We start from the raw sequence: 115,343 nt of genomic DNA on the forward strand, positions 1-115,343 counted from the left end.
GTGGAAGCACAGCAATGTGTGGAGCTGACCAATACTAATCGGTCGAGGGCTTGACCTACAGGTCTTTACGAGAGTAGAGGCCAACATCGGAAGCATGGCCTATGGCCGTGCACCACAAGATCTTTGGATGGATCTTAGTACATCTTTCGCTGCTAGTTTTCAGGGTACAACCCTGCTATGAGTAGTATGTCCGCAAGGAGATGCTGCGATTTTCGAAGTCTCTAACACTTCGGAACATCCTGTTTGGTGACGATGGCGGAAGGGAACCACGCGTACCCATCCCGAACACGACCGTTAAGCCTTCCAGCGCCGATGGTACTTGGACCGCAGGGTCCTGGGAGAGTAGGACGTTGCCAAGCAAAGTGAGCCCACTATTGAGTGGGCTTTTTTGTTTGTTTAATCCTTACGACTTCACATAAATTATGTGATCATTAGAGTCCTCACGGGAATCAGCATGGTTGGAAATATAGATGAGGTCAGGCGATGAATCTTTGACCGACACCGTGAACAAACAGAAATTCTTAATTCTTATGTGTGCATATATATTTTAGAGCGATCCAGGGCTGACTGTCTTTAGACAGGCAGCCTTTTTTTTATAACGTTCATACACAAAATTTCTGAGTACATTCCAGTACATTCGATTAGGTTTACTTAATTCATAAATCCTTAGCTGACCGCTCCTTTCATTTTTCTAAATCAAGTTATTGAGCAAAGGAATATTGAAGAAATATGCATGATAAAAGGGAACATTTAGGAGGGTATCTTGTCTAATAGGATGGAGGTGACAGAGATGGAATCGGAATACTTAAAAGATATCGATTATGTAGATAGTACGGAGTTGTATAATCTGATGAATCAATACGGGGACGATGTTTGGAGATACGCTTATGCGATAACCAAAAACAAGGAGCAATCGAAGGATATTGCACAGGAGGTCTTTATAAAAGTTCATTCTCATCTGCATACTTACCGGGGGCAATCATCATTCAAGACATGGCTCTTTGCCATTACAAGGAATATAGCGGTTAACGAGATGAGGTCCAGTTATTTTCGCAAGGTTTTACTTTTCGGGAACGTGAGGAATACACGAACAGAGCAGTCTGCTGAGGGAACTTATATCGGAATTCAAGGGGCTGCGGATATTCGCAGTATTATTATGGGCCTGTCCAGAAAGTTGCGGGAAGTACTTATCCTGGATTTGGAACATGAACTGACCATGCAAGAAATTGCGGATGTACTCCGTATACCGCAAGGAACGGTGAAGTCCAGACTCAATAGGGCACGCAAAAAGGTCGAGAAGATATGGAGGGAAATGGAGAATGAATAACCGCAAACCAGATTGGTACGGGGTAGTTAAGGAAGACATGACCCAAAAGGGAATGTTCACTGAAAAGATGAAACAAATCGTGATCGAACGGGTTGAACACAACCGTTACAAGAAAATGAATAATGTCCTTTTTAAAGTTGTATTTCCGATAGCCGCGGCTGGACTCATGCTCAGTATACTGATAGTCCCTCTCTCTAATAGCTGGCCCGCTATTTTTCCATTAAAACAAGGGGTAGATTCAAGTGGATCAATGAGCCCGCCTGGAGCTTCTGAATACGATGTAACACTGAATTATGAACCTGCAGCAGATTTGAAAGTAATTCCCGAGACAGATAAAGCAATCAGAAGAGTCCGATTGGAGCGAATACCGCTATCATCTGTAACGGTTAAAGAAGTGGTGGCGAGCGATGGGATGGGGAAGTATGTGGAATATAGGAAGGAAGGAGATCCGAATCCTTTTTTCGGTTATGATTCTACGAACCTTTTAAGCTCCGCGAATGAGGGGTTCTATGAGATCGGTTGTGGGAGATTGAGCGATGTGAAATTCCGGAAAAGTGATGCTTTCGGTTTCTCCAATCTCCGATTAGACGGTAAATGCGGGCCTGAGCGTAGATGTACCTATTGGATTTCTCGAGATGATAATAATATTATCGCCAATTATCAAATGGATGCAGCCGCTATTTATGAGGAGGATCTGGATAGAGATGGAGTGACCGAGGCCGTCGTTCTTACCCATGATCAAGATGTGCACATCTACAAAAATATAGCGGGCGTGATTAAGTCAATTGATGTACAGGCAGCCCTGCAGGCTACATTTAGAGATACGGTAACGTATGATCCTGTTCAGCGGACTTTTCAGATCAGCAGTACTTTAGAGACCAGAAAGTACCGATATGCTGCCGGTATAGACAAACTTGTGCTGTTGGAGCGATTGGAATTAACCTATAAAGGAACAATGTGAAAATTTTAACATGACAAAAGCGGATATATTGGTTATGATGACTAAGAAAATCGAATATGTGAACAGGTGCCAATTATGCATGCCCAATAGGGAGTCATGAATTGGTTAAAAGGGAAGCGGGTGAAAATCCCGCGCGGTCCCGCCGCTGTATAAGAAGAGTCCTTGCAAAATGCCACTGGGAAACTGGGAAGGCTGTAAGGGTGTTGAAGCTTGAGCCAGAAGACCTGCCTGTTCCGTCGTCACACCATAACTCTACGATGGATAGGAAGGTGTTTTAGTGCATGCTTTATTTAGCTATGTATTCTATTAAACCTCTTAACATTTTATGTTAAGGGGTTTTTGCTGCTTAGCGCATTTATTCTTGGGACTAGATTCAGAATGAAGTGAAAGGAAGGATGACTAAGAAATGAAGAGAAACAGATTAATAGCTTGGACGCTCGTTCTGTGTATGTTCTTGTCCATGTTCTCGGCAGGGCTTACAGTAACCAGCGCCAATGGGGCGAATCTTGTAACGGCAGGGCCGGAGGAATCGGCAAGCGTTACGACGGATGTATATCCTGCTTTACAGGATTCCCGAAGTGCTTTATTGCAAGCGGACACAGAAAATCCGAATATTACCATAGAAGGGTTAACTGATAAACAGATCCTATCAACCAAAGAAATCAGCTTCAAAGTCATCGTAACGGACAATGTGTATACAGACATTGTTCCGGAAGTGAAGGTGAACGGAACTACTATTCTGCCAACACGTGCACAGTACCAGGCTTCTCTGGTCCCGAGTCGTAATACAGTAACAATAACAGCGGCAGATGGAGCAGGGAATAGAGCAGACGAATCTTATGAGATTATCTACAAAGATCATCCCGCTAACTCCCCAAAAGCACAGCTGGATAAGAATCTGGCTTTTCTCGTAGGATCGGTAACGGAGCCGACCTTCGGCACGGGTGGAGGAGAATGGTCGATCCTTTCCCTGGCCAGAAGCGATTACCCGGTACCGGCGGGTTATTACGATATTTACTACAAGAATGTTGCTCAAAAAGTCGCAGAGTTGATGCCTAAGTACGGCGATAAACTCGACAAGAATAAAGGTACGGAACATTCCAGATTAATTCTGGGGCTTACTTCTATCGGCAGAGAAATAACGGAAGTGGCTAACTACGATATAAGGAAAGCTCTTGCCGATTATAATTATGTGATCAGACAAGGGATTAATGGTCCTATCTTTGCCCTGATCGCATTTGACAGCAAGCCTTACGAGATTCCTCAAGTGTCAGGGACCGCTGTACAGACAACCAAAGAAAAGCTGATCCGCTATATTCTGGACCGGGAGATCAAGAAGGGGACCGGCGAAGCCGGCGGCTGGGCACTGAGCGGAAGCAATCCCGATCCGGATATTACCGGTATGGCGATTCAGAGCCTCACGCCTTACTATAATCAGCAGGCGGATGTAAGAGAGGCTGTTGACCGTGCTGTCATATGGCTGGCCAAATCCCAGAAGGATGAAGGCGGCTTTGCAAGCTGGGGAACGGTAAACAGCGAAAGTATCGCGCAGGTTGTCGTAGCTTTAACCGGGTTAGGAATCGATCCGCATACGGACCCCAGGTTTATTAAGAACGGACAGTCGGCTGTCGATGCCCTGATGAGCTTTGCGGTCCCTGAAGGCGGCTTTATGCACATTCTTCCGGGGAGTTCCGGAAACGGCGGCGCAGGAGCCGGGGTGGTCGACGGCATGGCTACGGATCAAGGGACTTACGCTCTGGTAGCCTATGACAGGTTCGTAAACGGCAAAACCCGTCTCTATGATATGACCGATGTTAAGGAAGATACGACGAAGGATAAGGTTCTGCGGCTGCCATCGGGCGATCAGCCTAATCTTGCTATACCGCAAGATGAACGGAACTATATTGTTCCGGTAACAGCCGGCGATAAGCATAAGGAAATACGAGTTGAGATTCCGGGCGATAAACAATCGAAGGTTTTCGTTAAGCTTCCTGCCGCTCAGGCTTTGCCTCAGTTAGAAGCGGTTAAGGGTAGTGCATCCGTCCTGCTGCCGAAGGGGGCGCAAGTGACAAGCGGAGATGCGTCCGCAATTGAGATGCTCTCACCTGTCCTTTTCTCGGATGCGGTACTAAGGGATAAGATTAACGAGATTCTTCCTAAGAACAAGAAGCTGGATGCTATTACCCAAGCTTTTTCCGTGGGCGGGCAGGCTAGAGTTGAATTCAGCGAGTACGTTACGTTAACTTTCAAAGGGATGAGCGGCAAAGAGGCTGCTTATATAGAAGGCGGGACTCCGCACGCCATTCACAAGTATGCCAGCGGCAGCGAAGGAGAAGTTAGCGGACTTCACGAGTATGCCTACGACAGTGGCAATGATCTGATCGTCAAAACGAAGCACTTTACGGATTATGCTGCCTATACGAGCAGCACCATTCAAGCGCCTGGCGGCGGGGGAGGCGGAATCACGCCTCAGCCTAAACCTTACGCGACAATCTCTGTCGATAAGGAAACGATCAATAAAGGGTTTGTGGTCGCTGCTACGGACGTGGAGCTGCAATCCGGCGATACGGCATGGACTTTATTAAAGAGAGTGCTAGATAGCAATGGGATACCTTATGAATATGAGTGGACCGAGAAATACGGAAGTGTCTATGTGCAATCGATCGCTGGAGATGGTGAATTCGACCATGGTACCGGCAGCGGCTGGATGTATAGTGTCAACGGATCGTATCCCAATTATGGAGCCACTAAATACGTCCTGCAGAACGGCGATCGCCTGCAGTGGCGTTACACAACGAATCTGGGTGCTGATTTAGGACAGGATCTAAGCCAGTGGGAGACTGCTAAACCACCGGTTCTCATCGATCCTAATGATCGCACACCTGTAGTAAACGTGCCTAAGGATACTCTAGCGGATTATGTTCTGGATATTACGAAGGAACTTGTAAATACAGACAAGATAACAATTAATCTACCCGAACTGGCATCGAAATTTATTCTCAATTTAAAAGACGCTAAAGATGATATTCCTTGGCTCGCCGTTACCAAAGGCAGCATTCAAGCGGTTATCGATAAGGGTACCAAGCTTACGGCAGGAGATGATCAATTAGAGCTCCTAACAACAATAGACCCGAATGATAGCGGCATTCAAGCGCTTGTTAAAGGTATTTTGAAGGACAACGAGAAGCTGGATAAAATCAACCATGCTTTCGTATCTGGCAATCCGGCGAATCCGGCTGTGTTTGATAAACCGATTTCTTATATATTCAAAGACGGTCAAAAGCAGCTCCCCGGCTACTCTACCAACAAAGAGTTCACGCCGATTGTCATTTATGAGACAGAGGAAGCGGGCATACAGGCGAGCAAGGGCTCCAGCAAGACAGCCTATGCTTATATGAAAGACAACGATCTCGTGGTCAAAATTAACTTTGCGGCGACTCTTATCACGTATACGTCCAGCAAAACCGCACCGGTTGTGAAGCCGCAGCCGCAGCCGGATCCTAAACCGGGCAAAGTGGATCTTAAAAAGCTGTACAAGGATGCAGGTACAATTTCATCCTGGGCTTATCAAGCGATCGAAGAAGCAACGGCAAATAACATCATCGACGGAAGCGGCGGGAAATTCAATCCGCAGGCCGATGTAACCAGAGCAGAATTCACCAAAATTCTGGCAGCTATGCTGGGACTTGATTTTACAGAAGACAAGGTTATCAGCTTCAAGGATGTAAGTCCGGACGAATGGTTCTATCCAGCAGTCAACGCTGCCTTTAAAGCGGGGATAGTCGGCGGCTTCGGTGAAGAATTCAAGCCTAACGATAAGATTACCCGTGAGCAGATGGCCGTCATGATTATTAGGGCATTGGGAGTTAATCCGTTGAAATCCGATGCCGGACTTACCGATCTGGATACGGTCTCTTCCTGGGCCCGAAACGATGTGGAAACGATCATCGCCCTGAATTTGATGCAAGGGTATGATAATCAGTTCAAGCCGCAAGATTATGCCACGAGAGAAATGGCAGCTGTTGTTGCGGTAAGAGCCTATACTTACTCTAAAGACTCCAAACCCGGTGGGGAAAAACCGGAGCCTGGGAAACCATCTCAAGGCAAGCATGAGGAAGTAGCGAGCCAGATCCGGAATACCGCAGCTTTTCTGCAAAAATCAGTGGATGATCCTATTATAGGCACCGTGGGAGGAGAATGGACAGTCCTTGGACTGGCCCGTTCCGGTGTGGAAGTGCCAGACGCTTACTATGCTAAATACTATGCCAATGTGGAGAAAATCCTTAAAGAAAAGTCGGGCAAACTGCATCACATCAAATATACGGAATATGATCGGGTCATTCTGGCTCTAACCTCAATAGGCAAAGACATTAAGAATGTAGCGGGATATGACTTGAGGGAACCACTTGCTGATTTTGAAACGCTGATCAAACAAGGGATTAATGGTCCTACCTTTGCTCTTATTGCTCTTGACAGCAATCAGTATGAGATTCCCGCCGTTCCAGGGGTAAAGACGCAGACAACTAGAGAAATGCTGATTCAGTTCATTCTGGGCCGGGAGATTAAAGGCGGAGGATGGGCATTAGGGACGAATGCCGCTGAAGCCGATCCGGATGTTACATCCATGGTGATTCAAGGGCTCACTCCTTACTATAAAACGAATGCCGATGTAAGAGCCGCGGTTGACCGGGGGATCGCGTGGCTGTCCGCCGCTCAGACAGCGGATGGCGGTTATACAAGCTGGGGCTCCGTTAATTCGGAAAGTATAGCCCAGGTCATCGTTGCCTTGAGTGGACTCGGGATAGACCCTCATCGGGATTCCAGATTTGTCAAGAACGGCCGTTCACCGGTGGATGCTTTACTGAGCTTTGCCGCTAAAGAGGGCGGATTCTATCATATAAAATCCGGTGATAAAGGCAATGGTGGAGCCAATCCCGGAGAGATAGATCTTATGGCTACCGATCAGGCGATGTACGCTCTTGTAGCTTATGACCGTTTTGTTCAAGGTCAGTCTGGCCTTTATGACATGTTGGATGTTAACTAGCATTTAACTTGGAGAGCTAAGCAAGGGTTGAAGTCCAGTGCCCTTGCTTAGTTATTTAAGGAGGGAAATACAAGTGAGAAATAAGAAATCATGGATAGCCGCATTATTGATCCTGGGCGTACTCGCGGTTGCGTTTTTCTGGGGAGGGAATACTCCGAAGGGCCCGGTAAGCCAAGGGGGGTCTGAGGCGCAGTCTGTTAATGAAAGCGGCCCTTCTCCGGCTGCCGTGAAGCCAAGTGGTCAAGAGAACGGCGGCCCAGCAGATAGTGCAGGCCCAATCGGCGATAAGGCATCTGAAGCTGACAAGAAAGAAGCAAGTGAAACGCAGGAGACTAAAGCAGCAAGCGAGGCACAGGCGGAGAAACCGGCTGACAAAGAAAAATCAGCAGATTCAGATCATAAAAAGCCGGAAGAGCCCGTGGCTAAAGGGGACGATCAAAGTTCTGCGGCAAAAGAGCAGGGAAAGGAAACCAAACCTGCTCCAACCAAGACGGAACCCAAACCGGCGGTTCCGGCAGAACCTAAAAAAGATAAGTATCTGACTGATCCTGTACCGGAAGGTAAACCCAAACCTGTGGAATGGCAGGATATAAAGGTCAATAAGAATAAGAGTTTGACTGTCACACTGTCTGTATCCGCCAAGACTATCCTGAACAATATGGATCTATTTAATAAGGACAAGCTTGAAGTGCTGCCCAAGGACGGAGTGATTTATAAAACAAAGACGGTTACCTTCTATGAGGGGGAATCCGTGTTTGATGTCCTGCTTAGGGAAATGAAAACCAGTAAGATTCATATGGAATTCGAGATGACACCTATCTATAACAGCAATTATATCGAAGGCATTCATAATTTGTATGAATTCGATTGCGGCGAGCTCAGCGGATGGATGTACAAGGTGAACGGATGGTTTCCTAACTACGGGAGCAGTCGTTATATGCTCAAAGACGGCGATGTCGTTGAGTGGCTGTATACGTGTGATCTAGGCCGGGACATCGGCGGAGGTATGGCTGCAACCGGGGAGAAGAAGTGATGCCGGATCATTTTTCTTCCTATCATCCCTTTGTCAATTTGGTCTATTTCATGGGAATACTGCTGTGCAGTATGTTCTTTATGCACCCCGTGTTTCAAGTTATCGCCCTTATCAGTGCCTTTGTTTACTCCGTTATGTTACAGGGCATGAGAGCCTTGCGGTTTAATTTGCTCTACATGATTCCTCTGCTGCTGATCGTAGCGGTAATGAATCCTGTTTTTAACCATGCGGGAGTTACGATCCTATTTTATTTGAAGAACGGCAATCCCATTACGCTGGAGTCCATTCTCTTTGGCGTGGCGGCAGCCTGTATGTTCGTGACCGTAATCATGTGGTTCTCCTGCTATAACGCTGTAATGACTTCGGATAAATTTATTTATCTGTTCGGTAAAATAATCCCTTCGTTATCCTTGATTTTCTCGATGGTGCTCCGTTTTGTACCCAGATATATCACGCAAATCAAGGTGATTTCGAATGCCCAGAAATGTATAGGCAGAGATGTCACTCAAGGCAATATCCTGAGAAGGGCCCGGAACGGAATGACGATCCTCTCGATTATGACCACATGGGCGCTCGAGAATGCGATTGAAACTGCAGACTCCATGAAGTCCAGAGGCTATGGACTTCCTAATCGCACAAGCTTCTCCATCTATCGCTTTGACAGCCGGGATAAAACGGTGTTCACCATTATGATGGTGCTGCTTTCCATCCTTCTCCTGGGAGCCGTATGGGGGGAGAACACAATCCGGTTCTTCCCCTCTATTAAAGCCGCGAGTATTACACCGCTGAGCGTACTGGTGTATACCGCTTACATGTTTCTCTGCATGATGCCCGTAATCATTAACCTGATGGAGGCAGTAAAATGGAAATCTATCAAATCAAAGATCTAGTCTTTACTTTTCCGCAGCAAAAGAGAGAGGTGCTATCCCACCTAAATCTGTCGATTCAGAGTGGAGAGTTTGTGACCATTTGCGGCAAATCGGGCTGCGGCAAGAGCACTTTGCTCAGACAGCTCAAAACCGTCCTTACTCCGCACGGGAAGAAGAGCGGGGAGATTTATTACAATGGCCAGCCTATTGAAGAGTTGGAGCAGCGCACGCAGGCATCCGAAATCGGGTTCGTGCTTCAGAATCCGGACAATCAGATTGTGACCGACAAGGTCTGGCATGAGCTGGCATTCGGACTTGAGAGTCTGGGATTTGATCCGGGTACGATACGTCTGCGTGTGGCCGAAATGGCCAGCTTTTTTGGAATACAAACCTGGTTTCACAAAAATGTAGCCGAGTTGTCCGGAGGGCAGAAGCAGCTTCTGAATCTGGCCTCCATTATGGCCATGCATCCTTCGGTGTTAATTCTGGATGAGCCGACCTCCCAGCTGGATCCGATCGCGGCTGCGGATTTTCTGGAAACCGTGAAGAAAATCAATCAAGAGCTGGGGACGACGATTATTATGACGGAGCACCGTCTCGAAGAGGTGCTTCCTGTTTCAGACCGTCTGATTGTGATGGATGAAGGAAAGATTATAGCGGATGACGTACCTTACATGGTCGGTGAACAACTGTACAGGATGAACCATCCGATGTTTCGCTCCATGCCCTCACCGATGCAGATTTATGCAGGAGCGGGCAGCGAACTGCGCTATCCGGTTACGGTCAAGGAAGGACGCCAGTGGCTGAATGCTTTCCTGAGTGATAGGACGGCAGCGGCAATAGCGGATAAGAAGGAAACACCGGACGTGGCGGGCCACACTGTTATTAAGTTTAAGGATGTCTGGTTTAAATACGAGAAGAATGGCACCGATGTTATCAAAGATCTTTCTTTTGAAGTGAAGAAGGGACAGTTTTACTGCATAGTTGGCGGCAATGGAACCGGTAAAACTTCGACTTTATCTCTGATCAGCGGTATCCTTCAGCCTTACCGGGGCAAGGTTCAGGTGAATGGGCAGAATCCTGCCCGGATGAAGCCTCAGGAGCTCTTCACCCACAATTTAGGGATACTTCCGCAAAATCCGCAAACGCTGTTCGTAAAAAAAACGGTCAGACAGGATTTGGCTGAAATGCTGACCGGCACCGATCTGACTCCAGAAGAACAAGCGGTCAAGATTGAGGCCATGGTAGCTTTTGCGGAGCTCGAAAGTTTGCTTGCCATGCATCCTTACGATTTAAGCGGGGGAGAGCAGCAGAGGGCAGCGCTTGCTAAGGTACTCCTGCTGGAGCCGCAGATCTTATTGTTGGACGAACCGACCAAAGGTCTGGATGGATTTTTCAAAGAGAAACTCGCCGTATTTTTGCACAAGCTGAATGCTGCAGGGGTTACCATTATCATGGTTTCGCATGATATCGAATTTTGCGCCAAGTATGCAGAGGTGTGCGCCATGTTTTTTGACGGAAGGATCATCACGACGAACAGGGCGAAAGCATTTTTCGCAGGCAACAGCTTTTATACGACTGCAGCCAATCGGATGGCACGCCACATATGGCGTGAAGGAGTAACGGTAGAGGATGTGATTGAACGATGCCAGAAAAGCGGCAGGAAAACCGCCGGCTCAGCCGCCGGACTTTATTAGCAGCTCTGCTGATCCTTATTCTTATTCCGGCAACGATCCTGCTGGGGGTATTCGTCTTAAACGACCGGAAATATTATTTCATCAGCTTATTGATTGTCCTCTATACGATGATTCCATTTGCAATGGTGTTTGAGAATCGTAAGCCGCAGGCACGGGAGTTAATCGTAATCGCTGTACTGGCGGCGATTGCAGTAGCCGGACGCGCAGCCTTTTTCATGCTGCCCCAGTTCAAGCCGGTGGTCGCTATCGTTATTATCGCAGGGGTAAGCTTTGGAGCGGAGGCAGGCTTTCTTGTAGGGGCTATTGCCGGCTTTGTGTCTAATTTCTACTTTGGACAGGGACCGTGGACCCCATGGCAGATGTTCTGCTTTGGAATCATTGGTTTTCTGGCCGGTGTTTTATTTAAAAAAGGGCTGCTTCAAAAATCAAAGCTATCGCTATGTATTTACGGAGGGGTGTCGACGTTTGTGATTTATGGAGGCATTATTAATCTGGGCTCCCTGATGATGTTCACTTCCCAGTTCTCATGGCCAGCGCTGCTCGCTACCTATGCATCCGGTTTTTGGTTTGATTTGGTACATGCGATTGCGACGGTATTCTTCCTGTTCGTTCTTTCCCGGCCCATGTTTGAAAAGCTGGATCGCATTAAGATGAAGTACGGACTTATCGAACCCTAGATGTTGTTTTATAGTCCTTAAGCTCTATATGGTAAACAATAAATAACCGCAGTTCAATTAATATAAATTATTTCCAAAATAATTTATATTAATTGCCTTTTGAGATTCTTATGTGCTATTTTATTAAAAGGAATGAAGTATACTAGTATTTTACAAAAGGGGAAAATGAAGATGAATATTCTAGAATTAGCCCATGATAATCTCTGCCGGATTTCGGATAATGTCTACCCTGGGCGAGGAATCATTATCGGGCTCAATCAAGATCAGAGAACGCTTACACAAATTTATTGGATTATGGGAAGAAGCAGTAACAGCCGTAACCGTGTATTTGTAAGAGAAGGAGATTTCGTGAGGACGGAAGCCCATGATCCAGATAAGGTCACGGATTCTTCTTTAATTATCTATAACCCGATTAAGTCTGTCGGCCGTGTGCACATTGTATCCAATGGGGATCAGACAGATACGGTATACAACTTTATTAGCGAAGGCGAATCTATGGAGGAGGCCTTGTTCACAAGAGTCTATGAACCAGATGCGCCTAACTTCACACCAAGAATAACAGGGATGATTGATCTTAACTCTAAGTATGCCTACCAGTTATCTATCCTAAAATTGTTGAATAGCGGAGATGTGTGCGGAAGATTCTACTATAACTATGAGACCGCAATACCCGGAGTGGGACATTGTCTGCATACTTATAACGGTGATGGAGATCCTCTCCCGTCTTTTTCAGGAGAACCTTTTCCAGTTGAAATCTCAGGCAATATAGATCAGATTGCAGATCTTTATTGGGGACTTCTTAACGAGGAGAACCGTATCTCCTTGTTAGTAAAAACCATTGATAGGAACAATGGAGACACTGAAATTGTTATTAGAAATAAGCATTAAAAAATAATTAATTAGTAGAGTAACTAAACGTACCTATGTATATTGACAAATTTACAAAACTTAAATATATTTGATAATAGTGTAATTAATTTCAAAGAAACGGAAATTTTTAAATAAATTTTACATTTTTTAAAATAGGAAAGACCTTTTCCAATCAGCTTTGGCGGGCAAGATGGAAAAGGTCTCGTGAGAGAAATAGGTCTTTTGTCACTAATGATGACGTTTATTTGTCATGCACGAAGTGATAAAGTTTTTCTCTTGTTGGTTATTATATGCCATTTAAAGATATATTTCAACGCGTGTTGTTCTCATTTTATCCAATTCATTCACATGACAAGGGAGATAGTATATGTACGATATTTGTGTGGAGAAACTTCAATCCATCTATAGTGTAACTCTTAAACTTCCCATGCATCAGCTTACTGCCGATGTAAATGTTTTTAGCCAACTGGGAGCAGATTCATTAGACATGTTGACTCTAGCTTTTGAGCTTGAACAGGCTTTTGGCGTTATTATCGACGATGGGGATTTAGAACATCTTTATACTTTATCTGGAGCAATGCAGCTTTTGGAAAGCAAAAGGCAATCGCTTAGCCATGAGTAAAAGAGTGAAGTCACCACTGAGTACTAGAGTTGTTATTTCAGGTATGGGCGCAGTCACTGCTCTAGGTTCAGGTACAGATAATCTTTGGCAAGGACTACAAATGCAGCAACAAGCTTTCACTAATCCCACTCGTTTCGATGGAAGCGCTTATCGTATTGGTAAAGGGGCGTTTATTCCATCAGCGAATACAAAGAGCGGGTTTCACTCGCTGGATCCAGCTACCCGTTACGCGCTCGATGCAGTTTCTCAAGCTATCCGTGATGCTGGAATAAGTAAACGGGAATTGGCCTCTGCAGGTTTAATTCTATCTACCACAAGTGCCGGGTGGGTCTCGGGGGAAGCAATCTACAAACAAGCATTTGAACAGCAAAGGGATGCAGGCGGAGAATTGTCGGGCGATTTAGCTTTAACTTCTCAAGCTTACTATGCCGGGGCGGCTCAAACCATCGCTAACCGGCTTGGTATTCAAGGGATGGTCTCCACGATGTCAGCCGCTTGCGCATCCGGGACCATGAGTATTGGTTATGCGGCACAACTCATTCGCAATGGACACACGAATATTATGCTGGCGGGAGGGACAGATGCTATTGCCCAGGTGCCGCTTGCTATTTTTAACGCGCTGCGTATCGTATCCAATGACATTTGCAGACCATTTGATCAACAGCGTAACGGCATGATTCTTGGTGAAGGATCAGGAATCCTTGTACTGGAATCTCTGGAAAGTGCGCGTTCCCGTAATGCCGAAATTTATGCAGAAATTCTAGGGTGCGGGATAACATGTGACGCCGTGCATATGACACGAGCCAGCAGTGAGGGGCTGCTTCGTGCAATGGACATTGCCCTGTCCAGTCATGGGTTGCAGCCTGATGATATAGGATATATCAATTGTCATGGAACCGGGACGGCAGCAAACGACAGCAACGAGATGGAGGCACTTCAACAGAAGTTTGGAGAAACCTCGGAACGGATTGCGGTTAATTCTGTTAAGTCTGTAACCGGCCATCTGCAAGGAGCGGCGGGAAGTGTAGAGGCCATTGTAACGGCGCTCAGTTTAAAATATCAGCAAGTAACCCCTACTGCTAACCTGATTAACCCGGACCCTGAGTTTTCCTTTAATTTCATACAGGACAAGCCCGCTTCTATACCAATGAAAGTTGCCATGTCCAACTCCCTTGGTTTTGGCGGTGTGAATGCTTCGTTAGTCATGGCATCCGGGAGTAACCTATCTTCTTCGATAAATGAAAAAAAGCTGATCGCTTCAGAATCCCACCGCGTTTTCTTGAAGGGCTGGTCTTATCTTGCTCCAAGCAAGACCTCCGAATATTGCAAGGTGACTGATAATGGTAAACGTCTGTATATGATCGAGCAAGAAATGGAGAGAGACATAGAATACGACAGGATAGCATCACAGGTTGTACATACAGTAGGCGAAGCATTGAAGAGTGCGGGATTGCCGGATAAATCGACGAATGCAGAGCGGATAGGTATTTCTCTGGAAACCTTCTATGGTTCTCAGTGCACGGGAGAAAGATTGCTATCTACTATTCTGTCAAAAGGTACGCGGGCGCTTAATCCGAATGAAGCTACCAAAAATACGTTTAACGCACCTGCCACATTTGCAGCCATTCGTTATCAGCTTAAAGGCATTAATTCGACGTTTGCTGTCGGAAGCAATGCCGGAGGAGATGCTCTACGTTATGCGTATGATCAGCTAAAGAGTGATTCTGCCGATCAGATGGTGATTGGGGGATACGATGAGCTATCTGCTTTTGCCGTTAACAGGCATCCCGATTACAGAAATGGAATCGATGATTTAGTAGAGGCGACAGCAATGGTTGTACTCGAATCCAACCTGCATTCTTGCAAGCAAATTCCGCGTTATTCTATTGAAATAATAGGAGTAGGAAGTAGTTATTCGTATGACGGGCGTTCTGCCACACGGGTTGAAGCCCTGTATCGTTCGTTGAGAGAGGCATGTCAAGTCTCGGGCATCGAGAATCTTGATGCCCTTACGGGCATTTGCTGCAACTCGAATGATGAAAGTACTTCATTGCAGAAAACTGAAATTGAGGTATTAGAACGGATGGATGCGAAAATAAACGGTTTTCAACGAATAAGTACACTAGATCTGGTTCGTGGGAAAGTATGGGGAGCGGGGATGACTCTTGCCCTTATACGGGCTGCGGAGTGGATGGAGAAACAACAGGACGATGAATCCCTGTTATGGTGTTATTCCGCATCGAAAAGAGGAACAGTAGTGAGTGCGTTGCTGCGCAAAGCGTGGGTAGGTGAATCCGAATAATGCAACATCTAACCGAGTTATCTCAGGCCCATGGTTTAGAGGAAAGGCTGGCAGTCTATGCTGCTGCCTTCCCTGACCGCGCAGCAGTAATAGAGGGTGACAACACAACGACTTATGCCCGACTTTATGAACTATATAAATGTGTACGGCATGAGATGTGGCAGCAAGGCGTTAGGGAAGGAACCCGAATCTTGATATCTTGCCGAGAAGCGGTCCCGTTCTTTGCAGCCATGTTAGCTTCAATGGAGATTGGAGCACTCGTTCTTCCGGTCGCGTATGACCAGAAGGCTCTGGAACGCTCGAAGATCCTCTCTTTATTCGATCCTGAGTATATCTTTAGCGATAGACACGATGGAAGTGAAACAGCTCATGGAATTCATCCATTGAATGTACCGGTAGAATTTACTTGTGACAGAGATAATCCAAACGAAATATTTAAGAAGCGACGGCTTCCCCCTGAGACAGAACTAATTATACATGTAACATCCGGTTCTTCTGGTGTGCCGAAGGCTGTGGGCCGTCAACTTGGTAATCTGCTGGATGAAGCAGAAGCGATCGCATCACATACTTCAATGTCACCTGAAGATCGAATTCTTTGTGCCAGTCCTCTGCACCATAGTTTTGCTTGTGGATTTTGGCGGGCGGCAATTAAGTCGGGAGCCTGTCTGGTGGTTTCCAAAGGTTTTAGTCCCAAGAGGTTTATCGAACTCTGTTCCAAACACCGAATCACTTTAACAATAGGTGTCCCCTATCATTATATGGGACTGCTTCAATCAGAAGATCTTGCATGCAGCCTATCAAGCTTGCGTCTTGCCTATACGGGCGGAGTAAAGTTGTCTAAGCTTACAGCACAGCAGTTTAGGGAACATGCAGGAACCCCTTTGCTGCAGGAGTATGGTTTGTCGGAAGGCGGGGTGGTTTCGTTAAACGATTCTCCGCACAAGCCGGATTCAGTAGGTAAGCCGCTTCAGGGAGTGGCAGTATCTATCTTGAATGAAGAAGGCATCTTGCTGTCTGCCAATCAAATTGGGGAAATCCATATTCAACGTCCTTATGCACCCTTGAGTTATTGGTCTGATTCGATCGATTGTACCCATTCGCTGAATACAAAGTTTGGTGTTCCTACAGGAGACTTAGGATGGCTTGATGAGGATGGTTATTTGTACTTGTCCCAGCGCAAGAAGTGGATGATCAATGTTGGCGGCAATAAAGTCGATCCTGCAGAAGTTGAAGAGGTCATGATGGGCAGCGGCTGGGTCGAAGAATGTCTGGTTGTACCTAAGAAGGACGAGTGGAGAGGCGAGGTCGTGCAAGCTTTCATCGTTGCTAAAGCTCTGAGTAACATGGATGAAAACGATTTGTACTTGTACTGCAGGGAAAGACTTTCTGCTTTTAAGGTGCCCAAGACGATTCATCGGGTAGACAAGCTTCAGAGAAGTGATTCAGGGAAAATTTTACGATCTTACTATATGAATGAATGCTAAGGAGTGGACATTATGTTGGCTGACGCTTACAAAAAAGCAAGTGTAATGAAGACAGGAGAATATTTAACGACCATTAATGAGATGACCGATCAGATTCCTGCGCTGCGTCCGCAACTGCTGTGGCATGCTGCTCATGAGTTAATCAAAATTGGTGAATGGGCGGGAAATAAAATTTTGACGGAAGAAGACAAAGGGGTCGCTCTTGCTACAACGGTTTCTTTAATTAGAGGGCTTCCTCTTGCAGTTGCAAGGTGGTATCCCTATCATCTTCCGACAGAAATCAACATACCGATCAGTTGCGAGTACTACAAAGGAAATCTCTATGTAAACGGCATCAATCCAGGTGATCAGGTCATTCTTGTAGATGACACGATTAGTACGGGAGGAACATTAATCTCTCTTATCGATGCGGTAAGGCAGCGTGGTGCAGATATAGCCGAAGTCTTAGTGCTTGTTGAAAAGGTAGATAACAGAGGTGTGGAACGCGTCAAAACGGAAACGGGCCTCGATGTTAAAACGGTAATGAAAATTCAGGTAGAAGAATCAGGCGTTATCGTTTTAGATAAGTAACCATTATCCGCCAAATAGGAGATCACATGAATCCAGTTTCTATTCAAACAAGTTTGACCGAAATCGTCCGAAGCTCTGTACAATACGGAGATTATATTTTGAAGGATGGGACACCATCCACTTTTTTTGTGGATGGCCGGGTAATTACCAGCCATCCCTCTGCTCTGACAGCCGCGTCCACTCAAATACTGGATAAAATTGTGGAAGTGAGGGCGGACGCGATCGCAGGAGAAGATACAGGGGCTACTCCCATAATAGGGGCTTTGTTAGTGCTCGCTGAGTTAAAGAATGTCCCGCTTCAGGGGGCCTATATTCGTAAAACTCAAAAGAATCATGGGGTTTCGGGATTATTGACCACATCGGTCCGTGCCGGAAGCCGCTACGTATTGATCGATGATGTTTCCTCAAGTGGGGATACATTAATACGATGCGCCGAATTTTTACGCGGTTTGGGAGCGGAGATCGTTCTTGCCATCAGCATACTTGACCGGCAGCGTGGAGCGGATATTAGGCTCAGAGAAATCGGTGTGCCATTATTTAGCCTATTCCAAATTAATGAAATAAATCAAACAGACTCCTGAGAGCGAGAGAAGGGATGATAACTATGAAAACTCATGGATTTTCGGGCAAGCTGATTGTGATGTGCGGTGTGGACGGCAGTGGTAAAACAACGATGATTGAGAAATTGCAGGCCGACTTGTTAGCGCGGTTTCCGGCTGAAAAGCTTTTGTTTACAAAGCAGCCACGCGACCTTGTGAGAGAAATGGATATCTTTAAAACGATGATGTACACGCCTAAACCAAATGTGGATTATAGAGCTGTACTGTTACTGACACTCTCCGAAAGACTTCAGCATGCACATGAAGAAATTCTTCCTGCGCTGCAGGAAGGGAAAATTGTAATAAGCGACCGCTATGTTTATACGTCGATTGCCAATATGCGTGCTAGAGGTTATCTGAATGAAAACTGGTTCTTTGAAGTGATGGAGCATCTTCCTCAACCTGATCTGGTTCTTTTGGCAGATGTGCCCGCCGAACTTTCCCTAGAGCGTGTAAAAGCAAGAGAGAGCGAGAAAGATCGCTACCTGAATGAACAACTTCACCGGGATGTTACTGCGCAATACAGAAATTTAATTCAAGAAATGGGACTCATTTCGTTGGATACTTCACGTACACCTGATGAGGCGTTTGAAGATATGCTTACGCAAGTTAATAAGATTATTGAAACAGCGGAGGTATTTAAATGAACTGGTCCTGTTTAGTAAAAGAATTGGAACAGAATGTAGACTGGAATGATTCTACTTATCGTGACAGTAAGGTCGTGGAGGAGATTTTGAAGACATTCGGACGCCATCCGGAAGAAATTCAATCTCGCTGCCAGCAGATTCTTCGTGATGAAGAATTGTTGAACCAATATGAGCCGCATATGAACTACCCGCGTATCACTATGGACAAATTTATGATTTATATGCATCCTGAAGATCTTTTCCGGATACGTATCCATCGTTTTAAACATAAGAAGTTAAATGGTGAAACCTCTGCAAAAGTGCATAGTCACAAATGGCTGTATTCAACACTTATTCTCAAAGGAGCATACAGAGACACCTCTTTCCGTATCGCTGATATTGACGAAGAGAAGAGAACAGCCAAACTAGAGCTCATCGGTAACAGGCTGTTACAAGAGGGAGATACTCATTCAGGGCAATTAGATGTAGCTCATCAGACAATAAACGAGAGCGATTCCGAACATTGCTTATCCCTATTTGTCCGTGGGAAGACGATGATGCCGGCTGCGCGTATTTATCAACCGGAACAAGGGACTTTCTATCCTACATTCGGGGCTAGGGAGCAGTTGCGTGTAGGTTTGGAGCATATAGGAAATCTCAATCCGAATTTTCATTAAGCATAAGGGGGCAGGCGCATGCAGCAGTGTGAATGGACAATAGAGCAGCAAACAGTGCTTTTACTGGGAAGCATTACGGTAACAGACGAGAATCTGGAGCGGGCCCGCACGTTCTTCGCAGTTAAAAATTTTGACCATGCAGTATGGATCAGTTATCTATTAGACCACAAATTAGCCCTTATTACTTTCTGGAATATTAAAAAATATAAATTAGAGGGCTTAATACCTGGGAAATGGCGCCACATCCTCGACCTTTATTTTCAATCCAATCAGTATAGGAACGAAAGGATGATGGAAGAGTTATCGTCTGTTCTGGAGGCATTATACAACGCGGATGTGCGTTGTGTCTTACTAAAGGGCAGTATGCTTCGATACACAGTATATCCTGATATCGGTCTCCGTTATAGCAATGATATAGATTTGCTTATTCCCGAGAACGATCTAACCAAAGCGGCGGAGATAATTTCCTCACTTCAGTTCATTCAAGGACATTACAAGCTTGATGAGAAAATAATTGTACCGGCCAGCCGGCAACAAATTATGTTGAAACGGATGACAACCCACGAACTAGTACCTTTCCTTAAAGAAATCAAGAAACCATTTTGTGAGTTTATTGAATTAGATGTTCATTTTGATATCTTCAGTAGATCAAAGAATTTACAGCACGCATTTCCGATTAAAGAGTTGTTTGAGAATGCCGAACTCCGTTTTATCGGCGAGCAGCATGTACCTTGCTATACACTTTCCCCAACCCATAATTTGTTGCAGCTAGCCTCTCATGCTTATCAGGATGCTGCGTTAATGCAGGGGATTCTGAATAGAAAAGATAATGAACTTATTAAATATGTAGATATTTATGAATCTGTACTGCTCAACAAAGGCTCCATAGACTGGGTACAATTCGCAGCTGATTTGCTGGAGGGCCAGGTTAATCATGTGTTCTACTATGTGGCTTATCATGTCGAATTATTATTCGGCGAGATATTTCCCGCTTCGTTTATGGAAGCCATTCGTCCCGAGCGGTTAGATTATCTAAACCAATATGCCCAGGAAGAAGCCGAGCCTGTCCAGTGGAAAACTTCCTTTATGGAACGGCTTTTTGACCGATCAAGAATAGATGAGGTTTTTCAGGTGTTTCAAGTGGATCGCGAACGCTTCGCAGAATCCAACAAATTTTTTGGTGTCTTTGAAGGCCAGTTCCGATAATTTATAAAACGCGGCGATCAATGAATCGTTCATAAGAGGAGTAAACACAATGAGTGAAGGTTTAGTTAAATTGAAAGAAATTATAGCGGAGTGCTCTCCGCTTGATATCCCGACAGATCAAATCCGAAGCGATAGCCGTTTTCTTCAGGATCTTGGATTTGATTCCATGTCAATGATTACATTCATCGTGAAACTGGAACAAGAATTTCAGGTTACTTTTCCTTATGAATTGCTTGTAGGTGAAAAGATGGCAACGGTACAAAATTTAGAAAATACTCTTTCTGAACTAATAGCTCTATAACTTCATAATGAGTGTATTCTTCAATCTATATTCCGGAGGGTTGAACTGTTGATGCATCCTATAGCTGCTCTCCTTTATCAAGCTGCTCATACTTATTCGGATCAACTTGCCTTCATGACATTGAAACACTCATGGAGCTATCAACAATATTGGAACATAAGCAAAAAATTTTCTTTAGCGCTAAAAGATCTGCCGGAAAGAAGCAGAATCGCTTTGAAATTCAATAACGGGGCTTCCTTCGTTACGGCGTTGTTCGGTACCTGGGCTGCAGGACATATACCTGTGCTTATACCTTTTCGTGCAACGTCCAAGGAAGTAGATTCTCTTATTCATTTAAGTGAATGCAGAGCCGGATGGGCAGATCAACAGCATGAAGGACCGGGAATCTGGAATTTATGGGATGCTGAGCAGGAGTTGTTACTCTTTCAAGCAGATGACATGGAATTGTCGGATGAAGAGTTGTTGAATCAGGAAATCAGCGAGGAACAGCTTCATGAGTGTACGGTTCTTCTTCCTACATCCGGTAGTACAGGTACACCTAACCTGGTGATGCTAACACCTCATAACTTATTAAGTAATGCTCATGCCCATGGTAAGGCTATAGGGCTTACTCCAGAGGATCGATGGTTTATTACAATGCCGGCATCATTCAGCTCTGTTCTTACCACTCAAATTTTAACTTGTTTGCAGTTCAGAGTTCCACTTGTGCTTTTTCCTCTGCCATTATTTCCGCGGGTTCTTAAAGGTTTTTTGAGTCAGTTGGATGTTACTTGCTTCTCCGGCGTACCAACAACATTCATCGAACTGCTCCGCGAACCGAACCAGCCTCTTTCACGAATTAGACTTGTTGTAGTTAGCGGCGCCCAGCTTACAGAGCGGCTCTTTATGGAGATGCGCAGCTATTTTCCTCAAGCAGATATTTTACAGACATACGGTTTAACGGAGGCTTCCCCACGGGTGTCTGTTATGCGTCCTGGACAGCAGCAGCTGCACTGCGGCCCTGCAGTCGAAGGCGTTAACATCTCGATTGTGGATTCTGAGGGGAACGAGTTGCAGCCGGGCATGGCCGGCGATGTTCTAGTTTCCGGGAATGGCGTCATGCTCGGATACTATAATAACCCGGAATTGACTCGTCCTTTATTGGCAAATGGCCGTCTTCGGACTGGCGATTACGGCTATATGGATAAAGAAGGGAACCTCCATATTACGGGCCGCAAGAAAAATATGTTTCTGATAGGCGGGCATAATGTATTTCCAGAGGAAATTGAACAATGCCTGCTGCGGATGGAATCCATTGAAGATGCTGCAGTTGTAAGCCGCCCTGATGAGCTCTACGGAGAATCTATCCTGGCCTATATTAAGCCCAGGAGCATGGACGGGATACATATAAAGGAACTGGAGCTTCACTGCCGCAAGGAGCTTTCAAATTATAAAGTGCCGAAGGAATGGATCTTTGTTGAGGATATGCCGAAGACAGGCAATGGTAAATTGGATAGAAAACGATTAAAGGCGATGGCTGAACAGGCAGATTCCGGCTCAGAATTACATCAATAAAGGAGTATTAAGAGATGGAAAAGGTATTTAATAATCCTTCATATAACTATTTGGACTGCCGGAAAATTCAGGTGTTTAATTATCTGGCGGCTAACGGCATAGATTTGAATGTCTTCTTTTATAATGCATGGGAAAATGCAAAAGAGGTACATGAAGAAATCATAACCAAGAAGCAAAGAAAGTGGTCATACGAACCGAATGTAGGAGGAAACTGGGCGGATTTCGGCATCGAAACCGTAAAGGTTGCCTATCAGCAATTTGAAGACGTAATTCCGCTTGTTAACGAATTAATAGAGCGCAAGCAAGATGTTTTTATATGGCTGGATGCTCATTACATAGATCACAGAAAATTAGATCCGCTTTTGCACCACTCCTTGGCGATAAAGGGCTATGAAGAGAAAGATTCTTTTCTATTGGATGACATCCCGGTTAAGCAGGGAGTTATCTCTCCGGTATCTAGAATCCATGACGGATGTAATTATTCCAGAAGGAAATATATAACCTACTATGATCTTCATAACTACGAGCTCTCTGAAACCACAATGATACAAAATAGAGCGAAATTAAAGCTGCATATTGAATCTATTGATCATGATTTTAATTTCTATGAAAGTATTTTCGTCAGACTAACAGATGTACATCCAAATGAAGCGATAGAACTAATCCCTTATATGGATGATGCTCTATCCATAATAGCGGGATCAAGATTCCTTTTTGCGCGTTACTTAATGACAGATGGTGTATTGTCTGAGCTCTTTGGGGATCTTATTTCTCATTATATTAAAACCATAGAACTACTGAAAATTATGCTCCTGAAGGCAAGTATCACGAAAAAATTAGATAGTGAAGGCCTTTCTGCCTGTTGTAAAAAACTGAGTTCTATGGAATCTGACTTGGTTCAGCGACTTAAGCTGGAAACGACGTCTGACGTATCTGGCTGGAGAAGTACATTTGACGGCACAAGGGAAATATTTTCCCCCGAACAACTTGAAACTGTGGCATCCAGTGATACAAGCATCAAGATCAGATGGAAGGAGTCTGCCGATATCTGGACGAATTCCTATGACATTTATCTGGATGGAGCTTTTCTTGATAACACCAAAGGGTGTTCCTATACCTTTTCCAATCTGATTCCCGATCGTTCCTATTCTGTCTCTGTATCATCCCGGGATGCTTTAGGCAATAAGAGCGAAGAACAAGCCACTATGTTAGCCGAGACGAAATGGGATACAAAGAATGAGGATTTGGCAGTGAATAGACCTGTATATTCCTCCTCAGATGAGAATTTGTTATACAACAAAGATAATGTGACAGACGGAAATCAGGATACGAGATGGAGTAGTCTTTGTGACGATTCTCAGTGGATTTATATAGATTTGGGAGGAGTCACTAATTTTAACAGCGTTATTTTGAAATGGGAAGATGCACATGCAGCATCCTACCACCTGGATGTATCCAATGATGGAGTGAACTGGACAACCATTTACACCAATCTTGATTGTAAAGGAAAGACGGAGATCCTGCATTTCGAGACCCAGCAGCAGAGGTATGTAAGAATGAGCGGTATTAAGAGAGCGACGGAATACGGCTATTCATTATGGACATTTTCTGTATGGAATAAAAAGTAAGTTATAGAAACTACTGTGTAATGATACGAAAGAGGAAGTAGGTTGAGCAATGTCTATTATTCGGGTAGAGGATTTATGTAAAGTATATCAAGTGAAAAAGTTGCGAACAGGAGCCCTTGGCGGAATCGTGGATCTATTTGCTCCACAGATGCAGAAGAAGGAAGCGGTTAAAAGCATTGGCTTCTCTATAGATAGAGGTGAAGCAGTAGGATATATCGGGCCTAATGGCTCTGGCAAGTCTACAACGATTAAGTTGATGACGGGGATTCTGACACCGACTTCGGGAAAAGTGACCGTAAATGGAATAGAACCTTACAAAAAAAGAAAAGAAAATGCTCAACGGATCGGAGCTGTTTTTGGTCAAAAGTCACAATTGGTATGGGATTTATCGCCAAAAGACTCTTTTGAACTGTTCAGGTTCATTTACCGGATCCCGGAGCCAGTCTACAAACGGAATCTAGATAAAATGATGACGCTGCTCCGAATCTCTGAATTCGATACGACGCCGGTCAGGCAGTTAAGTCTTGGTCAGCGAATGCGTGCAGAAATCGCATGTGCGTTTTTTCACAATCCGGATATTTGCTATTTGGATGAGCCGACTATCGGATTAGACATTGTGGCGAAGGAACATATTCGCGAATTTTTAAGAGAAATTAACCAAGAGAAAGAAACAACCATTATTTTGACCACACATGATATGGACGATATTGAGCAAGTATGCGGCAGGATCATTCTAATCAATGAAGGGCAAATTATTCATGATGGAGCGATGAAACAATTCCGGGAGATTTACGGTAAAGAGCGAGTCCTAACGGTTCAATTGGAAGAAGACGTCACAGCCATGAGTATAGAGGGGACTAGATCCATTGAATTAAAGGACCGGGTAGCGAAGATTCATTACGATAAACACAACATATCCTCTACAAGGCTGATTCAGATGATAGCATCCCAATATCAAGTGTTGGATTGCCATATCGAAGAACCCAGAATCGAAGTATTAATTCGGGACTTTTATGAAAAGAGAGTCGATCAGACATGTTAGCCATTCTTTCGAGCGGACGTGCGGCCTATTATCTAGCTGTTCAGTCTTTTAAAAAGACTTTAGTATTCAGAGCGAACTATTTCATTCAACTGGCTAGTGAATTTATTATTGTTTTTCTAAGCGTCCAGTTGTGGGAAGGGATTTATAATGCCAACGGAGATTTGGTTAAACAAAGCCTTTCTCAAATGATTACTTACATGGCATTAGCGAGATTAGTAGCTCATATTGATATGGAGTTTGTACGCGGAGTACAGGAAAGGGTCATAAGCGGCGCAATCGGCAATGAGCTGATACGGCCAATGGAGCATTCCTGGTATCTTTTTGCCCAAGAATCAGGGAGGTTTGTAAGTAGACTCTTAACATTATCCCTTCCCATCTATACAGTTGTTTTTTTTGTCTTAGATATTAATGTACCGAAGGATCCTTTAGTTCTCCTTTTATTTTTCATCAGCCTTACTTTATCTTTTGCGATTATGTTCTATATCAATTATTTTGTGGCTATCTTAGCTTTCTGGATTCAACATCTATTCACATTAAATGTACTCAAAAATAATTTGGTTCGTTTTCTTTCTGGAATTTACGTTCCGCTTTGGATTTTCCCTGTATCCGTCGTTGTACTAGTTGAATATTTGCCTTTTGCTATGGTTGCTTTTGTTCCGATTCAAATTTATTTGCAGCAATATTCGATAGCTAAATCAGTGGCTTTTATCGGAATTCAGGGCTTTTGGCTTATTGTGGTCTATGTATGGGCTAAATGGATGTGGAGCATCATGGTCAAAAGAATAGAAATTAGTGGAGGATAACCAATGAATGAACTGAGGTTATACATGCATGCCTTAAAGCTTCAGTTAAAAGCGTCAAGAATGTACAGAGCTAATATGTGGCTCGGTTTTATAGGCATTCTTTTTCTATATGGAACACAACTTATTGTCTTGTATACAACTCTTCATTATTTCAATGAGCTAAAGGGATGGAGTTCTTCTGAGGTAGCTTTATTATTCAGCTTATTTTTATTCTCGTATGGTCTGATGATTAGTATATTTGCTGGTATCAGGGATTTTTCACAATTAGTAAGAAGCGGGCAGTTGGATATTATGCTGGTTCGACCCCATTCGCTAATTATTCAGGTACTATCTGGCCGTCTGGAATTAAACTCGTGGGCTCATCTATTGATTGGGGGAACGGTTCTGGTGTATTCCATCCTTCAACTGGACATTGTCATGAGTTCATGGAAAATATTCCAATTAATACAGATCATTATCGGAGCTGCCTGTATACAGACAGGAGTATTGCTGATCTGGGCGGGTCTGAGTTTTAAGATCCTGGACACTAATGCTTTGCAATTTCTTGGATTTACGATTAACAACAACTATATGACTTATCCGTTATCGTTGTACAATCAAAGTATTATGTTTCTGTTTACATTCTATCCTATGGGGTTCATATCCTATTATCCGGCTGAATGGTTTATTGGCCGTAATTCGGGAGATTCATTAGGAAAGTATACTTTCCTTATAGGGGTTATCTTCTTATTGGTGACGTATAGTTTCTGGCTGCTTAGCTCTAAAAAATATGAAAGTACAGGCAGCTAAAAAAGAAGAAATGGTAAAATAATTTGAGATACAGGCTAAACTAACAAACACGCCAAAATTGGCGTGCTTTTTTGTGTTGAAGAAAATCTTGACATCTGAAAAGACAAAACAGATGGTTGAATATAAGGACAAAATTGTTTATTGTTTACCTTTAAAGTAGACCAGTCTTTAAATTGTTTATAAAATTTATTGAAAAAAATTAAATGAAACAATATAATGTTTGCATGAGAACGAACAAAATTGTTATTTGTTTGTTTGCCGTAAAAATTGCCATCAAACCAAAGGAGAGCATAATCAAATGCTAAGCAATCGCTATGTACGGACGATTATCCTATCACGTGTGCTTCTGCAGATGGGGATATGGATAAGGAACTTTGCTGTGCTTTTATATGTAACGGATTTAACGGATAATGATCCGATTTATGTCTCGCTGATTTCCGTTGTAGAATTTGCGCCCATTTTCATCTTTGCCATCATTGGAGGAACGTTCGCCGACCGCTGGCGGCCAAAGCGGACGATGCTATGGAGCGATCTGCTCTCTGCGCTCTCTGTCGTGTTTGTTTTGGCGGCACTATTGAATGGAGCCTGGTATGCGCTCCTGCTGGGGACGTTTGTATCGGCCAGCTTGTCTCAATTCTCTCAGCCATCGGCGATGAAGCTGTATAAGAATCATGTGCCGGCCGAGGACCTGCAGAGTGTGATGGCAATGTCTCAATCGCTGACAGCTGTTTTTATGGTGCTGGGACCGATTATCGGCACTTTTGTCTTTCTTCAGTATGGCATTGAGGTTTCTCTTGTTGTAACGACCCTCATGTTCTTAGGCTCATCCGTTATTCTGTCTCTGCTCCCCCGTGATACGAAGGAAACGTCCACCATGGCAGGTGCCGGATTTATGAAGGAAATGCTGGCCGGTCTCCGGTATGTAGGGACTAATCACGCGTTAAGAACGCTGAGCGCTGCATTCGCAGCTTCCGGGTTGGCAGCAGGAATGGTCCAGCCGTTATTGCTTTTTGTTACGATCGAGAACTTAGGTCAGGACAAACAATTCCTGCAATGGCTGCTGATGGCTAATGGCGCTGCTATGCTGCTAGGCGGAATTGTAATTATGGGAGTGGCCAAGAAGGTGCAACCCCAGGTTCTGCTTGCTTCCGGCTTGGTAGTAAGCGCATTCTGCACGATTGGAGCCGGTGCATCTACGGTAACTCTGCTGACTATGATGATCCAAATCATTAGCGGCTTCTTTTATCCTTGTATCCAAGTCGGTATCCAGACGCTCATCATCAGAAATACGGAAAGTACGTATATCGGCCGGGTCGGGGGAGCGATTACTCCTGTTTTTATGGGAATGATGGTAATAGGCATGTCCGTTGCCGGTTATTTAAAAGATGTGTTATCCCTGTTCTCGGTCTATTCCGCAAGTGCTGCACTTCTTCTGCTTGGCGCCCTTCTATTAACGCCCCTCCTTCAGAAGCAAGCCAAACCTCAGGATGTGGCCCGGTAGCATTTTGGAAAACATACAAATGAATTCATACAGGGGAAAGGTCCGGTTTGCTACGATCAGACTACCCGCAATAGCGAAGCGCAGCCATCCCTGGCTGCGTTTTTTATCCGGGAAGCCGAACATACAGCCGTCCCTTTGGTAAACCCGCCGCTTTCTTTGACAGTTACCGGGATTTCGTATTAACTAGAAGTAATAGGCGAGTGAACAGCTCGCGGTTATTAGTTAGAGAAGATGGTAGAAGCCACCCGTCAGGAGAAATCTCTACCCATTAAACTTCTATAGATTGGAGCAGCTGAGCATGTATCGCAGTTTAGAAGAGTGCGTCATCGATTTGGAGAAAAACGGTCATTTGGTACGTATTCACGAAGAAGTGGATCCCTATCTGGAAATGGCCGCTATTCATATGAGAGTTCACGAAGCAGGGGGGCCCGCTTTATTGTTTGAGAGGGTAAAAGGATCTCGGTTTCGGGCGGTATCCAATCTGTTCGGTACAGTAGAGCGCAGCAAGTTTATTTTCCGGCATACTTGGGAAGCCGTTCAGAACGTAATGGCAGTGCGCAACGACCCGATGCAGGCTTTGAAGCATCCTCTAAAAAATGTCGGAGCGGGGCTTGCGGCGGTGAAGGCTCTGCCGCTTAAGAATAACGGCGGTCAGCCGGTTGCCGCACAGGAGATTAAGATATCGGACCTTCCGCTTATCCAGCACTGGCCGGAGGACGGGGGAGCATTCGTCACCCTGCCTCAAGTGTACTCGGAGGACCCGGAGAAGGCCGGAATTATGAATTCCAATCTGGGAATGTACCGTATCCAGCTCAGCGGCAACGATTACGAGATGGACAAAGAGGTCGGGCTGCACTATCAGATCCACCGGGGGATCGGAGTTCATCAAGAGAAGGCGAGCAGATCAGGCCAGCCGCTGAAGGTCAGCTGTTTCATAGGCGGCCCCCCGGCCCACACGCTGTCGGCGGTTATGCCCCTTCCGGAAGGCCTCAGTGAGCTGACCTTTGCGGGCCTGCTGTCGGGCCGCCGTTTTCGCTACAGCTATATCGATGGCTTTTGTATTAGTAACGAAGCGGACTTCGTTATAACCGGAGAAATCCATCCAGGGGAGACCAAGCCGGAGGGTCCCTTTGGCGACCATCTGGGCTACTACAGCCTGATCCATCCTTTCCCTGTCATGAAAGTACACAAGGTGTATGCCAAGCCTGATGCCATATGGCCGTTTACCGTAGTCGGCCGGCCGCCGCAGGAAGATACTGCATTCGGAGAGCTTATTCATGAGTTAACCGGGGATGCGATCAAACAGGAAATTCCGGGTGTAAAAGAGGTCCATGCCGTTGATGCCGCGGGTGTACATCCGCTGCTGTTTGCGATCGGCAGTGAGCGCTACACGCCTTATCAGCAGGTTAAGCAGCCCACCGAGATGCTTACGATCGCTAACCGGATCTTAGGGACCGGTCAGCTGAGCCTGGCTAAGTATTTGTTCATCACCGCCGAAGAGAACCAACCGCTCGATACTCATCGCGAAGCGGATTTCTTAGCCTATATTTTGGAGCGGATTGACCTGCGGTGCGACATTCATTTCTACACCAATACCACCATTGATACATTGGATTACTCGGGTACCGGCCTCAATACCGGGAGCAAGGTTGTGTTTGCGGCGTATGGAGATAAACGAAGAGAGCTGTGCCTGGAGGTGCCTGAAGCTTTGAAAGAGCTGCGGGTCTTTGAACAGCCGCGGTTGATCATGCCTGGCATCGTGGCGATGCAAGGACCCGCATTTACGAGCTATCCGGATGCGGCCAAGGAGATTCAGGAGTGGAGTGAGGCAATTCAGTCTCGAGGTCCGATGCCGTCATGTCCTATAATCATCCTGTGTGATGACAGCAGCTTTATGAGTGAGACCATTTCTAACTTCCTATGGGCAACCTTTACGCGCAGCAATCCTTCTCACGACATCCATGGCGTGAACGGCTCATATGAGTATAAGCACTGGGGCTGCGATCAAGTCATCATTGATGCCCGTATTAAGCCTCATCATGCCCCTCCGTTAATTTCCGATCCGATCGTTGAGAAGAACATCGGACGATTGTTCGTCCAAGGGGCAAGTCTGGGCGGGCTTAAGCTTTGATGCAAGAACTGTCGTTGATACGGCAGCAAAGATAAGCGCAGGGGAACACCGAGACGGCAGAAATGCCGTCTTTTGTATTATCTGGAATAGTTGAATGCCATAGAGTACGGTAGCACTGCCTTAGAAAAAGAGGCAGTCACTATTTTTAAATAACCAACGTTGAATATTATATTATTAGATTATACTTGTTGAATTTTATTCAAACTTGTATAATCAATATTGAGTATACTTGCGAAAATGATATTTAGCAGGCAGGTTCCAGAGGAAGCGTGGCAAGATTGGACTATAGTTGGACTATATAATGTAAGAAATAAAGGAGTGGCGGAAATGACGCGATTAATGGTATTGGGTTTGTTGAAGAAACAGCCCATGTCCGGTTATGAAATCCAGCGATACCTGCAGCTGGAACAGGTGAATCAATGGGCAGAGATATTGCCGGGTTCTATCTATCATGCTCTCAAAAAGCTGGAGAGCGAGAAGCACATTGAAGTGGATACTATCGAGCATACAGGTAACCGGGCCAAAGCAACTTACATCATTACAGACCAGGGAGAGCAGGAATACGCACGCCTTATTGCGGAGTCTTTATCCAGACCTTCACTCGTTTTCCCTACGGATATATATACGGCGCTTCTCTTTCATGGGGATCTGGCCAGAGAACAAGTGCTTATCGCCGTGGAGGAACAGATCGACCTCATTCGCAAGAAATACGATGAAACCCGGACCGGTCAAGCGGAACAAAATGACCTGCCTGCTGAGGCGGGCCTCGTTTACGAACACATGAGCAGTTTATATAAGGCCCATTTGAAATTTTTGAATGGCATCAGGCTTTTTATTCAAAAGAACAAAGCATAGAGACAGGAGACTCCTTATTTTTAATATGTAGAAACTCCGTTATGTGGAAGAGCCTATACAAATAAAATGAGTGTTAAAAGAGCCGGAAATATACAGATAATAACAGTCAAAATTGATGTAAATAAAAAAGCTTGTATTCTTCTGAATTTCTGTTAGAATAATCTTTGTCGCCAAAAACGACAGTCAAAATAAGGCCCGTTGGTCAAGGGGTTAAGACACCTCCCTTTCACGGAGGTAACAGGGGTTCGAATCCCCTACGGGTCATAAGTAACTTTTATGGAGGCTTAGCTCAGCTGGGAGAGCATCTGCCTTACAAGCAGAGGGTCGGCGGTTCGATCCCGTCAGCCTCCACCATAATTAGTTTACTGACGCGGGGTGGAGCAGCCCGGTAGCTCGTCGGGCTCATAACCCGAAGGCCGCAGGTTCAAATCCTGCCCCCGCAATTATTTACCTGGAGCTGTGGTGTAGAGGCCTAACATGCCTGCCTGTCACGCAGGAGACCGCGGGTTCGAATCCCGTCAGCTCCGCCATTTTTCTTCATTGGATGGATAAGAATGGCCGGAAGTGACTATAATAAGGCTCGGTAGCTCAGTCGGTAGAGCAGAGGACTGAAAATCCTCGTGTCGGCGGTTCGATTCCGTCCCGAGCCACCATTTTTACCAACACAACTTTATATGCCGTTGTAGCTCAACTGGTAGAGCAACTGACTTGTAATCAGTAGGTTGGGGGTTCAAGTCCTCTCGACGGCACCAGTTTCATGGAGGCTTAGCGAAGTGGCCAAACGCAGCAGACTGTAAATCTGTTCTCTGACGAGTTCGGTGGTTCGAATCCATCAGCCTCCACCAGTTTTTCTAAGAGCCATTAGCTCAGTTGGTAGAGCACCTGACTTTTAATCAGGGTGTCGAAGGTTCGAGTCCTTCATGGCTCACTTTTATAGTGTCATACGCGGTCGTGGTGGAACGGCAGACACGCTATCTTGAGGGGGTAGTGCCCAATGGGCGTGAGGGTTCAAATCCCTCCGACCGCACCATACCTCATGCGGACATGGCGGAATTGGCAGACGCGCTAGATTCAGGTTCTAGTGGTGTAACAGCCGTGGAGGTTCGAGTCCTCTTGTCCGCATCGCAGTTTGAAACAAGAAAGACCCGGTCAGCATTTGCTGCTCGGGTCTTTCTTGTTTTTTCTAGATTAATGGAGAACCGCGGCTTCACGGCCTTACCATCTTACATTGAACAAGCCCATAACAGCCATATATGGCGATTTATGATCCTTGTCGCATTAGCAATGCGCATTAAGCAAGTAAACTAACCAAGCGATTAATCTGGCAGAATCACCCACACCGGGCTTTCCTTTTTTTTGTAATTCATGTATTGGCGCCGCCCTTCAACAATGTTATAATGAGCCTCATAGTTGAGTTTATTTTAGATTAGCTGAGACGAGACAGGTTGAGAAGAGCCGGAGCCGAGATGAGATGTTTATTTGTGTTTCCCTCCTCTATTTACCCCTGTTCTCCTCTGTAGACAAACGGAGGTTAGAAGATGAACAGTATTTTATCCCACCTGACTTACAATCCCGAACAAGAGATTTACACGACACAAGGGCAAGTGAAAGTTCTCCGTACTGTTGAAACATTGGATTACGAACATGCAGTAGACGGTATTCTGGAGCAAATTGATCATACCAAAGGAGCCCTTTATTCCAGTTCTTATGAATATCCGGGCAGATATTCCCGCTGGGATATCGGATTTGTGAATCCGCCTGTACAGATGCGCTCTTCAGGTAATCGTTTTTCTATGGAGGCGCTTGATCAACGCGGTGAAGTATTAATTCCATTGATGTTAAATGCGCTGTTACATTTAGATTTCATAGATGTGGAACTGATTTCGGGCCGCATCGAAGGTGTTATTCTGCGTACCGATAAAGTGTTTACGGAAGAAGAGAGGACGTCACAGCCTTCTATTTTTCAAGTGCTGAGGGAGCTCAAAAATCTCTTCCATTCGGATGAAGATTCCTTTCTGGGGCTGTATGGCGCCTTCGGGTATGACCTGGTGTTCCAGATAGATCCGATCCAGTTTAAGCAGGAGCGCAAGGCGGACACGTCGGAGCTTATTTTGTTTATTCCCGATGAATTGATTGTGGTCGACCACCAGATGTCCTGCGCGTATAAGATGTCCTATGATTTTGAAATGAACGGGAAGTCTACTGTCAATATTCCCCGGTCTAAGACAGTGATCCGCGAAGCCTCCGCCGCCGATAAGCCGGTTCTGGACTATGAGTACATTCCGGGGGATTATGCCGGACTGGTCCGCAAAGCCATTGAACAGTTTAGAGCAGGCAATATGTTCGAAGTGGTGCCTTCCCAGTCTTTATACGAGGTATGCCATGATTCCGCCTCCCGGATCTTCCAGCGGCTGAAGAAGCTGAATCCGAGCCCTTATGGATTTATCGTTAATCTGGGGGAGGAGATTCTCGTCGGTTCTTCACCGGAGATGTATGTCCGAGTTGAGGATGGCCGTTTGGAGACGTGCCCGATCTCAGGTACGATCCAACGTGGCAAGAATGCTATTGAAGATGCGGAGAACATCCGCACGCTGCTTAACTCGGCCAAGGATGAAGCGGAACTTACGATGTGTACGGATGTCGACCGTAATGATAAGTCCCGCATTTGCCGCCCGGGTTCTGTCAAGGTGATCGGCAGAAGACAGCTGGAGATGTATTCTCATCTCATCCACACCGTTGATCATGTAGAAGGCTATCTGGAACCGCAGTTCGATGCGCTGGATGGATTCATGACGCATATGTGGGCGGTAACGGTTACCGGAGCTCCCAAACGCGCTGCGATTCAATGGATCGAGAATAACGAGAAGTCTGCACGCGGCTGGTACGGTGGAGCTGTCGGGATGTACGGCTTCAACGGAAACGTGAATACCGGACTTACTCTGCGGACGATCTCCATCAAGAACGGGATCGCCGAGATCAGAGCGGGCGCGACTCTGCATGTGGATTCCGATCCCGATCTGGAAGAGAAAGAGACGCTGACGAAGGCGGCTGCTCTTCTGAAGGCGATCCGGGGCTGGAATGAGCAGACGGATGCGGTTGAGGAAGTGCCGCTTGCCGGCAAGGGCAAGCGTATCCTCTTCGTCGATCACGAAGACTCGTTCGTTCATACGCTGGGCAATTATTTCAAGCAGACAGGCGCGGAGATCGTGACTTACCGCTCCTCTGCCGCGAGAGAGCAGCTCCGCAGCGGGCAATACGATCTGGTTGTGCTGTCTCCGGGACCTGGACGGCCTGAGGAGTTCCAGCTTAACGAAACGATTGACTTGTGCGTGCAGCGACAGATTCCGATCTTCGGTGTCTGTCTGGGGCTTCAAGGAATCGTGGAATATTTCGGAGGGGCCTTGAGCACGTTGTCCTACCCTATGCATGGCAAAAGCTCCAAGATCCGTCTCGTAGAGGAGTGCCAGCTATGGAAGGGATTGCCGGATGAAGTGACGGTCAGCCGGTATCATTCCCTCTACGCGAGTGAAGTGCCGGATGGCCTGAAGGTTACAGCCTTATCCGAGGATGATGTCGTGATGGCTGTGCGTCACGAATCTCTGCCAATTACGGCTGTGCAATTCCACCCGGAATCCATTCTCTCCGCGAGTCAGGATGTGGGGATATCCATCATCCGGAACGTTGTCGCTTCTTTATAGAGCTTACTCATTCCGAAGATGAGTGAGTGAATTCAACAGGGAAGGCTGCCCCACTGGGAAAGATCTGCGGAACTTACCAGTGGGGCGGCTTTTTTTGCATGGAGAAAAAGGAGATCTGGCTGGCGCGCCATTAAAGTGTCTTCTATTGTAACGAATGCTGCAACCTATTATGCTAAGAATAGACATGGGCGGCATGCCCGGCTTGTGCAGTGTAAACAGGAGCGGGTAAGAACTGCGAGCGCATTGGGGAAAAAGACATGTGCAGGTCTGCGATCATAAAGACAGGAGTGTTACGTTTGAGAAAAGCGCCATCCATCATCATGGATTTCAACCACGAGAGGCTGATATTTGAAAGTCCGCTCCAGGTATGGCAAACCTGTAAGATAGAAGAAGTCAGGGGGATATTCGAAGACGTGCAGGCGGCTATCGATCGGCAGCTCTATATAGTAGGCTACGTCGCTTATGAGTGTGCCCCTGCTTTTCAGGAGCATCAATCCGTCTGCGAACCGGATGCTGATTTTCCGCTGGTATGGTTCGCCAGCTACTTGGAGCCGGTGGAGGGGGGAATTCTCGCAGAAGCTGCCGCTGATCGGATCGCTGCTGACTGCTGCATAACGGACTGGCTGGCTGATAAAGACCGGGAGAATTACGAGCAGGATATACGGACGATTCATGAGGCTATCGCTCGGGGGGAGACGTATCAGGTCAATTATACGACTCGTCTGAGAGCCGGATTCACGGGGGATGATCTTGCTTACTACGAGCAGTTAAGGGATGCTCAGCATGGAGCTTATTCAGCTTATTTGAATCTGGGGCGTTACCGGATATTATCTGTCTCACCCGAGCTGTTCTTTGAATGGGACGGGGACACGATCCGCACAAAGCCGATGAAGGGAACCGCCCCCAAGACGGAGAGCGGGGAAGCTTTGCATGGATCGCTCAAGAATCGTGCAGAGAACTTAATGATCGTGGATTTGCTGCGTAACGATATGAGTCGGATCGCCCGGACGGGAACTGTCCGGGTCCCGGAGCTGTTTGAAATCGAGGAATACCCTACCCTGTATCAAATGACCTCAACGGTAGAAGCTAGGACGAAACCGGGCACAACTTTGTTCGACGTGTTCCAAGCGATGTTCCCGTGCGGCTCTATTACAGGTGCTCCTAAAATATCGACGATGAATATAATCCGCTCTCTGGAGCGGGAGCCGCGGCATATCTACTGCGGAACAATAGGGCTTATCCAGCCCGGCAGAGAGATGACCTTTAATGTCGCCATCCGCACGGTACTGGTTGATTCGGACAAAGAGCAGGCCGTATACGGCGCGGGGGGCGGCATTACCTGGGACTCCAGTGCCGTAGACGAGTATGAGGAGCTGCTGACCAAATCCAAAATACTTACGTATCGTGAACAGACGAACGGTCGGCAGCATCCCTCATCCGCCAATATATAAACGCATACGTTCCTGCAAAAAGACAAGATGAGTTTGTTGGAACCGAATTTGTTACAATGTAGATAAAGCTTGTATGGCGGAACAACCTGTAAAACGCTAGAAGGAAGCGAGGTAGAGGTGCAGAATGACTAAATGGGACAAGCGGCAGTGCGATGTCAGTCCGGGCACCGGTCCGGATATCGTTACATTCGGAGAATCTATGGCGCTTCTTATGCCTGAGACCGGTAAAGGAATCGAATATTCACCGCAATTGAACACGACCTTTGGCGGAGCGGAGAGTAATATCGCTATTGGTCTGGCGAGGCTGGGGCATCATGTAGGCTGGTTCGGCCAGCTTGGCCATGATCCCTTCGGCAGAATGGTGCTCAAGAAAATTAGAGGCGAAGGCGTTGATGTTTCCCGGGCTAAGCTATTGGAGTCTGCGCCGACCGGGCTAATGCTCCGGGAAGCTGTTGCGGGGAAAACGTCCGTATACTATTACCGGCGCTTTTCCGCAATGAGTAAGATGCGTCCGGAAGATCTGGATGAAGCTTACATAGCACAGGCGCAAATTCTGCATATTACGGGTATAACGCCTGCCTTGAGCGAATCTTGTCTGACCACGGTAAAAGCAGCGGTACGCATTGCGAAGCGGCATGGCGTGAAAGTCTGTTTTGACCCCAATCTGAGGTTAAAGCTCTGGGGGATCGAGAGAGCCCGTGAGGTACTCTTGTCGCTTGCCGGAGATGCCGATTACTTCCTGCCGGGTCTGGATGAGCTGAAACTGCTCTATCAGACCGAAGCTTTCGATGAGATTATAAGCAAACTGGGCCGGCTCTCTGCGGTTACGGTTGTTAAAGGCGGAGACGAAGAAAGCTATCTTGTCGAAAAAGGAAGCGTGACGGCGGTTCCTTTCGTCAAAGCGGAGCGTGTCGTAGACACGGTTGGTGCGGGAGACGGTTTCTGCGCGGGCTTCCTCTCGGCGATCATGCAGGGCTCCGGCCATTTGGAGGCGGTGAAGCTCGGGAGTCTGATCGGTTCTCTCGTTGCTCAGGCTCCAGGCGACTGGGAAGGGCTTCCGACACGTGAGGAAATAGATGCGGTGCTTCAGGGAAGCCGGCATATTGAACGCTGAACGGTGAATCCGGCGGCGGCGAGAAAACCGGCATCAGCTGCACCCGGGGAGCTGTCGAATCATGTACAGGGTCATGCGGCAAAAGAATAACCGGCCGCCGGTCCGAACAAATATCAGCCATTACTTCAACTAATAGTAGGCCAACCGGCGGTGTGTCACAGATCATAGGGAAGAATGTTAGAATGACAGTGCTTTCCTGTAAATAATTGGGTTGATATTTCTTGTAAAAAAAGTTTGAATTCCGACTGGATATCTGTTATGATATTCCTTGTCGACTTCGAGAAACATTGCTTTATACAAAGAAATGCGGAAGTGGCTCAGCGGTAGAGCATCGCCTTGCCAAGGCGAGGGTCGCGGGTTCGATTCCCGTCTTCCGCTCCAATGCGGGTGTAGTTCAATGGTAGAACTTCAGCCTTCCAAGCTGGTAGCGTGGGTTCGATTCCCATCACCCGCTTCATGAATTCAGAATAAAAGCCAAGCCTCTTGTAATTCAAGGGCTTGGCTTTTTTCTGTTGTATGGGCTGGGTACAGGGTTAGGGAAGGGCTGCGCCAAGGGAAGCCGGCGGAATAAAAGCCGGGCTGCACGAAGGATCACGCAAGCCGGATGCGGGAGGAACAGAGCTGTGATACGATAGGAGCATTGAATCCTGCTTGAGAGGTGCACTGCGATGACGATAACCAGCAAGAAACTAAGGCGTAAAATTTGGCTCTTTGTTATTCTGGCCGTTCTTCTTGCCGCTTGTCTTGCGGCTGTAATTTATCTGCGTCCTTACGAACCGGATGAACGGGCCGCCCAAGCTATGCAAAGCGGCGGAGGAATAACTGTGACAGATGCGGAGAAATGGATGATTTTTGAAAAGACAGCGGGCACGGATCAGACTGCGCCAGGGATCGTTTTCTATCCGGGCGGCTTGGTTAAGCCCGAAAGCTATGCGCCCCTGGCGCGGGAGCTTGCCCTGCGCGGCTATCGTACCGTGATTGTGAGAATGCCGCTGAATCTGGCTGTACTGGGTGGAGGCCGAGCGGAAGAGGTGTTGGCCGAGGATTCTGGCAGAGGCTTCGTGATTGGCGGTCACTCGCTCGGAGGTGTGATGGCAGCGCGCTATGCGGCAGCCCATCCACAGCAGCTCCAAGGGGTATTTATGCTCGCGGCTTACGCAGATTCCAAGGGCAGCCTGAAGGATAAAGGATTGCCGGTCCTTTCTTTGACGGGTACGGAAGACAGCGTATTGAATAAGGAAAGCTGGGAAGCGGGCAGAAGCAATCTGCCGGCAGACGCCGTAATCGAGACAATTCCCGGGGGAAACCATGCGCAGTTTGGCAGCTATGGCTTTCAGAAAGGGGATCATCCCGCTGCAATCAGCGTACAGGAGCAGACGGTGAAGACTGCCGACGCTATCGCGAACTGGCTGGCTGAGACAGCAGAGTCGACACGTTAAGTGTGCCAGATGGGGCTCTGCTGCAGCAGGGCTCCTGCTGCATATACAAAACTTGAATATGATAAGAGATGGGAAGAGAAGGGATAATCCAAATGGACAGACGGAAGAAAATCAGCCCGGAGCTTATACGTCTATTTCGTTTCGGGATCGTGGGCGTCAGCAATACACTGGTAGACTGGGCTGTGTTCTGGCTGCTGCTGTCCGGATTGGGGATGCACTATGTCGCTGCACAGACGTTCGCCTATTTATGCGGCACGCTGAACAGTTTTTTGTGGAACCGCAAATGGACGTTTGCCAGCAAAGAATCTTTTAGAGCGGCGGAGGCGGCCAAATTTTTTCTGGTTAACGGAATATGTCTTGCGTCATCATATGCCCTGCTATTCGTGTGCAGGGATGTGTTCGGCTGGAATATGCCGGTCAGCAAACTGGTCGTTACGGTCCTGCTGCTGATGGTGAATTATGCGGCAAGCCGGCTGTGGGTGTTCAGGTCCCCGGATTCGGCAAGCAAGAAGAGCTCGGAGGGCTGACATCCTGCGAATTAATTAGAGTAACAAGAGGGGTGTTTTCGGAAAAAAGGGGATATAAAAAATATAAAAATTTCCTTCTAAATTTAACAGACGGATGGAAATTTTTGCAGTATAATGAAACGTATTATTGAATCTAATACGATATAATTCGTATACAACTATGTGAGGAAGCCGGAAGACAGCCCCGGCTCAAAGGAGAACAAATGAACGTGCAGCTCAGGACACGCTCCTGGAACCGCTTTACCCCGACCCGAAAACATCTGTGGTTTGCAACGCTGGAGGGAGCACCGGCTACGATCATCACAACGCTCCTGAATGGCCCGTTCTTGACGGGCTATTTGTTGTACCTGGGCGCGACTTCCTCTGAAGTCGGCTTAGTTCTCGCCATGACAACAATAGTCAACGTTGGGCAAATTTTAATGGCGTACTTGATGCAGAAGTGGAGCAACCGGAAGCTGCTTATCCTAATTTTCGGAAGTATGCACCGGATATTATGGGCGTGTACGGGGTTGATTCCCTTTGTACTGGAGCGGGACTTATGGATTCCGGCCTATGTGGTCTTATACACACTGGCGTTTCTGTCCAACTCTTTTGCCGGAGTGGTCTGGTCTACTTTGATGGCCGATATGGTACCCGCATCTGTCAGAGCCCGGCATTTCGGGATAAGGAATATGCTGCTTAATGCACTGGGAAGCTTATGTTTATTTATGGGCGGCCAAATTCTTGATCACTACGGGAATGAAACCGGATTCCCGATTCTTTATAGTATCGTCGGGGTTGCGGTCGTATGCAATGTGCTCGGGTATACCTTGTATCCGAACCCGTCTTTTCAGCAATCCGAGGATACGAAGCTGATGCCGATGCTGACACGCCCTTTTAAGGACCGGACCTATATCCGGGCGACCGCTTTCCTTGCACTCTGGCTTTTTATGCAGGGAATCTCGGTTCCCCTGTTCTCTTACGTGATGCTTAAACCGCTGCAGGTCAGCTATCAGACCATCTCGATCCTGACGGTGCTGCAGACGGCTGTTATGATGATGAGCTTCTATGTATGGGGCAATCTGAATGCCAGGTGGAGCAACCGGCAGCTGCTGTTCTGGACGCTGCCTATTCTTTCTTTGTCCTGCATGCTCTGGGGGCTGCTGGCCTGGCTGCCCGTACTGCCGGTGTTAATCATAGTGCATATGTGTCTTGGAGCCGGGACGGGCGGATTTAACCAGCTGGCGTTTAACTTTATTATCGGGGATACGCCAAGGGGAGAACGTCCGATGTTTATCGCGATGTATTCGACTCTAACAGGGTTTGCGGCTTTCCTGGGGCCGCTCCTCGGAGGCCGAATGTACGGATGGGCGGAGCGTATGCCTCTCTGGGTTCAGCAGTACGGAATTTCATCGGGGATGGGACTCATTATGCTGCTGCTCGCGGTATCTCTGGGACGCAGAGTCCTGCTGGATAAGGCTCCGAAGACGCCGACAGGTCCGGATGCGATGTGACTTGGTAAGCGCCAGAACATAGAGCGATTCTATCATATGGAGACTTCCGTCTCAGAAGAATGCACTGATCCGGTCGGAAGCTGGCCTTGGAGTGCCTGACTGGCGCAGAGGTAGCTTGCGGGACTATTCAATCCGTCCTGTTAATTTTAAAAAGTGTCCGGGGCAGTGTGTTCCTAGTTCCTGCTGATTCCTCAAATATGCAATCATCCATTGTAAGCGGCGGCAGAAATCTCTACAATAAGAGAATGATAACCAAAGGGAGATTTGAATGGATGCTTGGATAGAAAGAGTGGAACGGGAGCTGCTGCCCGGTATCGATTTCGTAAGCGAGGATCCGCATGAACCGGTTGTGGTGCGGAGGCTGCCGGGCGAGTGGAAACTGGTGGGGACGGGCAATTATGCGGCAGTCACGGCTCATCCGGATTTGCCGGATCTGGTTGTGAAGGTGTACGCACCCGGCAGGGAAGGCTGGAAGCAGGAGGTAGAGGTATACCGGAGGTTAGGTGAACACCCGGCTTATTCCCGCTGCTACTATGCGAGCGAACCTTATCTGATTCTCAAACGATTGAATGGCGTCACCTTGTATGAATGTTTCCGCAAAGGAGTACGCATCCCGCAGCAGGTGATCCATGACATTGAGGAAGCCCGCGACTATGCGCGCAGAGTGGGCCTGAAGCCGCAGGATCTGCACGGGAAGAATGTCATGCTTGAGAGCGGACGCGGCAAAATCGTGGATGTATCGGATTTCCTGGATGAGAATCCCGACCAGATGTGGGAGGATATGAAGAAGGCCTATTACAAGCTGTATTTGCCTTTTATCTACCGCAATCCGTTTCCTTTACCTAATTCTATCTTAAACGGAATCCGCAAAAGCTACCGCTGGCTCCGCCGTCGTCCTTCTTAACGTGAGCAGGGAGAGACGGTTGTCGGATTCTCATAACGAAAGAACCGCCCCTATCGGAATAAGGGCGGTTCTTTTTGGTTCTCCGGTTCGGCGCGTACCGGAAACTACATGACATCTCTGCGCCGGAAGACGGTCCAGGTAAGCAGGTTGAAGACCAGGAAGTATGACGCAAGCACCGTAATGGAGAAGGTCAGGGTCATGCCTTCAACCAAAGGCTGATTGTGGATGTAGCGGGTTAAATCCATGTTCGAGAAGAGCAGGTACTTGCTCCACTCGTACCGGCTCATCAACATGCTGATCGTATTGCCGAGGAACATGATACACAGTGAAATTCCGATAGCCAGTGAGTTGCTGCGGAACAGGGTTGAGATCATAAAGGCCAGGGTCACGATCATAATCAGTTCCACGCATTTATAGCCATAGGAAGTGAGCATTTCGATTATTATATTCTTCTCGACGATGGCCCCCGCACTATTCAGATCCAGAAGCGTAGGGCTCATTCCCGCAGTGCCGTACAATGCGAAGTTAATAGCCAGAGCGGATGCGAATAGAATCAACAGCATGACAATCGTAAATTGGAAAGCGGCGATATACTTCGAAAGAACGATTTTGGAGCGGGATACGGGACGGATCAGCAGCAGTTTGATCGTGCCGCTGGAAAACTCCCCTGACATTGCATCCGCTGCTACCACAACCGTAAAGACGGTGATAACCGCGACCAGGGAAGACATGAAGGAAACGGACTCCCATACAGCCGAACGTTCCGGTGAAATATCCTTAGCCAAATATTCTTTAGCTAACTGGATTTGGGAATCAAAGCGGGCAGCCTCCTCCGGCATGTGCGTCTTGTTCTCTTCCAGCATTTGAATACGTTCTGTCTGGGATTGGCGCCAGTCTACCTGATTTGCCTGCGGGGAGTCATGATACATCAGGTAAGAAGCTGCGCCGACGAGGCTGACCAGCAGGGCAATCATAACCCAAGTCGTGAGCCGCCGGTAAATTTTCATATTTTCATTACGGATGAGATTAAGCAATTTGATCACTTCCTGTTATCTTCAAGAATTTGTCTTCCAGGGATTGCGTCAGCGGCTTCATTGTATACAGACGAAGCCCCGCTTGCACGAGCAGCGTACCGATATCCGCTGCGCGTTCCCGTCCGGCGCTGATTTCAATCCCGTCCGGACGCAGGACTACCGGCAGAGCGGGATCTACTTCCTGCACAATCGCCTGGGCAACCGCCGGATCGTTCACTTCGAAGAAGTAGGATGTCAGGGCCTCTGCGGCATCTTCTCCGCGAAGGTTCTGGATGTCGATGAGCTTGCCCTGCTGGATGATGGCGACCCGGTCGCACATCAGTTCCATCTCGGACAGCAGATGGCTCGAGACGACGATGGCGATCCCTTCTTCGCGGGCCAGACGGCGCAAGTAATCGCGGAGCTCGCGGATGCCCGCCGGATCGAGGCCGTTCGTCGGCTCATCCAGGATGAGCAGAGAAGGGCGGTGCAGCAGCGCCTGGGCTACTCCAAGGCGCTGGCGCATACCGAGCGAGTAAGTCTTCACCTTCTCGTTGATGCGGTTCTTAAGACCGACCAGCTCTACAACCTCGGAGATTCGGGCCTGCGGGATGCCGCCCGGGAACATGCGGGCGTAGTGGAGCAGGTTTCTTTTGCCGGACAGGAATTTATACATTTCGGGATTTTCTACAATGGCTCCCACATGCCGGATAGCTTCTTCGAAACGGCCCTTGATCGTCTGGCCGTGGATCAGGATGTCGCCTTTGTTCATCTTCATCAAGCCGACAATCATACGGATTAGCGTCGTTTTGCCCGCACCGTTGGGCCCGAGGAATCCGAATACTTCTCCCGGATATACCTCGAAGGATAGGTCTTGGATAATTTTCTTGCTGCCGATCGTTTTGCTGACGTTGCGTATTTCAAGTACAGCTTGTTCTTTCATTCTTTTCCAACCTCCATAATTCCAAGTCTGACTCTCTGGTTCAGTGCTCTCGGGTTCTCATTATATAGACTTGAACCGGATTGTTACACCGACTGAGGTCTAGGTTTCATACCCGACCTTAGTAGACATGGACCGGACTGGGGGCCGGTATTTTCCGGCAGGGAATTGGATTGGACGGCAGTGCGCACCTGTGTAAAAATGAAGAGAGATTCGAAAGGGGGATACACAGATGATCATCTATGAGAAGGGTGCCGTCACCGTGTTTCAAAGCTCGCTGTATCAGACAACCTCAACTGTTATCGTGACGGATGATCTGGTGCTGCTGGCCGATCCCTGTCTGCTTCCGGTGGAAGTCGAGGAGATCAAGCGTTACATAAGCGCCGTTCGCGGGCAAAGGCCGCTCTATCTGCTCTTTACTCATGGGGATTATGATCATATTATCGGAGGGGGAGCCTTCCCTGACAGTTTGACAATCGGCAGCCGGGATTTGGTGCAGCGGAAGGATCGGCATGAGCAGGTGAAGCAGGCGCGTGAATTCGACCGCATGTATTATATAGAGAGAAATTACCCGGTGGAGTATCCTGTAATTAACATTACGGTAGACAAGGACGGGCAGGCGCTTCGTGTCGGCGATACGACGGTGATCTTCTATCTGGTCCCGGGGCATACGCCTGACGGGGTGTTCGCGGTGGTGGAGGAAGAAGGCGTATTAATCGCGGGCGACTATTTATCGGGTTTCGAGCTCCCTTTTATAGAAGATAGTTACGCGGCATACAGAAATACAATCCGGCTGGCGCAGCGGCTTGCTGATTCGGGTAGAATCCGGCTGCTTATACCCGGCCACGGAACACCGGCAGAGAATCCGGCCGAAATCAACCGCAGGATACAACTGGCCGATACGTATTTAAACGGGCTTGAGGCAGCCGTGCGGACCGGCGATCAGCAGATGCTGCAGGAGCTGGAAGGGCGATTCGCATTCGAGTCGGATTTTACCGCTGATTGTCATGCGAACAACATAGATAAGATAAGAGAAGAATTAGAGGCGGCCGGAATGGATGGTAGAAAAGAGTCCGGTTCGGGGACCGAACAGTAAAGGAAGAGATGAACATGTATTCTTACGAGAACCGGGAGTATATCGATACGGATTTCAGTCCCTCCGATTTAAGCGGAGGGGAGCTTCGCGGCTGCACATTTGAACGGTGCCGGTTTGTCGGCGCCCGGCTGGAAGAAATATGGACGGAGGGCTGCCGCTTTACCGATTGTGACTTCACGGGAAGCCAGTTGAATGCGTCCCTGCATACCCGATCAGCTTTTACGAATTGCAGGTTCAGGGGGGCGAGTCTGTTCGTAGCTAAATTCGAAGCTTGTAAAATGACCGGCTCCGATTTCAATGAAGCGAATCTGGACGGCATGACAATTTTGGGCGGGGACTGGTCGTATACCAATCTTCGTTTCGCCAATTTAGCTAAGCAGTCTCTGCGAGGGATCCGGTTCATTGAAGCGGACCTGTATTCGTGTAATCTGGAGAAGGCGGATCTTCGCGATGCGGATCTGACCCGGGCCCAGCTTGGCAAAGTTCGTCTTCAGGGGACGGATTTACGCGGAGCGGTCATGGACGGAGTGGATTTTACCTCGCTGGATGTAAAAGGAGCCAAGATGGATTCGCTGCAGGCGGTTGCCTTTCTGAGGGCTTACGGCGCTAAGGTGGAAAACTGAACAGGGAATCGGCGCTTAGAGCCAGGCTTGTTCATAGTAAGAGAATTGAAGACAATAGGCAGCTATGCTTTTCGGGATAGCTGCTTTTTGGTGTGAGCACCTGAAAAGCCCGTCAAGGTTATTCCTGCTTCATGCTTCCTTATAATGCAATGCTTCCCCGAACGGCATAAGACGAGATGGATGTTAGTAGAGGAGGTTGACAGTAGAGACAGATGACTTTTGGCATATTTGCGGAATATTAGAGGCAGGCGATGAATTTGTGGGGATATCCGCCTATAGAACTATATAGATTAAATGGCGCATAAGAAAATAAGGAAAAAAACGACAGGAGAAGCAGTTGTAATCCATTTCGTTTGATGATACAATTTGTATCGAATGATGGAAGCGAGGAGGACCTGTTCTTGAAGATGAAAAAGTGGAAAGCGGCCGCCCTGGGAGTGATCATCGTCGGGGGAGTGGCTGGCGGATGGGCCTATTGGAGCCTGAATCCGGCCAGACACTTCGAGAATAAAGAATTGCCGGTCCTGGCCCAGCCCGATCCGAATACTGTCTTAGCGCCGGAACCTGCGCCAACTGCCAAACCGGATATGAAATCATTCAATATTCTAATTCTTGGTGTAGATTCACTTGGGACTGAGCCTTCCCGTTCCGATGTTATGATGGCCGTGCATGTGGTCCCTTCCGAGCGCAAGGTGAACATAGTGTCGCTGCCGCGCGATACCCGGGTTTCCGTTAAGGGGGTAGGGTATACGAAAATCAATCACGCCCATATTCTGGGGGAAGCGAAAGGAGGCAATAAAGAAGGGACACTCATGGCGACACAAACGGTAAGCGACTTTTTGGGGGTGCCCATCAATTATTACGCAAAGACGAATTTTGAAGGATTCAAGCGAATTGTCGATAAAGTAGGCGGGGTGGAACTGAGGCTAGACAAAGACCTGTACTTGAAGTGGCAGAATGCGACAATCCCCAAAGGTACCCGGATTTTTGACGGAGATATGGCGCTGAAAGTGGTCCGCGAACGTTATGGAGCTGAGGGCGGAGATTTTGCCCGCCAGGAAGAGCAGTCCAAAGTGCTTCGTTCTATCGCAATCGGACTGCTACAACCGCAGAAAGTGCCTCAGTTAGCGACACTTCTGCCGTCTCTCAGACAGGATATTCTGGATACGAATTTTACAGATGCGGATCTGATCAGTCTGGCTTGGTTATTTAACGGTATTGGAGATGACAATTTCCGCTATGCTCAGCTGCCTGGCCGCAGTGGAAGAGAAGTCGATTCCGTTATGGGTTCCAGTCTCTCCTTCTGGATTCCAGATGCAGAAGGAGTCAAAAAAATAAAAGAAGAATATTTCTGATTACTATGATACAATTTGTACCATAAAACAGGTCGATTGAACTAGTTCCTCGGGCATGCCAATAAAGTTTATCTAAGAATAAAGTTGCAGAAAGTTACAAAATGGGGCTAGCCACCCCCCAAAACGATATGCTATAATTTCGGTGATACAAAATGTATCATAATAGAGAAAATTAAAGAAATATGGAGGGATATTTTACATGCAAGTGGCCCAACCAATTCGTGACCCTGAGAAAATCACCGCTCTTCAGGAAGTGCTGAAGAACCATTCCATGCGGGACTGGCTGCTTTTTACAATCGGAATTAATTCGGGTCTGCACCTCAACGATATCCTGCGGCTTCGCGTGAAGGACCTTAAAGGGAAGAACCTTATTCACATTACGGAAGAAAAGACGGGTAAAAGCAAGTCTTTCCAGATCGATAACGATTTAAAGGCGGAAATCAGCGAATATACCCAGTATATGGACGAGGACGATTATATGTTTCCTTCTCAGAAAACAGGCAAACCGATTAAACGTATTCGTGTCTACCGTATTCTGAATGAAGCGGCCAAACATGTAGGACTGAGCGATATAGGGACCCATACCCTTCGTAAAACATTCGGTTACCATTACTACCAGCGGACCAAGAATATATCCGTACTTCGTGATTTATTCAATCATTCGGCTCCTTCTGTTACGTTTAAGTACATAGGAATCGAAAGCAGGAACAGCGGATAGGTCAGAGTCGTTCAAAGGAGCCGAAGATCCGGGTATCCGGTTAAGAATATCGTGTATGCGGTTCCATTATAGACCCGAATTGAAAGGCGATTCCGTGGATAACGCCTCAAATCACGGGGACAAAAGATGGGTACAAAATGTACTTGACATGGATACAAGATGTATCATAAATTAAATCCATGAAGGCGATTGTATTTTATTACCACTACTACCAGATGGTGAGGGTCCTATGGCCAAAAAAGAAAAAATCGAAATCGACATTAAAAAAATTATCGAGCAGTTAGGCTTGAAGCAGAGCACATAGCGGGGATAACACTTCGGTTATCCAGCGAATCTTATTCGGACATCGAGCGATCTGCCCTCACAAAAGCAATAAAACGTTTGGCTTCCTCCGCCGTAAGTTTACGGCCGTCTATCGTCAAAGCAAATTTGTCGAGAATTTTGTCATCGGATAAGTCCAAGCTATTCACAAATTCACTTACATCATCGTCAAGTACTGCCTGCGGGTTGTTCGTTCTTCCGAGTAAATAATCCGCAGAAACCTTAAAGAAAGTAGCAATTTTGTTCATTGTTTCGTAATCCGGCTCCCGCCGACTCGTCTCGTAGTGTGACAAGGCCGCTCTAGAGATTCCAAGCTTGCCTGCGAGCTCTTCTTGAGTCAAAGCGTGCTTTTCCCGGAGCCCGGCAATGCGATCCCCATGTTTGTTCATCTTAGTATTCCTCTCATTTCACTGGAAAGTAGTAATAGTATAACCATGTCGGCTGCTCGTCTAAACCGGAGCCACCTCTTCTAGCTTGCAAGAAAAAGGGTGGACTTACTGCTTGACTGGAGTAAGAACGCGAAAGATCGATATATTGAAATTATAATTTTTTTGATACAAAATGCAACTATTTGTCGATAAAATGTTTCTTCATGAACCATCAAAACTCCTTTAAAAAGAAGTATTAACCTCTTTCTGGCAAGTTATTAATGTATATTCGCCGCTTCAGAACTTATGAAATGTTTGGGATTGTATCATAAAATCTGTCGTTAAACATACGCTTAACTAAGATGCCGCCGCTCTCAAACTTGTTTTCCGTCTGTCCATTATTGAAAATAAACGGGCGGCTTTCAAGAAAGACCGCAAACGTGTCCGGTACGCATGCGTGACCGGCAGCTGAGGAGGGAAGGATTATGGACATTGACCTTCATTGCCACATCCTTCCGGGATTAGACGACGGTGCCCCGGATCTGGCGGCTTCGGTAGAGATGGCGCAGCAGGCAGTCGGTGCCGGCATTTCCCGGGTCGTGGCAACGCCGCATCATGGCGGTGCCTACAACAACGAGGCGCCCGCAGTGATCGGCGCCGTGGAGCTCCTGCAGCATGAGCTGGACAGCCGGGGCATCCCGCTTGCCGTGCTTCCCGGTCACGAGGTACGAATCTCCGATTCGCTCCTGGGAGACCTGGCAGCCGGCAAGCTCTGTACCCTCGGGGGCTCGCGCTACCTGCTGCTGGAACTGCCGGCCGGGCGGGTGCCGGCCGGATTCGGCGAGCTGCTTCACGAGCTCGGGGTGTGCGGAATCGTCCCGATTCTCGCACACCCCGAGCGCAGCAGCGAGATCCAGCGCGAGCCGGAGCGGCTGCGCGAATGGATCGAAGGCGGCCTGCTGCTGCAGGTGACGGCAGGAGCCGTCACGGGTGCATTCGGCCGCCGCATGCAGGCGTTCGCTCTGCGGCTGTGCCGCACGAACGCGGCACACTTCCTCGCCTCCGACGCGCATGACGTGTCGGCGAGGAAGTGGCAGCTGGCGGAGGCGTACGCCAGCATCGCCCGGAAGCTGAGTCCCGATCTGGTCGGGACGTTCCGGGCGAACGCGGAATATGTCGCCATGAACGAGGCGATTATTCCGGGGGTGGTAGCGCGAGGATTGTCGATTCCGCGCGTGCTGGATGCCTGGCCTTTCAATATTCGAGTAAAAGGGTAGGGATAGGACATTTTGCGCTTGACAAGATACGAATCGTATCATAAAGTTAGAGTTGTTAGATACGAATCGTATCAAATGAGTTGAATGAAATGTATGAATAGAACATTCGCTGCAGCAATATAGCGAAGGTTCTTTCATAAATATGATCCGCAAGGAGTGAAGCGAGTGAAGAAGACGTATACCGCACCGACTGTTCTGAAGCATCAGCAGATCGTGTTCGAGACCCGGCCATCGAAGCCTCATCCGTGTGATAACGGCGGGCACGTCGGCAGTCCAGGATGCGGCAGATGATACCGCCTCTCGTTCGTTTTCTGAACGACCTGTATGTGGATGGCGGTGCATTCTCCTTCACTGAAGAGGAATACACGCTGATAGCCGAGGATTCCGACTTGTTCTCCATCACGGCTCAGGTGTTCCACATGCTGAAAGAGAAAGGGAGACTTCATGAGCTCCCGCTCTTTCTTCAGGAACATCTGGCCCGTAAGTCGGAAGCAACGCTGTATCAGAACGTGCTCCTGAAGTCCGAGACGGACCGGTTACTCCGCTTGCTGGATGATGAAGAATTGGAAGTCCTGCTTATGAAGGGCGTTCACTTTAGTGAACAATTTTTCGGCGGGGTGGGCGCCAGGGGGACGACTGATATCGATATACTGGTCCGGCCGGATGATTTGCTTGCCGTAGTGAAACTGGTCCAGCAGGCAGGATATTGTATCTTTGACGGGTCGGATGCTTCCCATCATGTCGTCTGTACCAAGGAAGGTGCAGGTCTGCTGCCGATTACGGTGGAGATTCATTGGGGGCTTGTTGAACATCATACGGCCAGAATCGACTATGAGCAGCTCTGGTTGAATTCTCACCAGTTGCAACCCTACCGCTGCGCCAGAAGAATGAATGCGGAGGACACCTTTTATTGTATTTGTTTACACGGTTCTCAACACCGGATGAATTCCATACGTTATTTTCTAGATATCGTTCAGATGATGATGAAGTTAGGGGATGAACTTCAGCTCCAAGAGATTGTTTCGAGGGCTAGGAGAGAACATACCTATAAACGGCTGCAGACAGCCTTATCTGCCGTCCGGTTCTTGTTCCCCGGACTCCGGGTACTGACAACAGAGAAACCGAAAGTTCCGGTACTGTGGACTTACAGGCTGATCCGGACAGTTCAGATGGATTTAAAAGGACCCGGTCAGATGCTGTACAGCACCTTGTATCATCTGATAAAGGTGTATGACCGGCCTGTCTATATCGGGTCATGGCTTGGGTGTTACTTTGTTCCATATGTCCACCCGGCCCTGCTTGCTCTGAGTGAAGAGAAGGAGGTCTCGCGCTGGAGGCATATGAAAACAGTCTATTCCGAAAGGTGGAAACGCCTGTCTCGTTTCGTCAAATTGAAAAAATATGTTTAGGAGATCGCTGCATGAACACTAAATTTAGGCGTCATCAAGATACCGAAGTCATGCTGCTTGACGGGGAATACGTGATCATGCACATGAACCGGCAGAGCATAACGAAAGTAAATGAAATAGGCGGCATCATATGGTCCCTGCTAGCCGAAGCTAAAACGGTGCATGAGCTTGTACTTTGTATGCAGGAACAATACGAGACCACTTACGAGACGGCTGAACATGACATTCACTTGTTTCTGCAGCAGCTTGGCGAATACGAGCTGGTAGAGGTTATAGAAGCGGTGGAGAAAGAGCCGACAAGTCTTCCGTACCGTACGGCATACTCTTGAGCATCGGAAGAACGTATTCTTCGTCGTGAACGAACAGGATCTTATCTGTGTCTTTTATGATACAAAATGTAACAAAAAATTTATCCATGTGATACGTAAAGTTCTAAAAATAAACCCATTCTATCTACACCGGAGGTCAAGTGTTAATGGAACTTGATTTGAAAGAGTACTTCCAAATTCTGCGTAAACGGATCTGGCTGATTGCGACCCTTGTTGTTCTCTCTTGTCTGGTTACGGGTCTGGTCAGCTATTACTTCATAAAGCCGCAGTATTCAGCCAGTACGAAGCTCGTGGTCAATTCATCTTATCAGGCGGGCGGTATTGCACGGATCGATTATGGCGAAGTCAGCGCGAGTATCATGCTGGTCAACACGTACAAGGAAATCATCCGAACCCCGGCCATTATGGATAAAGTTGCGGCCCAGCTTCCGGAGCTTGATCTGACGGCTGAACAGATCATATCGATGGTCAAAGTCAGCACGGTTAATGAGACGCAGGTGCTGACCATAACCGTGACAGATTACAGTCATGAGACGGCGGTAAAACTGGTGAACGCCATTTCGAATGTGTTCAAAACCGACATTCCAGAAATTATGCAGGTGGATAACGTAACCCTTCTTAATCAGGCCAAACAGGAGGAATTACCATTCCCTGTGTCACCAAATGCAAAAATGAACATCATTCTTGCTTTTATTTTATCGCTTATTGCGGGTATTGGTCTGGCATTCTTGCTGGAATATTTGGACGATACGATTAAATCCGAAAAGGAAATCGAGCAATATCTGGGGCTCCCTACCTTGTCAGTCATTACACGGATCAAGCCAAACGATATGAAGCACTATGCTCCACCATCCAAACCGGAACAGAAAGTTGCAGGTGATTCGGTCTATGCCGGCGTTAACCACTAACCAACGGTTGATTACTCATTCCAACCCTAAATCGCACATTGCAGAGGCCTATCGTACCCTCAGGACTAGTATCCAGTTCTCTTCTGTAGATCATGAAATCAAGTGTATTCTAATTACCTCCGCTCAGCCGGAGGAAGGCAAGTCTACGACCGCAGCCAACCTTGCCATCGCATATGCACAGGAGAATAAGAAAGTACTTCTGATCGATGCGGATCTTAGAAAACCGACCCTTCATAAAACCTTCAATGTATCCAATCGAACGGGACTAACTCATATTCTGGTCAGTCGCCAGGAAGGCGATCAGGCACTGATCGAAACGGAGATTCCTAATCTGACCTTGCTGACTTCGGGCCCGATTCCTCCTAATCCGGCGGAGCTGCTGGGGTCTAACCGAATGGAGACTTTCCTGGAAGAAGTCCGCAACTGGTATGACATTGTCATAATCGATTCGCCTCCTTTACTTGCCGTAACGGACTCTCAAATTATTGCAGCCAAAACAGACGGTGTCGTTCTTGTTATCAATCACGGCAAAGTAAAACGCGACCGTGCTCAGAAGGCACTCAGTCAACTCAACTATGTGAACGCGCGTATTCTCGGTGTCGTTCTCAACAACAAGGCGGTCTCTAAGAAAGAATCTTCTTACTACTACTATTACGGTGAGCAAGCGTAAGGCTTAAGCCTTCGTTTTATTTGAACAAGGTCATGCCTACTGCACCTTTATCACGTGTAGGCACTCGGTCATGCTGTGGGCGCTGCAGGCGCCTTAGACGTTAATCGTCGAGGGTATGATGTGAGGTGGGGTTGAATGCCCCTGATCCTATTTTTATAGAAAGGTGAGTTATGTTGTTTTGCCCTGTAAAACGACATAACTCGCTTTTTTAGTAGATAAACCGGTAATGGAGGAAAACAAATGAAGAACGCAGGTTGTGTTCCTAATAATTTGCTGGAGAAAGTGGAGGGAGCCCATGATTTTTAGAAGACGTAAATTGACACTGGTAGCAGTAGATATGTTGATTGTTGCTTTGAGTATTATCGGTTCCTATTTCATACGTTTCGAAGGTGATGTACCGGAGGTTTACAGAACCCAGGCAGGAATCTACATAATAACCGCTCTGCTGGTTACGGCGGGAAGCTTTCATTTTTTTAAGTTGTACAGCCGTATTTGGCAGTATGCAAGCGTAGGTGAATTATATTCTCTCATTAGAGCTTCCCTGGTAGGGGGAACCGTTACTTACATGGTTGTTTATATTTTATCCGGCCTGGCGATACCTTTGTCCGTCTTTGTAGGAGCTTTGCAATCCAGCTTGTTCTTGACAGGAGGAGTGAGGTTTGCGTGGCGTATTTTTACGGATTCGTATCAGAGGAAAAAAAATCATCAGAATAAGGCATTAATCATTGGAGCCGGCGATTGCGGCAGTATTATTGCCAAAGAATTAATTCAGAACCAGGCGGCAATCATAACTCCGGTTGCCTTTATTGACGATGACCCAAGAAAACAGACGTTTCAGATTTATGGAATTCCTGTTCTGGGTGACCGGAATTCCATTGTTCAAGTTGTTGAAAAACATGAAATTAACGATATTATCATTGCAATTCCATCTGCTTCCAAGAGAGAACTGTCTGAAATTATCGAGATTTGTAAAGCCACCAAAGCCAAACTGAAAATAATCCCCATTCTGAACGACCTTATTAGCGGTAAGGTGAGTATCAAAGAAATCAGGGATGTGGAAGTGGAGGATTTGCTTGGCAGAGAGCCTGTTACAACAGACTTGCAGGGTATAGCGAATTATGTCGAGAACAAAACTGTGCTGGTTACGGGTGCAGGCGGTTCTATTGGTTCGGAACTCTGCCGCCAGATAGCGCCCTTTCACCCGGATAAGCTGCTGCTGTTGGGTCATGGAGAGAACAGCATTTATAACATTGAAATGGAACTAAGATCGAAGTTCCCAGAGCTGCAGTTGGAGACTCTAATAGCGGATGTCCAAGATCGGGAGCGTGTTGATCATATTTTTCAGAGGTACCAGCCACAAGTTATTTTTCATGCAGCAGCTCATAAGCATGTCCCATTAATGGAAAGGAATCCGTCGGAGGCTATCAAGAATAATGTCTTTGGTACCAAGAATGTAGCTGAATGCGCCGACCGGTATTCCGCTGAACGTTTTGTTCTTATTTCTACGGATAAAGCGGTGAATCCCACTAGTGTAATGGGAACGACCAAGCGGATTGCCGAAATGTTGGTGCAAAGTTTAAATGCAACCAGCACTACCGTATTTGCGGCTGTTCGTTTTGGCAACGTACTTGGAAGCAGAGGAAGTGTTATACCCAGATTCAAGCAGCAGATTCGAAGTGGGGGTCCTGTTACCGTAACACACCCGGATATGATCCGTTATTTCATGACGATTCCAGAAGCTGTACAGTTAGTGATTCAAGCTGGCGCGATCGCTAAAGGCGGAGAGGTCTTTATTCTGGATATGGGAGCTCCTGTTAAGATCAGTGATCTGGCTAGAGACTTGATCCGGTTGTCGGGATTTGAGCCCGAAGTGGATATACAGATAGAATACTCAGGGGTAAGGCCGGGGGAGAAGTTGTTCGAGGAGCTGCTTACCAGCGAAGAAGGCATCAGCTCCACCAAACACAATCGTATTTTTATCGGGAAGCCGACAAGTCTTCAAAGAAGTTACTTGGAATTTGAAATCAAAAAGCTGGATAAGGTTATGAAAGAGGAACCGAGAGTAATATGTGAATTACTCCAGAACATCGTACCTACATTTAAGAGTGAGCAGATTAAAACAACGGAAACTGAAGAAAAAGAGTTGTCGTTAGTATAAGGAGAAATCTATGTCCAGCACATTAGAAAACAAGATTTCTAAAGGGAGTTTATCTTTAAGTAGGAATTTTTCATGGACCTTATTGGGGAATATTATTTATGCACTTTGTCAGTGGGGAATATTGATGGCCTTGGCAAAATTAGGCGATGCAAGGATGGTAGGCCAGTTTGCTCTAGCACTTGCTGTCACCGCTCCGGTATTTATGTTTCTGAACCTTCAGCTAAGAGCAGTATTAGCGACAGATGCAAATAAAAATATGCCTTTTAGTCAATATATAGGATTAAGAATATGTACTACGTTCCTTGCCCTGATTGTATTAGGAGGATTTATAATAATTAGCGGTTACGATGTGCAAACTCAACTTATTATTTTTCTGATAGCTTTATCCAAAGCTGCTGAATCAATAAGTGATATTATCTACGGTCTATTACAAAATAACGAGAAAATGGACTTTATCTCTATATCCTTAATTGTAAGAGGCGTAGCATCTTTATTGGTCACAAGCGGTATGCTCTATGTTACAGGGGATTTAACGATTAGCTTATTGACTTACATGGTATCTTGGCTATTGATTTTAATTGTTTACGATATCCCGAAGAGCAGAATTTTTTCCGTTTTAACACCAACACTTTCTTTAAAATCACTGCTGCCACTTTTACGAATAAGTTTGCCGATGGGTTTTGTAATGTTATTAATATCCTTAAATACCAACATCCCAAGATATTTTATTTCCGGCTACGAGGGAACGGAACAACTCGGATACTTTTCTGCATTAGCATACGTGATGGTTGCAGGTACAACTGTTATATCTGCACTCGGGCAAAGTGCTAGTCCCAGATTAGCTAAGTATTATTCCAGTGGTAAGTTGAACAGTTTTTACACGCTATTAATGAAAATAGGTATGCTTTTTATTATTTTGGCTTTAAGTGCAATTAGTATTGTAGTGTTCCTGGGGCAACCGATTCTTTCAATTCTGTATGGCTCTTCTTATAGTGAGTATTCTCACATCTTTACTTTAATCACTATAGGTGCAGGTATCGGATATCTCGGATCTCTTATCGGATATGGACTTACAGCCGCAAGAATATTTGGTACACAAGTATATTTATTCTTATTTATTAATATGTCCCTGTTACTCGCGTGTTATCTCTTGATTCCAAGTCTTGGTCTAGAAGGAGCTGCCTATTCGTTGATTATTGGAAATATAGCTCAGGTAATAGGGAGTTTGTTTATATTCTATTTCCATCTCTATAAACGTGGAAGTACTGGTAATATAGGGACAGTTGCCAGTAAAGATTAATTATGGAGGAATTAAGCTGTGCGTATCTTAAGAAATTTAATTTTACTCTCTTTTGTGCTGCTTATACTCCAAATTGTTGCATGGAAAGTATCTGAGTATGTGTTAACCATAGGTTTTATGTGTTTAATCTTTTTAGCTATAAATTCAATTTTTTTAACAATCTATATTACTAAGAGAAAACCCATCTCCATATATAGTGACCTGGTTGTTCTTTTTATGGTTTTCTTTACGTTATACGGTATTGCATACCCATTGGATTATACGTTAGGACTGCTGCATGATTATTCCTATGAACAGGTCTATAAATCAATTGTAGTTTATGTGCTGGCAAGTATTTCTCTAATCATCGGTATAAGTTTGAGTCAGGCTCTTTTAAAAAGTAGGGATCATAAAGTTAAAAGTGTAGTTCAGGGTTTACATTACAGCAGCTTGAATTTTGCGGGTATTACAATACTATTCCTGGGGCTTTTAGCGATGCTGTATGATCTGTATCGCTTAGGTGGATTTAATGTATTAGGTGTCGCTAATCGGATGGATTATTTTTACGCTCAGCGTAATCTTGGAGGTTCAACTCTTCCTTTTAAAGAACTCACTGGCGCTGGATTTTTAACACTTGCAGTATCTGTAAATAATTTGAAGCAGGTAAGATATTTACTAATAGGTCTAATGGTTGTATGCTCCTTTTTATTTTTCGGTATGGGAAGTCGGGCATACATAATAATTGTGGCTCTCCCAGTATTAGCAACCTTACTCCATAGGAAGCTTGTTACAATTAATACGAGGAAAAGTATTCTCATCATGTTAGTATACTTAATTATGTTATCTCCAATATTTACAAATGTAAGAGATAGCATTATTACTAAATCGGACTTATTCAATTTACCTAAAGAAGACTGGGCATTCTCATCAGGAGAAACTGGAGCGGCCTTTCAGATTTCAACTAAAATCATTTCTAATGATGGCTGGAATGGTGCGGACGCTTCGTATATTACGGCTATGATGTATATGTTACCCTCCAATGTATATCTGGCAATTACCGGCCATAATAAACCGATGAACTTGTCTGAATGGTATGTCTCACACTATCTTCCCTATACTTATAAAAGCGGCGGGGGAGTAGGCTTTTCACCAATAGCACAAGCATGGATGAATGGAAAATATGCGGGTATTATCCTGGTGTACATGTTGATTGGCTACCTGATAAGCAGACTTAACAATAAAGGTCTATTGAAGTACATTTTAATTGGGCTTGTTCTCTCATTCCAAAGAAGTTCATTTCAATCTTTTTTTAGCAGCTTCTTGATAATGTCTCTTGCATTGGGAGGTATCATTGTGATTTCGGTCATCCTATCTAAAAGGAAAGCTTCCTTTCCATACGAGGCTAATCTTATAAAATAAGGAACAAAGGCGTGATTTTGTTGAACGAGAAGAACGGCAACCCTAAAAAAATTAGGGTTCTTTTTTTTATCACTTCATTGGCTGGAGGAGGGGCAGAAAAAGTAGTCTCCATGTTACTATCCGCTCTTAATCCAAAAATTTATGATTTACATCTGTTAGTTAATAGGAATGAAGGACCCTATGTCGATCTTATTCCTTCTCACGTAACAATAACAGAGTTGAAATCGGCTCGATTACGAAGTTCATTGAAGCATATAGTGAATGAATTAAGAGAAATCCAACCAGACGTAGTAATATCACATTTATGGGAAATTAACGTACTTACGATACTGGCCAAAAAAATAGGTAAATTGAAATTTAAAACGATTCTATGTGAACACAGTACGATTAGTCGAAAAAGATTTTTTGGAGCAAATTCAATTAGAAAGTGGGCCTATCGAGACAGTGATATAATCGTGGGCGTTTCAGAAGGTTTAGGAATGGAAATTGAACATATTTTAAAGGTCGATAAGAAAAAAATCAGAGTTATTTACAATCCCGTAATTGGAAATGATTTTGCAGCACGCGTTAAGGCTCCATGTAGTCATCCATGGTTTCAGGAAGAAATTCCAGTGCTTATTGGCTTAGGCCGTCTTGTACCGGAAAAAAGGTTTGATCTATTTTTAGAAGCTGTAAAAGAATTAAACAATTTGAAGATCCCTGTAAGGGGCATTATTTTAGGAGAAGGTCCACTAAGGAAAGAACTCGAGAATCAAAGAGATTTGTTGAATCTAAATGGGACTATTGATCTCCTGGGATTTGTAGAAAACCCACTTCCTTACTTGAACTTAGGGTCTGTATTCATTCAAACTTCAGATTATGAAGGGTTACCAACCGCGTTGATTGAAGCGGTCGCCTGTGGCATAAAAATTGTAGCCACGAATACTCATACCGGTACTGAAGAAGTGTTGGAAAATGGTGTGCATGGGCGTATCGTAAGCAGAGGGGATTTGAAGGAAATTGTAGAACAAACAAAAGAATTACTTATAAAGCAAGAATGGAAAAAAACCAAGGGTTTACTTATAGATAACAGTCCCTTCTCTTTAATTAAAGCAACCAATCAATATTCTCAGCTTATTACTGAAGTAATGAAGGCGGATAGCGCTTAAGTTAGGCTTATAAAAAAAGTTGAAGGTAGTGGATTATTTGGTTGACATTAGCATTATTATGAGTGTGTACAATGATGAGAATTATTTAGAAGAGAGTATAAATTCTATATTGAATCAGACATTCACTAATTGGGAATGCATCATTATTAATGATGCTTCTAGAGACAGGTCTAGTGAAATAATCCAACATTATAGCACCATAGATCCGCGTATAAAAGTAATCAATCTCACAGTGAACCAAGGGTTAGCTAACGCTTTAAATATGGGCATACAAAATGCTAACGGGACTTATATTGCTAGACACGATAGTGACGATATTATGCTGATGGATCGATTATCTAAACAATTTGACTTTATGGAGACTAATAAAGAAATTGGTGTTCTAGGTTCATTTGCGAAGATAATTGATGAAGACGGGGTATTGAAGGGAAGCATTATTACTCCACGTATACCAAACTCAAAAAATATTTGTAAAGGAAATCCTGTTATCCATCCTTCTGTTCTTGTTAGAAAAGAATTATTTAATCAGATAGGGAGCTATGATGCATCTCTGAGAAGATGCCAGGATTATGCGTTATGGTTCCATTTTATTTCGTGCGGTGTTAATTTTTATAATCTGGAGGAAGAATTATTATTATATAGGATTACAAGAAGCTCCTATTTGAAAAAAAAGTTTAGGTATCGCTTGTCTGAAGCTCAAATTATCTGGAAGGGATGTTGGAAATTAAACAAGAAATTTACTGGTTTATTATACGCTATTAAGCCTATTTTAGTAGGAGTGCTGCCAAAAGATATTTACCGCAATATACAATTTAAAAAGTCTTTTAGTAAAAGCCATTCGTAACAGGAGGTTAACATGATTCTAATAACAGGGGCAGCGGGCTTTATCGGAGCGCACCTTTCCAGACGCCTTATGCAGGACGGATATGACGTAATAGGCGTGGATAACTTAAACGAATATTATGACGTCCAGTTAAAGCGGGATCGGCTGAAATGGCTGCAAAGTGAAAATTTCAAATTCCATGAATTAGGTCTTGAGAACGGAACAGAATTAAACGCGGTCTTCGAACAATATAATCCCAGAATCGTGATCAACCTGGCGGCACAAGCGGGCGTAAGATATAGTCTGGAAAATCCTTCGGCCTATATCTCTTCCAATATTACCGGCTTCACTAATATTCTTGAGGCTTGCCGGCATTATAAAGTGGATCATCTGATCTATGCGTCCTCAAGCTCTGTGTACGGGGCCAACAAGAAGATTCCTTTCGCCGTCACGGACAATGTAGATCATCCTGTTAGCTTGTATGCTGCAACCAAGAAATCCAACGAGCTTATGGCACATACATACAGCCATCTGTTCGGACTTCCGACTACAGGCCTCCGGTTTTTTACGGTTTATGGTCCCTGGGGACGTCCGGACATGGCTTATTTTTCTTTTACGGGAAAAATTCTTGCAGGTAAGCCAATTCAGATCTTTAATCATGGCGAAATGCGGCGCGATTTTACTTATATCGACGATATCGTCGAAGGTATAGTCAGACTGATTGACTGCCCGCCTGCCAATAGACTCGAAAGTGAACTGAGCAGTTCAACGGCCCCTTATAAAATCTATAATATCGGCAACAATCAACCTGTTGAATTAATGAAGTTTGTCCGCATCCTAGAACAGCATCTGGATAGAAAAGCGGTTATGGAGCTGCTTCCAATGCAGCCGGGCGACGTTAAAGAAACGTTTGCAGACATTGAGGAATTGAAGAAGGATACCGGCTTCTCGCCTTCGACGTCATTGGAACAGGGCCTCCGGAATTTCGTGAGCTGGTATTTGGATTACTACCAAATAAATGAACCTGCAGTTTCCGCCAAAACTAATGATGGTCGGTGAAGCATGAGAAACGTATTATTCGTTACGACTGTTGATACAACTGTGAGGGCCTTCCTCCTGCCGCATATCCGGTATTTTCTGGAGAGGGGCTATCATGTGGAGATCGCGACGGGTGTGCTGGACAGGAATTGGCTCGAGGAGCAGCTTCCTGATGTTCCATTACACGCAATCTCTTTTCATAGAAGCATTAAAAGCCCCGATAACTTAAAAGCATTCCTGGCGATCAGGAAGCTGCTGCTTACGAATAAATATGACCTTATTCATGTGCATACGCCTATAGCTTCATTTGTCACAAGGCTGGCGAGCATTTTCACAAGATCCCAAGTGCTGTATACGGCTCATGGATTTCACTTTAACGAGAACGGAAGTTTCCTTGGGAACTTCCTTTTTAAATGGGCGGAGAAATTAGCCGGTTACCGAACGGATAAGCTAGTTGTTATTAATACGGACGATAAGATTGCGGCTTCGCAAATTGTCCCTGCCCACAAAATTTCTTATATTAAGGGTGTCGGTATTGACACCGAGTTATATAAACCGGTGGTGGATGAAGGATCTAAAGCCGCGTTTAAGCATGAACTGGGTATAGCCCCTCAAACCAAAGTTGTCACCCATATTGCCGAATTTAACGGTAATAAGAGACAGATTGATGTCGTAGAGGCCACCGATTGTTTGAAGAAGAGCGGTGTGGAAGATTTTATTGTGCTTCTGGTGGGGAATGGAAGCAGTTTGGAAGAAATTCAGGAGATCATTATATCCAAAAATTTAGAAGACCGAATCCAGTGTTTAGGATACCGAAGCGATATAGCGGAGGTACTGAGCATCTCGGATATCGGTCTTTTGGTTTCTCTGAGGGAAGGTTTGCCCAGATCCATCATGGAGATGATGGCGATGGAGATTCCTGTCATTGCCACCGAGATCCGGGGAAACCGGGATCTTATCCGGGATGGAGAGACGGGATATTTGGTTCCTGTCAAAAGTCCGGAGCTGCTGGCCCAAAAAATGAAAGAGCTCTTGTTGAACGAGGAACGAAGACGATTGTTCGGCCATAATGCGCGCGAGCGTGTTCTAACAGAATTCGCGCTTCCAAGAATTATTACAAATATGGAACTGGTATATAAGGAGTTGGGGATATGAAGGTATTAGTTACGGGCGGAGCAGGTTTTATCGGTTCTCATGTGGTGGATCAATTGATTCAGGAGAACCATCAGGTTGTTATAACGGATAACCTGAGCACAGGTAATGAAGAATATTTAAACCCGGAAGCGAAGTTCTATCACGTATCCATTGAATCCGATGATATGAAGGCGATATTCGCATCGGAGTCTCCGGAAGTCGTCATCCATCTTGCCGCTCAGATTGATGTTCAGAAATCGCTGCATGATCCCCAGTATGATGCGGCGATTAACATTCTAGGGACGATCCACTTATTGGAACTTTGCAAAACTCATCAAACCCGCAAGTTTATATACTCTTCTTCTGCTGCTGTGTATGGCAATCCGAACTACCTGGCAATTGACGAACAGCACCCCATCCAGCCTTTGTCCTCCTATGGCATTTCGAAATATACGCCTGAGAAATATATCCGCATGTACGCTGATTTAACGGGCCTCGATTACACCATTCTGCGCTACGCGAATGTATACGGGGCGAGGCAGATCCCTAAAGGTGAGGGCGGCGTTGTCTCCATATTCGTAGACAAACTTCTTGTCGGAGAGAGTCCGGTTATTTTTGGGGACGGCCTGCAGACCCGGGATTTTATCTATGTAGGAGACGTAGCAAGAGCGAATATTGCAGCCATGTATGGGGGAAGTCGGGAAGTTGTTAATATCAGCACGAATTCCCCAACGTCTGTTTCAGATTTGTACAGCATAATTGCAGATATCTATAAGACGGATTTGCGTCCGCAGCTTGCGCCGGCGAGAGAAGGCGATATTCTTCACAGTTATCTGGATAACTCCAAAGCTGCGCAGGTTCTGGGATGGAAACCGCAGATTAGTCTTCTTGAGGGTCTTAACAAGACAGTCGAGTATTACCAATCCATTCACAAGACGAAAGTACTGCTGTAATCAGTTTAGAGATAGGAATTGGAGGAACCGGTATGAAGGTGAAAAAAGCGATTATTCCCGCAGCTGGCTTAGGAACGAGATTTCTCCCGGCAACGAAGGCGCAGCCCAAAGAAATGCTCCCTATTGTAGATAAGCCGACAATTCAATATATTGTGGAAGAAGCGATTGAATCTGGAATTGAAGATATTCTAATCATTAGCGGACGAGGGAAAAGAGCGATAGAGGACCACTTCGATAAGTCTTTCGAGCTGGAAGAAACATTGGAGAACAAAGGGAAATTCGAAGAGCTGGAACGAATCAGGGATATATCTAATTTGGCTAATATTCATTATATCCGACAAAAAGAGCCTAAGGGATTAGGCCATGCTATATACTGCGCCAAGACATTTATCGGCAATGAACCCTTTGCCGTTCTTCTGGGGGATGATATTGTTCAATCCGCTAAACCATGCACCCGGCAATTGATGGAAGTCTATGAAGAACACCAGTCTTCTGTAGTCGGAGTCCAGTGGGTGCCTGACCAGGATGTTCACAAATACGGAATCGTGGATGCGGGCGGGCAGACGGTACATTCTAATATTATTGCCGTACGCTCCTTAGTGGAGAAACCTGCCGTAGGAAGCGCGCCATCCAATTATGCGATCATGGGGCGGTACATCTTATGTCCTGAGATTTTCGATATTCTCGAGACCCAAGAGGAAGGTGCGGGCGGAGAAATTCAATTGACGGATGCCATTCGCAAACTGAACGCTATTCATTCGGTGCTCGCTTATCAGTTCGATGGAGTCCGTTATGATGTCGGTGATAAATTCGGTTTTATTAAAGCAACGATAGATTTCGCACTTCAGAGAGAAGATCTCAGACAGGAAGTCCGCAGTTATCTTCACCGAATTTTTGAGAAAGAGCTTATGGTTCAGGGAGGAATGTTATGAATAAGATCGGTGTGATCGGGACTGGATATGTCGGTTTAGTTTCGGGAACATGTTTCGCGGAAGTAGGGCATAGGGTTGTCTGCTGTGACATTGATGAGTCCAAAATAAACCGCTTGCAGCAATTCAATATTCCAATCTTTGAGCCTGGATTAGAGGAGCTGGTGAAGAAGAATGCCGGAGAGGGCAGACTTTCCTTCTCATCTGATATTGCCGGCGTCATTAAGGACTCGGCTATTATCTTTATAGCAGTCGGCACCCCGATGTCAGCCAGCGGCGAAGCGGATCTCAGTTATGTAAAAGAAGCGGCAAGAATGATAGGCCGCAATATGAATACACATAAGATCATCGTGACCAAAAGTACCGTCCCGGTCGGAACCGGCCGTCTTCTGGAATCCTTAATCCGTGACAATCTGCCTGACTCCTCGCAGACTTTCGACGTTGTCTCCAATCCCGAATTTCTAAGAGAAGGATCCGCTATTCATGATTGCATGAATATGGAGAGAGCTGTAATAGGAGCCAGCAATGCTCAAGCAGCCGACACCGTTGCAGAGCTTCATGCACCATTTGAAACGACTATTTTTAAGACCAGCCTTGAGAGTGCGGAGATGATTAAATATGCAGCTAATACTTTTCTGGCTACGAAAATTTCCTTCATCAATGCGATCGCCAATATTTGCGGCAAAGTGGGGGCCGATGTAACAGAAGTAGCCGCAGGTATGGGCCTGGACAGCCGGATAGGCAATAAGTTTCTGCAGGCTGGCATCGGGTACGGAGGCTCTTGTTTTCCCAAAGACACTTATGCTCTTAAACATATTGCGGAGGAAGCCGGGTACTCCTTTAAATTACTGGAAGCCGTGATTGAGACGAATGAAAATCAGCGGCTCTTAATTATGGATGCACTGATTCAGTCACTGGGCAGCTTGCAGGGGAAGAAAATAGCTGTGTTGGGACTTTCATTCAAGCCCAATACCGATGACGTGCGGGACTCTCCTTCACTCAGCCTGATTCCAAGGATGCTGGAGATGGGCGCAGACGTGTGCGCCTATGACCCTATCGCAATCAGGGAAGCGGGCAAATATTTGCCTGACGAAGTGGGCTATGCTCATGAACTTTACGAATGCGTAACGGATTGCGACGCTTGCGTCATTCTAACGGAATGGAGTGAGGTAGTGAATATGGATCTGGAGCGCGTACACCGCCTTCTCCGAAGCCCGGTCATAATTGATGGCCGCAATTGCTTCGAGCTGGATGTCATGCGGGCGCATCAATTTGAGTATCACTCGGTTGGACGGCAAGCGATCAGGACGGCGGTACCTGCGGCTGTTACTGTATAAAATCCCTGTTTCTATATCGGAAGGGAAATCCAATAACAATAAGTGGTGAAACCATGGTGAAAAGAAGTTTTGATTTGATCGTATCCATAACAGGGCTTCTTCTGCTCCTTCCTTTTATTCTTCTATTGGCATTACTGATCCGTACGAAGCTGGGGAGTCCGGTCCTTTTTAAGCAGCAGCGACCCGGACTGCATGGAGAACCCTTTTATGTATACAAATTTAGGACTATGAATAATGAGAAAGATGAGAACGGTGTTCTGCTGCCGGATCATATCAGGCTCACTGCATTTGGCAAGGTGCTTAGAAAATTAAGTTTGGATGAACTGCCCCAGCTGGCTAATGTTCTAAAAGGAGATCTGAGCCTGGTAGGTCCCCGTCCGCTTCTGATGGATTATTTAAATCGCTATACACCTGAACAGGCAAGAAGACATAGTGTGAAACCCGGTATTACGGGCTGGGCTCAAGTGAATGGAAGAAACGCGATTACATGGGAGCAGAAGTTTGAACTTGACGTATGGTATGTGGACCATCAATCGTTCTGGCTTGATATGAGAATTTTGCTGCTAACGTTCAAGAAAGTATTCAAGTCGGAAGGAATAAGCCAAGCGGGTCATGTAACGATGCCTGCGTTTATGGGGATGGATGATAAAGGGAGTAACGCTCCGTTATGAAGGATCTTATTATCGTTGGTGCGGGAGGACAGGGGCGGGAAACCGTCCAGTTGGTCCGCGACATCAACCGAAATGCTAGCGAGTGGAACCTGCTCGGATTTTTGGATGACCGGGAGGAACTTCTAGATACACAGGTGATCGGATTACCTGTCTTGGGAGATTTGAATAAGCTGGCCGAGTCGCCTTACAATCAAGCTTATTTCATATGTGCAGTGGGAGACTCCCTGGTAAGACGGAAAATAATCGGAAGGATGAAGGAAATAGATCCGTATTGCGCTTTTGCAACATTAATTCATCCTACGGCGGTGATCGGGGATCGAATACATATTGGTGAAGGAACTGTAATCTGTGCTCAATGTGTAGTCACTACGAATGTTACCATTGCCGAGCATGTGCTTGTTAATTATTGTTCCAGTGTAGGTCATGATTCTGCTTTGGAGGAAGGTGTTACCCTGCTTCCCGGATCCAGAATATCAGGAGGCGCTACACTTGGGCAATCTTGCAGTATTGGTTCAGGTGCTGTTGTTCTGCCCGGTATTGATATTGGTTATGCCGCCATTATTGGTGCAGGTGCTGTTGTCAATAAATCTATTCCTTCTTGGAGTACAGCAGTGGGTGTCCCGGCACAAGTTATCAAATCCCATAATAAGAACTGGCAGGTGCTGTGAATATGAGTCGTGTTTATTTATCGCCTCCGCATATCGGAGAAAAGGAACAAGAATACGTACGTGAAGCCTTTTCTTCGAACTGGATTGCTCCTCTTGGTCCGCACGTGGATGCCTTTGAACAAGAAATCGCCGCTTATGTTGGAACAGCCGGAGCCGCTGCTTTGAGTTCAGGAACAGCGGCTTTGCATCTTGCTCTTAAATTAGTCGGCGTCAGTCGTGGCGATATCGTCTTTTGTTCGTCACTTACTTTTGTAGCAAGTGCCAATCCCATCCTCTATGAGGGCGCCGTTCCCGTGTTTATCGATTCCGAGCCGGATAGCTGGAATATGTCCCCTCTGGCACTGGAACGTGCATTCTTACAGGCGGAGAAGAACGGGAAATTGCCTAAAGCCGTTGTCGTTGTAAATTTGTATGGACAGAGTTCGGATTATGATGCTATTCTCGCACTTTGCGACAGCTATCAGGTGCCCGTTATTGAAGATGCGGCGGAATCGTTAGGAGCTACATACAAAGGTAAAGCAAGCGGAACGCTGGGTAAGTTCGGCATCTTCTCTTTTAACGGAAACAAAATCATTACCACCTCCGGCGGAGGCATGCTCGTATCCGATGATGTGGAAGCTTTGGAGAAAGCGCGTTTTTGGGCGACCCAGGCCAGGGATCAAGCTCCGCATTACCAGCACAGTGAAACAGGATATAATTATAGGCTTAGTAATATACTGGCAGGTGTGGGCCGTGGACAATTGCAGGTTTTGGAGGATAGGGTGAATGCCCGCAGACAAGTTTTTGAGAGATATAACAAAGCGCTGGGTGAAATCGAGGGAATCCGTTTTATGCCGGAGGCTGAGTACGGAAGATCGACCCGCTGGCTGACCACTTTGACAGTCGATCCGGACATCACTGGGGTGAGCGCATCCGAGATCTTGAATAAACTTACCTCTGACAGCATTGAAGCGAGGCCGGTTTGGAAACCGCTGCATCTTCAGCCTCTCTTTCAAGAGAGTACTTACTACCCTCACCTTGAAGGAAATAGTGTGTCCGAACGCTTATTCCATACGGGAATCTGCATACCTTCCGGCTCCAGCCTATCTGAGTCGGATCAGAATCGCGTCATTGATCACATTTTATCGGTTGTAAAATATGCCGTTCGTTAATTGGCTGTATGGATGGTATACCCGGGGTGAATGAACGTATGACTTCAGAAAATGAAAGAATGTACCTCATTTGGGAACTGGAACAATTTATCCAAAAGGTAGAGGAGACGCATGAACCAGCAGAGACTCTTCAGCCTTTCGTGGATGATATCAAAAATATAATGATTAAACATGTGAAAGTGGCCGGCAGCATCAATTTGTACCCTGTCGACAGATAGCAATGCGTGGTTCTATCCCCTAAGGACATTATTGTTCTTAGGGGATTTTTTTGTTTTTTTATCTAAATTCCCCTTAAAGCGAAATGTATGTAACATTTTTCTATATGTATATTTTATAAAAAATTAAAATGCAAAAAACATAGATTTCCCTCTTGATTTGTTACATATTGTATCTTATAATAATTTACAATACAGAATGTAACAAGTTGCGACAATAAGCATCAAATGAAGAGGGTGTAGAACGCGCATGAAATCTTTGGATCTGGTCTATTGTATTCACTGTGGATCAATCGTTTCGCGGACACAGGCGGATAAAATTTTTAAAACCGGTTTTTACCGGGTGTCCATCCCGCTCGCAAGCTGCAAAAGCTGTGTGACTCCGATCTCAAATTCGTATGCCGGCGGCACTTCACAGCCTAATAGCCGTGCGGGGGATTATGCGGCGCCGCTTCCGTTAATGGCCTGAGTAGCTGCCGTGTAACGAGTGCCGTGTTGGTTAAACAAGAGGAGAGATAGCATATCGCTGGACGGCGACCAAGCAGCGCCGTGGCGGCGCTCGGTTGCAAGCCTGCTTTATTTGATGCTGAGTGTTACCTTGTTAACGGTAGGATTGTGGTCGCTTTAATAGAATTGAGCGCTCCCAGACGTTCATCTTAGCACAAAAAACCGCTCCAGCCCCGAAGAGGGCCGAGCGGTTTTTTGTCGCGGGAGCCACCGCTATTCATGGCGGGGTAATCAACCTGGTGTTAATTATCTCAGCTTGTAAGGGCGCCCCTATTATATAGAAGAAATAAGTCTGCGCATCAGGTGTTAAAGAGGTGTTTGTAGGGCGCATAATCGATCTTTTCTTTCTCCAGAAAAACCATCAGGCTGCGGTAATCCCTCTTCGGAGTCGCAATGATGTAGCCTTTGATGCAGTGATCCCGGGTAACCTCGACTGCCTTCTCCTCAAGAGCCACCTCAGCGATCTTGGCTGCGATCGAATGCTTGGCAATATCACGGAAGGGTCCGGGTACGGGAGAAACTAATTTGTTGAGAAAAGCCTTGGATTCATCCGTCCACATGTGACGGGACTTCTCGACATAATAATTCTGCCAGTCGAGTTTCGATTTTCCATCTGCTTTGGGAAGAACTTTGAGGAATTTACGGAACATAAAAAATCCGCCGATCGCCATCATACCGAGCAGCACGAAGGGCCATATGCTAATAAACCACATAAACAAAGAATTGTTGTTCATGGAAAAAGTTCACCTCTACACGATTATATCCGTGGGCAGCAAGTTTATACTTGTCTAGGCCGCTTCAACAGATACTTGAAATTATACCTTATTTCTGGCTTTCTTGCGATATTGCCTGTAAAATAGGGTGAAAAGAATTTACAAAGCAAGGAGCCTTATTATGATAAAAATCGGTTCACACGTTTCGTTTTCCGACAAAGGATTACTAAACGCGGCCCAGGAAGCCGTATCTTACGGCTCCGGCACGTTTATGATTTATACAGGAGCACCTCAGAATACACGCCGGAAGCCTATTGAGACCCAGTTTGTCGAAGAGGGACAAGCTCTGATGCAGGAGCATGGAATCGGCGAGATCGTTGTGCATGCCCCTTATATTATTAATCTGGGCTCTTACAAAGACAACACGTACGAGCTCGCCGTTCAATTTCTTCAGGACGAAATCCGCCGCACCGACTATCTGGGCGTCAAGAATATCGTCCTGCACCCGGGCGCATTCACGGATAAAGATGCCGAATACGGACTTGCCCGCATTTCAGAGGGACTGAATGAAGTACTTGAAGGAATCAAGGACACGAAGGTTCATATTGCGCTTGAGACGATGGCCGGCAAAGGCACCGAGATGGGCCGCAGCTTCGAGGAAATCGCGCAGATCATCGACAAGGTCGATAATAACGGCCGCCTGACCGTATGTCTTGATACCTGCCATATTCATGACGCAGGCTATGACATCGTCAATGACCTGGACGGCGTGCTGGATCAATTCGACCGTACCGTAGGACTTGAGCGCATCGGCGTCGTTCACCTTAACGACAGCAAGAACCGCCGCGGCGCTTCCAAAGACCGGCACGCTCCGGTAGGAGCGGGCTGGATTGGCTTTGAAGCGATGAACCGCGTGGTCCATCACGAGAAGCTGCGTCATCTGCCGCTGATTCTCGAGACGCCTTGGATCGGCAAAGACGCCAAGACACAGCGTCCGATGTACGAGATCGAGATCGCGATGCTGAGCGGGACCGTGCTGAGCCGTTTCGGCGAATCGTTCGGCGAGGACCTGGAGCGCCTGACTTTCTTTTTCGACCAGAAGGAAGTGGACCCGCGGGAGTTTGTCCTGTCCACATGGGCTTTGCTCAAAGACGATGCCAAGGCCAAAAAAGCGGACGGCCGAGAGCCGATGGAACGCCTCTACGATATGATCGCCGAAGAGCGTCTCTTCCCGGAACTGACCGAAGAGCAGATCAATCACCGCCTGATCGCGTGGCTTGCCGGTAAAGAATTGCTTAAATCTTTGTAAGTCCAGAATCAGGCCCCCCGTCTGATGAACAATCAAGCATAGGAATAAAGGAGCTTACGTAATTATGGTTGATATAAAAGCATCCGGCGCGTCCGGTAATCATAACCGAGGCAGAATGCTGATTTCCTGCCCGGACCGGCCGGGAATTGTCGCGGCGGTATCCAAATTTCTGTCCGGGTATGGCGCTAATATCGTGCAATCGGACCAGTACACAATGGACCCGGAAGGCGGGATGTTTTTTATCCGCATCGCGTTCGATTTAACGGACCTGGAGAATCGCCAGGAGAAGCTGCAGCAGGATTTTGCAGAAGTCGCGGCTGAATTCTCCATGGAGTGGAGCCTGTCGCTGGCCAGCCGCAGAAAACGCCTCGCCATCTTCGTATCCAAGGAAGATCACTGCCTGCTGGAGCTGCTCTGGCACTGGCGCGCCGGCGACCTGGATGCGGATATTGCCATGGTCATCAGCAATCACCCGGATATGGAGTCGCTCGTAGAATCCTTCGGCATTCCGTATTATCATATACCGGTAACCGCGGATACCAAGGCGGAAGTGGAGAAGCGTCACCTGGAGCTGATGAAGGATAAGGTGGACCTCGTTATTCTGGCGAGATACATGCAGATCATACCTCCGTCCTTTATTGAGCGGTATCATAACCGGATTATTAATATCCATCATTCTTTCTTGCCTGCTTTCGTGGGCGCCAAACCTTATGCCCAGGCGCAAAACCGCGGCGTGAAGCTCATTGGAGCGACGGCTCATTACGTAACGGAAGAGCTGGATGGCGGTCCTATCATCGAGCAGGATGTTCAGCGCGTGAGTCATCGCGATAATGTCGATGATCTCAAACGCATTGGCCGTCATATTGAGCGTACGGTGCTGGCGCGTGCGGTTTCCCTGCATACCGAAGACCGTATTCTCGTTCATCAGAACAAGACCGTCGTTTTCAGCAAATAATTATATTTCGGCTCAAACAAGCACGCCCTCATCGGAAGATGGGGCGTGTTTGTCTTTTTAGGACCTGTTTGACTGGCTGTCCGCAGGTTTTAAGGACACACGGACACCAAGACCCAGGTGAGTTATACCTGACCTGAGTCTTTGGGTGTCTAAATCCGTGGGCAGTCACTGCCGGCCGAATCTGCCTCCACGATTATTCAAGGGTTCATTTGTGCTTTCGGCTCATGATACGTCCAAGCAAACCCAGCAGCAGACCATAGAGTAGGTGGCCGGCAATCCACCAGAAGAGCGCCGCCCTGTCACTTATCTCAGGTGTCCGGGCTGACAGCAGAGTCAGCGGGACGAACAGCGGGACAGGGACAAGGCCGAGCAGAAGCCCCAGCAGCCAGGGTCGGGAGTATCTTCTTAGCAGCACGGCGAAGGCTGCACCCAAACCGAGAGAGACGGCAAGATGCAGGGAGAATTCGAACCATTCCGGCAAATCCCTGTGGAAACCCGGAATAAAGTCGACATTGAGCAGGAGCGTATACACGCGGGCTAATCGGTAGAATTCGACCGTTTTGAACATAAGGCCCAGAATAATCCCGGGAACCAGTCCGTAGATAACTATTAGGCACCAGAGAGCCGTTTTGTGTGGGGGAATGATTTTTTTCATGGAAAACCGCTCCTTCTGCCGATGGGTTTCTTAGGGAAGCGCCTGTTCAAGAGGATTGTGCAATTTGTTTGCGGTTTCGAATTTTATCTTTATAATGGAGAGAATAGCAATAGTATACCACGAGACTTTTAATAGGAGGATTTACACATGCCTGCAAGCAATACGACTATTCAGCAACTTGCTGTACACACAATCCGTACGCTCGGTATCGACGCGATTGAGAAAGCTAATTCCGGTCATCCCGGTATCGTTATGGGAGCCGCTCCAATGGCTTATACTTTGTTCGCGCACCAGATGAAACATAACCCGCAGAACCCGTCATGGATCAACCGTGACCGTTTTGTTCTGTCCGCAGGACACGGTTCAATGCTGCTCTACGCTATTCTGCATCTGACCGGATATGATCTTCCGATGGAAGAGATCAAGAATTTCCGCCAATGGGGAAGTCTGACTCCAGGGCACCCGGAATTCGGCCACACCGCAGGTGTTGACGCAACGACCGGCCCGCTCGGACAAGGGATCGGCATGGCAGTCGGTATGGCGATGGCTGAAGCGCATCTGGGCGGACTCTATAACCGTGACAGCTTCCCGGTTATTGATCACTACACCTATGCAATCTGCGGTGACGGCGACATGATGGAAGGCGTGGCTTCCGAAGCGGTCTCTCTTGCCGCTACACTGAAGCTGGGCAAGCTTATCGTGATGTATGATTCCAACGATATCTCACTCGATGGCGATTTGCATGTATCCTTCACAGAGAACGTACATAAGCGCTTTGAAGCCTATGGTTGGCAGGTTATCCGCGTTGAGGAGCAGAATGATCTCGATGCTCTGAACCGTGCGGTTGAAGAAGCCAAAGCGGATACGACCCGCCCGACTCTGATCGAAGTGAAAACGACAATCGGTTACGGCAGCCCTAACAAAGGCGGCATCGGCGGTCATGGAGGCACACACGGTTCACCGCTTGGACTGGATGAAGTGAAACTGACCAAAGAATTCTACGGCTGGTCATTCGAGGAAGATTTCCACGTCCCTGCTGAAGTTCGCGAGCATTATGCAGCTGTGAAGGAAAGAGGCATTCAAGCCGAGCAAGAATGGACGAGCCTCTTCGAAGACTATCGCAAGGCCTACCCTGAACTTGCCGAGCAGTTTGCACTTGGCCAGAGCGGCAAGCTGCCGGAAGGCTGGGATAAAGACCTCCCGGTGTATACGCCCGAAGACAAGGCGATTGCAACTCGCGCAGCTTCAGGTAATGCACTGAACGCAATTGCCAAGAATATTCCTTACTTCTTCGGCGGCTCGGCCGACCTTGCAAGTTCCAACAATACGGAAATCAAAGGCGCAGCGATTTTCAATGCCGAGAACTATGCCGGCCGCAACATCTGGTTCGGCGTGCGCGAGTTCGGCATGGGAACCGCTCTGAACGGCATCAGTCTGCACGGCGGTCTCCGTGTATATGGCGCCACGTTCTTCGTATTCTCGGATTACCTGCGTCCGGCGATCCGTCTGGCTGCCCTGATGAAGCAGCCGGTCGTTTATGTCTTCACGCATGACAGCATAGGCGTCGGCGAAGACGGACCGACCCACGAGCCGGTTGAACAACTGGCGGCGCTTCGCGTGATTCCGGGCATGACTGTTCTCCGTCCGGCGGACGGCAACGAGACATCCGAGGCATGGCGCTATGCGGTCGAGAATCAGGAAGGTCCGGTAGCTCTAGTCCTGACCCGTCAGAACTTGCCGCAGCTTGCAGGTACAGCCCAATACGCACGCGAGCAGTTCACTAAAGGCGCATATGTGGTATCCGATGCACCGAATGGTCAACCGGACGCCCTGATTCTCGCAACAGGTTCTGAGGTTCAGCACGGTGTAGCGGCTCAGAAATTGCTGGCTGAAGAAGGTATCCAGGTTCGCGTAGTCAGCATGCCTAGCTGGGAGCTTTTCGAGAAGCAGTCACAGGAGTACAAAGATTCCGTTCTGCTTCCGAATGTCAAGAAGCGCCTTGGCGTAGAAATGGCTTACCCGCTTGGATGGGAACGCTATGTCGGAGACGAAGGTTCCATCCTTGCCATCTCCACATTCGGTGCTTCCGCGCCGGGCGACCTGCTTATCAAGGAATTCGGATTTACAGCAGAGAACGTCGCATCCCGCGTCAAAGACCTGCTTAAATAAATAGGGTATGCATTGGGGGCGGTCCTGTTACAGGCCGTCCTTCCGTGCATCCGCTGATCATGAGGAGGAGAAAGTATGTCTAAGTTTGATAATGTAACGGTAGTTAAGCAAGCGAATGTATACTTTGATGGAAAAGTTACGAGCCGTGCGGTTATTTTCGCGGACGGAACCAAAAAAACACTCGGAATTATGCTGCCGGGTGAGTATGAATTCGGCACGGATTCCAAAGAAATTATGGAGATTCTAGCCGGAGATCTGCGCGTTCTTCTGCCGGGCAGTTCGGAATGGATCGAAATACAGGGACAAGGCGAGTTCACAGTGCCGGCCAACGCCAAATTTAAGCTGGAAATCCGTACGGTGACGGACTACTGCTGCTCTTACATTGCGGAGTAACAACAACCGTTATTACCGTATTGGACGAGATTTAACCCATACAAATTGCTATGTCTACATGGGCGTAGCTGCGTAAAAAACTTGATATTCTTGCCGTTTTACCCATTTCCGTGAATACAAAGAGCCCTCTCAGACTTGTGATGAGAGGGCTTTTCGTTGGTCACGGATATTCTCGTTCATTCAGGAACGATGAAACATTGGAGCGCTTATACGCCCGGCACGACCGTTACCCTTCGCGGACTTCGCAGCAGTCCCGGGGCGCTCTTTGCTAATGAGGGTTCAACGGTCATATATGCCTGGCTCACTAAGCTACTTGTCTTTCTTCTCGACGCGTTCGTGCATCCACTCTTCATAGCACTGAATAGCGGCGGCGAGGTCTTCTTCGCCGAGACCTTTGCTCAATCCCATCTGGAAGACGGTCGTCGCGGCATGAAGAGCAGGGGCCGGGAGCTGAAACTTTCCGGTCAGCTCCGAAGCGAGCAGCAAGTCTTTCAGCATCAATTTCAGCGAGAACTGATTGCTGAAATCGCGTTCGATGATCTTAGGGCCTTTCAGCTCAGCCTGCTTGCTGCCGGCAGAGCCGGCTTGTACGATCTGAAGGAACTGCTCAGGCGCGAGCCCGGCTTTGGTCGCGATGGACAAACCTTCCATCAGTCCGATGGCGTTGATGCCGACGATGGTGTTGTGGGCAAGCTTGGCATACGACCCGGAGCCGGAGGGCCCCATGTACAGCACCTTGCTTCCCAGTTCACTCAGCAGCGCATGCTGGGCATCGAACACATCGCGGTCGCCGCCGACCATGAACACGAGCGTAGCGGCTTCGGCGGCTGGCTTGCTGCCGGTCACGGGTGCGTCGAGGAAGGATGCATTCCTCGCGCCTAAATCCGCATGAAGCCGCTGGCTGAGCGAAGGCGAGATTGTGCTGCTGTCGATGACGGTCACTCCGTCTTTGACAGTCCGCAGCACACCGTTCTCGCCATAGAACGCGTCTTCGACCGCGGAATCGTTGCTCAGCATGGTGAAAAGCACGTCGGCCTGCGAAGCGGCCTCGGCAGGAGTAGCCGCGCGCGACGCTCCTGCCAGGACAAGCTCATCTGTCTTGTCCGTGCTGCGGTTATAGACTGTGACGGGATACCCTTTGCGGACCAGATTAAGCGCCATTGGCTTGCCCATGGTTCCCATTCCAATAAATCCGATACGTTTCATGTGTAATCACCTCTTCAAGTGTTGGACGGACATCAACATTTCACTTGCAACTTGTCCGGAAAGCTTTTATAGTAAGAAATCAATGCGAGCATGAAGCAGAAGGCGCGGCTGCCGTGAGACAAATACGGCCAACAAGGTCATACTAGCGGGAGTAAGAAGCGCCGGCAGTAGAGAGAACTTTCCCGCGGGTATCGTTTCCTTCACGACATTGTAATTTGTACATAAGCAGCGAAGATGAGGAACCGTTTTTTAAGCTTCTTGTGGACAAAGACGTGTATGGCTTTAATTGTAGCATGTTTACTTGCGGGCGACACGCAAAAAGCGCCTGTGAGGGGAAGACTTGCAGACAGCGGAGAAGAAAAGTATGCTAGTATAAAAAGTTCAACCGAGGAGGAGAACAAGTTGACCCAAAAGCTTCAATTTGATTACAGCAAAGCGCTGGGCTTCGTTAACCAGCATGAGATTGATTACCTAGCCGAGCCGATTCGAACGGCTCATGACCAGCTTCATAACGGAACCGGTGCCGGCAGTGATTACCTGGGGTGGATCGATCTGCCCGTTAATTATGACCAAGAGGAATTCGCCCGCATCCAGAAAGCGGCAAAGCAAATTCAATCCGATTCGGAAGCTCTGATCGTGATCGGTATCGGCGGCTCCTACCTGGGTGCACGCGCGGCTATCGAAATGCTGTCCCATTCTTTTTATAATCTGCTTGATAAAGATAAGCGCAAAACACCGGCTGTTTATTTTGTAGGTCAAAATATCAGTTCTACATATGTAACGCACCTTCTGGAACTTCTGGAAGGCAAAGATTTCTCCGTTAACGTTATTTCCAAATCCGGTACGACAACCGAACCGGCTATCGCCTTCCGTATTTTCCGCGAACTGCTGGAGAAAAAATACGGCAAAGAAGAGGCGCGCAAACGTATTTATGCAACGACTGACCGTGAAAAGGGCGCTTTGAAGCAGCTGGCAAGCGGGGAAGGCTATGAATCTTTCGTCATTCCCGATGACGTAGGCGGCCGATATTCCGTACTGACAGCAGTAGGGCTCCTGCCGATTGCCGTTGCGGGCATCGATATTGATTCCATGATGCAAGGCGCGGCTGAGGCGCGGGAAGCTTTCTCGAATCCTGACCTGAGCGAGAACCTGAGCTATCAATATGCAGCGGTGCGCAATGCCTTGTACCGCAAAGGTAAGACGACCGAAATTCTCGTCAACTATGAGCCTTCTCTGCACTACGTATCCGAGTGGTGGAAGCAGCTGTATGGCGAGAGCGAAGGCAAAGACGGCAAAGGGATTTTCCCGGCGGCTGTTGACTTCACAACAGATCTGCATTCTATGGGCCAGTTCATCCAGGAAGGCAACCGTAATCTGTTCGAGACGCTCCTGCTGGTTAACCAGTCCGCAGAAGAGATTGTGATCGGAACCGATGCCGACAATCTGGACGGACTTAATTTCCTGAGCGGCCAGACCATGGATTTCGTGAACAAGAAAGCATTCCAGGGTACCATGCTGGCCCATACCGATGGAGGCGTGCCGAACCTCATCGTGACTCTGCCGGATACATCTGCCCATACTTTCGGCTACATGGTGTATTTCTTTGAGAAGGCTTGCGGTATTAGCGGCTACCTGCTGGGCGTGAATCCATTCGATCAGCCGGGAGTAGAGGCTTACAAGAAGAATATGTTCGCCTTGCTCGGCAAACCGGGTTATGAAGAGGACAAAGCAAGACTGGAAGCCCGTTTGCAAGATTAGGAAGAACTTACAATTATTTTTGTGAAAAACTTCAATAATAATGCGGATTATACCGCGGTTTAAGCACAGACAGGCCTTTCCCCCAGCGGGAGGGCCTGTTTTTTATTGGAAAAAATTTTATAACTAAATTAGCTATTGTACTAATATTCTGATTTGTGTAAAATGTAATGAAACAGAATTGAACATGCTAAGAAATGGAATGGAAGAACGATTATGATTGAATCTTACAGAACCGTACAGAAGCTCGCATCGGCTGAAATTACGATCAAGCGTTCTCGTTTTATCGGTCAAGCAATTCCTGTGGCAACCGAGCAGGAAGCGATTGATTTTATTGCAAGTGTTAAGAAGCAGCACTCAATGGCGACACACAATTGCTCCGCTTACATGATCGGCGAGCGCTGCGAGATCCAGAAACAATCCGATGACGGAGAGCCGAGCGGAACGGCGGGTAAGCCGATTCTTGAAGTCATCAGAAATATGAATCTAACGAATGTTGCGGTCGTCGTGACCCGTTATTTCGGCGGAATAATGCTGGGAGCGGGAGGACTTATCCGTGCTTACACAGATGGAGCTGTAGCAGGTATTACGGCGGCTGGGCCCGTCTACAAAGTGAGCCATCAGGAAGTGATGGCCGAGATTGATTATACGTGGTTGGGTAAGTTGGAAAATGAGCTGCGTAACCGTAACACGCTGATGGGTGAAACTGAGTTTACCGACAAGGTGCTGCTCCGCTGTTTTCCGGTTTCTTCGGAATCAGAGGCTTTTGCAGATTGGCTTACCGATTTAACTCAGGGCCAAGGCGTCATTATTCGCGGCGAACATACATATATCGAACATAAAGAACTGCCGTAGACAATTTCATATACCACCGAAGCGGAGGGATTCTTATGGCGAGGAAAGCAGTCGCTCAGGAACTTAGCAGAGAGCGGATTCTTTTGGAGGCCAGAGAGTTATTCGTAACTTGCGGCTATCGCGCTTTAACGATGCGAAGCATCGCTAAAGCAATGGGGTACAGCCATGGCGCATTATACTATCATTTTAAAGAAAAGGCAGAGCTGTTTAATGCACTGATTATGCAAGATTTCAGCGATCTCCTGCAGCGCCAGCGGCAGACTATCGTCGAATCTGCTGTTCTTGGTGTTCCGCTTCTGCAGAAGCTGATGATGGAGTTCATCCAGTTCGGTCTGGATAACCCGCATCATTACGAAATCATGTTTATGATCCGCGATGAAGAACTGCGCCAGTATTCCCGCTCTGAGCAGGCCAAGTGCTTCGACTTGTTCTCGACCGTAGTTCGGCAGATCGTGGCGGGCCAGCCGGATTCGGCGGAGCAGGCTTACCGGATCCCTTGGAATCTTTTTATGTCCATGCACGGCTTTATTTCTTATTCGATTCATTACGGACAGACATTCGAAGAGATGGAGAGAATGGCTGAAGAACATGTTGAGATGCTGTGCACCAACCTGCTCTCCAGCAACTTCTCCGAGCTGCCTGCCGTGAGCAGGCTCAGTCACGAAACAGCTTGACGGTATAAGTGCGGTCGCGCGGTCCGTCGAATTCGCAGAAGTAAATTCCCTGCCATTGTCCCAGTTGAAGCTCCCCATCGGATACGAGAACGGTCTGGGAACTGCCTACCAGCATAGCTTTCAGATGGGCGGCGGTATTACCCTCAGCATGGCGGTCGCCGGGCTGTTTCCAGGGAAAGACATCGCTCAGACGCATAAGCACATCATGTCTTACATCGGGATCGGCATTTTCGTTAATGGCAATACCGGCCGTGGTATGAGGGCAATAGATCACGGCCATTCCATCCTCCACGGCATACTGTTTGATCAGATCGGCAATGATTGAAGTGATCTCTACCATTTCATCCTTTTCATGCGTCCGCAGATTAAACGTATACAGGTTCATGGTATTTCCTCCTCTTATGCGATTTCGGCTCCTAAAACATGTTACAATGGAAGCATAACCGGATAATGAGAGGATGAAACGTATGGATTTGGCGGTATGGTCGGAACAGAATGTTGAATACATGTTTGATGAAATCAAAAAAAAGCTCAGGATGGCAACGGGAGGCTCTATCAAAGCCTCGAATGTCACCCATGAACAATATGAAGATCTGAAAGACCTGTACGACCTTGTCATGAGCAAGCCGAATTTCAGCATCAGTGAAATTGATGCGATTACAGTGGAAATCGGTAAGCTGCGCAAGGGTTAGTCAGGGATCGGGCCGGAATCTGATGATTCACGTCCGTGAGTCTGTTTGCTGAAGAGACGTTCTCTTTTTGCGGACAGGCTTTTTTTGCGTGCGGCAAACTGCGGCTGACCGAACGGACTGTCTATCGTCTCATATTTTTTCTGTTACAGGGACAGCCATCCAATCGCAGGAACCTTGCAAAGCGTATCCTGTTAATGCAGTGGCATTCGTAATCGCTGTAATAGGGAGGTGGACGGCATGAAATCAACACTTCGTAACGATGCGGAAAAACTCGTCGGCCAGAATATTGTGGCGGTCCGCAAAGACGGTTCGATGGTTAGAGGAAAACTGGAGCGTATTAAAGGCAATGAACTGATTCTTACACCGGAAGAAGGCACCGCGCAGACTCGTGCGATCATTCCTCTGGTTCTGTTTGATCTGCTCGCTATAGGAACTTATGGCGGTTATGGCGGCTATGGGGGCTATGGTCCATATGGCGGCGGCTATGGATACGGTCCTTACGGTGGCGGATTTGGCGGCCCGGGTTTCTTCTGGTAATACCCATTTGGATTGAAAAAGGTTGTTTGGGCTGCATGCTCCGCAAGGGGCCCGCAGCTTTTTTTGCGCGTAAAATTAAGCAGGCGGGAATATAAGGAAGGGACGGCAATTGCAGAAGTAGCACCCCCGGCGGATAATCATACACTGAATAGAGCCCAGAGAACTCAGGAAGGGAAGCGAAGCAGTATGGGAGACAGCGGGGATCGGTTCCGGCGGGAGTGGGAACGTAAATACGGCTATGGCGAGGGAGGTATGCCTTCTTTTGAATCGATCTTTGGAGGCAGAGACAGTTTATTCGCAGACATGTCCGAGCGTATCAGGCAAGATCCGGTCAATACCAGTTGGCTCGATGAATGGCTGGAAAAAACGCTCCGGCGGGCCATACCGGACTTCCGTATGCCGGATTGGATGATGACGGATGAAGAAAAGCCTGAAGTGCCGCGGCGGGCTCCTTCGGACGAAATGAAGAAAGATTCGAGCCGGGTAAAGAATCAGGAAAAGCCGCAGGCAAGTAGAAATAGCAGAACTCAGCCACACAAGGTGGAGGGTCTTCTAGCCCATACCCGGACCCTTCCTCCTTTTTCCCACAGTAAAACTGCGCCTCTGGCTTATGAAATAAGTGAAGGAGAAGGCGAACTGATCCTGAAAGTGCATATACCCGCTGCTGTTGATGCGGATAAGATTCATCTGCTGCCGCACCGTACCAGTATGACACTCTCCGGAGGCGGCCTCAAAGGTTTCCGGAAAATCAGGCTGTTTCGCACAATCCTGCCGGATCGATGCCGGGTCAGTAGAGCTTCCTCGTGTATGGTGATCCGGGCGCCTTTAGCAGGAAGATGATCCGAGGGGGCCGGACCGCAGGACCGATCTTGATTTGGTATTGACTGTCAGCAGCCCGGCACTAGGCGCGGCTAGTATGATATAAGAACAATAAGCCGCAGCTGTTTGAAAACAAAATGCCCGCTACCAGCTAATGGAGAGGAGGCTGCTTCCAACGAGCTGCGGCTCTGCCGGTCTCTTAAGCATGGGGTTCAGGCCGCTCGGCTAATCCGCCGGCAAACACGGAATCCGGCGCGGGCTGCGGGGCAACTATTGATGCAGGTAATCAGCGCGGATCTCTGCTTTGGAGCTGCTGCTGTGCCATCCGGACCAGTTCACGGACCATCCGCCCGCCGATCTGTCCGCCAATCCGGCCGGCATCTTCGGTACGGAGCTGTCCGTTGCTGCCAGGGACAAGAGGGATACCGAGCGACTGGGCCACTTCATATTTCACCTGGTTAGGCTGATCAGGCGATACCTTGTAGCCTGCCTCGCGCATAACCTCTGCCTTGAATCTGTCCAGACTCCGCTCACTTCCGGGAAAGGCAGCTCTGCGGCTGCGTCTTCTTGCCATACTGTCACCTCCTGTGGTTAGTTAGGATACCCAGGTGCGGCGGCGGTATGAATAGGAAGAGGAGACTGATTAAATTATTTGTAGATCGGTTCACCTTGAGCATGAACGACTTCTATTTCTTCAACATAAGAACGGGAAGACAAGGTCTTCTCAATTAAGTAGAGCGGGCGGTGTTTGACCTCGCGGTAAATTTTTCCGATATATTCGCCTATCAGTCCCAGGGCAAGCAGCTGTACCCCGCCGATGAACCAGACGGACAGAATAAGCGATGTCCAACCGGACACTGCTGTTCCCATTAACTTGGAGATGATGGCATATACGCCTGCAAATACACTGAAGATGGAGAAGAGAAAACCGGTCAGTGTCACAAGTCGGATCGGTTTAACGCTAAAGGAAGTTATGCCGTCCAGTGCAAACGAGACCATTTTGCGAAGCGGGTATTTGGATTCTCCGGCGAAGCGTTCCTTCCGTTCATACATAACTTCAGCTGTACGCAGTCCGAGCAGGGGCACGATCCCCCGCAGGAAGACATTCACTTCTTTGTACTCTGCCAGGTAGTCGAGAGCGCGGCGGCTCAGCAGGCGGTAATCGGCATGATTGTATTTAATCTGAACGCCGAGCCGGTGCATAAGTTTGTAGAAGGACTCTGCCGTTGTTTTTTTGAACCAGGTATCGGTTAAGCGGGCGCTACGAATTCCGTATACCACCTCGGCCCCCTCATGGTATTTCACCACGAAGTCCCGGATCGCGTCGGTATCGTCCTGCAGGTCCGCATCAATCGAAATGGTGATATCCGAAGTTTGCCGGGCCGTCATAAGACCGGCCAGCAGTGCGTTCTGGTGTCCGGCATTACGGGCAAGCTTCACACCCGTTACAAAATCGTGAGAACGGCTGTACTGCTCAATGAGCGCCCAAGTGCGGTCTTTGCTGCCGTCATCCACGAAAAGTACAGTGCTATGGGCGCTGACCAGCTTGTCGTCAATCAGGTCTTGCAGAACCTTGTCGAGCCGGCCCACGGTTTCATGAAGCACTTCCTCCTCGTTATAGCAGGGAACAACTATGATCAGAACGGGAGTAGACATCCACTGTGTCTCCTTTCTTTGATGAGAGCTTATTTCTTTTATATTCCGTTCAAGTCACATTTAGTTTGTATAGCTTTCCTTATTGTAAACAAGTCCTTCTTTCTAAACAAGCCAAATGATGGGAGAGATTGCCAATCGTTAATGGCGAGTAAAACGCATATGAGAAGAGGGCGGAGCTTATAAATGGAGGCGGAGTCCGAATAAACATAACAGGTCGGATATACAGGAGAAATAATGAAGGAAATCCGTTAATAAACTAGCCAATAGAAGACATAAAAAGCTTCGGCACAGCATACAAATTATAATCATTATAAAATTATAATCATTCTATTGACGGTGTTTTTCCTCGATGGTATACTATCCTACATGATATTGATAATCATTTTCAAATAATAATAATGATAAAGAGGTGCTTGAATGAATCCACATCGTCTGAACCTTACTACCAATCAAGGCGCACCTGTAGCCGATAACCAGAACTCAAGAACAGCCGGTACTAACGGTCCTACCTTGCTGGAAGATTATCATTTGCTGGAGAAATTAGCTCACTTTGACCGTGAACGTATTCCGGAGCGTGTCGTTCATGCCAGAGGAGCAGGCGCGTTCGGCGTATTCCGCCCTTATGCAAGCATGAGTGCGTACACGAAGGCTGCATTCCTGCAGGATGCTTCGGTTGAAACCCGGGTGCTGGTCCGCTTCTCAACGGTGATTCATCCGAGCGGTTCTCCGGAGACACTTCGCGATCCTCGCGGATTTGCGGTCAAATTCTACACTTCGGAAGGTAATTATGATCTTGTAGGAAACAACCTTCCTGTTTTCTTCATTCGGGATGCGATGAAATTCCCGGACATGGTCCATTCTCTTAAGCCGGCTGCGCACACGAATGTACAAACGCCTAATCATTTGTGGGACTTCATGTCGCTCTCGCCGGAATCCACTCACATGCTGACCTGGGTCTTCTCAGACCGCGGAACCCCTGCTAATTATCGTGAAATGGACGGATTCGGGGTTCATGCTTTTAAATGGATCAACGCTGAAGGCAAGGCTGTTTATGTCAAATACACATGGAAGTCTCTCCAAGGCGTCCGCTCGCTAACGCGTAAAGAAGCCGAAGTACAGGGGGGAGAAGATCACAACCATGCCACACGTGACTTGTACGATTCCATTGAAGCGGGTAACTATCCGGAGTGGGAGCTGCACGTGCAAATGATTGAACCGGGAAGCCTGAATGATTTCAGCTTCAATCCGCTCGATCCGACTAAAGACTGGCCGGAAGATGTGGCCCCGCTTATGAAGGTAGGACGGATGACACTCAATGAGAACCCGAAGAATTATTTCGCTGAGGTGGAGCAGGCTGCTTTTGCTCCCAGCGTACTCGTTCCGGGAATCGAACCTTCTGAAGATAAGCTGCTGCAAGGCCGTCTGTTCTCGTACCCGGATACGCAGCGTCATCGTCTGGGAGCGAATTATTTGCAAATTCCGGTAAATTGTCCGTATGCGCCAGTCCGAAATTACCAGCGGGACGGTCAGATGGCGGTTCGCCAGAACATGTCGGCCATCAATTTCGAGCCGAACAGCTACGAGCATGCCCCCAAAGAAACAGGCGGTGTCCACGCAGAGAGTGAAACTCCGCTTCATGGGACTGCAGCACGCCGGAAGATCGAGAAGACGGATGATTTCACGCAGGCGGGTGACCGTTATCGCGGCTTGTCTCCACAAGAGCAGGCTAATCTGATTGACAATATCTTAAACGATTTGAAACAAACGGATACCCAGATTCAGCTTCGTGCCGTCTGCAATTTTTTCCGTGCAGATGTTGAATTCGGTACCCGTCTTGCCGGCGGGCTGGGGATCGACCTCAGCGGATTTATACCGCAGGCGCCTGTAGAAGCCAAATAAAGGCTGAACTTTTTGAATGACAGACATATTCTTTTGAAAATTTTGGATAGTTCTGAAAAAAAGCACCCTTGAGAATGTACATCAAAAAAAGCCTGAATCCGATTTATCGGCGGATTCAGGCTTTTTGACGTAAAGTTCCTCATAAGCAGTTAATAGATCAGCGGGCGAATTGCAGGAACCTTATGTCCGTTCGTGTGTCCAATCCCTCAACATATGGATCAGAGCATCCGAATCTATGGGTTTAGACATATAGTCCGAAGCGCCGGCCCGGAGGCATTCCTGGCGTTCAATCGCCTGCGCTTTGGCTGTCAGTGCTATAATCGGCAGCGACTTAAATTCCTCCATCCTGCGTATTTGGCGGATGGCGCTCTTGCCGTTCATTTCGGGCATCATAATATCCATCAGGATGATGTCAATATCAGGCCGCTGCCCGAGAAGATTCAGGCATTCCTGCCCGCTGTAAGCTTTGATGATTATAGCACCGCGGGATTCGAGTACGGCGGACAAGCTGCGGACGTTATTCGGGTCATCATCGACTACGAGCACCGTCACACCCTGCAGCAGATCGCGTGTGACCGGCTGCGGAGCCGCGTCTGTTTCTTCAGCAGCGGTGCGCGCTGCGGTATCTGGCGAAGGAAGCGGCAGATCTGCCTCCGCCACTCCAGGGCCTGCTCCAGCCGGATTCGCTGAGGTATCCAGCTCTTCGTGCTGAACAGGCGTGAAGGTCATCGGCCGGGGTACTTTCGCTTCTTCGGCAAGGAGCCTTAGTTCTTGATCGCCGCCGCTCAGAGAGCTCGAAGGGAGCAGCAACGTAAATGTGCTGCCGGTTCCTTCTTGACTGGCCAGACGGATGTCACCGCCGAGCAGGATAGCGAATTCGCGGCTGATGGACAGGCCAAGGCCCGTACCGCCGAATTTGCGGCTGGTCGTGCCGTCTGCCTGATAGAAGGCCTCAAAGATTTGCTCCAGCTTGTCCGGACGGATGCCGATGCCGGTATCCCGTACATGGACTGCGGGATGCCTCTGTCCGTATTCATCCGTTTCAACCAGGAACTCCAGCGTAACACCGCCCCGGACGGTGAATTTAAAAGCGTTTGAAAGCAGGTTTTTGAGAATCTGCTGAAGTCGCTGTTCGTCCGTATGGATAATGTCCGGAAAGCTGCTGCTGTTAATAGTGAAGGTGAGGTTCTTCTGGACGGCGACGTGTTCAAACATCCGGTTCATGGACTCTCTCACTTCAAGGACACTCACCTCACCGAGCGAGATGCTCATGCGTCCGGCTTCTATTTTGGACAAATCCAGAATGTCATTAATTAAATTCAACAGATCTTGTCCCGAGGTATGAATGATTTCCGCGAACTCTATTTCTTCCTCGGAAAGAGTGTCATTCGGGTTCTCTGCCAGGAATTGCGATAGAATAAGCATACTGTTCAGCGGTGTACGAAGCTCATGAGACATATTGGCAAGGAATTCGGATTTGTAACGGGAGGCGAGTATCAGCTCGTGATTTTTCTCCTCCAGCTGGAAGCGGATGCGCTGAAGCTCTTCAGCTTTTTCTTGCGATAGACGGAACTGTTCGGCGAGTTTCTGGTTTGTCGAATTCAGCTCCTGGCGCCTCTGGAAGTCTGTTTTGAAATCATGCAGGATAAAGGCAAAGAAGAAACTGAACAAGAGGCTGGCCGGCGCAGAGAAGGGGGCCATTTCAACCAGATATTTAATTGCCGGATAGACGCCGAGAAAGGCAATATCCACGACATTGACTATATTGACAATCAGAATAATAATGCCGAAATATATGAGCGGATGAAGCTTATACCGGGCAAGCACACGGACGCACAGAGCTGTAACGAACCCGAGTATCAGTGCATTGGCAAAACCCGCCCAGGCTGCATGATTAAGACCGAAGGTAAGGCGGGCAATACCGATTCCGGCTCCAATGGTAATAATGTGCGAAGCGCGGGTGAGGAACAAGGGAGCCACAATGATCGGTACAAACCGCAGATCGAAAATCACGGATTGGGAATATTGGGTTCCGTACATCATGGACAGCCAGCCGGCTGCAATGGATAGTGCGATATAGAGCCGCCGCATCCAGATGACCGGGAGTTTGTACAAGATAAATTTGTAGGCAAGACTGGCAATGTAGGTGAAAGCGAGAATGGTGCTGATATTGGCAAAAAAAGATAAAAAATAACCAGTAAAGTCGTTCATTAAAATTCCTTTCTGGTTCGGAGACCGGGGAAGAGGCCGTTTTCGAAACGGCATTTATTAGTAGTATAACAAACAATTCACTTTAATAACGAAAAAAAGGTCCCATGCGGGACCGGATTAAGATGGGATTAGCGGTTGTCTACTTTTTCGGGATAAAGATCGTGATTCATGAGACGGTGTTCGGCCATTTGCTCGTATTTGGTGCCAGGGCGTCCATAGTTGCAGTAAGGATCGATCGAAATACCTCCGCGAGGGGTGAATTTACCCCAGACTTCGATGTATTTCGGCTCCATCAGCTTGATGAGATCGTTCATAATAATGTTCATGCAGTCTTCGTGAAAATCGCCATGATTGCGGAAGCTGAACAGATAAAGTTTAAGTGACTTGCTTTCCACCATCTTGGCATCTGGAATATAGCTGATATAAATCGCAGCAAAATCGGGCTGGCCTGTGATCGGACATAGGCTTGTAAATTCCGGGCAGTTAAATTTCACGAAATAATCCCGGTAAGGATGTTTGTTGTCAAAAGATTCAAGCACCTGCGGCGCATAGTCGAACGGGTATTTATTCTGCTGATTGCCCAGCAGTGTCAAATTGAGCTCGTCCTGGTTTCTTCCGGCCATTAGGAGGCACCTCCGGTTGTATAGGTAATGGTATGAGATATAAGATTTGGGACACGGGAACATAGTTTCTCTTAGGAAAAAGTTAAAGACGGTACAGGTGAACGGGTTGCGGGAGAGCGACCGTCTCTGAGAGCAAGCAGCGCCTGTTTGCCTGCAGGCTGCCGCAGATATAAGCGGTGCCGGCTTGATTCATCCAGCACCGGCAGCTAGCGGCGGGCATTCATCCGGCGCAGATCGCAGGCCGGGCCGCGAAGCCAGGCGGGTCCAGGCATACCGCTCCGGAACCGCCCTTAGCTATACGCCCCGCTTATTGCCCCATAAGAGTGCGTGCAGCTGCGGAAGCACACGCACATCGTTCAGTTCATCGGTGGCCATCGTCAAGTCGACGAGCCACTCGTACTTGCGCAGCAGCTGCTGCCGGAGCAGATCGTCGTCCGCCGTCCGGACGTCGTCATTGCCGGCCTGCAGATAGAACGGGACGGCGGGATAGCGGCGGTGGATGTCAGCGGCGAACGCGAAATCGCGTTCATCGAATACGACCACCTTAAGGCTGACGCCGCCCGGGTCCAGTTGCCCCAGCAAGGAGTCGAGCTTGGTGAAATCGGTCTCCATGCCGGAGCTGGGCGGTTTGGGAGAGACGGTAACCTCGTCGATCTCCCGCAGCCAGTCCTGCCAGCGGGAGCCCTGCGTCTCGACGGCGGTGCGGATACCCTTCTCCCGCAGCAGCCGGACGAGCGGACCTAATCCGCGCAGCAGCGCAGGATTGCCGCCGGAGAGCGTGACGTGGGAGAAGCGGCTGCCGCCGGCGCGGACAAGCTCCTCCCAGACAGCGTCCGCCGTAAGCTGACGGATCTCGCCTGCGCCCGATCCGTCCCAAGTGAAGGCGGAGTCGCACCAGGAGCAGCGGTAATCGCAGCCGGCGGTGCGCACGAACATCGTCTTGCGCCCGATGACCATGCCCTCGCCCTGGACCGTCGGGCCGAAGACTTCGAGCACGGGAATGGTCGGTTCAGCCGTGTCGGCCGCCTGGCTTTGGCTGATGTTCACATCTATGCCTGCGCCGCGGCTTGTCTTCTGTGCGCCTGCAAGTAGGCTATCGCTGCTCATTCGGCCATCCACTCCCGTCTGACCTCTGCGAAGCTGGTCGGCGTCTCGTACAAGCGGACGAATTCAACGCGTCCCCCGAGTACTTTGTCCGCATATTCTTCGGAAGACAGTGCGGTCTCCATTTGCTCGAACAGCCATACGACCATGTTTTCCGCCGTAGTGTTCATGGGAGGAAGGGTCTCGTTCAAGTAGCGGTGATCCAGGTGAGGCTCGATTTGCCGCTTCCAAATTTCTTTGATATCTCCAAAATCGAGCGTCAGCCCGACTTCATTCACATAGCCGCTTATTCCATAAACAGCTTTGTACGTATGGCCGTGGAGGTTCTTGCATTTTCCTTCATAAGCATGGAGGTGATGCGCGGCGTCGAAAGTGAATTCTTTGGAAACAAGGACGCGTTTATTGTGGTAACGAAGCTGTTCCTTGTGAATGTCCTGTCCGTACTGCTGCAGTTTTTCTACAATGCGGAACACACCGGGGGTTTTCACTTCGCATCAGCTCCTTCACGCTCACCCAGGTAAGTGTGAAGACCGTTTGAGCGGAGCTGGCAGGCCGGGCATTCGCCGCAGCCGTCCCCGATGACACCGTTGTAGCAGGTGAGAGTCTTCGTGCGTACATAATCAAAAGCTCCGAGTTCGTCGGCAAGCTTCCACGTCTCGGCTTTGTTGAGCCACATGAGCGGCGTATGGATGACGAATGGGTAGTCCATGGACAGATTCAGCGTAACATTCATCGACTTCACGAAAGCATCCCGGCAGTCGGGGTAGCCGCTGAAATCCGTCTCGCAGACGCCGGTAACCAAGTGCCTGGCACCTGCCTGTTTGGCGTACACGCCGGCAAACGACAGGAACAGGAGGTTTCGTCCGTCCACGAACGTAGAAGGCAGCTCTCCCGCCTTCTGTTCAATCTCTATATCTGTGCGCGTCAGAGCGTTTGGCGCCAGCTGGTTGAGCAGGCTCATGTCGAGCACGGTATTCTTGACACCCAGCTCGCGGGCGATGCTCTGCGCACATTCAATTTCCAGTTTGTGACGCTGGCCGTAATCGAAGGTAAGGGTTTCAACCTCACCGAACTGTTTCTTAGCCCAGAACAGGCACGTCGTGCTGTCTTGGCCGCCGCTGAACACGACAACCGCTTTTTGTTGTTTCATGGCTCTTCCGTCTCCTTTTTAAATCAAAAATAGGTGATAGAGAGAGTTCTTGATCCGTCATTTTAAACAAAACAAAAACAATGCCTCAAGGAAGGGCAAAAGACGTGATCGATCCAGCCGTTGTCACCGCGCATACTTATAGAAAGCACGCCGGCAGAAACGGTTGCAGATACGCTGCCCGAATATCCATGGATATTGTTTTTCCTTAGTTTTTTATAGAGGGAGTTCGCGAACCTCTCCCATACGCGGGCGTATGGAATTGCTATTGAGTTTAGGGAATGGAACCGTAACAGTATATCGTATATCGGCTGACTATGTAAGTAGATAACGGAAATTTCCTGTGGAATCAGACACAGCAGCTTTCACCGGGAGCCATAGAGTTTATAGAGGCTTTGGCTCCCGGAGTTCAGCAGTAACGTTACAGTTTAGCTCAATTGGAATTGATGCATTAGGGAGGCATACAAAGAGTCCTGTAAACAGCTCCAGGACTCTTTGTTGCTTCCTATTTTTTAGTTCTCTTTGTCCGGGGGATTCAAAAATTTGTCGTGAATCTTATCCCGGTACTGAGCCAGGGCAGGCGAGAGGTTCATACTGCGCTCTTCCATCAGCATATTGAAGCGGAGCGTTTTTTCATTCAGCCTGCTCCTCAGTTGACCGCGTTCGGTATCATCCCGGCAGCAGCGGATCAGGTCTTCGAGCGTCAACATATCTTTGCGCAGCTGCATTTCTTCCGGCAAGTAACCGGAATTTTTCATGATTTTATAGGAGAGGCGCAAATCCTCCGGGACGGACGACCAATCTTCCAGGACAAGCGGCTTTCCTTTTCCCGGCAGATTATCGAAGTCTCCATTCTTAATAGCTTCTTGAATGCGCTGTTCAACTAGATCGTGTAAGAAATCCATCGTTATCCTCCCCTGTCAGTGTAAGTGTTGGAATGCTTTAAGACCGGGGAGCCCATAGAATGATGGATACCCCGGCGAGACATACGGCTGCACCGACCCAGTCATAGAGGTCCGGTGTTTTTTTATCCACAAGCCAGCCCCACAGTACAGCGAGTACGACAAAAACTCCGCCGTAAGCGGCATAAACCCGCCCGAAGGAAGGAAACGACTGCAGAGTGGGAAGGATGCCGTATAGGATGAGAATCACGCTGCCGATTATCCCGTACCAGACGGACTTCGCTTCACGAAGCCAGAGCCATACGAGATAGCCGCCGCCGATTTCGGCCAGTCCCGCCAGCAGGAATAATAGTATCGACATGACATAGCTCCTTTGGGTTTTCTGAGCGTGGCGCGAGCCTGTAACTTGTATTTAAATGTATGAAACTTTAACAAACAATTCTCGTCTAATCTATCTAGAAAGGAAAGGAGAGAATCTGCAATGACCGACTTTAAACCATTACTTGCTCTCGTTTTATTCATGTCACTCTTATCCGGCTGCAATAAGGAGACAAATGACAATAAACCGTCAGCCAGCCCGCAAGAATTACAAACTGTCCCCGGAAACAGATCCATTGAATTCGAAAGGATCGCAAGTGAAAAGATTTTGCCTGCGAATTTTCATGAAATAGCATTCGAGAGAAAAACCACTCCTTTATTTCAGTATGTAGTAAGAAAAGCCGTTGACCAATCTCAATTAGAAGAAGCCTGGAATTTATATGGATTTAAAAATAATCTGCCGAACATAGACCTGAACAAGAAAGATGTTTTGTTCCTTGGACTTCAAGAGTCTGGAAGTTGTCCCTACACTTTAAAAAATATTGAACGAAGCCCGGACGACAAAACCATTACAGTGCCTTTTACAGTCTCTATATCAGGACAGAACAGTGTCTGCACTTCTGATGCAACACCGCGAACATTTGTATTCGCGCTCGATAAAGAAATATCCAACGTCCTGGAGAGTGTTGTAATTGTTCAAAGCGAAGTAGAAACAAGCATACCGTTAGAGAACGAACCGTTGAATAAATGAAACTTTACCGGCTCTATAAAATAAAGACATGAAGCAGGAACCTCATGTCTTTTCGTGTGAAACATATGGACAATCGAAAGATTAGACACCCATGCGCCTTCTCTGATTGTTTGATTTTTTGGTCTGCTGGCTCTTCATCATCTGGTTTCCGGTAGACTGGTGCTTCTGCTGGCTGTTAGCCTGGGCTTGAGCGGCTTTCTTCTGGGCCATCTTCTGCTTCATAGCTTCTGCAAGGGATACTTTGCGCGGTTCAGCGGCTTCCGTTTCCTCAGCTGATACTTCTGCAGATTGCGGTGTTTGTTGGTTCTCTGTCATTTTATCACCTCATTTGGTTCATTGCTTCTAGTTTATTGGTTTTGCAGGTGCTTGACAATAGGGTATCACGACTCTTGGACAATTTCCTGTACTCTGCCGACTTGTCCGTCCGTCAGTCTTACTTTAATCCCGTGGGGGTGATTGGGGGAGTTGGTTAGAATATCTTTCACAATGCCCCTTGTCCTTTTGCCGGTACGCTGATCCTGTTTGAGTACGATGTCTACGGTCAGACCCGCGTGGATGTTTTTTCTTGTCTGGCCATTCATGATGGATGTTCCTCCTTCTCCGTCTGCGCGGTTTCAACACGCTGCTTGCCCTGTTCGGTTACGGCCGATTTGCGGGTCATTTTCTTGATTGAACTTGCCTGCTTGTATCGCAGTGCCGACCAGTCATCGTCCAGAGCTATCTGGCGGACAGGCTCGTAGCCTTCCGCAGCCAGAAGAGCGGCGACGCTTTCGCGGCTGCAATCGGAGCCTTTATACGTTCTGGATGTTTTCTTCGGATAACACAGCCATAGCAGTCCGTCCGAGTCGAGCACGGCTGCGCCCTGGAGAGCCGATTCTCTTATTTCCTCATTGCTTGTCCCGAAAACCTGTACGAACGGATAGGATTCGCTAATAATTTGCCGATGAATCTCTGCATCGAAGGCGGATAAGGTTTCCTCATACTCTACAGGCGCGTTCAGGATCAGGATAGAGCGGCTTTGATCTTTGATTTGCAGTTTGCGTATGACGGACTGCTGCTCACTGGACATAATGAATATCCTTTCTCCGCAAGGGCCGCTTATTCCTGACCGGATGCGTATGGAGAGTTAATAGCTCAGATTCAGCTGCTGATTGTTCTAATCCATACAATCGCACGGTATGGACTTGAGCTGGGACGCTTCCTAAGCCTTGGGAGCGAATACGCGGAGAAACTTGCCGGGTATGGCCGTCTCAAAACGCATCAGCTTCCCCGTAGTCGGATGCTCGAATGAAATAACGCGGGCGTGAAGCCCGAGCCGCCCGATCGTGTTCCGTGTGGAGCCGTACTTCTTGTCGCCGACAACCGGATGACCCAGATCCTGCATGTGCACCCGAATCTGGTTTTTGCGTCCGGTTTCAAGCTGCACTTCCAGCAAGGAGTAATCGGAAGAGTTCTGAAGCACCTTGTAATGAGTAACGGCCTTCAGTCCTCCGTTGTTCACCGGGCTGGAGTACATCAGCAGTGTCTTGCTTTCTTTGAGCCAGGAGGTAATCGTGCCTTCGGGCTGCTTCACTTTTCTTTCGACTAAAGCGACATAGGAACGTTCGTGTACCGCTTCCTGCCACGCATTTTGCAGCGTCTGCTGGGCTTTCTCTGTTTTGGCGAAAAGCATAACGCCGGAGGTGTCGCGGTCAAGCCGGTGAACGACGAAAATCCGGCTCTTCGGGTCGGATCGGCGTACGTGTTCGGTCAGCTGCCAATAGGCGGTCAGCTCTTTTTCCTCGCCTCCGGCTATAGAAAGCATTCCGGCTTCCTTATTGATGACGATCATATCTTCATCTTCGTGCAGAATGTGCAGCCCGAGCGGTTTATCCTCCTCGGCCGTAATGTTCCACTGGATCGTCAGAACATCTCCGGGAGCAAGTGCGTGGTCATGGCGGGTCGTCTTCTTGCCGTTGACGGAAACCTGTCCTCTCGACAGAATTCCTTTAACCGTATTTCTACCTTTATGAGCCAGCTTCTCCAATAGGAATTTCATCAGCTCATCCGGCTGTTCGATCGTATAGCGCGTGGCTTTATCCGGTTTTTGGGCCGGTGTTTTTGTTTTGGGTGTAAAAGGGGGTCGCTGTTTTCGCATAATACGCTCCTTAGGTTCTACTATCCACTAACTATAGCGTATAACCGGCGGAATTTCATCTCACGGCTTTCGTGATTCGTTCCTCTGCTAGTGATATAATGGTGAAAAGATAAACCTGTACTATTTTCTGCCAAATGATCCGCTAATCATACTTCACACTATGGAACATGACAAGCACGATTCAGATGAGAAGACGCCGCCCTATCTGCAACCGGTTATAGATGTGAATGAAAATCAATTCCAGCCGCTGTCCTTTTCAACGATTACATGGACCTTGCTGCGGAATTTTTTTTATCACTTTGCCTCAGAACCGCTGAACAAATCCGAGCAAAGAAGGAGAGAGTTATGCCGCAAACGGAAGAGTTTTTAATTGATGTAGACGGTTTGATCAAAAAATACGGCAGCTTTACAGCGGTAAACGGAGTATCGTTCCGGGTCCGTAAAGGTGAAGTGTTCGGTTTACTTGGGCCTAACGGAGCCGGCAAAACGACGACGATGGAAATGATGGAAGGGCTTCGAAAGCCCGATGGAGGTGCGGTGCGGATTGCGGGATACGATACGATGAGCGAACTGCGGCGGGTGAAGGAAGTGATCGGAGTCCAGCTGCAATCGACTTCTTTGTTCGATCTTCTGAAGGTGAGGGAGATTGTGGAAATGTACGCCAGCTTCTATCCGAAGTCAGTCCCCGTAGATCCGCTGCTGGCGGATATGACGCTCCAGGAGAAGGCCGGGGATCGCGTGAAGAACTTGTCGGGAGGCCAGAAACAGCGTCTTGCGATAGCCATAGCGCTGGTCAACGATCCTCAGGTGCTGTTTCTGGACGAGCCTACCACGGGTCTGGATCCGCAGGCCCGGCGTACGCTGTGGGACATTATTCTGCGGCTGAAGGAGAGAGGCAAGACCATTGTCCTGTCGACTCATTACATGGATGAAGCGCACGTCCTGTGCGACCGGATCTGCCTGATCGACAAAGGCCAGGTCGTCGCGCTCGACACCCCGGCGAATCTGGTGCGCAGTCTGCAGTCCGAGAACGCGATTGAGTTCCGGCTGCCGCAAATCGAAGCCGTTTCTCAGCAAGCAAAGGCGCAGTTGAAGCAGACATTGGGGCAGCTTGAGGGCGTCAAGCAGGTGGACCTGACCCGGGATACCCTGGTGCTGTACACGGACCATCTCCAGCTGTCGCTTACGGGCCTGATCCGTGAAGCGGAGAAGCACGGCTGGAAGCTGTCGGATCTGCTGACACGCACGGCGACGCTGGAGGATGTGTTTATTCACATGACGGGAAGGAGCCTGAGAGAAGGATGAAAGCCTATACCCAATTGACACTGGCTCAGCTGAGGATTTTTATCCGCAACCGTCAGGTGCTGCTCTGGACATTCCTGTTTCCTGTCTTCTTCATGGTGATGTTCGGCACATTCTTCGGAGGAGGCGGTTCCGTTTCGCTGAGCGGTGTTGTCATTGACCAGGACAGCTCCCGGCAATCGGCCGCGCTCGTTCAGGCGCTGATGAAGACACCGGCCATGAAGCTGGTGCAAGAAGAGCATGCCGCTCCGGGCATGGAGCGGCTCAAAGAAGGCGACCTGCAGATGGTCGTGATTATCCCGCCGGGATATGGCACGAAGCTGCAGGCAGCCTCCCGGGGCGGTGAGGCCGCCGCCCTGAACGTGTACTATGATCAGACGAATGTGATGACGTCTGAACTGGGTACAACCGTCGTTACACAGGTAGCCGACGGTATCTCCAAAGAGATGACCGGGTATCAGCCGGTCATTGCAGTCAAAGCGGAGGGCATCCAGGCCTTGAAGCTCTCCTACATGGATTTCCTGGTGCCGGGCATCGTGTCGATGATGATTATGTCCAACAACCTGAACGGGGTGGCGGGACAGATCGCTTCCTGGCGGGAGAGAGGGATTCTGCGCCGGATGCAGAGCACGACGTTAACTTCGTCTACCTTTATTGCGTCTCAGATCACAGCGCGCCTGCTGCTTAACGGGATGCAAGCCGTTATTGTCCTGTTGATCGCTTCACTCATCTTCGGCACCCATGTGAATGGTTCCTGGCTGCTGCTGCTGTTATTCGTCATCTTGGGCACGCTTGCTTTTATGTCCATCGGATTCATTGTCGCTTCTTTAGCCAAGACACCGGAGAGCGCCGGACCTATCGCAGGATTTATTTCCTTTCCGATGCTGTTCCTCGGCGGTGTATTCTTCTCTGCCGATAACATCCCGTCTTTCCTGCAGCCGGTCGTTAACGCAATCCCCATCACGCATTTGTCGACGGCCATGAGACAGGTGATGAATGTGGGAGCCGATTTAACCGTATTATGGCCGCAGGCTCTTATTCTGGGAGGGTGGATGATTGTCGCGTTCGCTATCGCGAGCTTCACATTCAAATGGGAGTAAGCAGCCCGGCCCCGTTTTTCTGAAATAAAAAATTTACGGCTCTTCCGGAGTCTGGAAACGTTTATGCTATAAAGCTTGCAGACAAATCCTTTAATAAGGGATGGCTCTGCAAGCTTTTTTTGTGGGGACAGGTCGTCAATGATTAAAGGGAACTTATTATTAAGGGGGTATACATTTCGCCGTACTAGACTTTATGACAATAAATCGAATAGGCAACAGCGGCGGAGCCGGACTGTCTGTGACAGTTACCGGTTCTTTTCGTTTCCGTCTCCGTGTCCGGGCAGGTTTGTTGAGTGCCGGCACGAGCTTTTTTTGTGGGGAACCAGACTGGCTGCCTATCTCTTGTGTTTATGCGGGATGGGCTGCTTCAGGTATACGTTACACCGGTGGGGGAATGCTGATAAGGAAATAATGAGAGCGTTTTTAAGGAGGATGGGCGATGATTTTATATCAATTGACTCAATGGATGCAGGAGCGCAGTCATATCCGTCAGGCGCTGCTCCAGGAATCAGGCGATACCCATGAACTGCTTCTTCGCAAAAAGCAGCTGGAGAGACAGCTTATGGAGCAGGCGGCGCGGTGGAGGCACAAATATCCGGAGGTTGCGGCATTGCCTGCTTCTTCCCAGTATACTTCTTGGGCGGATGAACTGAATACCCGGTGGGAAGACAGCGATATTGAGTTTGAGCCGATGCAGTAACGGATGCAGCGGAGCGCCTTTGTCAAGACTCCAGGGTTCGTGTAGAATAAGAACGATCCTTGATTTTATTGATAAAAGAGGTTATTCCTAACATGAACATCGTTCTAGCCACGTTGAACGCCAAATATATTCACACCTCGCTTGCGCTGAGGTACTTGAAAGCTTTTAGTGAACCGGAATTCCCGGTTGATATAGCAGAATATACGATTAAAGATCCTGCTATGAATATCGTATCGGATTTGTACGGCCGAAATCCGGATGTGCTTGGATTCTCCTGCTACATCTGGAACATTGAAGAGACGCTTCGCGTAATCCGGATGATCAAGAAGATTCGTCCGGAGCTGACCATCGTACTTGGAGGGCCGGAAGTGTCCTACGATACGGAAGAGTGGATGCGCACCGTTCCGGAAGTGGATTTTATCGTGATGGGCGAAGGCGAGGAGACATTCAAGCATTTTCTGCAGGAACTGTCTACAACGAAGAAGTTTCATTTTGTGTATGGCATTGCTTACCGCAAGGGGGAAGAAATTATTCTGACTCCCGGCCGTCCCAAGCTGGATCTGAGCAGCATTCCGTCGCCTCATTATTTTGAAGAGGATTTGAAAGACCTGGGGAACCGGGTCGTTTATTTTGAGACAAGCCGAGGCTGTCCGTTCTCCTGCCAATTCTGCCTGTCTTCGATTGAGGTCGGCGTCCGGTACTTTGATATGGAACGAACCAAAGCGGACATTCGGCATCTGATACGAAGCGGGGCCAAGCTGATTAAATTTGTGGACCGGACTTTTAACATTAAGCGTGACTATGCGCTGGAAATTTTCCAATTCCTCATTGAGAACCACGAGGGCTGCGTCTTCCAGTTCGAAATTACCGCTGACATTATGCGTCCGGAGGTTCTGGACTATTTGGCGGAGAATGCCCCTCCGGGTATCTTCCGCTTTGAAATCGGCGTGCAGTCTACTAATGACGAGACGAACAATCTGGTCAAACGCCGGCAGAATTTCGTCAAGCTGACCCGTACCGTGACCAAAGTGCGCGACAGCGGCAAAATCGATCAGCATCTCGATCTCATTGCGGGCTTGCCTGAGGAAGATTATAATTCGTTCCGGAAAACTTTCAACGATGTGTTTGCGCTCGGACCAGAAGAGCTTCAGCTCGGTTTTCTCAAAATGCTGAGGGGCACAGGACTTCGTCTGGATGCGGAGAAATACGGGTATGTCTTTATGGATCAAGCGCCGTATGAAATTCTCGGCAATGATATTCTGCCTTTCACGGATCTGGTCAGAATTAAACGTGTCGAGGACGTGCTGGAGAAATACTGGAATGCTCACCGCAGCGACCATACCGTCAAATATCTGATCGGACAAGAGTTCGAATCCGCCTTTGATTTCTTCCAGGAGTTCGGTGATTACTGGGAGGGGAGAGGCTGGCAGAAAATCGGACACCAGCTGGAAGATTTATTTACCCGTCTGCATGCTTTTCTCACCGATCGTTCCACCGCCAATATGGAGGTGATCGAGGGGCTGATGAAGCTGGATTACTTCCTTAATCACAAATACAAACCACGCAAAATCTGGTGGGAATTTAAGCTGGATAAAACCGGGCAAGCTGAATTTATACGCAGAGCTGCCGAGCATCCGGAAGCGTTCTCCGGCAACTTCCGCGCCCTGGGCATGGGAGAGAAGGAGCTGCACAAGCATGCGGTTGTCGAAGTGATGCCATTTGATCTGGAAGCCTATCTCCGGGACGGCATCCTGGGCCTTGACAAGAGGGAGGAATCGCTTCTGCTGGCCGTGTTCCAGCCCGAAGCGGGCGGACGTCCATCCGTGTATTCAATGCCGCTGGCATCTGCACCGTCGGTGTAGTCTCGTTGACATGAATGACCGGACGGGTCTAAGGCATAGAGCGGCTACGAAGGACCGAGTATTCCGGTGTCTCCCGCTGCCGCATGGTATAACGCCAGTCCGTGGCGACGAGTCACACAAGGCGGACCACTAAGGCTCCGGCGCCCTTATGTTAGGGCAGCCGGAGCCTGATTGTTTCACGGGGAACGCTGCGCTTGCTTCCCCATGGGCTCTGCGCGAGTGCAGTAAACGCCGGTTCCCGCTGCTGCAAAGGCTTCCTGGCGGGCTGTGTACGCTCAGCACAGAAGCCTCATCGCCGGCATGGGGCTTCGCACGGACAGCAGCCGTGGGCACCGGTCACGGCGAGGCTGCTTTAGGCTGCTTTTGGCAGCCGCATGTAACCGCTCTGTACGGTGGCCTGCCAACCTGGACCGGCACAAGACTCAGCGTTTCTGTAGTTTTAACTTCGTATGTGCACAACGATCTTAGTTGACACACAAATGAAAATCTCTGTCCCCCAGCTTCTGCTGCGCTGGTTTCAGGGAGGCGAAGCTGCTCTATTGTGCAGCCGCGTCTCGCGTCACACTGTCGCCCGCTCGATCAGGCGGAACGGCAGTTCTATGTTACGGACAGGTATCCCTTGGTTCTGCAGACGTTCAAGCAGCAGGGAGAAGGCGGTGCGTCCGATTTCGGTGAGCCGGTTATCGATCGTCGTGATATCGAAGAGCCGTGAGATGGGGTGGTTGTCGAACGAAATGACCGCCAGGTCTTCCGGCACCCGTAGGCCGCACTTAATGGCCTCGCCGATCAGTCCGGCTGCGACCTGGTCTCCCGCTACGAGGAGGGCAGTCGGCCGCAGCGGCATATCCATGAGCTGCCGCACTACCGCAGCGCCATCTTCGATGGAGTAGCACTGATAGAACATGCAGTCCTCGCGTATGGGCAGATTCACTGAGGCAAGCGCATCCTCATAGGCGCGTCTGCGGTTGGTGCTGTTATAGCTGTGCCCCCGGCCGAGGCAATACCCGATATTCCGGTGGCCTTTGTCCAGCAGCAGCTGCATGGCTTGGCGGAAGCCCGCGTAATGGTCAATGTAAACGGAGGATATTTTATCGTTCTTGGCGTCTTCACAGGCAATAATAGGCCCGTATTGCGCATAAGCTTCGATACTTTTCCAGTCCAGGGAACGGGAACAGATGAGAAGTCCGTCAATCTGTTTGGTTTTCAGCATATTCAGAAGCTCGTTCTCTTTATTAACTGCATAGTTTGTCTGAGAGACAAGCAGGTGTACATTGGCCTTAAGTGCTTCTTCGGCGATTCCCTCCATAATACTGTTAAAATAGGGCAGATTGATGTAAGGTATAATAACGCCAATCATGTTCGTCTTGCCTTTTATGAGGTGAACGGCATTTATATTCGGAGAATAGTTGAGGCTTCGTACAACTTCAAGTACGGCTGCCCGCTTCTCCTCACTGACATAAGGGTGCTCATTCAATACACGGGATACGGTCGCAACGGAGACGCCGGCCATTCTGGCGATATCTTTAATGTTGGCCACAGCTGACGGCCTCCTTTCTGCCTTAAGTGTAAGGGGAATGGGAACTCCGCGTCAAAAAGTTTGCGGGAGAAAGCTTGACGTGAAAAGCATTTCATACTTTAAGCTTATATCGCAAGCCTCGAAGGAGACAGCCGGCGTAACCCGGCGGGGGCGTTACGGCTGCCGCCGCGGGGCTTCACTGTAAGGTCAGACAGAAAATGAAGGGACTGAGAGGGGTAGAGAAGATGGAGAGAAGCATTGTGTTTTTTGATATTGACGGCACTTTATTGGACGAGGACAAGCAGATTCCCGATTCTACCAGGAAAGCTGTCCGCATGCTGCAAGAAAGAGGCGTGTTTACTGCAATTGCTACAGGCCGGAATCCGGTCATGTTTGAGAATATCCTTGAAGAACTTAATATAGACTCCTTTGTCTCCATAAACGGGCAGTACGTCGTGTTTGAAGGACGTGAACTTTACACGCACCCAATGGACACGGATAAGCTGGCTGAGCTTGTCCAGAGAGCTGACGAGCAGGGGCATTCGCTGGCCTACTGCGGGCACCCCGATATCCGGGTGAGCAGCTTGAACCCGCACGTGATGGAGAGCTATGAAGGACTTAAACTTCCTTGTCCGGACGCCGAACCGGATTTCTATAAACATTCTCCGGTATTTCAGGGACATTTATTCTGCGATGCCGAATCCGAGAAGGAATATGCCAAGCTTTTCCCGCATTACCGGTTCGTCCGCTGGCATGAGCATGCGGTAGATGTGCTGCCTGAAGGAAGCTCCAAGGCAATCGGTATTCTCGAGATGCTTAAGGCAGTCGGCATCCCTAACGAGAATTGCTATGCCTTTGGCGATGGACTGAATGATATCGAGATGCTGGCCTCTGTCGGAACGGGTATCGCGATGGGGAATGCTGTCCCCGAAACGAAGGCGGCTGCAGATTATGTCACCTCTTCTTGTTCGGAAGACGGAATTCTTCGCGGCCTTATCGCCGTCGGACTTCTCCCGCAGGAAGCACTGGTTTAATAACCCGCGGGAGGGACGGATGGATCTGATCTGTCTACAACCGCAGTAGATACCCGCTATAAAGCCAGCCGATTCATATAAAAAACACCTTTTCCATTAAAAGCGCCCCGCTCGCAGGCGCAGAATGAAAAAGGTGTTTTTTTTGGTAGAAGCGAGAAATCCTGTCGAAGCGTGGCCTTCGACGGGCTAAGCAGGAGGCAGCATTTGCCGGGTGTTATTCCCCGGCTGCCTGTAAAAAGATCCATAAATTCATGTGTGCTTGCAGGTTAATTCCAAGCTACGGCAGGAAGACGCGAAGCAAGGTCATGCTGCCATGCAGGGAGTAGTTTCCCAGCGGAGCGGGCAGCAGGTAGCAGTCCGCGGGCTTCACCGGGAGTGAGCCTTCTTTCCACTCCAGCGTTCCGCTGCCTTCGCATCCGATGAGTATAGTAAAGCTGTCGGGATTGGTGCAATTACCCCAGACGCCGGATGAAATCCCTTTTTCGACTACGAAGTAAGGGGAGTAGGCCAGCGTGAACCATTGATTCGGTGAAGTTTCTGCAGCCGGTATATAAACGGCCCCGCATTCCCCGAAAGAGATGACCTTCAATGAATCTTCCAGATGGAGTTCACGGGGATTCCCGTTCAGATCTGGGCGATTGTAGTCAAATAGGCGATACGTTGTATCCGAATTCTGCTGGATTTCGACTACAAGTACGCCTGAGCCTAATGCATGAACCGTACCTGCCGGAATATAGAAGCTGTCGCCGGCTTTGGCATCCACTGATTTGGTGATCTCTAGAATACGGTCTTCCGCTACAGCGGCTGTGAATGACTCTCGCGTGATGCCGTCTTGAAGTCCGTAGATAATTCTGGAACCGGGTTTGGCACTCAGAACATACCACATCTCCGTCTTCCCGAGCTCCCCTTCGGCTAACCCTTCGTAATCGTCGCCAGGGTGAACCTGGACAGATAGATTGTCGCTGCAATCAAGAAGCTTGACGAGCAGAGGAAACCTTCCGTTCGATGATGCAGCTCCTTTGGCACCCAGCCATTTCTTTCCGAATCTCTCACGTATATCTCCGAGCCCGCGGCCTTTAAGCTTACCGTTGGCGGCTGTAGATGTTCCGTTCGTGTGGTCGGCGATCATCCATCCCTCGCCGATGCGGCCGTGCGGAAGCTGATACCTGTACTGCTCTAGTGCGCGGCCTCCCCATACACGATGTTTAAAGTGAGGTTGAAAGCGAACTGGATATGGCCTCATGATGTACCCCTCTCGACTTTTTCTTCTCGATACCGAGTAAAAAAGGCGAATGAGCAGCATGGTTTAGAAAGCGATAGGATAGCACCCGGTATCGTTCCTGCGGAAGTGAAGCGGCCCAGGCTTCTACGGCTGAGGCTTCTGTACTCCCCCCTTCATGACCGGGATAGAGGGCGATGGTGACAATACCGTTTTCCCTCAGCAATTGGAGCGCGGCCTCCAGAGCCGGTAAAGTTGATTCCGGTACCGTAATCACTTTGGGATCGGCCCCTGGCAGGTAGCCGAGATTGAACATGACAGCCGCCGTATATCCGCGGCAGGAATCCGGGACCGCTGAAGCCATACCGGCATGACTTTGCAGCAGCAGCTTCACGGCTTCGGGCTGAGGCAGATCACGCCTCAGCCGCCGCTGCGCCGCTTCCAGGGCCTGGGGCTGGATATCGAAGCCGTATACCGTTCCTCTTGGGCCGACCAGCCTGGCGAGGAACAGAGTGTCGACGCCATTGCCGACAGTCGCGTCGATGACCGTGTCACCCGGACGGACACGCTCTTCCACCCATTTGTGGGCACAGCTCAGAATTGAAAGAAATCCCATAATGCCTCCGTAACAAACCAAGATGATGGTACCCGTTCTTTTAACATGTCTCATAGAGGCATGGGTTCGATAGCCGCATGAAGCGCCGCAGCGCTCTCTCGGGGACTCTAACCCATCGGCCTCATGGAGAGCGGGCTGCTCTAAGAGCCCGCTGTAATGATCCTGCCGGGATTACCGGCCCACAGCTTGCCCTGCCAAGTGCTCCTGCGTTTTAGTTCATCGTCGATGGCATTCAGCACTTCCCATTTCTTCAAACTCCACATCGGCCCGATCAGGAGGTCCCGCGGAGCGTCCCCGGTTAGGCGGTGGATGATCATTTCAGGCGGAAGCAGCTCAAGCGTGTCTACAATCAGCTTGATATATTCGTCCTGCTCCAGAAAACGCAGCAGACCTGCTTCGTACTGCTTTACCATCGGCGTCTTACGCATGAGATGAAGCAGGTGAATCTTGATGCCCTGCACATCCATGGCCGCTACGGCTTTGCCGGTCTCGATCATCATCTCGTGAGACTCTTGCGGAAGTCCGTAGATGATATGGGCGCATGTGCGGATATTGTGCTTGCGCAGCTTCTCGACGGCCTCTAGGTAGCACTCCGTATCGTGGGCACGGTTAATCAAGGTAGACGTGCTGTCATGGATGGTCTGCAGGCCCATTTCAACCCACAGATAGGTGCGCTCGTTAAGCTCTGCCAGGTACTCGATCACATCATCCGGCAGACAGTCCGGCCGTGTGGCTATGGATAACCCGACGACACCCGGCTGCTCCAGAATCACTTCATAGTATTCACGAAGCTCCTCAACGGGAGCATAAGTATTGGTGTAGGCTTGAAAATAACCGATATATTTGGCTTCCGGCCATTTCTGGTGTTGACGGTCACGAATCGTATTGAACTGTGTAACCAGGTCGTCACGGCGTCTTCCGGCGAAGTCACCGGAGCCGCGCGCGCTGCAGAATGTACATCCCCCTATGGCGATGGTGCCGTCTCTATTGGGGCAGGTGAAGCCCGCATCCAGCATGACTTTAAAAACCTTCTCCCCGAACTGGTGTCTCATTTCGTGATTCCATGTATGAAACCGTTTATCCCCCCATAGAAGGGGCTCGGTTGTATGTGCATTCATTCGTTTACATAAACTCCTTTATTTCAAAGTTAACTTACCTATTGTAGCCCAAAATAAGGGCGAAAGCGACCTTTTCCCATTGCCAGTAAACGAAGCAGTTGCCAGTAAGTCCCCCGTTTAAAGGCGGCTGTACCGGACACTATAAGGGGGCAATAACACACCGCTTGAAAGGGGACTGTACATGAAAAAGCTACGCTACGCTACGCTTACCGTTGCTCTGACGTCCATGCTTGCGATCGGGGCTGCATCAACGACCCAAGCTGCCACAACAGGCACGGGGGCCACAATGGGGACGACGAACACCACAACTACAGGCACAACGACTCCAGGCACGACCCTGAACGGGCCCAATACCAACGGTACAGCGGCAGAGCAAATCCAACGCATGTACAACACCGGCCGTAATGCCTTGACCGGTACGAATCCGGCTACGTACGGAAACGGAACTTACGGTACAGGAACAGGAACGAACGCTGTCACAGGAACGAACACTCATGGAACAGTAGGTACTTATGGGACTACGGGAACGACAGGAACCAACGGCAACCGTATGATGGACCGCATGAGCACAACAGGTACAGGTAACCGCGGAGCCTATGACACATCCACTTATCGTACTTACGGCACCAACCGTAATGATATTGACTGGGGATGGCTTGGTCTGCTGGGTCTTGTAGGACTGGCTGGTCTGGGCGGTCGCAACAAGAGAGAGAATGGCATCGATAACCGTTAATTCATGTTTTTGAACAAAATGGGGGGCATCTCTTCGGGGATGTCCTTTCCACCTTTTTATTTCCCCTTATAAAAGGAGGCTGTAACCGTGACCACTTACTTAGAATCCCGTGCAAATACCGGTGAAGAACCCGAATTTCTGATAAAGCTAACGTTAAAAGATGCTATGGTTTTATCAGGGGCCCGTTTTCCCTTTGATCCTGCAGCAGTACCTGAAGCAAGGGCGAAAATACGGCGCCAACTGGAAGCCGTTCTTTTCAACTGAGTTATTCCGCGCCTGTTACCTCTTCAGGTATCGGTTGTATCAGAGAGATTTATTGCGGCAGCATCCTGAATTGTTAAGGAATTCAACCTCTTTCTTTGCGTTTTTTCTTTTGCTTTTTCCCGGGGAATCGTCTATTATTTGAAGCATGTTTCCGACATGAAATGCGGTTTTTTGCCGTTTTTTCAATGATGGACGGACAAGGTATTAGGGGAGGTAACACAAGAAAATGCGTTTAAGAGGAAGAAAAGGAATCCGGGAAGCAATTGAGCGGCAGCGCGATCTGATCGTTCTGGAGCCGGCTATATATAAAGGGAAGTGGGCCGAAGTTTTCGGCAACGATAATCCTATCCATGTGGAGCTTGGTATGGGCAAAGGCCGTTTCATTAGTGAAATGAGCAAGCTGAATCCGCATATCAACTTCATTGGTGTCGATATGTACGATGAACTCATCCGGCGTGCCAGTGAAAAGGTCCGTATCGCGCACGGGATAGAAGAGTCTGAAACGGATGTTTCTCTAGAGAATATCCGTCTAGCCCTGTTCAACATTGAACGGATTGAAGAGGTGTTTGAACCTAATGAACTGGAACGCATTTATTTGAACTTTAGCGATCCTTGGCCTAAGAAGAAGCATGCCAGACGCCGTCTGACCCATGCGGGATTCGTGAATAAGTACAAAGAAGTGCTGAACGGCAAAGGGCAGATTCATTTCAAAACCGATTCCCGTTCCCTTTTCGAATTTTCTTTGAATTCGTTCTCCGATCTCGGGCTTCGGATGAGAAACATATCGCTTGATCTTCACGGAGGTTTTGAAGAAGGATTCAATCCGGATCACGTGATGACCGAGTACGAAACGAAATTTGCCGGCAGGGGAATGAATATTTTCCGGTGCGAGGTTGTTATAGGTGAAGAAGCTCTTGCAGAGCATGTGGATTCACTCAAAGAAGAACAGCAGTCCTAAACGGATTGCTGTTCTTCTTTTTGAAGCAGACTCCAAATAATAGCGGAATAATCGCTTTCCCATCCGGTTTGCGCGGTCCGCCTTTTCTTCTCCCTTTGCTCCTGCAGCTGCGCCCCATACTCTGTTAATTCTTTGAAACGCCGGTGAATCGTCTCTTCGCGCTTAATTAATTCTGCGCACCCGGTGTCGATGAAAAACTGCATATTCTTCTCTTCCTGCCCCGGTATCGGCTCATAGAACAGCATCGGAATGCCTTTGGCTAAGCCTTCTGAACAAGTCATACCGCCGGGTTTTGTGACCAGCAGATCGGAGACTTCCATCAGCTTATCAATTTCGTTGGTATAACCGATCAGTTTAATATTCGGGTGTTGAAACCGGCTGTCCTGCATGCATCTCTCCAGTGCTTTGCCGTTATTCCCGAAGCAAAAAATAAATTGTAACTCTTCCTTCCACCGAGTCATGCTCGCAAGCAGAGTATCAATGCCGATCAGCCCCCAGCCTCCCCCCATGACCATGACAGTAGGGAGGGGATTTAGACCAAGTCTGCGGCGCAGGTCCTCTTTGTCCGGTGCTTGGCGAAAGCTGGGATGCACAGGGATGCCGGTAATCTCAATCCTTTGCTGATCAACGCCTCGTTTCATCAGCTTTATTTTGACTTGCTGCGAGGAAACGAGATATTTATTCACTTCGGGACTGATCCAAGTCCCATGTACATCATAGTCCGTGATGACCGTACATAACGGTATATTCAAGCCTGCACGCTTAAGTCTGGAGACAACGATGCTCGGGAATGGATGGGTACATACGATAGTGTCCGGCTGCAGTCTGTCGATTAAATGAGCGGTCTGAGCATAGAAAATACGATGCAGGGCCAGTTGGGTTAATGGATTAAGAGGTTTTTTGTATTGAAAACGATACAGTTTCCCATACAACTTAGGCTGTGAACTTACGGTTTTGCGATAAGCGGAAAAAAACCATCTGGCTAATGTGGGATGAAGGAAACTCCCTAGTTCCATTACGCGGGTCTGGATACCCGGGTGAAGCTGCCGCAGATTCTCCGCTAAGGCATAGGCAGCCTGAGTGTGACCGGAGCCGAATCCTTCCGAGAGCAGGAGAACTCTTTTTCTTCGCAAGGGCTTTATCACCGTCTTCCTTTTATAGTGGTGAAGTCAGGGCCATATCGAAACGGATGCTATCGCCGATCCTGTTCCGAGCAGGGCTCCCGCAAGGCAGTCGCTCGGGTAATGGAGTCCCAGATACATACGAGATAGAGCTACTGCAAGGGCGAGCGGGATCAAGACAAACCCGAGTGGGGGAAAAGCCGCGACGAAGGGGACCGTAACGGCGAAGATCGCTGTAGAGTGTCCGGAAGGAAAGCTGTGATCTTCCAGTGGATTCATGGATATTCTGGTATTCGGGATGACAAGATAAGGACGACGACGCGGATAGAATCGTTTGACTAGAGCTACAGGGATGTGACTGACAGCGAGAGCTGCAAGAGCTTGAATCCCGGTTGTTTGCCAAGCTCCGTTGCCGAATAGCGCAAGCAAAAGGGTCACTGTAATGGTGGCAGTGGCTCCCCCGAGATGGGTGAGGGTGCCGACAATGGCGTCCAGTACTTTGCCGCGGAAGCGCTGATTGACGTAAAGGAACATGCGGATCTCGTGTCGGTGCATCCAGTGGATGACTTTCAAGATGAATTCCTCCCTTGTCTTTATTGACCGCTATTGCTGCAGATTACTTAATTGTAAACTCTTAAGACCGGATTAAAACGGCAGCTGCCTTGACTTACCATTCCTTTTTGAGTTCCTTTTCAGTATAGTGGATATTTGTTAGCGGAGTATCAAGGGCCTTGCTTTAGAATTTTTTTGTCCAGCATTTAGTTTAGACGGGATATCAGGGCGCGATACATGCGAAACCCGTTTAAAATATATAAATTATATAGACCTCAAAATCAGAATTTTATTGGAAAATACTGCTTTGGTTTTACCGAATGAGTTTAAGATAGTATGGGACTGTCCGCGTTCACTCTGAAGGACAGACAATGTAAGGGCTGCCATCGCTGCTGTGCCGGGAAATAATAGAACTCCCCAATAGGGAACGGCCCAGTATCTCATGGAAAGACAAAAAGAAATGTCTGAGAAACGGAACCTTTTGCACTAGAGAATCGTTCTACATGTAGGACGAATAAGAATGTAAAATTCCTTTAGCGGGAAGAGCTCTGCAGAAAACGTCGAAATAAGAGGCATACTTTGAACGGATACGGTACGTAACCAGGTAAGAGGACTCAATTTTGGCTCTTGCTTACGAATGTTGTAGGTGCCGACACAGAGCTTATAAAGCAGTGGTTTTACCATTCCCGGCCTTACGGGCTCAGGCGTCCGGCATCGGTTAGTTAAAGTTGTTTTTGACCTCCCGGGTCGATTATAATAGAACGGATGACTGAAGCAGCAAGAGTTATTACCCAAATATAGAGGCCTTAACCGACTCAATACAGAGGCCAAAGTCACAAAAAACCAGAAAACCGGGGGAAGAAGCCGTAATCGTGAACCAGAACGAGTGACGTCAAACTTAAAGGGCTCTTTTAACGGTAAAATGGTGGATCTGCCGGAATCGCCCCGTTATACGGTTTTGACAAAAGCTTGCAAACCCGTCACAATCAAGAACGATTACATTGGCTTCAATTGGAACAGAATGGGTTACATACAAAGCGATATATATATAAACAGACTTTGTTGTGAACATTAAAAAGGGGGTTTTACGATGCTGGATACAATTTTGCTGGTCTTGCAAATTGTATTAGTGTTATTCGGTGCGTACCAGTTATTTCTTACGTTCTTTGGCTGGAAGCTTCCGAAAAAGAAAACGCAGCATCCGCCGCAGAAGTCATTTGCAGTACTGGTAGCGGCGCATAATGAAGAAGAAGTTATCGGAGCTTTACTTGAAAATCTCAAGCAGCTCGATTATCCGAAAGAAATGTACGATGTGTTTGTTATTTGTGACAACTGTACAGACAGCACGGCCGATATTGTACGCAGTCATGGATTAATCGCGTGCGAACGCAATAACCCTAATCTGCGCGGTAAAGGGTATGCCATTGAGTGGATGCTCAAAGAACTTTGGAAGCGTCCGCGTTCTTATGACGCAGTCGTCATGTTTGATGCGGACAACTTAGTTGGCGATGATTATCTTCGCCACATGAATGACGATCTGTGCAGCGGTTCCAGAGTGATCCAGGCTTACCTGGATACCAAGAATCCTAACGATTCGTGGGTAACAGCCTCGTACGCGATTTCGTACTACTTTGCTAACCGTTTCTGGCAGGTACCGCGTACGAATCTGGGACTGGCCAACTATCTCGGCGGCACGGGTATGTGTTTTGAATCGAAGCTCCTCAAGCAGATCGGCTGGGGAGCGACCAGCCTTGTAGAGGATTTGGAGTTCTCTATGCGCTGCGTTAAACTCGGCATCAAACCGACGATGAACTATTACGCGAAAGTATACGACGAGAAGCCGTTGTCCTTCCGCGCTTCAGCCAAGCAGCGTCTGCGCTGGATGCAGGGTCACTTCGACGTCTGCCGCCGCTATCTGTTCCCGCTGCTCTGGCAGGGAATCAAGGAGCGCAGCTGGACGAAGATCGACGCCGCGTTTTATTCGGCCAACGTATACAACTACTTCTTCGGTTCGTTGTTAAGCGTGGCCCTCTGGGTTAAGGCTGTCGTACCAGGCGGAGCTGATCTGAACCTGTACGAGTTGGCACCGGTAATCAATGTGGTGGCGATCTCCATCTACATCATGCTGCCTCTGTCCTTGTTTATCGAGAAAGCGTCCATCAAAACTTACAAGTATTTGATTCTTTACCCGATCTTTATGCTTTCTTGGTGGCCGATCACCGTCTATGCCTTCTTCACGCAAAACAACAAGCAGTGGAGTCACACGAAACATACACGTGTTATCCGCCTTGAGGATGTACAGAGTAAGCAGGTCAGCTAGAATTTAGTTGACTAGATGCTGCGGTGATGATATACTAGTACGAGTGATTGCACAATCGCATAAATCATAAAGAAGAGGCAGCCCGCTTCTCACCTGACCGATTATGTCGGCTGGTTATACGATACGAACCAATACGTTCTGTTTTTAACACATAAAACGAACTATGGGGATGTGGGCTGATAAGCCTGCATCCTCTTTTTATGTCCACGCATAAAAGCGTTGGAAACAATGGTTGGAGGTGGAGAATATTAGTAAAGATCACATGGTTAACGATGAGATTCGCGCGAAGGAAGTCCGCCTGATTGGACCTGAAAGCGAACAACTCGGCATTAAACCGATTCGCGAAGCACTCCAAATGGCTATCGACGCTAATTTGGATCTGGTGAACGTAGCGCCTACGGCCAAGCCGCCGGTTTGCCGCATCATGGACTATGGGAAATACCGGTACGAAATGCAAAAGAAAGAAAAAGAAGCCCGCAAGAACCAGAAAATTGTGGACATCAAAGAAATTCGCTTGAGCGCTACGATCGACGAGCATGATTTCCAGACGAAGCTGCGCAATGCGGTTAAATTTTTGAGTGACGGTGATAAAGTGAAGGCGTCTGTACGTTTCCGCGGCCGTGAGATTGCTCACGCTGAGAACGGCAGAAGAGTGCTTGAACGTCTTGCGACTGAGACGGCGGAAATCTCCAGCATGGAGCGCGCTCCAAAGCTTGAAGGCCGCAGCATGATTATGATCTTGACACCCAAAGTAACTGTCTAAATTACTGGGCGCGTATTTACGCGCCCTGCCCTATGAATTTTATTTGAGGAGGAACTTCTAGATGCCTAAGATGAAAACCCACAGCAGCTTGAAAGGCCGTTTTAAAATTACTGGTACTGGTAAAGTGAAAAGATACAAAGCTTACAGAAACCACCTGCTCAGCGGCAAATCCGGCCGTCAAAAGCGCGTTCTTGCTACAAATCCGGTTATGGCTCCTGGCGACGTAAAACGCCTGAAGCAAGGTCTTGCACAAATCAAGTAATTTCATTGCACCCTTACCCAAAATTGTTTAGGAGGTCATCATTATGGCAAGAGTCAAGGGCGGGTTTACATCCCGTCGTCGTCATAAAAAAGTATTAAAATTAGCAAAAGGTTATTTCGGTTCTAAACACCGTCTGTTTAAAACGGCTAACGAGCAGGTTATGAAATCCCTGCTGTATGCATACCGTGACCGTCGTACAAAGAAACGTGATTTCCGCAGACTGTGGATCGTTCGTATTAACGCAGCAGCACGCGTTAACGGTCTTTCCTACAGCAAACTGATGCACGGCCTTAAACTGGCTGGTATCGAAGTAAACCGTAAAATCCTGGCTGAGCTGGCTGTCAACGATGCAAAAGCATTCGCTGATCTGGCTACTGCCGCCAAACAAAAAGTTAACGCCTAATAGGTATTTTTCCGAATCGCCATGCGCACAATAGCGTATGGCGATTTCTTGTATCTGAAGGGTGAAAGGTAAAGGATTCTAAATATTTATCCGAAAGTTGTTGACTATAGTCATCGGCATGCATATAATTATCTCTAAATCAATATTCTAAATTGTAAGACTCATCAGAAATCGGCTGTGAAGAGGACGAAGTTATAAGGGCCCTTATGCTCAGAGAGCGATAGGAAACGCTGAAACCATCGCCATAATCCCTTTGTACGAGCTCACCTCGGAGCTGTTCTCCTGAAAAGCAAGCGGACGTTGAAGTAAGAACCGCTTGGTGAATAGGGAGAATCGGAATGGCACACGTTACCGTGCCGAGTGTGCATTATGCTTAGTCATGATGTAACCTGTAAAGGTCGTGTGCTGTGAGGCATGTGACAAACTAGGGTGGTACCACGGAAGAATTCAGACCCCTTTCGTCCCGTAAGACGCCGGATTTCCGGCGCGGGGAGGACTGGGGTTTTTTGCATGTTAACATGACTAGATCAGACTAAGCGAAACGAACGGGAGGAGGATTCTCATGAATGTGGGGACAGCCAAAAGATCAAAAGAAGAATTGATGGAAGCTATGCGGAAGCCGGATCTGATTAACGGATCGGAAATCTTGCTGCGCAGCTTGGTGTTGGAGGGCGTGGAATGCGTCTTCGGTTATCCGGGCGGTTCCGTATTGTATATCTATGATGCCATGCACGGATTTTCCGATTTCAACCATCTGCTTACTCGTCATGAGCAAGGAGCGATTCATGCGGCAGACGGTTATGCGAGGTCAACAGGCAATGTGGGCGTCTGTATTGCGACATCGGGTCCGGGAGCGACTAACCTGGTTACAGGTATCGCCACGGCATACATGGATTCCGTTCCATTAGTTGTCATTACAGGTAATGTGGCAACGACGGCTATTGGTACTGATGCTTTCCAGGAAGCGGACATTACAGGTATTACGATGCCGATTACGAAGCACAGCTACCTGGTGCGCGATGTTAACGATCTTCCCCGGGTAATCCATGAGGCATTCTATATCGCGAACACTGGACGCAAAGGACCGGTTCTGATTGATATCCCCAAAGACGTTTCCGCACAAACGGCTGTGTACCAGCCGGTGAGTGAAGTGAATATCCGCGGCTACAATCCGACGGTGCAGCCGAATAAATTGCAGGTAGAGAAATTGATCAAGGCAATCGACGAGGCTGAGCGGCCGATCGTTATCGCCGGCGGAGGCGTTGTGTACTCGAATGCTTCGGAGCAGTTGATCGAATTCATCAACAAAACGAGAATTCCGGTTACGACGACGCTTTTGGGTCTTGGCGGATTCCCGAGTGCACACGAGCTGTGGGTAGGAATGCCCGGCATGCACGGAACATATACGGCTAACCAAGCGATCCAGAACGCGGATCTCGTAATCTCGATCGGTTCCCGGTTTGATGACCGGGTTACGATGAAACTGGACGGCTTCGCCCCACAAGCGAAGAAGATCGCGCACATCGATATCGATCCCGCAGAGATCGGCAAGAACGTCAAGACGGACATTCCGGTTGTCGGCGATATCCGCTCCGTACTGGAGTATGCGAATACGAAAGCGAAACCGGCGCATGCGGAAGACTGGATTGCCAGACTTCAAGAGAGCAAGAAGAACTTCCCGCTGCGTTATAAGGATTCGGATACGGTATTGAAACCGCAGTACGTCATTGAGATGATCAACGAGTCGACGCAGGGTGAAGCGATTGTTACAACCGACGTAGGTCAGCACCAGATGTGGGCCGCTCAGTACTATCGCTTCAAGAATCCGCGGTCTTGGGTATCTTCCGGCGGCCTCGGTACGATGGGTTTCGGATTCCCTTCGGCCATCGGAGCGCAAATGGGCAACCCGGATAAGCTGGTTGTCTCGATCAACGGCGACGGCGGTATGCAGATGTGCTCGCAGGAACTTGCCATCTGCGCAATTAATAACATACCGGTCAAAATCGTAGTCATCAATAACCAGGTGCTCGGCATGGTCCGTCAATGGCAGGAGATCATCTATGACAACCGGTACAGTCACATTGATCTTGCAGGCAGCCCGGATTTCGTGAAGCTGGCCGAAGCTTACGGCGTTAAAGGCCTCCGCGCTACGAACAAGGAAGAAGCGCAGCGCGCATGGAAAGAAGCGCTCGACACGCCGGGACCGGTTCTGATCGATTTCGTTGTCGCCAAGCATGAGAATGTATTCCCGATGGTTACGCAGGGCAGCACGATCAGCGAAATGCTGATGGGGGAGGACGATTAAGATGATCACCAAACACACCATTTCCATTCTAGTTAACAATCAGCCAGGCGTCCTCCAGCGTGTATCCGGTTTGTTCGGCCGCAGAGGATATAACATTGAAAGCATCACAGTCGGGGAGTCCGAAGAAATCGGACTTTCCCGGATGGTTATTGTAACCAATGGAGATGACAACACTCTGGAACAAATTTCCAAGCAGTTGTACAAGCTAGTCGATGTCATTAAAGTCATCGACCTGAGCAAGAACCCGATGGTTGCCCGCGAACTGGCACTCATCAAGGTAAACGCCGAGCCTTCTCAGCGTCCCGAAATTCTGGGAATTGTGGATACGTTCCGCGCGGCAGTCGTTGACATCGGTCCGAGTTCCCTGATTGTTCAGACAATCGGAGACTCAGACAAGATTGATGCCATGATCGAGCTGCTCCGTTCCTACGGAATTCGTGAGCTCACCAGAACAGGCGCTACTGCGATGATTCGCGGCGCGATCAAGTAACCGCTCTTTTATATTCCTGATTATTCCAGACAAATGCAAGCAGGTCCCCTTGAGTGGGACTTTCAGCTCTCAGTTCTTTGCCGCTGCAATCCAGTGATGGCTGAAAGGCCCATTCAATGGGAATTTATACTCGGTTTATTTATTTTAAGGAGGAATTATCCAATGGCAACAACTATGTATTATGAAAAAGACGCAGATTTCGCATCCCTTCAAGGCAAAACAATCGCAATTATCGGCTACGGTTCCCAAGGTCACGCGCAAGCACAAAACCTTCGTGACAGTGGTCTCAATGTAATTATCGGTCTTCGTCAAGGGAAGTCTTTCCAAGCTGCGCAAAATGACGGTTTTGAAGTTGTATCCGTCGATGAAGCAGCTTCGCGTGCAGATGTTATCCAAATTCTTATGCCGGACGAAACTCAAGCGCGTGTCTACAAAGAATCAATCGAGCCTAACATGAAAAAAGGCGTGGCCCTGATGTTCTCCCACGGCTTTAACATTCATTTCGGACAAATCCAGCCTCCTGCAGATGCAGACGTATTCCTCGTGGCTCCTAAGTCCCCTGGACACATGGTTCGCCGCACTTATGTAGAAGGTTTCGGCGTTCCCGGCCTGATCGCGATTGAGCAGGATGCAACTGGCAATGCGAAGCAAATCGGACTTGCTTATGCAAAAGGTATCGGCTGTACCCGTGCGGGAGTTATCGAAACTTCGTTCAAAGAAGAAACCGAAACGGATCTGTTCGGTGAGCAAGCTGTTCTTTGCGGCGGTGCCAGCGCACTCGTTAAAGCAGGCTTTGAAACACTGGTTGAAGCAGGATATGCGCCGGAAATGGCTTACTTCGAGTGTCTGCATGAACTGAAGCTGATCGTGGACATGATGTATGAAGGCGGCCTGGCTTCGATGCGCAGCTCGATCTCCAACACAGCTGAGTACGGCGACTATGTAACAGGACCACGCATCATCACAGCAGAAAC

General features: G+C 48.1%; 111 protein-coding genes, 12 tRNA genes, 1 rRNA gene, 2 riboswitches and 1 other annotated feature (1 of these 127 running past the window's edge). Of the genes, 98 read left to right on the top strand and 26 right to left on the bottom strand.

Annotation, left to right across the window (positions count from 1 at the left end; all coding sequences use genetic code 11):
* Positions 1 to 242: 242 nt before the first annotated feature.
* From rrf to AR333_RS14825, 45 genes are all read left to right on the top strand, one after another.
* A 5S ribosomal RNA gene (gene rrf / locus AR333_RS14605) occupies positions 243 to 359 on the top strand.
* Positions 360 to 763: 404 nt separating this feature from the next.
* The gene (locus AR333_RS14610) at positions 764 to 1,327 is read left to right on the top strand and encodes an RNA polymerase sigma factor (protein WP_253735865.1); all 564 of its coding nucleotides are present in this window, start codon (positions 764 to 766) and stop codon (positions 1,325 to 1,327) included.
* Positions 1,320 to 2,288, top strand: coding sequence for a hypothetical protein (locus AR333_RS14615; RefSeq protein WP_068776125.1), 969 nt, complete (start codon positions 1,320 to 1,322; stop codon positions 2,286 to 2,288). Before AR333_RS14610 ends, AR333_RS14615 begins: the two co-directional genes overlap by 8 nt.
* A gap of 47 nt (positions 2,289 to 2,335) precedes the next feature.
* Positions 2,336 to 2,535: riboswitch (cobalamin riboswitch) on the top strand.
* Positions 2,536 to 2,694: 159 nt separating this feature from the next.
* Positions 2,695 to 7,332: an S-layer homology domain-containing protein gene (locus AR333_RS25445; RefSeq protein ID WP_068776126.1), complete on the top strand. Its 4,638-nt coding sequence runs from the start codon at positions 2,695 to 2,697 to the stop codon at positions 7,330 to 7,332.
* Between the two features lie 73 nt (positions 7,333 to 7,405).
* Positions 7,406 to 8,365 carry a DUF4430 domain-containing protein gene (locus AR333_RS14625; protein WP_068776127.1) on the top strand — a complete coding sequence of 320 codons (960 nt, stop codon included), beginning with the start codon at positions 7,406 to 7,408 and terminating at the stop codon, positions 8,363 to 8,365.
* A complete protein-coding gene (locus AR333_RS14630) occupies positions 8,365 to 9,255 on the top strand; it encodes an energy-coupling factor transporter transmembrane component T (protein WP_068776128.1) in 891 nt (296 codons plus the stop codon). Before AR333_RS14625 ends, AR333_RS14630 begins: the two co-directional genes overlap by 1 nt.
* Positions 9,228 to 10,931: an ABC transporter ATP-binding protein gene (locus AR333_RS14635; protein ID WP_068776129.1), complete on the top strand. Its 1,704-nt coding sequence runs from the start codon at positions 9,228 to 9,230 to the stop codon at positions 10,929 to 10,931. Before AR333_RS14630 ends, AR333_RS14635 begins: the two co-directional genes overlap by 28 nt.
* A complete protein-coding gene (locus AR333_RS25020) occupies positions 10,880 to 11,608 on the top strand; it encodes an ECF transporter S component (protein WP_068776130.1) in 729 nt (242 codons plus the stop codon). The genes AR333_RS14635 and AR333_RS25020 overlap by 52 nt, the downstream gene beginning before the upstream one ends.
* Before the next feature lie 171 nt (positions 11,609 to 11,779).
* Positions 11,780 to 12,496: an IMP cyclohydrolase gene (locus AR333_RS14645; protein WP_068776131.1), complete on the top strand. Its 717-nt coding sequence runs from the start codon at positions 11,780 to 11,782 to the stop codon at positions 12,494 to 12,496.
* A gap of 349 nt (positions 12,497 to 12,845) precedes the next feature.
* On the top strand, positions 12,846 to 13,100 hold the full coding sequence (locus tag AR333_RS14650) for an acyl carrier protein (RefSeq protein WP_068776132.1): 255 nt from the start codon (positions 12,846 to 12,848) through the stop codon (positions 13,098 to 13,100).
* Positions 13,093 to 15,402, top strand: a complete 2,310-nt coding sequence (locus tag AR333_RS14655) for a beta-ketoacyl-[acyl-carrier-protein] synthase family protein (protein ID WP_084783702.1) — start codon at positions 13,093 to 13,095, stop codon at positions 15,400 to 15,402. The genes AR333_RS14650 and AR333_RS14655 overlap by 8 nt, the downstream gene beginning before the upstream one ends.
* Positions 15,402 to 16,886, top strand: coding sequence for a class I adenylate-forming enzyme family protein (locus AR333_RS14660; protein WP_068776134.1), 1,485 nt, complete (start codon positions 15,402 to 15,404; stop codon positions 16,884 to 16,886). The genes AR333_RS14655 and AR333_RS14660 overlap by 1 nt, the downstream gene beginning before the upstream one ends.
* A 12-nt stretch (positions 16,887 to 16,898) precedes the next feature.
* Entirely contained in the window at positions 16,899 to 17,456 is a 558-nt protein-coding gene (locus AR333_RS14665) for an adenine phosphoribosyltransferase (protein ID WP_068776135.1), read from the top strand.
* Positions 17,457 to 17,482: 26 nt separating this feature from the next.
* A complete protein-coding gene (locus AR333_RS14670) occupies positions 17,483 to 18,037 on the top strand; it encodes an orotate phosphoribosyltransferase (protein ID WP_068776136.1) in 555 nt (184 codons plus the stop codon).
* A gap of 23 nt (positions 18,038 to 18,060) precedes the next feature.
* A complete protein-coding gene (gene tmk / locus AR333_RS14675; RefSeq protein ID WP_068776137.1) occupies positions 18,061 to 18,702 on the top strand; it encodes a dTMP kinase in 642 nt (213 codons plus the stop codon).
* Positions 18,699 to 19,358 carry a hypothetical protein gene (locus AR333_RS14680; protein WP_068776138.1) on the top strand — a complete coding sequence of 220 codons (660 nt, stop codon included), beginning with the start codon at positions 18,699 to 18,701 and terminating at the stop codon, positions 19,356 to 19,358. Before tmk ends, AR333_RS14680 begins: the two co-directional genes overlap by 4 nt.
* Positions 19,359 to 19,376: 18 nt before the next feature.
* Positions 19,377 to 20,564, top strand: a complete 1,188-nt coding sequence (locus AR333_RS14685) for a nucleotidyltransferase family protein (RefSeq protein WP_068776139.1) — start codon at positions 19,377 to 19,379, stop codon at positions 20,562 to 20,564.
* Between the two features lie 49 nt (positions 20,565 to 20,613).
* Positions 20,614 to 20,865, top strand: a complete 252-nt coding sequence (locus AR333_RS14690; RefSeq protein WP_068776140.1) for an acyl carrier protein — start codon at positions 20,614 to 20,616, stop codon at positions 20,863 to 20,865.
* A gap of 51 nt (positions 20,866 to 20,916) precedes the next feature.
* Positions 20,917 to 22,419, top strand: coding sequence for a class I adenylate-forming enzyme family protein (locus tag AR333_RS14695; RefSeq protein ID WP_068776141.1), 1,503 nt, complete (start codon positions 20,917 to 20,919; stop codon positions 22,417 to 22,419).
* A gap of 14 nt (positions 22,420 to 22,433) precedes the next feature.
* Complete coding sequence (locus AR333_RS14700) at positions 22,434 to 24,047, top strand: discoidin domain-containing protein (protein ID WP_068776142.1); 1,614 nt, start codon at positions 22,434 to 22,436, stop codon at positions 24,045 to 24,047.
* A gap of 49 nt (positions 24,048 to 24,096) precedes the next feature.
* Entirely contained in the window at positions 24,097 to 25,089 is a 993-nt protein-coding gene (locus tag AR333_RS14705) for an ATP-binding cassette domain-containing protein (protein ID WP_068776143.1), read from the top strand.
* Positions 25,083 to 25,892: an ABC-2 family transporter protein gene (locus AR333_RS14710; RefSeq protein WP_068776144.1), complete on the top strand. Its 810-nt coding sequence runs from the start codon at positions 25,083 to 25,085 to the stop codon at positions 25,890 to 25,892. The genes AR333_RS14705 and AR333_RS14710 overlap by 7 nt, the downstream gene beginning before the upstream one ends.
* A 3-nt stretch (positions 25,893 to 25,895) precedes the next feature.
* Positions 25,896 to 26,681: an ABC transporter permease gene (locus AR333_RS14715; protein ID WP_068776145.1), complete on the top strand. Its 786-nt coding sequence runs from the start codon at positions 25,896 to 25,898 to the stop codon at positions 26,679 to 26,681.
* Between the two features lie 298 nt (positions 26,682 to 26,979).
* Positions 26,980 to 28,182, top strand: a complete 1,203-nt coding sequence (locus tag AR333_RS14720) for an MFS transporter (RefSeq protein WP_068776146.1) — start codon at positions 26,980 to 26,982, stop codon at positions 28,180 to 28,182.
* Positions 28,183 to 28,480: 298 nt separating this feature from the next.
* Complete coding sequence (locus AR333_RS14725) at positions 28,481 to 30,313, top strand: UbiD family decarboxylase (RefSeq protein WP_068776442.1); 1,833 nt, start codon at positions 28,481 to 28,483, stop codon at positions 30,311 to 30,313.
* 327 nt (positions 30,314 to 30,640) lie between these two features.
* Complete coding sequence (locus AR333_RS14730) at positions 30,641 to 31,168, top strand: PadR family transcriptional regulator (RefSeq protein WP_068776147.1); 528 nt, start codon at positions 30,641 to 30,643, stop codon at positions 31,166 to 31,168.
* Positions 31,169 to 31,360: 192 nt separating this feature from the next.
* Positions 31,361 to 31,432, top strand: a tRNA-Glu gene (locus tag AR333_RS14735).
* A 14-nt stretch (positions 31,433 to 31,446) separates the two neighbouring features.
* Positions 31,447 to 31,522, top strand: a tRNA-Val gene (locus AR333_RS14740).
* Between the two features lie 15 nt (positions 31,523 to 31,537).
* A tRNA-Met gene (locus AR333_RS14745) sits at positions 31,538 to 31,611 on the top strand.
* 10 nt (positions 31,612 to 31,621) lie between these two features.
* Positions 31,622 to 31,698: transfer RNA gene (locus AR333_RS14750), tRNA-Asp, on the top strand.
* A 47-nt stretch (positions 31,699 to 31,745) separates the two neighbouring features.
* A tRNA-Phe gene (locus AR333_RS14755) sits at positions 31,746 to 31,821 on the top strand.
* 23 nt (positions 31,822 to 31,844) lie between these two features.
* Positions 31,845 to 31,920: transfer RNA gene (locus AR333_RS14760), tRNA-Thr, on the top strand.
* A gap of 7 nt (positions 31,921 to 31,927) precedes the next feature.
* Positions 31,928 to 32,013: transfer RNA gene (locus tag AR333_RS14765), tRNA-Tyr, on the top strand.
* 10 nt (positions 32,014 to 32,023) lie between these two features.
* Positions 32,024 to 32,096 (top strand) — tRNA-Lys (locus tag AR333_RS14770).
* A 17-nt stretch (positions 32,097 to 32,113) separates the two neighbouring features.
* Positions 32,114 to 32,198: transfer RNA gene (locus tag AR333_RS14775), tRNA-Leu, on the top strand.
* An 8-nt stretch (positions 32,199 to 32,206) separates the two neighbouring features.
* Positions 32,207 to 32,290, top strand: a tRNA-Leu gene (locus AR333_RS14780).
* A gap of 416 nt (positions 32,291 to 32,706) precedes the next feature.
* Complete coding sequence (locus AR333_RS14785) at positions 32,707 to 34,866, top strand: anthranilate synthase component I (protein ID WP_068776148.1); 2,160 nt, start codon at positions 32,707 to 32,709, stop codon at positions 34,864 to 34,866.
* A gap of 296 nt (positions 34,867 to 35,162) precedes the next feature.
* Positions 35,163 to 36,317 carry an aminodeoxychorismate synthase component I gene (gene pabB / locus AR333_RS14790; RefSeq protein ID WP_068776149.1) on the top strand — a complete coding sequence of 385 codons (1,155 nt, stop codon included), beginning with the start codon at positions 35,163 to 35,165 and terminating at the stop codon, positions 36,315 to 36,317.
* 124 nt (positions 36,318 to 36,441) lie between these two features.
* Positions 36,442 to 37,431 carry a sugar kinase gene (locus tag AR333_RS14795; protein WP_068776150.1) on the top strand — a complete coding sequence of 330 codons (990 nt, stop codon included), beginning with the start codon at positions 36,442 to 36,444 and terminating at the stop codon, positions 37,429 to 37,431.
* Between the two features lie 306 nt (positions 37,432 to 37,737).
* Positions 37,738 to 37,812, top strand: a tRNA-Gly gene (locus AR333_RS14800).
* 2 nt (positions 37,813 to 37,814) lie between these two features.
* Positions 37,815 to 37,885: transfer RNA gene (locus AR333_RS14805), tRNA-Gly, on the top strand.
* Between the two features lie 214 nt (positions 37,886 to 38,099).
* Positions 38,100 to 38,870, top strand: a complete 771-nt coding sequence (locus AR333_RS14810; RefSeq protein ID WP_068776151.1) for an alpha/beta hydrolase — start codon at positions 38,100 to 38,102, stop codon at positions 38,868 to 38,870.
* Between the two features lie 92 nt (positions 38,871 to 38,962).
* Positions 38,963 to 39,397, top strand: a complete 435-nt coding sequence (locus AR333_RS14815; RefSeq protein ID WP_068776152.1) for a GtrA family protein — start codon at positions 38,963 to 38,965, stop codon at positions 39,395 to 39,397.
* A gap of 209 nt (positions 39,398 to 39,606) precedes the next feature.
* Positions 39,607 to 40,890: an MFS transporter gene (locus AR333_RS14820; RefSeq protein WP_068776443.1), complete on the top strand. Its 1,284-nt coding sequence runs from the start codon at positions 39,607 to 39,609 to the stop codon at positions 40,888 to 40,890.
* A gap of 268 nt (positions 40,891 to 41,158) precedes the next feature.
* Complete coding sequence (locus AR333_RS14825; RefSeq protein WP_068776153.1) at positions 41,159 to 41,794, top strand: serine/threonine protein kinase; 636 nt, start codon at positions 41,159 to 41,161, stop codon at positions 41,792 to 41,794.
* Between the two features lie 104 nt (positions 41,795 to 41,898).
* Here the strand turns inward: AR333_RS14825 and AR333_RS14830 are convergent, their stop codons facing one another.
* Positions 41,899 to 42,828, bottom strand: coding sequence for an ABC transporter permease (locus AR333_RS14830; RefSeq protein ID WP_068776154.1), 930 nt, complete (start codon positions 42,826 to 42,828; stop codon positions 41,899 to 41,901).
* Positions 42,821 to 43,750 (bottom strand): ABC transporter ATP-binding protein, encoded by a 930-nt coding sequence (locus tag AR333_RS14835; RefSeq protein WP_068776155.1) that lies wholly within the window; start codon positions 43,748 to 43,750, stop codon positions 42,821 to 42,823. The genes AR333_RS14830 and AR333_RS14835 overlap by 8 nt, the downstream gene beginning before the upstream one ends.
* A gap of 229 nt (positions 43,751 to 43,979) precedes the next feature.
* On the opposite strand from AR333_RS14835, the gene AR333_RS14840 reads away from it, so the two are divergent.
* From AR333_RS14840 to AR333_RS14855, 4 genes are all read left to right on the top strand, one after another.
* Positions 43,980 to 44,843 carry an MBL fold metallo-hydrolase gene (locus AR333_RS14840; protein WP_068776156.1) on the top strand — a complete coding sequence of 288 codons (864 nt, stop codon included), beginning with the start codon at positions 43,980 to 43,982 and terminating at the stop codon, positions 44,841 to 44,843.
* A gap of 14 nt (positions 44,844 to 44,857) precedes the next feature.
* Entirely contained in the window at positions 44,858 to 45,466 is a 609-nt protein-coding gene (locus AR333_RS14845) for a pentapeptide repeat-containing protein (RefSeq protein WP_068776157.1), read from the top strand.
* Between the two features lie 407 nt (positions 45,467 to 45,873).
* Positions 45,874 to 46,821, top strand: coding sequence for an LCP family protein (locus AR333_RS14850; RefSeq protein ID WP_068776444.1), 948 nt, complete (start codon positions 45,874 to 45,876; stop codon positions 46,819 to 46,821).
* 199 nt (positions 46,822 to 47,020) lie between these two features.
* Entirely contained in the window at positions 47,021 to 47,539 is a 519-nt protein-coding gene (locus AR333_RS14855) for a tyrosine-type recombinase/integrase (RefSeq protein WP_068776158.1), read from the top strand.
* A gap of 335 nt (positions 47,540 to 47,874) precedes the next feature.
* Here AR333_RS14855 and AR333_RS14860 read toward each other — a convergent pair whose 3' ends face one another.
* Positions 47,875 to 48,249, bottom strand: a complete 375-nt coding sequence (locus tag AR333_RS14860; RefSeq protein ID WP_068776159.1) for a helix-turn-helix domain-containing protein — start codon at positions 48,247 to 48,249, stop codon at positions 47,875 to 47,877.
* A gap of 464 nt (positions 48,250 to 48,713) precedes the next feature.
* On the opposite strand from AR333_RS14860, the gene AR333_RS14865 reads away from it, so the two are divergent.
* The 21 genes from AR333_RS14865 (at position 48,714) to AR333_RS14960 (ending at position 68,213) form a co-directional block, all read left to right on the top strand.
* Complete coding sequence (locus tag AR333_RS14865; protein WP_068776160.1) at positions 48,714 to 49,505, top strand: tyrosine-protein phosphatase; 792 nt, start codon at positions 48,714 to 48,716, stop codon at positions 49,503 to 49,505.
* Positions 49,506 to 49,670: 165 nt separating this feature from the next.
* Positions 49,671 to 49,796, top strand: a complete 126-nt coding sequence (locus tag AR333_RS25625) for a hypothetical protein (RefSeq protein WP_268893049.1) — start codon at positions 49,671 to 49,673, stop codon at positions 49,794 to 49,796.
* Positions 49,793 to 50,914 (top strand): nucleotidyltransferase family protein, encoded by a 1,122-nt coding sequence (locus AR333_RS14870; RefSeq protein ID WP_068776161.1) that lies wholly within the window; start codon positions 49,793 to 49,795, stop codon positions 50,912 to 50,914. Before AR333_RS25625 ends, AR333_RS14870 begins: the two co-directional genes overlap by 4 nt.
* A gap of 11 nt (positions 50,915 to 50,925) precedes the next feature.
* Entirely contained in the window at positions 50,926 to 51,243 is a 318-nt protein-coding gene (locus AR333_RS14875) for a PqqD family protein (protein WP_068776162.1), read from the top strand.
* Positions 51,244 to 51,389: 146 nt separating this feature from the next.
* Positions 51,390 to 52,151, top strand: coding sequence for a YveK family protein (locus tag AR333_RS14880; RefSeq protein ID WP_068776163.1), 762 nt, complete (start codon positions 51,390 to 51,392; stop codon positions 52,149 to 52,151).
* Positions 52,132 to 52,821, top strand: a complete 690-nt coding sequence (locus AR333_RS14885) for a CpsD/CapB family tyrosine-protein kinase (RefSeq protein ID WP_068776164.1) — start codon at positions 52,132 to 52,134, stop codon at positions 52,819 to 52,821. The genes AR333_RS14880 and AR333_RS14885 overlap by 20 nt, the downstream gene beginning before the upstream one ends.
* Before the next feature lie 295 nt (positions 52,822 to 53,116).
* Entirely contained in the window at positions 53,117 to 54,979 is a 1,863-nt protein-coding gene (locus AR333_RS14890; protein ID WP_068776165.1) for a nucleoside-diphosphate sugar epimerase/dehydratase, read from the top strand.
* A 10-nt stretch (positions 54,980 to 54,989) separates the two neighbouring features.
* Positions 54,990 to 56,279: a lipopolysaccharide biosynthesis protein gene (locus AR333_RS14895; RefSeq protein ID WP_068776166.1), complete on the top strand. Its 1,290-nt coding sequence runs from the start codon at positions 54,990 to 54,992 to the stop codon at positions 56,277 to 56,279.
* 18 nt (positions 56,280 to 56,297) lie between these two features.
* Positions 56,298 to 57,677, top strand: a complete 1,380-nt coding sequence (gene wzy / locus AR333_RS14900; RefSeq protein WP_068776167.1) for an O-antigen polysaccharide polymerase Wzy — start codon at positions 56,298 to 56,300, stop codon at positions 57,675 to 57,677.
* A 20-nt stretch (positions 57,678 to 57,697) separates the two neighbouring features.
* The gene (locus tag AR333_RS14905) at positions 57,698 to 58,825 is read left to right on the top strand and encodes a glycosyltransferase (protein ID WP_156430922.1); all 1,128 of its coding nucleotides are present in this window, start codon (positions 57,698 to 57,700) and stop codon (positions 58,823 to 58,825) included.
* A 28-nt stretch (positions 58,826 to 58,853) separates the two neighbouring features.
* Positions 58,854 to 59,669, top strand: coding sequence for a glycosyltransferase (locus tag AR333_RS14910; RefSeq protein WP_216638981.1), 816 nt, complete (start codon positions 58,854 to 58,856; stop codon positions 59,667 to 59,669).
* A 12-nt stretch (positions 59,670 to 59,681) separates the two neighbouring features.
* Positions 59,682 to 60,707 (top strand): NAD-dependent epimerase, encoded by a 1,026-nt coding sequence (locus AR333_RS14915; protein ID WP_068776170.1) that lies wholly within the window; start codon positions 59,682 to 59,684, stop codon positions 60,705 to 60,707.
* Between the two features lie 3 nt (positions 60,708 to 60,710).
* A complete protein-coding gene (locus tag AR333_RS14920) occupies positions 60,711 to 61,841 on the top strand; it encodes a glycosyltransferase family 4 protein (protein ID WP_068776171.1) in 1,131 nt (376 codons plus the stop codon).
* On the top strand, positions 61,838 to 62,773 hold the full coding sequence (locus AR333_RS14925; RefSeq protein ID WP_068776172.1) for an NAD-dependent epimerase/dehydratase family protein: 936 nt from the start codon (positions 61,838 to 61,840) through the stop codon (positions 62,771 to 62,773). Before AR333_RS14920 ends, AR333_RS14925 begins: the two co-directional genes overlap by 4 nt.
* A gap of 32 nt (positions 62,774 to 62,805) precedes the next feature.
* Complete coding sequence (gene galU / locus AR333_RS14930; protein WP_068776173.1) at positions 62,806 to 63,705, top strand: UTP--glucose-1-phosphate uridylyltransferase GalU; 900 nt, start codon at positions 62,806 to 62,808, stop codon at positions 63,703 to 63,705.
* Positions 63,702 to 65,039, top strand: coding sequence for a UDP-glucose/GDP-mannose dehydrogenase family protein (locus AR333_RS14935; protein WP_068776174.1), 1,338 nt, complete (start codon positions 63,702 to 63,704; stop codon positions 65,037 to 65,039). Before galU ends, AR333_RS14935 begins: the two co-directional genes overlap by 4 nt.
* A 56-nt stretch (positions 65,040 to 65,095) precedes the next feature.
* Positions 65,096 to 65,710 (top strand): sugar transferase, encoded by a 615-nt coding sequence (locus AR333_RS14940; protein WP_068776445.1) that lies wholly within the window; start codon positions 65,096 to 65,098, stop codon positions 65,708 to 65,710.
* Entirely contained in the window at positions 65,707 to 66,378 is a 672-nt protein-coding gene (locus tag AR333_RS14945) for an acetyltransferase (protein ID WP_068776175.1), read from the top strand. Before AR333_RS14940 ends, AR333_RS14945 begins: the two co-directional genes overlap by 4 nt.
* A gap of 2 nt (positions 66,379 to 66,380) precedes the next feature.
* Positions 66,381 to 67,529: a DegT/DnrJ/EryC1/StrS aminotransferase family protein gene (locus AR333_RS14950; RefSeq protein ID WP_084783713.1), complete on the top strand. Its 1,149-nt coding sequence runs from the start codon at positions 66,381 to 66,383 to the stop codon at positions 67,527 to 67,529.
* Positions 67,530 to 67,567: 38 nt separating this feature from the next.
* Complete coding sequence (locus AR333_RS14955; RefSeq protein ID WP_068776177.1) at positions 67,568 to 67,747, top strand: hypothetical protein; 180 nt, start codon at positions 67,568 to 67,570, stop codon at positions 67,745 to 67,747.
* Between the two features lie 247 nt (positions 67,748 to 67,994).
* A complete protein-coding gene (locus tag AR333_RS14960) occupies positions 67,995 to 68,213 on the top strand; it encodes a hypothetical protein (protein ID WP_068776178.1) in 219 nt (72 codons plus the stop codon).
* A 337-nt stretch (positions 68,214 to 68,550) separates the two neighbouring features.
* On the opposite strand, the gene AR333_RS14965 is transcribed toward AR333_RS14960, so the two are convergent.
* Positions 68,551 to 68,985, bottom strand: a complete 435-nt coding sequence (locus tag AR333_RS14965) for a DUF2621 domain-containing protein (RefSeq protein WP_068776179.1) — start codon at positions 68,983 to 68,985, stop codon at positions 68,551 to 68,553.
* A 160-nt stretch (positions 68,986 to 69,145) separates the two neighbouring features.
* Here AR333_RS14965 and AR333_RS14970 point away from each other — a divergent pair, with 160 nt between their 5' ends.
* Both AR333_RS14970 and purU read left to right on the top strand, forming a co-directional pair.
* Positions 69,146 to 70,273, top strand: a complete 1,128-nt coding sequence (locus AR333_RS14970; protein ID WP_068776180.1) for a deoxyribonuclease IV — start codon at positions 69,146 to 69,148, stop codon at positions 70,271 to 70,273.
* 64 nt (positions 70,274 to 70,337) lie between these two features.
* Positions 70,338 to 71,228, top strand: a complete 891-nt coding sequence (gene purU, locus AR333_RS14975) for a formyltetrahydrofolate deformylase (protein WP_068776181.1) — start codon at positions 70,338 to 70,340, stop codon at positions 71,226 to 71,228.
* A gap of 205 nt (positions 71,229 to 71,433) precedes the next feature.
* Here purU and AR333_RS14980 read toward each other — a convergent pair whose 3' ends face one another.
* The gene (locus tag AR333_RS14980) at positions 71,434 to 71,883 is read right to left on the bottom strand and encodes a hypothetical protein (RefSeq protein WP_068776182.1); all 450 of its coding nucleotides are present in this window, start codon (positions 71,881 to 71,883) and stop codon (positions 71,434 to 71,436) included.
* 147 nt (positions 71,884 to 72,030) lie between these two features.
* Between AR333_RS14980 and tkt the strand changes: the two genes are divergently transcribed.
* A complete protein-coding gene (gene tkt / locus AR333_RS14985) occupies positions 72,031 to 74,052 on the top strand; it encodes a transketolase (protein WP_068776183.1) in 2,022 nt (673 codons plus the stop codon).
* A gap of 75 nt (positions 74,053 to 74,127) precedes the next feature.
* Entirely contained in the window at positions 74,128 to 74,445 is a 318-nt protein-coding gene (locus tag AR333_RS14990) for a pyrimidine/purine nucleoside phosphorylase (protein ID WP_068776184.1), read from the top strand.
* A gap of 309 nt (positions 74,446 to 74,754) precedes the next feature.
* Here the strand turns inward: AR333_RS14990 and AR333_RS14995 are convergent, their stop codons facing one another.
* Positions 74,755 to 75,651: an NAD(P)-dependent oxidoreductase gene (locus AR333_RS14995; protein ID WP_068776185.1), complete on the bottom strand. Its 897-nt coding sequence runs from the start codon at positions 75,649 to 75,651 to the stop codon at positions 74,755 to 74,757.
* 402 nt (positions 75,652 to 76,053) lie between these two features.
* On the opposite strand from AR333_RS14995, the gene AR333_RS15000 reads away from it, so the two are divergent.
* From AR333_RS15000 to AR333_RS15010, 3 genes are all read left to right on the top strand, one after another.
* Positions 76,054 to 77,409 carry a glucose-6-phosphate isomerase gene (locus tag AR333_RS15000; RefSeq protein WP_068776186.1) on the top strand — a complete coding sequence of 452 codons (1,356 nt, stop codon included), beginning with the start codon at positions 76,054 to 76,056 and terminating at the stop codon, positions 77,407 to 77,409.
* Positions 77,410 to 77,622: 213 nt separating this feature from the next.
* Entirely contained in the window at positions 77,623 to 78,261 is a 639-nt protein-coding gene (locus AR333_RS15005; RefSeq protein ID WP_068776187.1) for a YigZ family protein, read from the top strand.
* A 35-nt stretch (positions 78,262 to 78,296) separates the two neighbouring features.
* Positions 78,297 to 78,935, top strand: a complete 639-nt coding sequence (locus AR333_RS15010) for a TetR/AcrR family transcriptional regulator (RefSeq protein WP_068776188.1) — start codon at positions 78,297 to 78,299, stop codon at positions 78,933 to 78,935.
* Here the strand turns inward: AR333_RS15010 and AR333_RS15015 are convergent.
* The gene (locus tag AR333_RS15015; protein WP_068776189.1) at positions 78,916 to 79,320 is read right to left on the bottom strand and encodes a secondary thiamine-phosphate synthase enzyme YjbQ; all 405 of its coding nucleotides are present in this window, start codon (positions 79,318 to 79,320) and stop codon (positions 78,916 to 78,918) included. The genes AR333_RS15010 and AR333_RS15015 overlap by 20 nt on opposite strands.
* A gap of 82 nt (positions 79,321 to 79,402) precedes the next feature.
* Between AR333_RS15015 and AR333_RS15020 the strand changes: the two genes are divergently transcribed.
* The 3 genes from AR333_RS15020 (at position 79,403) to AR333_RS15030 (ending at position 81,004) form a co-directional block, all read left to right on the top strand.
* Entirely contained in the window at positions 79,403 to 79,627 is a 225-nt protein-coding gene (locus tag AR333_RS15020) for a DUF1128 domain-containing protein (RefSeq protein ID WP_068776190.1), read from the top strand.
* 237 nt (positions 79,628 to 79,864) lie between these two features.
* The gene (locus AR333_RS15025) at positions 79,865 to 80,164 is read left to right on the top strand and encodes a hypothetical protein (RefSeq protein WP_068776191.1); all 300 of its coding nucleotides are present in this window, start codon (positions 79,865 to 79,867) and stop codon (positions 80,162 to 80,164) included.
* A gap of 63 nt (positions 80,165 to 80,227) precedes the next feature.
* A complete protein-coding gene (locus AR333_RS15030; RefSeq protein ID WP_068776192.1) occupies positions 80,228 to 81,004 on the top strand; it encodes a hypothetical protein in 777 nt (258 codons plus the stop codon).
* Between the two features lie 265 nt (positions 81,005 to 81,269).
* Here AR333_RS15030 and AR333_RS15035 read toward each other — a convergent pair whose 3' ends face one another.
* Together AR333_RS15035 and AR333_RS15040 are read right to left on the bottom strand one after the other, a co-directional pair.
* Positions 81,270 to 81,557, bottom strand: a complete 288-nt coding sequence (locus AR333_RS15035) for a small, acid-soluble spore protein, alpha/beta type (protein WP_068776193.1) — start codon at positions 81,555 to 81,557, stop codon at positions 81,270 to 81,272.
* A 74-nt stretch (positions 81,558 to 81,631) separates the two neighbouring features.
* Entirely contained in the window at positions 81,632 to 82,639 is a 1,008-nt protein-coding gene (locus AR333_RS15040) for a glycosyltransferase family 2 protein (protein WP_068776194.1), read from the bottom strand.
* A 417-nt stretch (positions 82,640 to 83,056) separates the two neighbouring features.
* Here AR333_RS15040 and AR333_RS15045 point away from each other — a divergent pair, with 417 nt between their 5' ends.
* Complete coding sequence (locus AR333_RS15045) at positions 83,057 to 84,538, top strand: catalase (RefSeq protein WP_068776195.1); 1,482 nt, start codon at positions 83,057 to 83,059, stop codon at positions 84,536 to 84,538.
* Positions 84,539 to 84,718: 180 nt separating this feature from the next.
* On the opposite strand, the gene AR333_RS15050 is transcribed toward AR333_RS15045, so the two are convergent.
* The 7 genes from AR333_RS15050 to AR333_RS15080 all read right to left on the bottom strand — a co-directional run bounded on the left by AR333_RS15050 (position 84,719) and on the right by AR333_RS15080 (position 90,886).
* Entirely contained in the window at positions 84,719 to 86,749 is a 2,031-nt protein-coding gene (locus AR333_RS15050; RefSeq protein ID WP_084783715.1) for an ATP-binding protein, read from the bottom strand.
* Positions 86,750 to 86,877: 128 nt separating this feature from the next.
* Positions 86,878 to 87,372 carry a preQ(1) synthase gene (gene queF, locus AR333_RS15055; RefSeq protein ID WP_068776196.1) on the bottom strand — a complete coding sequence of 165 codons (495 nt, stop codon included), beginning with the start codon at positions 87,370 to 87,372 and terminating at the stop codon, positions 86,878 to 86,880.
* 294 nt (positions 87,373 to 87,666) lie between these two features.
* Complete coding sequence (gene queE / locus AR333_RS15060; RefSeq protein ID WP_084783717.1) at positions 87,667 to 88,479, bottom strand: 7-carboxy-7-deazaguanine synthase QueE; 813 nt, start codon at positions 88,477 to 88,479, stop codon at positions 87,667 to 87,669.
* Positions 88,476 to 88,964, bottom strand: coding sequence for a 6-carboxytetrahydropterin synthase QueD (gene queD / locus AR333_RS15065; protein ID WP_068776197.1), 489 nt, complete (start codon positions 88,962 to 88,964; stop codon positions 88,476 to 88,478). Before queD ends, queE begins: the two co-directional genes overlap by 4 nt.
* Complete coding sequence (queC, locus tag AR333_RS15070) at positions 88,961 to 89,626, bottom strand: 7-cyano-7-deazaguanine synthase QueC (RefSeq protein WP_068776198.1); 666 nt, start codon at positions 89,624 to 89,626, stop codon at positions 88,961 to 88,963. The genes queD and queC overlap by 4 nt, the downstream gene beginning before the upstream one ends.
* 199 nt (positions 89,627 to 89,825) lie before the next feature.
* A riboswitch (PreQ1 riboswitch) is annotated at positions 89,826 to 89,869 on the bottom strand.
* A 266-nt stretch (positions 89,870 to 90,135) separates the two neighbouring features.
* A complete protein-coding gene (locus AR333_RS15075) occupies positions 90,136 to 90,528 on the bottom strand; it encodes a DnaJ family domain-containing protein (protein WP_068776199.1) in 393 nt (130 codons plus the stop codon).
* 37 nt (positions 90,529 to 90,565) lie between these two features.
* The gene (locus AR333_RS15080) at positions 90,566 to 90,886 is read right to left on the bottom strand and encodes a YnfA family protein (RefSeq protein ID WP_068776200.1); all 321 of its coding nucleotides are present in this window, start codon (positions 90,884 to 90,886) and stop codon (positions 90,566 to 90,568) included.
* Positions 90,887 to 91,006: 120 nt separating this feature from the next.
* On the opposite strand from AR333_RS15080, the gene AR333_RS15085 reads away from it, so the two are divergent.
* Positions 91,007 to 91,594 carry a hypothetical protein gene (locus tag AR333_RS15085; protein WP_068776201.1) on the top strand — a complete coding sequence of 196 codons (588 nt, stop codon included), beginning with the start codon at positions 91,007 to 91,009 and terminating at the stop codon, positions 91,592 to 91,594.
* Between the two features lie 81 nt (positions 91,595 to 91,675).
* On the opposite strand, the gene AR333_RS15090 is transcribed toward AR333_RS15085, so the two are convergent.
* The 4 genes from AR333_RS15090 to AR333_RS15105 form a co-directional block, all read right to left on the bottom strand.
* Positions 91,676 to 91,909 (bottom strand): hypothetical protein, encoded by a 234-nt coding sequence (locus AR333_RS15090; RefSeq protein WP_068776202.1) that lies wholly within the window; start codon positions 91,907 to 91,909, stop codon positions 91,676 to 91,678.
* Positions 91,910 to 91,974: 65 nt separating this feature from the next.
* The gene (locus AR333_RS15095; RefSeq protein WP_068776203.1) at positions 91,975 to 92,175 is read right to left on the bottom strand and encodes a YwbE family protein; all 201 of its coding nucleotides are present in this window, start codon (positions 92,173 to 92,175) and stop codon (positions 91,975 to 91,977) included.
* Complete coding sequence (locus AR333_RS15100) at positions 92,172 to 92,663, bottom strand: hypothetical protein (protein WP_068776204.1); 492 nt, start codon at positions 92,661 to 92,663, stop codon at positions 92,172 to 92,174. Before AR333_RS15100 ends, AR333_RS15095 begins: the two co-directional genes overlap by 4 nt.
* A 132-nt stretch (positions 92,664 to 92,795) precedes the next feature.
* Positions 92,796 to 93,731, bottom strand: coding sequence for an RluA family pseudouridine synthase (locus AR333_RS15105; protein WP_068776205.1), 936 nt, complete (start codon positions 93,729 to 93,731; stop codon positions 92,796 to 92,798).
* A gap of 345 nt (positions 93,732 to 94,076) precedes the next feature.
* On the opposite strand from AR333_RS15105, the gene AR333_RS15110 reads away from it, so the two are divergent.
* The 5 genes from AR333_RS15110 to AR333_RS15130 all read left to right on the top strand — a co-directional run bounded on the left by AR333_RS15110 (position 94,077) and on the right by AR333_RS15130 (position 99,167).
* On the top strand, positions 94,077 to 95,036 hold the full coding sequence (locus AR333_RS15110) for an ABC transporter ATP-binding protein (protein ID WP_068776206.1): 960 nt from the start codon (positions 94,077 to 94,079) through the stop codon (positions 95,034 to 95,036).
* Positions 95,033 to 96,133, top strand: coding sequence for an ABC transporter permease (locus AR333_RS15115; protein ID WP_068776207.1), 1,101 nt, complete (start codon positions 95,033 to 95,035; stop codon positions 96,131 to 96,133). The genes AR333_RS15110 and AR333_RS15115 overlap by 4 nt, the downstream gene beginning before the upstream one ends.
* Before the next feature lie 439 nt (positions 96,134 to 96,572).
* The gene (locus tag AR333_RS15120) at positions 96,573 to 96,833 is read left to right on the top strand and encodes a hypothetical protein (RefSeq protein ID WP_068776208.1); all 261 of its coding nucleotides are present in this window, start codon (positions 96,573 to 96,575) and stop codon (positions 96,831 to 96,833) included.
* 92 nt (positions 96,834 to 96,925) lie between these two features.
* Entirely contained in the window at positions 96,926 to 98,695 is a 1,770-nt protein-coding gene (locus tag AR333_RS15125) for a B12-binding domain-containing radical SAM protein (protein WP_068776209.1), read from the top strand.
* Positions 98,696 to 98,843: 148 nt separating this feature from the next.
* Positions 98,844 to 99,167, top strand: a complete 324-nt coding sequence (locus AR333_RS15130) for a hypothetical protein (protein WP_068776210.1) — start codon at positions 98,844 to 98,846, stop codon at positions 99,165 to 99,167.
* A gap of 87 nt (positions 99,168 to 99,254) precedes the next feature.
* On the opposite strand, the gene AR333_RS15135 is transcribed toward AR333_RS15130, so the two are convergent.
* Positions 99,255 to 100,232, bottom strand: coding sequence for a LacI family DNA-binding transcriptional regulator (locus tag AR333_RS15135; RefSeq protein ID WP_068776211.1), 978 nt, complete (start codon positions 100,230 to 100,232; stop codon positions 99,255 to 99,257).
* Positions 100,233 to 100,456: 224 nt separating this feature from the next.
* On the opposite strand from AR333_RS15135, the gene AR333_RS15140 reads away from it, so the two are divergent.
* Positions 100,457 to 101,245 carry a Cof-type HAD-IIB family hydrolase gene (locus AR333_RS15140; protein WP_068776212.1) on the top strand — a complete coding sequence of 263 codons (789 nt, stop codon included), beginning with the start codon at positions 100,457 to 100,459 and terminating at the stop codon, positions 101,243 to 101,245.
* A gap of 277 nt (positions 101,246 to 101,522) precedes the next feature.
* On the opposite strand, the gene AR333_RS15145 is transcribed toward AR333_RS15140, so the two are convergent.
* From AR333_RS15145 to AR333_RS15155, 3 genes are all read right to left on the bottom strand, one after another.
* Positions 101,523 to 102,488, bottom strand: coding sequence for a type I phosphomannose isomerase catalytic subunit (locus AR333_RS15145; RefSeq protein WP_068776213.1), 966 nt, complete (start codon positions 102,486 to 102,488; stop codon positions 101,523 to 101,525).
* A complete protein-coding gene (locus tag AR333_RS15150) occupies positions 102,451 to 103,080 on the bottom strand; it encodes a class I SAM-dependent methyltransferase (RefSeq protein WP_068776214.1) in 630 nt (209 codons plus the stop codon). The genes AR333_RS15145 and AR333_RS15150 overlap by 38 nt, the downstream gene beginning before the upstream one ends.
* A gap of 140 nt (positions 103,081 to 103,220) precedes the next feature.
* Entirely contained in the window at positions 103,221 to 104,198 is a 978-nt protein-coding gene (locus AR333_RS15155; protein ID WP_068776215.1) for a TIGR01212 family radical SAM protein, read from the bottom strand.
* Between the two features lie 181 nt (positions 104,199 to 104,379).
* Between AR333_RS15155 and AR333_RS15160 the strand changes: the two genes are divergently transcribed.
* The 3 genes from AR333_RS15160 to trmB all read left to right on the top strand — a co-directional run bounded on the left by AR333_RS15160 (position 104,380) and on the right by trmB (position 106,153).
* Positions 104,380 to 104,931: a WGxxGxxG-CTERM domain-containing protein gene (locus AR333_RS15160; protein ID WP_068776216.1), complete on the top strand. Its 552-nt coding sequence runs from the start codon at positions 104,380 to 104,382 to the stop codon at positions 104,929 to 104,931.
* 87 nt (positions 104,932 to 105,018) lie between these two features.
* On the top strand, positions 105,019 to 105,195 hold the full coding sequence (locus AR333_RS24695; protein WP_156430925.1) for a hypothetical protein: 177 nt from the start codon (positions 105,019 to 105,021) through the stop codon (positions 105,193 to 105,195).
* 226 nt (positions 105,196 to 105,421) lie between these two features.
* A complete protein-coding gene (gene trmB / locus AR333_RS15165) occupies positions 105,422 to 106,153 on the top strand; it encodes a tRNA (guanosine(46)-N7)-methyltransferase TrmB (RefSeq protein ID WP_068776217.1) in 732 nt (243 codons plus the stop codon).
* On the opposite strand, the gene AR333_RS15170 is transcribed toward trmB, so the two are convergent.
* Both AR333_RS15170 and AR333_RS15175 read right to left on the bottom strand, forming a co-directional pair.
* A complete protein-coding gene (locus tag AR333_RS15170) occupies positions 106,150 to 107,286 on the bottom strand; it encodes a glycosyltransferase (RefSeq protein ID WP_068776218.1) in 1,137 nt (378 codons plus the stop codon). The genes trmB and AR333_RS15170 overlap by 4 nt on opposite strands.
* A 36-nt stretch (positions 107,287 to 107,322) precedes the next feature.
* Complete coding sequence (locus AR333_RS15175) at positions 107,323 to 107,850, bottom strand: phosphatase PAP2 family protein (RefSeq protein ID WP_068776219.1); 528 nt, start codon at positions 107,848 to 107,850, stop codon at positions 107,323 to 107,325.
* Between the two features lie 1,066 nt (positions 107,851 to 108,916).
* Here AR333_RS15175 and AR333_RS15180 point away from each other — a divergent pair.
* The 7 genes from AR333_RS15180 to ilvC all read left to right on the top strand — a co-directional run.
* Positions 108,917 to 110,146 (top strand): glycosyltransferase family 2 protein, encoded by a 1,230-nt coding sequence (locus AR333_RS15180; RefSeq protein WP_068776220.1) that lies wholly within the window; start codon positions 108,917 to 108,919, stop codon positions 110,144 to 110,146.
* A gap of 63 nt (positions 110,147 to 110,209) precedes the next feature.
* Positions 110,210 to 110,351: a sequence feature (ribosomal protein L20 leader region), on the top strand.
* 57 nt (positions 110,352 to 110,408) lie between these two features.
* A complete protein-coding gene (gene infC / locus AR333_RS15185) occupies positions 110,409 to 110,909 on the top strand; it encodes a translation initiation factor IF-3 (protein ID WP_068776221.1) in 501 nt (166 codons plus the stop codon).
* A gap of 61 nt (positions 110,910 to 110,970) precedes the next feature.
* A complete protein-coding gene (rpmI, locus tag AR333_RS15190; protein ID WP_068776222.1) occupies positions 110,971 to 111,171 on the top strand; it encodes a 50S ribosomal protein L35 in 201 nt (66 codons plus the stop codon).
* 43 nt (positions 111,172 to 111,214) lie between these two features.
* A complete protein-coding gene (gene rplT / locus AR333_RS15195) occupies positions 111,215 to 111,574 on the top strand; it encodes a 50S ribosomal protein L20 (protein WP_068776223.1) in 360 nt (119 codons plus the stop codon).
* 562 nt (positions 111,575 to 112,136) lie between these two features.
* The gene (gene ilvB, locus AR333_RS15200) at positions 112,137 to 113,879 is read left to right on the top strand and encodes a biosynthetic-type acetolactate synthase large subunit (RefSeq protein WP_068776224.1); all 1,743 of its coding nucleotides are present in this window, start codon (positions 112,137 to 112,139) and stop codon (positions 113,877 to 113,879) included.
* A 1-nt stretch (position 113,880) separates the two neighbouring features.
* Complete coding sequence (ilvN, locus tag AR333_RS15205; RefSeq protein ID WP_068776225.1) at positions 113,881 to 114,369, top strand: acetolactate synthase small subunit; 489 nt, start codon at positions 113,881 to 113,883, stop codon at positions 114,367 to 114,369.
* A gap of 162 nt (positions 114,370 to 114,531) precedes the next feature.
* Positions 114,532 to 115,343, top strand: partial view of a ketol-acid reductoisomerase gene (gene ilvC, locus AR333_RS15210; RefSeq protein WP_068776226.1) — the 5' portion only. The gene runs 181 nt beyond the window's last position; the window shows 812 of its 993 coding nt (coding positions 1-812); the start codon lies at positions 114,532 to 114,534; its stop codon lies off the right edge, out of view.

The organism is Paenibacillus sp. FJAT-26967, assembly GCF_001541095.1.
In the GTDB taxonomy this organism is placed as follows: Bacteria; Bacillota; Bacilli; order Paenibacillales; family NBRC-103111; genus Paenibacillus_F.

Excerpts from the sequence above, each read along its gene's own strand:
- AR333_RS14635 (WP_068776129.1), top strand. The coding sequence starts at position 9,228 with ATGGAAATCTATCAAATCAAAGATCTAGTCTTTACTTTTCCGCAGCAA.
- rpmI (WP_068776222.1), top strand. The coding sequence starts at position 110,971 with ATGCCTAAGATGAAAACCCACAGCAGCTTGAAAGGCCGTTTTAAAATT.
- AR333_RS14945 (WP_068776175.1), top strand. The coding sequence starts at position 65,707 with ATGAAGGATCTTATTATCGTTGGTGCGGGAGGACAGGGGCGGGAAACC.
- AR333_RS14850 (WP_068776444.1), top strand. The coding sequence starts at position 45,874 with ATGAAAAAGTGGAAAGCGGCCGCCCTGGGAGTGATCATCGTCGGGGGA.
- AR333_RS14840 (WP_068776156.1), top strand. The coding sequence starts at position 43,980 with ATGATCATCTATGAGAAGGGTGCCGTCACCGTGTTTCAAAGCTCGCTG.
- AR333_RS14695 (WP_068776141.1), top strand. The coding sequence starts at position 20,917 with ATGCATCCTATAGCTGCTCTCCTTTATCAAGCTGCTCATACTTATTCG.
- AR333_RS14685 (WP_068776139.1), top strand. The coding sequence starts at position 19,377 with ATGCAGCAGTGTGAATGGACAATAGAGCAGCAAACAGTGCTTTTACTG.
- AR333_RS15140 (WP_068776212.1), top strand. The coding sequence starts at position 100,457 with ATGGAGAGAAGCATTGTGTTTTTTGATATTGACGGCACTTTATTGGAC.
- purU (WP_068776181.1), top strand. The coding sequence starts at position 70,338 with ATGGTTGATATAAAAGCATCCGGCGCGTCCGGTAATCATAACCGAGGC.
- AR333_RS14660 (WP_068776134.1), top strand. The coding sequence starts at position 15,402 with ATGCAACATCTAACCGAGTTATCTCAGGCCCATGGTTTAGAGGAAAGG.
- AR333_RS14965 (WP_068776179.1), bottom strand. The coding sequence starts at position 68,985 with ATGAACAACAATTCTTTGTTTATGTGGTTTATTAGCATATGGCCCTTC.
- AR333_RS14810 (WP_068776151.1), top strand. The coding sequence starts at position 38,100 with ATGACGATAACCAGCAAGAAACTAAGGCGTAAAATTTGGCTCTTTGTT.
- AR333_RS14885 (WP_068776164.1), top strand. The coding sequence starts at position 52,132 with ATGCCGGCGTTAACCACTAACCAACGGTTGATTACTCATTCCAACCCT.
- AR333_RS25020 (WP_068776130.1), top strand. The coding sequence starts at position 10,880 with ATGCCAGAAAAGCGGCAGGAAAACCGCCGGCTCAGCCGCCGGACTTTA.
- AR333_RS14690 (WP_068776140.1), top strand. The coding sequence starts at position 20,614 with ATGAGTGAAGGTTTAGTTAAATTGAAAGAAATTATAGCGGAGTGCTCT.
- AR333_RS15110 (WP_068776206.1), top strand. The coding sequence starts at position 94,077 with ATGCCGCAAACGGAAGAGTTTTTAATTGATGTAGACGGTTTGATCAAA.
- AR333_RS15155 (WP_068776215.1), bottom strand. The coding sequence starts at position 104,198 with ATGAATGCACATACAACCGAGCCCCTTCTATGGGGGGATAAACGGTTT.
- AR333_RS14730 (WP_068776147.1), top strand. The coding sequence starts at position 30,641 with ATGACGCGATTAATGGTATTGGGTTTGTTGAAGAAACAGCCCATGTCC.
- AR333_RS14645 (WP_068776131.1), top strand. The coding sequence starts at position 11,780 with ATGAATATTCTAGAATTAGCCCATGATAATCTCTGCCGGATTTCGGAT.
- AR333_RS14955 (WP_068776177.1), top strand. The coding sequence starts at position 67,568 with ATGACTTCAGAAAATGAAAGAATGTACCTCATTTGGGAACTGGAACAA.
- AR333_RS15085 (WP_068776201.1), top strand. The coding sequence starts at position 91,007 with ATGACCGACTTTAAACCATTACTTGCTCTCGTTTTATTCATGTCACTC.
- AR333_RS14915 (WP_068776170.1), top strand. The coding sequence starts at position 59,682 with ATGATTCTAATAACAGGGGCAGCGGGCTTTATCGGAGCGCACCTTTCC.
- AR333_RS15115 (WP_068776207.1), top strand. The coding sequence starts at position 95,033 with ATGAAAGCCTATACCCAATTGACACTGGCTCAGCTGAGGATTTTTATC.
- AR333_RS14860 (WP_068776159.1), bottom strand. The coding sequence starts at position 48,249 with ATGAACAAACATGGGGATCGCATTGCCGGGCTCCGGGAAAAGCACGCT.
- AR333_RS14935 (WP_068776174.1), top strand. The coding sequence starts at position 63,702 with ATGAATAAGATCGGTGTGATCGGGACTGGATATGTCGGTTTAGTTTCG.
- AR333_RS14875 (WP_068776162.1), top strand. The coding sequence starts at position 50,926 with ATGAACACTAAATTTAGGCGTCATCAAGATACCGAAGTCATGCTGCTT.
- queC (WP_068776198.1), bottom strand. The coding sequence starts at position 89,626 with ATGAAACAACAAAAAGCGGTTGTCGTGTTCAGCGGCGGCCAAGACAGC.
- AR333_RS14715 (WP_068776145.1), top strand. The coding sequence starts at position 25,896 with ATGAATGAACTGAGGTTATACATGCATGCCTTAAAGCTTCAGTTAAAA.
- AR333_RS15145 (WP_068776213.1), bottom strand. The coding sequence starts at position 102,488 with ATGAGGCCATATCCAGTTCGCTTTCAACCTCACTTTAAACATCGTGTA.
- AR333_RS15075 (WP_068776199.1), bottom strand. The coding sequence starts at position 90,528 with ATGGATTTCTTACACGATCTAGTTGAACAGCGCATTCAAGAAGCTATT.
- AR333_RS14670 (WP_068776136.1), top strand. The coding sequence starts at position 17,483 with ATGAATCCAGTTTCTATTCAAACAAGTTTGACCGAAATCGTCCGAAGC.
- AR333_RS15120 (WP_068776208.1), top strand. The coding sequence starts at position 96,573 with ATGATTTTATATCAATTGACTCAATGGATGCAGGAGCGCAGTCATATC.
- AR333_RS14825 (WP_068776153.1), top strand. The coding sequence starts at position 41,159 with ATGGATGCTTGGATAGAAAGAGTGGAACGGGAGCTGCTGCCCGGTATC.
- AR333_RS14920 (WP_068776171.1), top strand. The coding sequence starts at position 60,711 with ATGAGAAACGTATTATTCGTTACGACTGTTGATACAACTGTGAGGGCC.
- AR333_RS14970 (WP_068776180.1), top strand. The coding sequence starts at position 69,146 with ATGATAAAAATCGGTTCACACGTTTCGTTTTCCGACAAAGGATTACTA.
- AR333_RS14680 (WP_068776138.1), top strand. The coding sequence starts at position 18,699 with ATGAACTGGTCCTGTTTAGTAAAAGAATTGGAACAGAATGTAGACTGG.
- rplT (WP_068776223.1), top strand. The coding sequence starts at position 111,215 with ATGGCAAGAGTCAAGGGCGGGTTTACATCCCGTCGTCGTCATAAAAAA.
- AR333_RS14990 (WP_068776184.1), top strand. The coding sequence starts at position 74,128 with ATGTCTAAGTTTGATAATGTAACGGTAGTTAAGCAAGCGAATGTATAC.
- AR333_RS15050 (WP_084783715.1), bottom strand. The coding sequence starts at position 86,749 with ATGAACGACTTTACTGGTTATTTTTTATCTTTTTTTGCCAATATCAGC.
- AR333_RS14980 (WP_068776182.1), bottom strand. The coding sequence starts at position 71,883 with ATGAAAAAAATCATTCCCCCACACAAAACGGCTCTCTGGTGCCTAATA.
- AR333_RS14835 (WP_068776155.1), bottom strand. The coding sequence starts at position 43,750 with ATGAAAGAACAAGCTGTACTTGAAATACGCAACGTCAGCAAAACGATC.
- AR333_RS14865 (WP_068776160.1), top strand. The coding sequence starts at position 48,714 with ATGGACATTGACCTTCATTGCCACATCCTTCCGGGATTAGACGACGGT.
- AR333_RS14895 (WP_068776166.1), top strand. The coding sequence starts at position 54,990 with ATGTCCAGCACATTAGAAAACAAGATTTCTAAAGGGAGTTTATCTTTA.
- AR333_RS15180 (WP_068776220.1), top strand. The coding sequence starts at position 108,917 with ATGCTGGATACAATTTTGCTGGTCTTGCAAATTGTATTAGTGTTATTC.
- AR333_RS14705 (WP_068776143.1), top strand. The coding sequence starts at position 24,097 with ATGTCTATTATTCGGGTAGAGGATTTATGTAAAGTATATCAAGTGAAA.
- AR333_RS15080 (WP_068776200.1), bottom strand. The coding sequence starts at position 90,886 with ATGTCGATACTATTATTCCTGCTGGCGGGACTGGCCGAAATCGGCGGC.
- queF (WP_068776196.1), bottom strand. The coding sequence starts at position 87,372 with ATGGCCGGAAGAAACCAGGACGAGCTCAATTTGACACTGCTGGGCAAT.
- AR333_RS15025 (WP_068776191.1), top strand. The coding sequence starts at position 79,865 with ATGAAATCAACACTTCGTAACGATGCGGAAAAACTCGTCGGCCAGAAT.
- AR333_RS15020 (WP_068776190.1), top strand. The coding sequence starts at position 79,403 with ATGGATTTGGCGGTATGGTCGGAACAGAATGTTGAATACATGTTTGAT.
- AR333_RS15150 (WP_068776214.1), bottom strand. The coding sequence starts at position 103,080 with ATGGGATTTCTTTCAATTCTGAGCTGTGCCCACAAATGGGTGGAAGAG.
- AR333_RS14795 (WP_068776150.1), top strand. The coding sequence starts at position 36,442 with ATGACTAAATGGGACAAGCGGCAGTGCGATGTCAGTCCGGGCACCGGT.
- trmB (WP_068776217.1), top strand. The coding sequence starts at position 105,422 with ATGCGTTTAAGAGGAAGAAAAGGAATCCGGGAAGCAATTGAGCGGCAG.
- AR333_RS15090 (WP_068776202.1), bottom strand. The coding sequence starts at position 91,909 with ATGACAGAGAACCAACAAACACCGCAATCTGCAGAAGTATCAGCTGAG.
- AR333_RS15100 (WP_068776204.1), bottom strand. The coding sequence starts at position 92,663 with ATGTCCAGTGAGCAGCAGTCCGTCATACGCAAACTGCAAATCAAAGAT.
- AR333_RS14655 (WP_084783702.1), top strand. The coding sequence starts at position 13,093 with ATGAGTAAAAGAGTGAAGTCACCACTGAGTACTAGAGTTGTTATTTCA.
- AR333_RS15015 (WP_068776189.1), bottom strand. The coding sequence starts at position 79,320 with ATGAACCTGTATACGTTTAATCTGCGGACGCATGAAAAGGATGAAATG.
- AR333_RS15125 (WP_068776209.1), top strand. The coding sequence starts at position 96,926 with ATGAACATCGTTCTAGCCACGTTGAACGCCAAATATATTCACACCTCG.
- AR333_RS14950 (WP_084783713.1), top strand. The coding sequence starts at position 66,381 with ATGAGTCGTGTTTATTTATCGCCTCCGCATATCGGAGAAAAGGAACAA.
- AR333_RS14710 (WP_068776144.1), top strand. The coding sequence starts at position 25,083 with ATGTTAGCCATTCTTTCGAGCGGACGTGCGGCCTATTATCTAGCTGTT.
- tmk (WP_068776137.1), top strand. The coding sequence starts at position 18,061 with ATGAAAACTCATGGATTTTCGGGCAAGCTGATTGTGATGTGCGGTGTG.
- AR333_RS14890 (WP_068776165.1), top strand. The coding sequence starts at position 53,117 with ATGATTTTTAGAAGACGTAAATTGACACTGGTAGCAGTAGATATGTTG.
- AR333_RS15130 (WP_068776210.1), top strand. The coding sequence starts at position 98,844 with ATGTTAGGGCAGCCGGAGCCTGATTGTTTCACGGGGAACGCTGCGCTT.
- AR333_RS14880 (WP_068776163.1), top strand. The coding sequence starts at position 51,390 with ATGGAACTTGATTTGAAAGAGTACTTCCAAATTCTGCGTAAACGGATC.
- AR333_RS25445 (WP_068776126.1), top strand. The coding sequence starts at position 2,695 with ATGAAGAGAAACAGATTAATAGCTTGGACGCTCGTTCTGTGTATGTTC.
- AR333_RS14785 (WP_068776148.1), top strand. The coding sequence starts at position 32,707 with ATGAACAGTATTTTATCCCACCTGACTTACAATCCCGAACAAGAGATT.
- AR333_RS15040 (WP_068776194.1), bottom strand. The coding sequence starts at position 82,639 with ATGTCTACTCCCGTTCTGATCATAGTTGTTCCCTGCTATAACGAGGAG.
- AR333_RS15045 (WP_068776195.1), top strand. The coding sequence starts at position 83,057 with ATGAATCCACATCGTCTGAACCTTACTACCAATCAAGGCGCACCTGTA.
- AR333_RS14870 (WP_068776161.1), top strand. The coding sequence starts at position 49,793 with ATGATACCGCCTCTCGTTCGTTTTCTGAACGACCTGTATGTGGATGGC.
- AR333_RS15095 (WP_068776203.1), bottom strand. The coding sequence starts at position 92,175 with ATGAATGGCCAGACAAGAAAAAACATCCACGCGGGTCTGACCGTAGAC.
- AR333_RS15035 (WP_068776193.1), bottom strand. The coding sequence starts at position 81,557 with ATGGCAAGAAGACGCAGCCGCAGAGCTGCCTTTCCCGGAAGTGAGCGG.
- AR333_RS14630 (WP_068776128.1), top strand. The coding sequence starts at position 8,365 with ATGCCGGATCATTTTTCTTCCTATCATCCCTTTGTCAATTTGGTCTAT.
- AR333_RS14815 (WP_068776152.1), top strand. The coding sequence starts at position 38,963 with ATGGACAGACGGAAGAAAATCAGCCCGGAGCTTATACGTCTATTTCGT.
- AR333_RS14650 (WP_068776132.1), top strand. The coding sequence starts at position 12,846 with ATGTACGATATTTGTGTGGAGAAACTTCAATCCATCTATAGTGTAACT.
- AR333_RS14995 (WP_068776185.1), bottom strand. The coding sequence starts at position 75,651 with ATGAAACGTATCGGATTTATTGGAATGGGAACCATGGGCAAGCCAATG.
- ilvB (WP_068776224.1), top strand. The coding sequence starts at position 112,137 with ATGAATGTGGGGACAGCCAAAAGATCAAAAGAAGAATTGATGGAAGCT.
- AR333_RS14665 (WP_068776135.1), top strand. The coding sequence starts at position 16,899 with ATGTTGGCTGACGCTTACAAAAAAGCAAGTGTAATGAAGACAGGAGAA.
- AR333_RS14855 (WP_068776158.1), top strand. The coding sequence starts at position 47,021 with ATGCAAGTGGCCCAACCAATTCGTGACCCTGAGAAAATCACCGCTCTT.
- AR333_RS14720 (WP_068776146.1), top strand. The coding sequence starts at position 26,980 with ATGCTAAGCAATCGCTATGTACGGACGATTATCCTATCACGTGTGCTT.
- AR333_RS15010 (WP_068776188.1), top strand. The coding sequence starts at position 78,297 with ATGGCGAGGAAAGCAGTCGCTCAGGAACTTAGCAGAGAGCGGATTCTT.
- galU (WP_068776173.1), top strand. The coding sequence starts at position 62,806 with ATGAAGGTGAAAAAAGCGATTATTCCCGCAGCTGGCTTAGGAACGAGA.
- AR333_RS14925 (WP_068776172.1), top strand. The coding sequence starts at position 61,838 with ATGAAGGTATTAGTTACGGGCGGAGCAGGTTTTATCGGTTCTCATGTG.
- AR333_RS14725 (WP_068776442.1), top strand. The coding sequence starts at position 28,481 with ATGTATCGCAGTTTAGAAGAGTGCGTCATCGATTTGGAGAAAAACGGT.
- ilvN (WP_068776225.1), top strand. The coding sequence starts at position 113,881 with ATGATCACCAAACACACCATTTCCATTCTAGTTAACAATCAGCCAGGC.
- AR333_RS15105 (WP_068776205.1), bottom strand. The coding sequence starts at position 93,731 with ATGCGAAAACAGCGACCCCCTTTTACACCCAAAACAAAAACACCGGCC.
- queE (WP_084783717.1), bottom strand. The coding sequence starts at position 88,479 with ATGAGCAGCGATAGCCTACTTGCAGGCGCACAGAAGACAAGCCGCGGC.
- AR333_RS15005 (WP_068776187.1), top strand. The coding sequence starts at position 77,623 with ATGATTGAATCTTACAGAACCGTACAGAAGCTCGCATCGGCTGAAATT.
- AR333_RS15160 (WP_068776216.1), top strand. The coding sequence starts at position 104,380 with ATGAAAAAGCTACGCTACGCTACGCTTACCGTTGCTCTGACGTCCATG.
- infC (WP_068776221.1), top strand. The coding sequence starts at position 110,409 with ATGGTTAACGATGAGATTCGCGCGAAGGAAGTCCGCCTGATTGGACCT.
- AR333_RS14615 (WP_068776125.1), top strand. The coding sequence starts at position 1,320 with ATGAATAACCGCAAACCAGATTGGTACGGGGTAGTTAAGGAAGACATG.
- tkt (WP_068776183.1), top strand. The coding sequence starts at position 72,031 with ATGCCTGCAAGCAATACGACTATTCAGCAACTTGCTGTACACACAATC.
- AR333_RS14845 (WP_068776157.1), top strand. The coding sequence starts at position 44,858 with ATGTATTCTTACGAGAACCGGGAGTATATCGATACGGATTTCAGTCCC.
- AR333_RS14960 (WP_068776178.1), top strand. The coding sequence starts at position 67,995 with ATGAAATCTTTGGATCTGGTCTATTGTATTCACTGTGGATCAATCGTT.
- AR333_RS14700 (WP_068776142.1), top strand. The coding sequence starts at position 22,434 with ATGGAAAAGGTATTTAATAATCCTTCATATAACTATTTGGACTGCCGG.